Here is a 112513-nt window from a genome sequence, read left to right on the forward strand (position 1 = left end):
TACAGACCAATAAAGGCTCACTGAAGATGCTGGCGGCTCTTTTTAGCGTAGGCATTTTTTATGAACCCCTTCCCCTCGCTGCGTCGCTGTTCTGCCTTGTTGCTGGCCTTCTGGTTTATCTCCCCCACCTACGCGCAGATGCATGACCTGGGTGTGCTGCCCGGCGGCGCGTCGTCTCAGGGCACTGCCATCAGCGGCGACGGCCAGGTGGTCGCAGGCTTTGGCGGCGACGCGCTGAACAACCAGTGGCTGTTTTACTGGACGGCCGAAGACGGTCTGGTGAAGGTCATTCCATATTCCGGGTTCGGCTCCGTGCATGCGATGAGCCGTGACGGCGGCGTGCTGGTCGGCACGTTGCGCCTGAATGGCGCGCAGCGGGCCTTTCGCTGGGATGCCGCTTCCGGGGTGGTCGACCTCGGTACGCTCGGCGGCGACACCAGCCGAGCGTGGGGCACCAGCGATGACGGCAGTGTGATCGTGGGCGATGCCGTCAACGCCGCCACCGTGCGCCGCGCCTTTCGCTGGACCGCGGGGCAGGGCATGCAGGAACTGGTCAGCCTGACCTCCACGGGAATGAGCGTTGCCTACGCGGTGAGCGGTGATGGCTCGGTGGCGGTGGGCACTTCGGCCAGCAGCGCCAGCGGCAACCGGGCGGTGCGTTGGGAGAATGGCTCTGTGCTCGATCTCGGCAGTTTGGACGGCAACGCCGGCTCCAGTGCGCTGGGGGTGAATGCCGATGGCAGTGTGGTGGTCGGCGGCAGCGGTACCTATGCCTTTCGCTGGACGGCCGCCACGGGAATGGTGGACCTCGGCTCGTTGGGCGGCTCCCTCAGTTCAGCTCAGGACGTCAGCGCCGATGGCTCGGTGGTGGTCGGCAACGCCAGCCTGGCTGATTACAGCGAGCGCGCGTTCCGTTGGACCGCCGAGACCGGCATGGTCAGCCTGGGGCTGCTCAGCGGCGGCACCTACAGCATTGCCAACGGCGTGAGTGACGATGGCCGGGTGATTGTCGGTACCGCCGATAACGCCCACGGCGACCGCGCATTTATCTGGAAAGACTTCGTGCTGCAGGACCTCGGCCACGTGCAGGAGTCGGTGGGCGGCGCGGCAAACAGCAGCGCGCAGTTGATCGACAGCCAGGTACGCCGCGCCCGCAGCCTGAGCGAAAAGCTCTGCATCCCAGGCGCTGCGCAAACCTACTGCCTGAGCCTGGGCAGTGACGTGACGGTGGGCGACGGCGATGAAAACAGCCGCCAGGTAATGGGCACGCTCGCGGGCGGGGTGCGTCTCGACGCGCATTTCTCCCTCGGCGCGAGCCTGGCGTTGGCCCCTGCCGGCTGGCAAGCCGGCGACGCCCGGCAAGACCGCCAACTTGGCGTGGCAGCCTGGCTCGCCTATCAGCAGGATCCCTCCGCCCGCATCGGCTGGAACGCTGCCCTGAGCCTGGCCAGCAGTGGCGGTGACAGTCAATTCGATCGTGGCAATCGCGCTGCCGATGTGGAACAGGCCGAAACCCGCGTGGGGCTTCGCTCAAACGCGGTCCGGTTGGCGGTCAGCTATGGCGTGCCGCTGGAGCGCTCATTGTTGACCCCGGAACTGGCCATCACCCACGTGCACAGCCGGCGCCAAGGTTTTGAGGAGCGCAACGTGGTGTTGCCCTTGCGGGTGGACAGCAGCCGCAGCGACGTCACCTACGCCACCCTGGCGCTACGCGGAGAAACGCCGCTGAGTGCGCGGGCCAGCCTGCATTGGGGCGCGGCGCTGGATGGGTTGTTGAGCGAGAACACAGAGGACTTCCAGGGCCAGTCGGACATTCCCGGTCTCGGCCAGTTCGCGTTATCCGCCAGCCAGCAAAAGCGCGACCTGGTGCCTTCAACGTATGCCGGTTACCGCTACGCCCTGAGTGAAAACGCCAGCGTGGGCGGCCAGGCGCAGGTCGGTGCGTCTACCTTCGAGGGCCAGCGCCCGGTATATGGGCTTGAAGTGGAATACCGTTACCGCTTCTAAGGGCGGCGGCGTGGTGAAAAGCGGCGGTCGTTTATGCTGTGCTTTACTTGTATATACAAGTGGTGCAGCATGCGGCGGTCGCTTTATTTTTTCATCCGCGCCAGGGAGCCCGTCATGAGCACATCCAACCGTTACCGAGACACCGTGGTCCGTGCCGCCCGTGGCACACAGCTCACCGCCAAGAGCTGGCTGACCGAAGCCCCCTTGCGCATGTTGATGAACAACCTCGACCCCGAGGTGGCGGAAAACCCCAACGAATTGGTGGTGTACGGCGGCATCGGCCGCGCCGCGCGCAACTGGGAGTGCTACGACGCCATCGTCAAAGCGCTGACCGACCTGGAAGACGACGAAACCCTGCTCGTGCAGTCCGGCAAACCGGTCGGCGTATTCAAAACCCACAGCAACGCGCCGCGCGTGCTGATCGCCAACTCCAACCTGGTGCCGCACTGGGCCACGTGGGAGCACTTCAACGAACTGGATGCCAAGGGCCTGGCCATGTACGGGCAGATGACCGCCGGCAGCTGGATCTACATCGGCAGCCAGGGCATCGTGCAGGGCACCTACGAAACCTTCGTGGAAGCCGGCCGCCAGCACTACAACGGCAACCTCAGCGGCAAGTGGGTACTTACCGCGGGCCTGGGCGGCATGGGCGGCGCGCAGCCACTGGCGGCCGGTATGGCCGGGGCCTGTTCGCTGAACATTGAATGCCAGCAGAGCCGCATCGATTTCCGCCTGAAAACCCGTTACGTCGACGAGCAAGCCAGCGACCTTGACGACGCCCTGGCGCGTATCGCCAAGTACACGGGCGAGGGCAAAGCGGTCTCCATCGCCCTCTGCGGGAACGCCGCTGACATCCTCCCGGAATTGGTCCGCCGTGGCGTACGCCCGGATATGGTCACCGACCAGACCAGCGCCCACGACCCGCTCAACGGCTACCTGCCCAGCGGCTGGACCTGGGACGACTATCGCGCCAAGGCCCAGACCCAGCCGGCCGAAGTGGTGAAAGCCGCCAAGCGCTCGATGGCCGTGCACGTTGAAGCCATGCTGGCCTTCCAAAAAATGGGCGTGCCGACCTTCGACTACGGCAACAACATTCGCCAGATGGCCAAAGACGAAGGCGTGACCAATGCCTTCGACTTCCCCGGTTTTGTGCCCGCCTATATCCGCCCGCTGTTCTGCCGCGGCGTGGGGCCGTTCCGCTGGGCTGCGCTGTCGGGCAATGCCGAAGACATCTACAAGACCGACGCCAAGGTAAAAGAGCTGATCCCCGACGATGCCCACCTGCACCGCTGGCTCGACATGGCCCGCGAGCGCATCGCGTTTCAGGGTTTGCCGGCGCGGATTTGCTGGGTTGGCCTTGGCCAGCGCGCCAAGCTGGGCCTGGCGTTCAACGAAATGGTGCGCAGCGGCGAGTTGTCGGCGCCGATCGTGATTGGCCGCGACCACCTGGACTCCGGCTCGGTCGCCAGCCCGAATCGTGAAACCGAAGCCATGCGCGATGGGTCCGATGCTGTGTCCGACTGGCCGCTGCTCAACGCCCTGCTCAATACCGCGAGCGGCGCGACCTGGGTGTCGTTGCACCATGGCGGCGGCGTCGGCATGGGCTTTTCCCAGCATTCGGGGATGGTGATTGTGTGTGATGGTACGGACGAAGCGGCGGCGCGGATCGCCCGCGTGCTGCACAACGACCCGGCGACCGGCGTTATGCGCCATGCGGATGCGGGGTATCAGGTTGCTATCGATTGCGCTGAGGAGCAGGGTTTGAATTTGCCGATGATTACCCGGTAAACCTCGTTTTGCTCCCCTCGCCCGTTTACGGGAGAGGGGCCGGGGGAGAGGGTAGGCCAAAACAAACTCAACGGCTTTTCACCCCTCTCCCGCTTGCGGGAGAGGGCACACGATCTTCGTACCACTTAGCGCCAGGAGGGCCTCCATGCAGCACCTATGGTTCAACTGCCACGCCGCCACCCTGGCCGGTGGCCGCTACGCCAGCATCGAAAACGCCGCCATCGTCACCAATGCCGGCCTGATCCAGTGGATCGGCCCGTATGCCGACCTGCCAGACGCTAACTACGCCCAACGCCACGACCTCAACGGCGCCTGGCTCACCCCCGGGCTGATCGACTGCCACACCCACGCCATCTTCGGCGGCAACCGCAGCGCCGAGTTCGAGCAGCGCCTGCAGGGCGTGAGCTACGCCGAAATCGCCGCGGCCGGCGGCGGTATCGCCAGCACCGTCCGCGCCACCCGTGCCGCCAGCGAAGACGAACTGCTGGCCAGCGCCAGTCAGCGCGTGCGGGCCTTGTTGCGCGACGGCGTGACCACTATTGAAATCAAATCCGGCTACGGCCTGGACCTGGCCAACGAACGCAAAATGCTCCGGGTGGCTCGCCGCCTCGCCGACACCTTGCCCGTCACCGTACGCAGCACCTGCCTGGCCGCCCACGCGCTACCACCGGAATACGCCGGGCGCAGCGATGCCTATATCGACCTGGTGTGCAGCGAGATTCTGCCGACGCTGGCCGGTGAAGAACTGGTGGATGCGGTGGATGCCTTCTGCGAGCACCTGGCGTTTTCTCCCGCTCAGGTGGAGCGGGTGTTTATCGTGGCGCAGCAATTGGGCCTGCCGGTAAAACTGCATGCCGAACAGTTGTCGGCCCTGGCCGGTTCCAGTCTGGCGGCTCGCTATCAGGCGCTGTCGGCCGATCACCTGGAATTTATGACCCCGGCCGACGCCCAGGCCATGGCCGCTGCCGGCACCGTCGCCGTGCTGCTGCCGGGCGCGTTCTACTTTCTGCGGGAAACCCATTTGCCGCCGGTGCAGCTGCTGCGTGAACAGGGCGTGGCCATGGCGATTGCCAGCGACCTCAACCCCGGCACGTCGCCGGCTTTGTCGTTGCGGTTAATGCTGAATATGGCGTGCACGCTGTTCCGCCTGACGCCTGAAGAAGCGCTGGCCGGCGTTACGATCAATTCCGCCAAAGCCTTGGGGCTGGGCGCCAGCCACGGCAGCCTGGAAGTAGGCAAGGTCGCCGACTTTGTCGCCTGGCAAATCGAGCAGCCCGCTGAGCTTTCGTACTGGCTGGGCGGTGAGCTGCATAAACGGGTCATTCGCCATGGCCGGGAGGTGATTGATGTCTGACCAACCGTTGGTTTTTTCCCAAGGCACAGTGCCGCTGCTGATCAGCATGCCCCACGCCGGCCTGCAACTGAGCCCAGCGGTGCAAGCCGGCCTGGTGCCACAAGCGCAAGGTTTGCCAGACACCGACTGGCATATTCCGCAGCTTTACGCCTTTGCTGCGGAGCTAGGCGCCAGCACGCTGGCCGGCAATTTTTCGCGCTATGTAGTCGACCTCAACCGCCCCGCCGACGACCGCCCGCTGTACGCCACGGCCACCACCGGCCTTTATCCCGACACGCTGTTCGACGGCGAGCCGCTGTTTATCGAAGGCGGCCAGCCGTCGGCGTTTGAACGTGAGTGTTACTTGCAGGACATCTGGACGCCGTATCACCAGACCCTGGCCAACGAGCTGGCGCGGCTCAAGGCCGAGTTTGGTTACGCGTTGCTATTCGACGCGCACTCCATCGCCTCACGGGTGCCACGACTGTTCGACGGCAAGCTGCCGGACTTCAACCTCGGCACCAACGATGGCGCGAGCTGCGACCCGGAGTTGGCGCAGCGGTTGGTGCAGGTCTGTGCCCAAGCTCCGGATTACAGCCATGTGCTGAATGGACGGTTCAAGGGCGGGCATATCACCCGGCATTACGGCCAGCCGGCGGCTAACGTGCATGCCGTGCAGTTGGAAATCTGCCAGTGCATCTATATGGATGAGCGGGCGCCGTTTACCTATCGGCCGGAGTTGGCCGCGAAGGCGCAGGTTGTATTGAGGGGGTTGTTGCAGGTGTATTTGGAATGGGCGCAGGAACATTACAGCCCTGCCCACGTTCGCGAATCTGGATTCCCGCCTGCGCGGGAATGACGATGTGGGGGAAAACACCGTCATCCCCGCGCAGGCGGGGATCCAGAATGTTGAAGGTGACGTCCTACTTCCAATCAATCCGCGCCAGCTTCCAATCACCACCTTCCAGCCACCATTCCAGCTTCACGCCGTACGCATTGGCATTGTCAGGAATCAGCCCCTCGGCGCCAGTAACCGCCACCTGCGCCTCGGTGTAGCCCTTGCTTGAAGACGCCGGATCCAGCGTGCTGGTCTTGCTCAGCGCAATTACCCGCACGTTCTGATAGCGCAGAAACAACCCGAGCATGGTGCGCTGCGCCCATTGGCTGTCGTACTGCTGCTGGGCGCGGAATTCCGGGTGCAGTTGGTCCAACACCGCGCTGGTGCGCTTGGCTTCGAGGTTCTCCTGCAACTGTTGAACGGCCTTTTCCAGGGCGGCCTGCGGGTTGTTCGGTGAACAGCCGGCGATCAACGTCAACGCCAGGGCGATAATCCACAGGCGGGCCAAGGGAATTATCCGGTCTGACATGCTCAACTCCGTTTTCATGGTTATGATGCCCGGCAGAGCTCAGGCGCGTTGCCCGGAAATCTACCCCAATTAATCGGGGGCGCGGGGCACCGTCTTTATCAACAAGGGAGTGCAGCATGCAGACTTTGTACCCGGAGATTAAGCCTTACGCGCGCCACGAATTGGCCGTGCAGGCACCGCACGTTCTGTATGTCGACGAAAGCGGTACACCGGATGGTCTGCCCGTGGTGTTTATCCATGGCGGCCCCGGCGCCGGCTGCGATGGCGCCAGCCGCCGCTACTTCGACCCCAACCAATACCGCATCATCACCTTCGACCAACGCGGTTGCGGGCGCTCCACCCCGCACGCCAGTCTGGAAAACAACACCACCTGGGATTTGGTCGCCGACCTCGAAGTTATCCGCCAACACCTGGGCATCGACAAGTGGGTGCTGTTCGGCGGCTCGTGGGGTTCGACCCTGTCGCTGGCCTACGCGCAAACCCATCCTGAGCGTGTGCATGCGCTGATTTTGCGCGGGATCTTTCTGTGCCGGCCGCAGGAGATCAAGTGGTTTTACCAGGAGGGCGCCAGCCGGATGTTCCCGGATTACTGGCAGGACTACATCGCGCCGATTCCGCCGGAAGAGCGCGACGACCTGGTGTCCGCGTTCTACAAACGCCTGAGCGGCAGCGACCAGATTGCGCAGATGCACGCGGCCAAAGCCTGGTCGACCTGGGAAGGCCGCACAGCCACGCTGCGCCCCAATAGTCAGGTGGTCGAGCGTTTCAGCGAGCCACAGCGGGCGTTGTCGATTGCCCGGGTGGAATGCCACTACTTTATGAACAACGCCTTCCTCGAGCCCAATCAATTGGTGCGCGACATGCACAAGATCGCCCACCTGCCGGGCATCATCGTGCATGGCCGTTACGACGTGATCTGCCCGCTGGATAACGCCTGGGAACTGCACCAGGCCTGGCCGAACAGCGAGCTGCAGATTATCCGCGACGCCGGCCACGCCGCTGCCGAGCCGGGTATTACCGACGCGCTGGTGCGTGCGGCTGATCAGATCGCCCGCCGCCTGCTCAACCTGTCGCCCGAAGAAGCATGAAGGGACTGATTCAACGCGTCACCCACGCCAAGGTGGACGTGGCCGGAGAAACCATTGGCGCCATCGATCAGGGCCTGCTGGTGCTGGTCGGCGTGGAGCCGCAAGACACTCCGGCCAGCGCCGACAAGCTGCTGCACAAACTCCTCAACTACCGCGTATTCAGCGATGCCGACGGCAAGATGAACCTGTCGCTCACCGATGTGAGCGGCGGCTTGTTGCTGGTGTCGCAATTCACCTTGGCCGCCGATACCCGCAGCGGCCTGCGCCCGGGGTTTTCCACCGCCGCGCCACCAGCACTGGGTGCTGAGCTGTTCGATTACTTAGTAAACCAGGCGCGGCAAAAGCACGCCGTGGTAGCGACCGGGCAGTTCGGTGCGGATATGCAGGTGTCGCTGACCAACGACGGCCCGGTGACCTTCCTGCTGGAAACCTGAGCAGCCGTCAGTCGACCGTCGCCAGCTCCAGCCGATCGCGGCCATTGCGTTTGGCCTGATAGAGGGCGCGGTCGACGCGCTTGAAGAAGGCTTCGGCATCTTCATCCAGTAGCGGATCAAACCGGCCGACCCCGAGGCTGGTGGTCAACGGCAAATGCTCACCTTGCAGGTCGATACCCTTGCGGGCCAGGTCGCGGCGAAATTGCTCGGCCATCAACTGCGCCTGCTCCAGCGTGGTGTTGGGCATCAGCACGCCGAACTCCTCACCGCCCAAACGCAGCAGCGCATCGCTGTCGCGGCGGAATACCTGACGCATCTGTTGGGCAAATTCACTCAGGCACGCATCGCCGCCGGCATGCCCACGCTGGTCGTTTACCTTCTTGAAAAAATCAATATCCAGCAGCACCAGGGCCAGCGGCTCGCCGGTGCGTTTGGCGGCGGCCACCATGTTCTGGAACAGGCTGTTGAATTGGTAGCGGTTGCCTAGCTGGGTCAGGGTGTCGGTGCGGCTGAGCTGGTCGAGGGTGGCCTGTTGTTGCAGCAAACGCAGTTCCAGATCCAGGGTGCCGAGGTATTCGCGGTGGCTGCGGTTAAGCGCCAGCAGCAGGTAGCTGAGGTAGAACACCAGGGTGATCAGCACGTAATGGCCGTCGCGCCAGTCCAGCGCCATCACCACCAGGCCGGGCACATAGAGCAACAGGATGGCGACCAGAGCGCGCTTTTTACGCATGGCGAAGTTGAAGGTCATCGCCGTGCTGAACGCGATGGTGCCCAGGGTGGCGATAATGGCCGACTCTTTCAGCGCATTGCTATACAGCGCCCAGGCATGCGCCTGGCCCCAGCAGAGTGAGGTCAGCAGCACCAAGCCCCAATGGCGGTCGAGCCAGCATTGCAGCTCTTCCTGCACTTGCGCATGCGGCGGCGTGTGCAGCAAGCGGGCAGCCATCAGCGCCGCGAACAGTACGCCGCCGGCGATACCAGGGAGCAACAGAGAAGATGGGTTGGCGCTGAAGAGCCAGGTAAGCAACCAGGCCAGCAGGTAGTAGATACCGCCTAAACGGGTGCGTACACGGGTGTCCTGTACTTCACGCCAGAGAGCAAAGGTGTGGGGTGAGCGCGGTAGTTCGGCGTCTTTCATGATTTGTGATCACAGGAACAACGTCCCGCGAGCATAGTGCTTTCGCCGGGAAAAAAATATCAAAAGGCTATCATCGAGACCTATGTCTTACGCCCGTCTCACAGCGCCTTGCGAAATTGCAGGAGGGCGACCCGATTTCCCAGATGATCGCGGCGCTCTTCCACGCCATACACCTGATACCCCAGCGCCGGATAAAGCAGCAGCCCGGCAGTGTTGGCGTTGAAACAGCTGAGCTGCATTTCCCGTGCGGCAAAGCGTTCACGGGCAATCCGTTCCATCTGCTCGATCAGGTAATGCGCCACGCCTTGGCCGCGCGCCCAGCTCGCCACCATCACATTGCCGAGCGCGCAGTACTCGCCCGGCACGCAGGTGTAGAAATTGGCGAAGGCGGCAATGTTGCCATCCAACTCGACCACCGTGCTGGCCTCGCGCTGGGCCACTGCTTCGCTCAACTGTTCCAGCGTGAACGGCCAACTGCCTTTGGGATAACAGAAGAACAACTCTTCGGCGTGCTGGGGAATGGCGACGACGGTGGGCAAATCGTCCGCTTCAGCGGGGCGATGGCTAAACAGGGGCATTGGCGGCTCGTAGTGGCTGACTCGGAATGGGCAGCTTAGTCCGCGTGGCGGGGCGGGCAACCCTGAACGAGTGCCCGCCTGCCAGGTGGATCAGTCCTTCAGTGCGGTCTGCACGGCGGAATCTTCCATCAGCTGTTTCAACTGCTCGCGGTAGGCGCCGAGGATGTTGTTCTGCGGCGAAGAATCAGACGTGACAGTGATCACGTCGCGCTCTTTAACCTGACGTTCCGCCACTCGGCCGCGCTCGCTGCGGAACACCGAGACATCGGTGTCGGTATCGAAATTGAAGTCCGACACCCAGTTGAGATTGATGCTGAAGTACCACTCTTTGATGTCCAGCACGATCAGGCTGTCGGCATGGTTTTGCAGCAGCAGCGCTTTGGCTTCCTCGTCGCTGGGCACGCTGGTGAGATTAAGGGGTTTCGCTGCCCAGCCTTGTTTTTGCAGGCCATTGGTCAGGCGGTGTTGGAGGAAGGCCGAGAGGTCGCGGGTTTTGTCGCCGTCTTCGACGTCCAGCACCAGCGGCACGGTCCAGTCGAAGGGGATACCGAAACTGCCATGGGCCACACCAATGAAGTTGCGCGGCTTGCCGGCTTTAACGCGATCACGGTTGTCGATCACGCTGATCAGCACGTCGCCACTTTTTGTGTATTGCGGCTTGGGCAGTTGTTGGTCGAACGGGATGTGGGTAACGCAGCCAGTGAGTACGGCGGCGCCGAGCACGGCGAAGAGGGTGCGCAAAAAGCGATAGTTCATGGTGGCAAGTCCTTATGCAGTCAGCTGCGTGCAATGAGCGTTGAGTCCGGCGAGAAGGCGGGAAGCGCAGCAGTCTGTCTGTCGGCTTCCTTGCCTGAGCCGGAACGTTACTTGGCTGATAGCACTTTGCCAAGTGGCAGCGACCATTCGTCCAACACCTTGCACTCCTGCAGAGCGCCGCCGCTCCAACCTGTACATCCAGACAATGAGCCTGCGGCTCACGGAGTGACCGATGAACAGACTTATCCACAAGCCGGCCCTGCTGGGCGCGGCCATGCTGCTGGCGCTGGGCCTGAGCGCTCCGACATTTGCCTTGGACGCCAACGCGCCCGCCAAAGCCGTGCAGGGCTCCAACCCATCGGCAACCTCGACGCAGAACACGCCGTCGAGCGGCACCAATAACTCCAGCACCAACGGTTCGGTGGGTAACAGCACCAACAACCCGAACAACACCAACGACAGCGGTGCCATCGGTACGGGCACAGGCACTGGCAACGGCGCCAACAGCACGAACAACAGTGAACAAATCAATTCGGGGAGCGGCACCGGTTCGAGCACCGGTACCGGCAGCACGCTGGAAGATCAGCGTCGGGCCAGTGGTGATGCGATGGAGCGGGAACGTACCGGGGAATAAATCACTGCGCTTCATGTAGGAGAGGCTTCAGCCTCGATGCCTTTAATCGTTAAAAGCATCGAGGCTGAAGCCTCTCCTGCAAGGTCCTCGGTGAATCGCTTAATGCGGCGGGTATTGGCTGAGGATCTTGGCCACCGTCTCGCGAATCGCCGTCTCACGCTCAACCGGACTGGTCTGGTTGTTCCGCACTATCTGTTCGGCACTGCCACGCCACACCAGCTTGCCATCCTTGCCGTCGAACAAGTCCACCTGCACGGTGCCGACCTTGTAATCGACGTTGCGCGTTTCGGTGTACGCCGGGCCGCCCCAATAGCCATTCCAGTAACCACCCCAGGCGCCGCCGTAGCTGGTGCTCACCTGGTCGGTCTTGTTCTCCACAATCAGCCAGGCCTGCACGTTTACATCGCCTTTGCTGCCGGCCGGGGCCAGGCGTACACCGCGTTGATCAAGCTGCTCGCTCACCGCATCGCGCACGCGCTGTTCGGTGAGGTCGCTCTTGATACGTGGGTCATCGGGGCTGTACTGCAGCGCCGGCTCTTTCCAGGTAAAGCTGCGGTAGGCGGCGAAGTCGCGGTGTTTGTCGAAGTCCTGGTTGAGCTGGGTGCTCTGGCAGGCGGCCAGCAACAGTAGGGCGGGCACTAACAGCAGGCGGGCAGTCATGGTGAATCTCCCTTCGCAGCGCGGTAACGTGCACTGCAGTCTAGACGTGGTTGAGACCCTCTAGCGCGGTGGATACGCGCTAAGGGCTTTGTTCACTGCCGAGCGCAATGCATCCACGCGCTCGCTCTGGCTACCACGGTTACTGGTTTCGGCACTGCCATTCCAGATGCTTTGTTGATTGCGTGCATCGAGCAGTTCGACGCGCACCACCTGCACCTCTTCTTCGTAGGTCCGCACGATCGGCACGCTGCCGTACATGCCGCCGTAATTGTTGCCGTAAGGGCCTCGGCCGTAATACGTGCCGACGTCACTCTGTTCCTGGCGCAAGCGCCGCTCCACGTGCACATCGGCGCGCACGTGTACGTCGGCGACCACGCCTTGGCGCGCAGGGCGCAGGCCGCGCTGGTCGAGGCTGTTGCTGAGAATATCGGCCATCTGCTCAGGCGTGGCGCCGGCCGTGCCGCCGGGCAGGTGTCCGGCTTCCCAGGCCCAGGTCTGGTAGCGGCCGTAGTCGCGGGGGGCTGCCGGATAGGCGCTGAGGTCGAGGGTTTGCGCGGCCTGCGGGGGCGCTGGCGGCAGCGGGTTGGAGCTGGGCGTGTAGGGGTTCTGGCTCTGGCAGGCAGCCAGGCCAAGGCAGCAGAGCAGCAGAGGCAAACGGCAGTTCATCGTGCACTCCTTATCCTGAACAGCAGAACCGCCGGCTACACCTGGGTGATTAGCGCGGGCGGCAAATCCAATGCAGGTAACGCCCAAGGCCCATAAAACTCGGATGGCGGCGGTGGGCCAATTCCATTTCCAGCAGGTCGACCAGTTCGGCCTTGAGTTGGAAATCGCGCGGCATATAGTCGTGAAAAACCCGCACGCCGCTCTGGCTTTCGACTCGCCAAAGCGCAGCGAGTTGCGTCGCCAGTTCCCGCGGGTCCAACGGCATTTGCGGGGTCAGGCTTTGTTTCTCGCCGGCGTATTCCTGTTTGCGCAGTTTGCGGAAATGGCCTTTGAGCAGGTTGCGGTAAATGAGCGCGTCCTTGTTGTAGAACGCCAACGACAACCAGCCACCCGGCGCGGTGAGCTGGTGCAGCACCGGCAGAATGGCATGGGGTTCGGCCAGCCATTCCAGCACGGCGTGGCAGACCACCACGTCATACCGCTCGGTCAGTTGGCCGAGCAGGTCTTGCCAAGGCGCCTGAATAAACGTGGCGGTTTGCCCGGCGGCAGCGAAGCGTTCACGGGCGCCTTGCAGCATCGGTTCGGCGGGTTCGGTGACGGTGATGTGGTGGCCGCGCTCGGCCAGCCATAGCGACATATGCCCAAGGCCGGCGCCGATATCGAGAATGCGCAGCGGCCGGTCCGGCAGCGCCTCGGCAAGATCGGCCTGGAGCACGGCGAGGCGAATGGCACCCTTGGCGCCGCCATAGATTTTTTCGGCAAAACGCGTGGCCAGTTCGTCGAAGTGACGGTCACTCATTTGGCAAACCGCCGCTCGCTGTCGGCCAGCTTGGCGCGCACCACCTCGTTCATATCCAGCCCCAGCTCGCTGCACAGCAGCAAGAGGTAGAGCACGATATCGCCGACTTCCTGGCCGGCATGGGCCAGTTCGGCGGCGGGCAGTTGGCGTGATTGGTCTTCGCTCAGCCACTGGAAAATTTCCACCAGTTCGGCCATTTCCACGCTGGCGGCCATGGCCAGGTTTTTCGGGCTGTGGAAACCACGCCAATCGTTGTTGTCACGAATGGCGTGCAGGCGGGCGGTGAGGTCTTCGAGGTTCATGCGGCTGTCCTGAGTGAAGAGCCGCATTGTTTCACGCAGCTAGATCACTCGCCAGCTGCCGGTCATATGCGGCACATCGTTATTGCCGACCAATTTGAACTGGCCGCTGCTGGCCGGGTTGCTCGCTTGCAGCGTCACGGCGCTGGGCAACAGCACCGGCTTCTGAAAGCGCACTTCCACCACGTAACCAGCGGCTGGCACACGCTCGCCCAGGGCGGCCAAGGTGCGCGCCTTGTTCCACAGACCATGGGCGATGGCGCGGGGAAAACCGAACAGCTTGGCGCTGAGGGCCGACAGGTGAATGGGGTTGTAGTCGCCGGCGACCGCAGCGTATCGGCGGCCGATATCGGCTGGCGCCTGCCAGTGCGCGATATCTTCCAGCGGCAGGGTGATTTCTTCACCGCGTTCGGCCGGCTGGCCGCCGAGTTTCAGGGCGCGGCACAGAATGCGGCTATCGCCTTCCCAGAGCAGGCCGAGCTGGTCTTCGAGGCGGGTGATCAAACTGAACACCGCGCCTTTCTCATGGGGCTGCAGGTTTTCTACGTGCACGCTGACAATAAATGGGCCCATGCCGCCCAGCGGGCGCACGCCGCGAATGCGGTTCTCCAAGTGCACCAGGCCGAGCAAGGGGAACGGGAAACTGGGGTCGGTGAGCAACTGCATTTGCAGGGGGAAGGCGAGGATATGTGGATAAGTCGGGGGCAGATGGCCGTCGTCGTTGAAGCCGCAAATCTGTCGATAACGGTCCAGCTTCTTGGCGTCCACGCTGATGGCGCAGCGCAAACCCAGGTCGGGCAAGGTCTGCCCACGCACGCCCCGGCGCACGGCGGCACGGGCAAACAGGCCCGGCAGGGCGGGGGCGGCGGGCAGGTCGAGCCAGTTAGTGGTCATGGGCAGCTCCTTGGCTTTTTTATAAAAACGCGATGCCAGCAGCTTAGACGGCTCGCGCCGCGCTACATTGGCCGCCCGGCCCGCCGCGTCGGCAGGCCAGCCAATTGCCCGCTGCACGGTAATGCACGGCCTTGAGCCTGCGGGGCAAAACTGCCTAAGATGGCCGCGCCTCACGAACCTATAAGAATCCTAAAAATGACGCGTGATCTGACCGACGATGTGGCGCTGATGCGCCCGGTGATCGACGCCCTGCGGGCCAGTGGAACCGACCCCGATCGGGTGCTGGCGCGGGTCGGGTTGCCGCCTGGTGGTTTGCCTGCCGGGCGTTTCCCCCACTCGGCGCAGGCGTTGTTCTGGAAAGCTGCCAGCGATGAGTGTGGCGAGCAGGATGTCGGCCTGTACCTGGCTCAGCACCTGCCGGCCTTCCATGGCCTGCTGCTGGAATACCTGTTTCTCTCCAGCGAAACCTTCGGCGATGGCCTGCGCCACGCCTTGCGCTACGTGCGCCTGCTCTCCGACACCCTCAATGCCCGCCTGGAAGTGGACGGCGACCGCGCGACCTTGCTGCTCGGCATGTCCGCTGGCGTGCCCCGGCACTTCCCGGAAATGCTCGCCGGCGCGGTCATCCGCCTGTTCGATGCGCTCACCGAAGGCCACTTCAAACCCCACGTGGTGCAGCTGATGCACAGCGAAGGCGCCGCCCCGGCGCGTTATCTCAAGGTGTACGGCTGTCCGGCGGAGCTGGGTGCCGAGCGCTATGCGCTGCAGTTTGATGCCGATGTGCTGGCGCGGGCTTCACGCCATGCCGCGCCGGAGTTGCTGCGCATGCACGAGTCGCTGGCCCGTCGGCAGTTGGCCGAAGTCGAGCGTCTGGACCTGGTGCGCCAGGTGCGCGAATTGATTGGTGAGCTGCTGGTGGACAGCGGCGCCACCCTGGAACAGGTGGCCGGCCGCCTGAATATGCCGCCACGGCGCCTGCGCGAGCGCCTGGCGATGGCTGGTGTGCGCTTTAACGATCTGGTCACCGACTACCGCTGCCGGTTGGCCAAGGAGCTGTTGCTCAAGACCGACGAGCGCATTGAAGTGATCGTCGAGCGCACCGGCTTCTCCGAACCCAGCACCTTCTACCGCGCGTTCAAACGCTGGGTAGGGGAGACGCCGGTGGAGTTTCGAAAACGGGGAAAACCGCAGGGCGAACAGTAACGGCTGTCAATCGCCCATGCGGTTTAGGTCATACGCTCATTGCGGGGTGCCGTTATAGAGTAAGTTTGCGCCGGCAGGCGTCCCGTAATCTGATCCAATTGTACCGGGCACAATACCGATTTTTACGTTGGTATCGCGGTTGGCCGTAATTAGCGACGATCTGAACTTGGATGGATTGCAGTAGATACTCCCTCTGTAAGCGGCAGCCCCTGGACTGTAGTAGATATTGCCGTTATAGGCTGCAGCATAGGTGTCGTTGGGGTGTCGTTATAGAGTAAGTTTGCGCCGGCAGGAGTCCCGTAATCTGATCCCATTGTACCGGGCACAATACCGATTTTTACATTGGTATCGCGGTTGGGCGTAATTAGTGACGATCTGAACGTCTGGCTGCCATTAGATGGATTGTCACGCCGACTGTAGTAGAAGGTGCCGTTATAGATTTCTGCAGCATAGGTGTCGTTGAACCAGACGATGATCCGCTGTCCAGAGTTGATTAGCGATGTAGTCATTGTTATATCGATATTGGTGCCAGTAAATTTAACCGACTCAACTCCTGTGAACCGGTTTTCGTACAGCAGTTCTGAGGAGTCTGGAGCATAAGCTCCTCCACCGACATCTATTCCAATTTGAACAAGATCGCCGTCTTTGACTTGTACGCCGGGAGAGATTGTTGACCCGCCGGCGAAGTTCGTCTTTGTGCAGTAATAAGAAACATCATTCTGGACGTTACCAGCGTAATTTCCGTTGACCCAGAAGAATACATTGCGGCCAGAGTTTATAAGTGCGGAACTCATGATTATAGATAATTTTCCGTTTTGGACATCTACAGCACTTATCCAAGGCCTATCGGCATCTACTTGCGCCGTGGAGCGCATTTCGCGGGCATGTTCGAACTGACGAATCTTGGAGATGGCGCTCACAAGTCCGTGATATACTTGGTATACCTCACCATCTCTAAATTTTCTTTCTTCAGAAAGAAGAGCGACTACCCTTCCATCAAGAAGCAGTGGGCCCCCCGAGTCACCTGCTTGAATTTGCCCATTGCGTTCCGATACCAGGTAGCCATCGGCTACGTTTGGGAGCGTGCCGCGATGCTGTACAGTGACGCCTAGCATTCTTTGCTGGCGTTGCCCGAATAGCCCGTATCCGTACACAACCCCCCGGGTGCCAATGGGAAGTTGATAATCCCCCCCAGCGGGTACGCCGAGGACTGGGTATTTGCTGAGGTGGTGCTCTTGCGGGAGTATTAGCATTTGAAGGTCACCGCCGTCGAGGCTCACCTGCTGAAAGACCGCAATCTCCTTTCCGTCCGGATAACGCACCAAATGGCCTGGGCAATGGGCCGCAGTGAGAATGATCTCTGCATTAACGGCAACGCCGGAGCATTGCGTTTTATGGCCATTTGCATCCAACGCACTCTGTGTTTCGACGACCCATGGTTCTGAGGTGATTTTGCCGCCGGAGATTGCCAGCGCTGGGTTGGATATTACCAGCAGTGTTGCTGCAGCGACGGTGGTCATCATTGCGAACGCAAGTGGAGTGCGGAACTTTCCTTCGTGTCTCAAAGAAGTAGGCTTTAAAGGTACATATTGCTGTAGCTTGCTTTTTGATGAATTGCTCACGCTGTTTTTAGTGGTGACGTGCAGTTTCGATTTCTTCATGGAAATGTTTCCTGTTGACTATAAATTAGTTGTCGATGCCCAGCCTCTATTTGTTTTTATGTGAGTGCGTTAGTTGGGCGATACTTGGCTCTGCGCGTAGGGCAAGATCAAGAATCTGCCTGGTTCTTTGTTGCGTCAATCCATTGGCGGCGATTGCAGAAGCAGCCTACGGAACAAGCTAATTTGTCGCGCTGCTTATGTCTTTTGGATAATTTTTATTTGGTAGGATGCGCTTATTGGCGAGACTAGGATTTTGCTCAGCCGTGAATGAGCTTGTTCGCAAAAGCGTATGTAAGTTTCATGTTTTTGGGGGGCATGTTGTATACGACTTTGTTGCCTGGACAGCAGACAAATTAGGGTGCCCCGCTATTGCGGCGGGGCACTCAGGGGGCTGGTTGGAACCGATTTCCCGCTATCTGGCCAATGCCTCCGCCACAAAGTCCAGGCGGTCCTGGCCAAAGTGCATTTCGCCATCGACAAAGAAGATCGGCGCACCAAACGCTCCACGCTTGATGGCGTCTTCAGTGATGTCTTTCAGGCGCTGTTTTACGGCTTCGTCGTTCACCAATTGCTCGAACTCCTGCGGGTCCAGGCCCGCGGCGCTGAGCACCTGCGCGACCACCGCCGGGTCGCCCATGTTCTTCTGCTCCACCCACAGGGCGGTAAACACCGCTTCCAGGTACGGGTGGAAATTGGCCGTGCCGAGGTAGCCGGCAGCGCCGCGCATCAGCAGCAGCGTGTTGATCGGGAAGAAGGGGTTAAAGGCCAACGGCACGCCGTAGCGGGTGGCGAAGCGCTGCATATCGGCGATGGTGTATTTGGCTTTGGCCGGGATGGCGATGGGCGACTGGTTGCCGGTGGCCTTGAATACGCCGCCCAGCAGCATGGGTTTCCAGGTGATATCTACGCCCGCATCGGCGGCGATTTTCGGCAGCTGCGTCCAGGCGAGGTACGTGGTGGGGCTGCCGACGTCGAAGAAGAATTCCAGGGTTTTGCTCATGGGGTTTCCTTTCTTATTGTTCGAGGATTAGAAAGTTTCAAGCCAAGGTCGCAGGTCCAACTCGTGAGTCCACGAATCGCGGGGCTGCATATGAATCTGCCAATAGCTGTCCGCAATATGGTCCGGATTCAAAATTCCGCCTTCGTCTTTCAAGGCATAGCGTTCCGGGAAGTTGTCACGGATAAACGCGGTATCAATCGCCCCGTCGATAATCGGGTGCGCCACATGAATGCCTTTGGGCCCCAGCTCCCGAGCCATGCTTTGCGCCGTAGCGCGCAAGGCGAACTTGGCGCTGGCGAAGGCGCAGAAGCTTTTGCCGCCGCGCAAGGACGCGGTGGCGCCGGTGAAAATGATGGTGCCGCGAGCGCGGGGCAGCATTACCCGCGCGGCTTCGCGGCCAGTGAGGAAACCGGCCAGCGCGGCCATTTCCCAAACCTTGCGGTACACGCGCTCGGTAGTTTCGGTGATGGAAAACTGCACGTTGGCGCCGATATTGAACACCACCACTTCCAGCGGGCCGATCTCACGTTCGATGGTGGCGAACATCTCCAACACCTGTTCTTCCACCCGCGCATCGCAACCGAATGCCCGCGCTTCACCGCCAGCGGCAGTAATTTCCGCTACTAGCGGCTCCAGCTTTTCGGCATTGCGGCGGGCCACGCAGGCCACATAGCCCTCACGGGCAAAACGCTTGGCTATCGCACCGCCGGTGGCATCGCCGGCTCCCACCACTAACACTGCTTTGCGTACGCTCATTGTTCTTCTCTCGTCGGTTGCGTGAGTAAGTTCCTTTTTGGAACTGATCTAGATAGTCAGTTCCTTTTTGGAACCTGTCAAGCTAGAGTAGCCAGCAGAAACTCGTGGAGAACCCCTCATGCGCTGGGAAGACCTTGGTGAACAACCCTGTTCGCTGTCACGTACCTTATCGGTGGTCGGCGACCGCTGGACCCTGCTGGTGCTGCGCGAATGCTTTATGGGCGTGCGCCGTTTCGACGACTTCGAAAAGCGCATGGGCATCACCCGTCACGTGCTGGCCGAGCGTCTCAAGCGCCTGACCGAGCATGGCGTGCTGGTGAAAAGCGCTTACCAGCAACGACCGCTGCGCGAGGAGTATAGGTTGACCGAGAAAGGCCACGACCTGTACCCGGCGGTGCTGGCGCTGGTGAACTGGGGGGACCGACATATGAGCGATGACATCGGCCAGCCGATTCGCCATGTGCACAAAGCTTGCGGCCATGAGGTGCGCGGAGTGTTGGTCTGTTCGGAGTGTGGCGAGCCGTTGCGGGCGCGGGATATGAGCTTGCGCGAGGCGCCGGAGATGGAAGGGAAGTTATTGCCGGCGCATTGGCATAAGGCGTCGGGCGGGTAGTCGGAGGACGACCTGTTGGGCTTCGCTGCGCTCAACCCAACCTACGGCGTGCAATGTAGGTTGGGTTGAGCAAAGCGAAGCCCAACATCGCGATTTAGAACAGTCGCGCGAGCAGGGCCGTTACGGCGGTTTCGACGCGCAAGATCCGCTCACCCAACTGCACCGGCCGCAACCCCGCTTCAGCTAGCTTTTCCACTTCATAGGGAATCCAGCCACCTTCTGGCCCGATGGCCAAGGTCACCGGGCCCTCCACCGCGCGCGGGCAGCTCGGGTATTGGCCGGGGTGGCCAATCAACCCTTGGGTTCCCGCACAAATCTGCCCCAGATGGTCTTCCACAAACGGCTTGAAGCGCTTTTCGATGCGTATCTCGGGCAGCACGGTATCCCGTGATTGCTCGAGGCCCAGAATCAGTTGTTCGCGAATGGCCGCTGGCTCCAGAAACGGCGTCTGCCAGAAGCTTTTTTCCACCCGGTAACTGTTGAGCAGAATCACCCGTGGCACGCCCATGCTGGCGACGGTTTGCAGCACCCGGCGGAGCATTTTCGGGCGGGGCAGGGCGAGCAGCAGGGTCAGCGGCAGCTTGGCGGGTGGCGGCTGGTCGAGGGTGATTTGCAGCTCGGCTTCAGTGGCTTCCAGACGCAGGATCTGCGCCTTGCCCATCAGCCCGCCAATACGCCCGACGCGCAGGCTATCGCCCGACTCGGCGCGGTGGACTTCCTGCAAATGGGTAAGGCGACGGTCGCGCAGAATGACGCGGTCGGCGCCGACAAAGTCGGCGTCTTCCAGAAGCAGCAGGTTCACGGCTGGGTGGCTGGCGGTTGGGCGTCCTGGTCGCTGCTTTCTTCGTCCGTGCGCGATTTGCGCACCATGGCTCCGAAGAACACGCCGATTTCGTACAACAGCCACATCGGTACGGCCAGCAGGGTCTGCGACAGTGGGTCCGGCGGGGTAAGGATCATGCCGACCACAAAGCACCCGATGATCACGTACGGGCGAATCTTGCGCAGGTAGGCCACGTCGACAATGCCGATGATGACCAGCAACACCACGGCCACCGGAATCTCGAAGGCGACGCCGAAGGCGAAGAGCAGCGTGAGCACCGAGTCGAGGTAGGTGTTGATGTCGGTCATCGGCGTTACGCCAACCGGCGCCGAGCCGAGCAGGAAGTGGTAGATCAGCGGCAGCACGAGGAAGTAGGCGAACGCCATGCCGCCGTAGAACAGCACCACGCTGGAGGTCAGCAGCGGCACGGCGATGCGTTTTTCGTGCTTGTACAAGCCCGGCGCAATAAAGCCCCAGGCCTGATAGAGAATCACCGGCATGCTGGCGAACAGCGCTACCACCATGGTCAGCTTCAGCGGCGCGAGGAACGCCGAGGCCGGGTCGATGGCGATCATCGTCGCGCCTTCGGGCAGAAAGCGGCGCAGCGGCTCGGAGGCCAGGGTGTAGATATCCCGCGCGAAGTAGAACAGCCCGGCGAATATCAGTGCCGTTGCGGCCACGCAGCGCAACAGGCGCGTGCGCAACTCGGTGAGGTGCGAAACCAGCGGCATTTGCTGGTCGTTTTCCGGGGTTTCTGCGCTCATGGGGCTCGCGGCGGTTGAGGAGGGACGGGCAGTTCCAGTTGGCCTTGCAGCTCATTCACTGGCTCGGCGACGGGCACTTCGGCGTGCACCACAGCGGGCATTTCAGCCTGAACTGGCTGAGCGACCACGGCGGCCGGTGCGGGCACCGCGTTCACGTCGGCTTGCGCCAGGGGCGGCGCAGCCGGCACTTGCGGGGGAGCGATGGCGTTTCGGGCTTCCTGTTCCAGAGCCAGAATGTGCTCGTTGTGCAGCTGCCGACGAATTTCATCGGCGCCGATTTCGCGTTCCACTTCCGTTTTGATCGCGTTGAAACTGCGTTTCAGGCGGCCGATCCACAGGCCTGCAGTGCGCGCGGCACCGGGCAGGCGCTCGGGACCGAGTACCAGCAGGGCCACCAGGCCCACCAGCAGCAATTCGCCGAAGCTGACGCCAAACATGAGTTAGTCCTTGCGCGCCGGCTCTTCGACTTTCTGGGCTTGCGCGTCGATAGTGTGCGGTTGGTTCAGCGGCGCAGTGTGCGCCTGGGTCGGCTGCACCGGGGCTGGCTGCTCGGCCGGTTTTTCGTCGTCGTTCATGGCTTTGCGAAAGCCCTTGATCGCTTCGCCGACGTCACCGCCCAGGCCCTTGAGCTTCTTGGTACCGAAGACCAACACGACGACGATCAGAATGACGATCCAGTGTTTCCAGTCAAAAATACCCATGGAGCTGTTCCTCTAGATAGATACGTTAAGAAGGGTCGCGGGCGGCTTTTTCCGCATGCCCGGACAACCCGAAGCGCCGGTCCAGTTCGTCCAGTACGGCCTGTGGGTGCTGGCCGAGGGCGGCGAGCATGACCAGGCTGTGGAACCACAGGTCGGCGGTTTCGTAGATCAGGTCGCTGCAGTCACCGCTGATGGCAGCGTCTTTGGCGGCGAGGATGGTTTCCACCGATTCCTCACCGACCTTTTCCAGAATCTTGTTCAAGCCCTTGTGGTACAGACTAGCCACATAGGAACTGTCGGGGGCAGCGCCTTTGCGCTCTTCCAGCACTTGAGCCACGCGGCTGAGGGTGTCACTCATGGCTGTGCCCTCCGGCATAAATGGCGTGGGGATCTTTGAGCACCGGGTCGACGGCTGTCCAGGCGCCATTCTCAAAGACGCGGTAGAAGCAGCTTTCGCGGCCGGTGTGGCAGGCGATGCCGCCCAGCTGTTCGACCATCAGAATGATCACGTCTTCGTCGCAGTCCAGGCGCATCTCATGCAGCTTCTGCACATGACCGGACTCTTCGCCCTTGCGCCAGAGTTTGCCACGCGAACGCGACCAGTAAATGGCGCGCTGCTCGGTGGCAGTGAGGCTCAGGGCCTCGCGGTTCATCCAGGCCATCATCAGCACGCGCCCGGTTTTGTAGTCTTGGGCAATCGCCGGCACCAGACCGTCGCTGTTCCAGTTGATCTCGTCTAGCCAATCGTTCATTGCAATTCCGTAATGCGGGCGTGGCCCGGTCGAATCAGGCGAGTTTGCCAGTTGAGGCCGCCACTGGCTATCGGCGCAGAATCAGGTACAGACCGCTGGCACTCATCAAACCGGCTGGCCACAGCGCCGCCACGGTGACGCTGGCCGCTGCCAAGGCCAACGTAATGCCGCCGCCCAACAGGGCCGTGCCGAGCAAGCGCAAGGCCCAGTTATCGCGGTTGGGTTGCTGCTGCAGCGGCGGATTGTGCAGGTGCGGCTGAGCCATGCGCTCGAGCAATTCGCGGGTCATATGGGCCAGGTGCGGCACCTGCTCAACCTGCGATTGCAGATTCTGCAGCAGGTTTTTCGGGCTGACGCGCTCGCGCATCCAGCGTTCCAGGAACGGCTGGGCGGTGGTCCACAGGTCCAGATCCGGGTACAGCTGACGGCCCAGGCCTTCAATATTGAGCAGGGTTTTCTGCAGCAGCACGAGCTGCGGCTGAATTTCCATATTGAAGCGCCGCGCGGTCTGGAACAGACGCATCAGCAGCAGGCCAAAAGAAATGTCTTTCAGTGGCCGCTCGAAGATCGGCTCGCACACGGTGCGAATCGCCGCTTCGAAATCATTCACTTTGGTTTCCGCGGGTACCCAGCCCGAGTCGATATGCAGCTGGGCAACCTTGCGGTAATCGCGCTTGAAGAAAGCAATCAAGTTGCGAGCCAGGTAGTCCTGATCTTCCGGCGTCAGGCTGCCGATGATGCCGCAGTCGATGGCAATGTACTGCGGGCTCCACGGCGTGCGGGTGCTGACGAAGATATTGCCGGGGTGCATGTCGGCGTGGAAAAAGCTGTCGCGAAACACCTGGGTGAAAAAGATTTCCACCCCGCGTTCGGCGAGCATTTTCAGGTCGGTGCGCTGGTCGGCGAGGGTTTCCATATCGGTCACCTGCACGCCGTAGATGCGCTCCATCACCAGCACTTGCGGGCGACACCAGTCCCAATACACCTGCGGCACATACAGCAGTGGTGAGCCTTCGAAGTTGCGACGCAGCTGACTGGCGTTGGCCGCCTCGCGCAGCAGATCGAGTTCGTCGTAGATGGTTTTTTCGTAGTCGCTGACCACTTCCACCGGGTGCAGGCGACGCGCCTCGGTCGACACCCGTTCAGCCAGTTTGGCCAGCAGAAACAGCCAGGCGATATCGGCGCGAATCACCGGTTTCAGGCCGGGGCGAATCACCTTCACCACCACTTCTTCACCGCTGCGCAGTTGCGCGGCATGCACCTGCGCCACCGAGGCCGAGGCCAGTGGCTGACTGTCGAAGCGAGCAAACACGTCGCCGATCTTGGCCCCCAGTTGCGCTTCGATCAGCGCCAGGGAATGGGCGGAATCAAACGGCGGCACTTGGTCTTGCAGAAAGGCCAGCTCATCGGCCATGTCCACCGGCAGCAGGTCGCGGCGAGTGGAAAGCAGTTGGCCGAACTTGATAAAGATCGGCCCCAGATCTTGCAGCGCCAGGCGCACGCGTTCGCCGCGGGTGAGTTCCAGCTTGCGTCGCGGCAACCAGCGCCACGGCAGGGCATAGCTGACGGCGCGCAGCCACCAGGGCAGCGGCAGGTCGAGAATCAGATCATCGAGGCGGTAGCGAATAACCACGCGCTGGATGCGCAACAAACGGCGGACGGCAAGCAGGCTCATGCGGGTTCGCTAGGTTTTGGGGTGAGTGTCAGGGCCAGGCGTTCAACCCGCGCATCGAGGCGATCGAGGGCCATTTTCAGGTCGTCCAGTTCGGCAAAACGGGCTTGCGCTTCGTTTTCGCCAACCAGCGTGCGCGACTCTTCGGCCAGGTAATCGGCGAGGTTGTGGCGCAGGCTTTCGAGGTTCTGGCGGGTAAAACGCGCGCGGCTTTTCAAATGGCCGCTGAGCAATTGGCTGCCGACCGGGCCGAGCCAGCGGGCCAGCTCGTATTCCCAGTCGAGCTCCAGGTCTTGCAGCACGCTGGCGAGGTCGAGCAGCACGGCGCTGTCGCCATCCAATTCGACTTCAGGGCTGTGCAGTACGGCGGTTTTGTCTTTGCTGGTGGCCAGGCGCAGCAGGCTGCTGGCCGGGGCGCGCAGGCGACAGGCGATGTCGCCACCCCACTGCGAAGCTAAGCGCAGGCCGGCGCCGTCGGCGAGGATAAACAGCTGCAATGCCGGAGCGCTGCACTCGACTTCGATAACCTTGCCGGCCAGATGTGCCAGGCGCGGCATGGCGGTCGCGTCCAGGCGCAACACGCGGTTGATCCCGGTTTCGGCAGTGGCCAGCAGCGCCTGGGTGAGCATCAGGGTTTGATACCGCGGTGCAGCGCGACGATGCCGCCGGTCATGTTGTGGTACGTGGCGCGTTCGAAACCGGCCTCGACCATCATGGCCTTGAGGGTTTCCTGATCCGGGTGCATGCGGATCGACTCGGCGAGGTAGCGATAGCTTTCCGAGTCATTGGTGATCAGCTTGCCCATCAGCGGCAGCAGGCTGAACGAGTAGGCGTCGTAGGCCTTGGACAGCAGATTGCTGGTCGGCTTGGAGAATTCAAGGATCAGCAGCCGGCCACCTGGCTTGAGCACCCGCAGCATGGAACGGATGGCTTCGTCTTTATGGGTGACGTTGCGCAGACCGAACGCGATGGTCACGCAGTCGAAGTGGTTGTCCGGGAACGGCAGCTTTTCAGCGTCGGCCTGCACGAACTGCACATTGTTGGCCACGCCGCTGTCGAGCAACTTGTCGCGACCGACCTTGAGCATCGAGGCGTTGATATCGGCCAGCACCACTTCACCGGTGGTGCCAACCAAGCGCGAGAACTGACGGGTGAGGTCGCCCGTGCCGCCGGCGATATCCAGCACGCGGTTGCCGGTGCGAACACCCGACAGCTCAATGGTGAACCGCTTCCACAGGCGGTGTACGCCAGCGGACATCAGGTCGTTCATCAGGTCGTATTTGGCAGCTACGGAATGGAAAACCTCGGCGACTTTGTCGGCCTTCTGGCTTTCCGGCACGCTCTGGTAGCCGAAGTGGGTAGTCGGTTCGGCATCACTGCCTTTGCGCGGATCGTTCATATGCGGTCACCGGAAGAAAGTGCCGGCCATTCTAATCGCCGTTACCGGCTTTGTCTTGGCAAGGCGTGTGGCGCGGGTAGCGGGGGCGCTGCCCATGGCGCTGTGCTCGCGTTATAGTCGCGCGACTTATGGTCGCAGGAGTTGCCAGGTTATGGCCCGCATTACCGTCGAACGTTCCCACACCCTTGGACTGGAAGGCGCTCGCGCCAAAGCCGAGGAGCTTGCCGAACGCCTGGCTGCCGAATATGCCGTGCGTTATCAATGGAAAGGCGATGTGCTGGAATTCAAACGCAGTGGCGCCGACGGCACGATAAAAGTCGCTGACGACAGCGTGCGGGTGGAGTTGAGTTTGGGGCTGTTGTTATCGGCCATGAGCGGCACGATCAAACGTGAAATTGAAAAAGGCCTGGATGAGTCGTTGAGCTGACCGTACCTATGTATGGCCAGCGCATACCTAGTATGTGAATTCTAATTTTCCCGGCTAGTTTGAGTGCAGGTCTGCCAATAGCAGGCGTTTCTTCCTTCCTTTCTTGTGAGGTGCACCATGGCCAAAGTTGCAGCTAAAAAAGTCGTCGCCAAAAAAGTTGAAAGCACCGCTACCGTGCTGACTGATGTAAAACATTACAGCCGTCAAATCTGGCTGGCCGGTTTGGGCGCCTACGCCAAAGCAGGCAAGGAAGGTCTGGGCTATGTAAAAGGCCTTGTCAGTGCCGGTGAAGGTATCGAACGACAAGGAAAAAAACTGGTCACAACGCAAGTCGAGGCAGCGAATAGCCAGCTCGATTCCGTTAAACAATCTGTCAGCAGCAATGTCTCCAGCGTCAAAAGCAAAGTTGAAGTGCAGTTCGATAAAATCGAAAAACTTTTCGATCGTCGAGTCGCCAGCGCGCTAAATCGTTTTGGTATTCCATCGCGCCAGGATGTTGATGCGCTCTCTGCTAAGCTGGACGTGCTGAATGCGTTGGTTGCACGTGTCGCTAAGACTCAATAAGGAGAGCGGGATGGTTGCTAAAAAGAAAGTCGAAAAACAAAGCAGTTCGTGGATTGGTGAAGTTGAAAAATACTCTCGCCAGATCTGGCTGGCTGGGTTGGGCGCCTATTCGAAAATCAGCAAGGACGGCACCAAGCTGTTCGACACGCTGGTAACCGATGGCGAGAAAGCTGAAAAACTGGCCAAGACTGAAGTCGAGAAACAAGTTGGCGCAGTTAAAAGCACAGCTAAAACATCTGCACGGTCGGCGAAAAACAAAGTCGACGAAGTAAAAGACCTAGCGCTCGGTAAGTGGGGCGAGCTTGAAGAGGCCTTTGATAAACGTCTGAACAGTGCCATTTCGCGCTTGGGTGTTCCAAGCCGTAATGAAGTGAAGTCGCTGAACAGCAAAGTCGATACCTTGACCAAACAGCTGGAAAAACTGACAGGCGTCTCCGCTAAAACAGTTGCCGCAAAACCAGCTCCTAAAGCCGCTGTTAAACCTGCCGCGAAAGCTGCAGCCAAACCAGCTGCAAAAGCCGCCGCTAAACCTGCCGCCAAGCCGGCCGCGAAAGCCGCTGCCAAACCGGCTGCAAAACCTGCGGCCAAAGCGGCCGTTAAAGCCGTTGCCAAGCCTGTTGCCAAAGCGGCAGCGGCTGCCAAGCCCGCGGCTAAAGCTGCAGCCAAATCGGTGGCAAAACCACTGGCCAAAGCTGCGGCTAAACCCGCTTCCAAGCCGGCCGCCAAGCCAGCTGCTAAACCGGCTGCCAAAGCCGCTGCAAAACCTGCAGCTAAGCCGGCCGCCAAACCAGCCGCTAAACCTGCTGTTAAAGCTGCCGCCAAGCCGGCTGCTAAACCAGCCGTGAAAGCCGCTGCCAAACCGGCCGCAAAACCTGCTGCCAAACCCGCCGCCAAGCCAGCAGCGAAACCCGCTGCCGCTAAACCGGCCGCCAAGCCTGCGGTGAAACCTGCCGCTAAACCCGCACCCAAGCCGGCCGCTGCCAAGCCTGCTGCACCGAAGCCGGCGGCACCTGCCGCGGCCAAACCGGCTGCACCAGCTGCCGCGCCGACGCCAGCGCCAACTGCTACCGCAACCACTACACCGGTTGCTTCGCCAGTTCCGCCGGTGACACCAAGCACGTCTTCCTGAGTGCCTGTGCGGTAACTAAAAACCCGGCCAGATGGCCGGGTTTTTTATGTTCGCCGTCATCCCAGCCTGCGCTGGGATGACGGATGCTTCACTCAGCCTTACGTCTCAAGATAACGCTGCGCCAACAACTCCGCCGCGCCGCGCGAGTCTTCGTGCATATGCGGGCTCACCAGCATCATCACCTGAAACACCACCAGGCGAATCTCGCCGAGGTTGCCGAGAATGCGTTGGTAGTCGAGGGAGAACAGCAGCGTCAGGGTGATCTGCTCCACCAGCAGGCCCAGTGCCTGCGTTGTGCTCACCACATGCCCCTCGGCCTTCAATCCGGCAAGCAGCGCCGCCAGCGTGCGCTTCAGCGCGTTAAGCCACAGGCGAATACCACGGGCCAATTTCGGCAGGCGGCCAGCGAGGTTGGAGAGGTCCTGGAACAGAAAGCGGTAGTGGGCCAGGCGCTCGACGATCAGGTGCAGAAACAGCCAGTAATCTTCCACGTTCAAGCGCGCGTCGGCCGGTGGGTCGAGCAGCGGCGCCATGTCGATTTCGAAGCGTTCGAACAGCTCCATCACCAGCGGCTCTTTGCCGTGGAAGTGGTAGTAGAGATTGCCCGGGCTGATTTCCAGCTCGTTGGCGATTTCCAGGGTGGAGACATTGGGTTCGCCCTGCTGATTGAACAACTGCAGGGCGCATTCAAGAATGCGGTCGCGGGTTTTCATCCATTCTTCTTATTGGTTTGACGGTCCATGGGCCGACGTTAACTGGCCAGGCGCGGCCTGGCCAGTGTTGTTACGTGTCAAACCTCGTGGACGTACGTCCCCGGCGCCGCCTGCATCGGTGGGTAGTTCTGATTGCCGATGGCCAACAGCGTTTCCCGCTGCTCACCGGAGCGGGCCTGAATCCATGTTGTTGGGCGTCGTAGTACCAGGCACGCGGGTCGGAAGTGAGTTTGCCGTTTTCGAAGTAGTTGTTTGGGGTTGCTCGGCGGTTGAGGATGCTTTGAATATGCCCCTGTTGGACAGCACAAAACGCCGCTCGCCGCCCAGTAGCAGGGTGGAGCGATAGACCACATCCCAGGGCGTGATGTGATCATTGATGCCGGCCACGCTAAAGCTGTCGACGTTGACCTTCTGCAAGTCGATGGGCGTGCACACACTTCCAGGCCGCCGGGGCGGGTCAGCGGGTTGTGTTTGAAGAAGTCCAGCAGATCGCCGTGGAACGCGGCGGGCAGGCGGGTGTTGTCGTTGTTCCAGTAGAGGATGTCGAAGGCCGGTGGTTGCTTGCCCAGCAGGTAGTTGTTGACCCAGTAATTCCAGATCAGGTCGTTGGGGCGCATCCAGGCAAACACTTTGGCCATGTCGCGGCCATCGAGCACGCCGTTCTGGTAGGAGCGACGCTTGGCCGCTTCCAGGGTTTTTTCGTCGGCGAACAACATGGCCGGGCTGTCGATTTCACTGTCCAGCAGGCTCACCAGATAGCTGGCGCTGGAGACTTTGCGCAGTTGCCGTTTGGCTTGCAGATGGCCTTGCAAGGCGGCGATGGTCAGGCCGCCAGCGCAGGCGCCGATCAGGTTGACCTCTTTGCTGCCGGTGATGGAACGGGCCACATCGGTGGCCGCTTCCAGCGCTTGCACGTAGCTCGACAGGCCCCATTCGCGGTGACGGGCATCGGGGTTGCGCCAGCTCACCACGAACACCTGCAGACCATTTTTCAGGCAGTACTGAACGAAGCTCTTATCTGGGCTCAGGTCGAAAATATAGAACTTGTTGATTTGCGGCGGCACGATCACCAGGGGCTTGGCGTACTGCTTTTCGCTCATCGGTTTGTACTGGATCAACTCCAGCATCTCGTTGCGAAACACCACCGAGCCTGGCGTGGTGGCCAGGTTGCGGCCCACTTCGAAGGCCTGCTTGGCCACCTGACGAGGCATGCCGTTGTTGTGCAGCAGGTCGTCGTAGAGGTGGCGCATGCCTTTGAAAATGCTCGTGCCACCGCTGTTGAGCAGCTCTTTGATGGCCAGCGGATTGAGCACGCTATTGGACGGCGCCACGGCATCGCCCAGCAAGGTGGCGATAAACCGCGCACGGGCGCGGTCATCGGCGGGCAGGTCGCTTTCTTCTATCCAGCGGTTGAGCTGCTGCTGCCAGGCCAGATAAGCCTGCAGGCTGCGGCGGTAAAACGGGTTGAGCTGCCAGGTAGGGTCAGCGAAGCGGGCGTCGTTGGGGTTGGGTTTGTGCAGGGTATCGCCGATCAATACACGGCCCAGTTGCCCACCGAGGGCCAGGGCGTGTTTGGCGCTGTACACGGGCCGCTTCAGCCCTTGCAACGCCAGGGTGCGTACGGTGCTCAGCAGGTCCTGGCCGCGCAGGCCCATGACCGCGTTTTGCGCGTTCATTGGATTGGCCGGTTTTGTAGTCACCGGGTGGGTGGATTTGTCTCGCATGTGGCAACACTCCGTCGTCAAACCAGCAAGGGACTCAACGTCAAATTGGTACAGAGCAAGGCTTGTACCAAGGCGCGCCGGAGGTGCATTCCAGACAACCGCGCAAAAAACAGAAGGGGGTGCGCCCAGCGCCCTAATGGGTCAGGCGTGCACTGCTCGAACTGAATCAGTGCGCGCCGCCGGGGTGTTGTTAGGTCAGTGATCGCGAGCCGGCGAAGGTGTCGGCTGAGGGTGCATCACCGCACGTTGGCGTTCCTCTTGTAAGAATTTCATGATGATTGGCGCGACCGCTTCGGCCCGCGTAATAAGGAACAAGTGACCGTCATCGATCACGTGCAGTTCCGAGTTGGGAATTCTCCAGGCTAGCAGACGCATGTTCACCAGGGGGATCAATGGGTCGTCGTCACCGGCCAGCACCAAGGTCGGCTGGGTGATTTTGTGCAGCCAGAAAATGCTCGTCCAGCCCATGCCGGCAAACAGCTGCCAGTAGTAACCCAGCTTGCCCGAGGAGCGTACTTTGCTCGCATGGGCCATCGCCAGGTTGGGGTCGCGACGAAAGGCGCCGCCGTAAATATCCGGCGCGATCTGCACGCCGTAGGAGGGCTGCACATAGCGCCGTGGACTGGCCATACGCCAAAGCACTTTCGGTTTGCCCGGCACCATCACCGCACCGGCGGACGTGGCGGCGAGCACCAGCTTCTTGCAGCGTTCGGGGTAGTCATGGGCGAACTGTTGCGCCAGCGCGCCGCCCCAGGACACACCGATGGCATTGACCTGGCCATAGTCGAGGTAATCAAGCATGCGCGCGGCGAGCTTGGCCAAGCCAGGAAAACGGTAGGGCTGATTGGGCGTGGAGGAACCACCGACGCCGGGCACATCGAAGGCAATCACTTCGAGGTCGGGATCCAGCGCGGCCACGAACGGAAAGACCAACTCCAGGTTGGCACCAATGCCGTTGAAGATCAGTAACGGCGTCAGGTGCGGCTTGCCGGGACGGACCGCCGTGCGAATGGTTTGCCCATCAAGATCGATGGTGCGAAAAACAAATGGTAACGGCATGCGCTAGCCCTATGGGTGACCCTATGACGCTCTGGCGGCGCCGTCCTGCGCGCCTTTCCAGAATAACGAAGCGTGCTCCCTGCGGGCTTCGTGATAACTGCCAGCGCCTTGCGGACGTTAGCAGTGGGCGGCACATCCGGGTGCCGCGGGCAGTGGTTGCAGTAAATCCTGTCGTTCGGGCTACCAGAACTATCGGCGGTCGAGGTTGCAGTTTACGGTTCGACCCCTAGCGTTCGTGAACATACGTACCCGGTGATGCCTCACCCGGCGTATAGCTTTTATTGCCCAGGGTCGCCGGCGCTTTTTTCAGCTTGCCGGAACGGTCCGCCAGCCATTTTTGCCAATGCAGCCACCAGGAATCGGTGTGCTTGGTGGCGTCTTCTTGCCAGGATTTCGGGCAGTCCGGCAGCTCGCCTTCGCTGGTGGAGAAGCGCGCTTTCGGGTTGCCCGGCGGGTTGAGAATGCTCTGGATATGGCCGCTGTTGGACAGCACGAATTCGATCTTGCCGCCGAACAGGCGGGCCGAGCGGTAGCAGGCTTCCCATGGGGTGATGTGGTCGTTGGTGCCGGCCAGGCTGAAGATGTCGGCGGTGACTTTTTTCAGGTCGATCGGTGTGCCGCAGACTTCCAGCGCATCAGCGCGGGTCAGCGGGTTGGTCTTGAACAGCTCGATCAGGTCGCCGTGGAACGCCGCCGGCAACCGCGTGGTGTCGTTGTTCCAATAGAGGATGTCGAACACCGGCGGCTCGTTGCCGAGCAGGTAGTTGTTCACCCAGTAGTTCCAGATCAGGTCGTTGGGGCGCATCCAGGCGAAGACTTTAGCCATGTCGCTGCCTTCCAGCACACCGGCCTGGTAGGAGCGGCGCTTGGCGGCCTCCAGGGTCTGTTCGTTGACGAACAGCGCCACCTGGGTGTCGAGCTTGGTGTCGAGCACGCTCACCAGCAGGGTCAGGGCATTGACCTTCTTCTCGCCGATGGCCTGGTAGTGACCGAGCAGGGCCGCGGTGGTAATGCCGCCGGAGCAGGCGCCGAGCATGTTCACGTCTTTGCTGCCGGTGATCGCCAGGATCACGTCGATGGCTTCTTTCAGCGCTTCGATATAGGTCGACAGGCCCCACTCGCGTTGCGCCTTGGTCGGGTTGCGCCAGCTGACGATAAAGGTCTGGATGCCGTTGCGCAGGCAGAAGCGCGCCAGGCTTTTTTCCTGCGAGAGGTCGAACACGTAGAACTTGTTGATCTGCGGCGGCACCACCAGCAACGGGCGCTCGTGCACTTGCTCGGTGGTCGGCTTGTACTGGATCAGTTCCAGCAGGTTATTGCGAAACACCACCGAGCCTTCGCTGAGGGCCAGGTTTTTGCCGACCTCGAAGGCGTCCATGTTCACTTGGCTGGGCATGCCGCCGTTGTTTACCAGGTCTTTGGCCAGGTGGCCGAGGCCGTCGAGCAGGCTCTTGCCGCCGGTTTCGAAAAAGCGTTTGAGCGCGGCCGGGTTGGCCATGCTGTTGCTGGGCGCCATGGCTTCGGTGAGCAAGTTGATGACGAAGTGACCGCGGCTGATATCGGTCTCTGACAGGTTGCTGTGCTCGACCCAGCTGTGCAGTTCTTTGCGCCAGGCCAGGTAGCTTTGCAGGTAGCGCTTGTACAGAGGGTTCTGGCTCCAGGCCGGGTCGGCGAAACGTTTGTCGCCCACCTCGGATTCCAGATCGGAACTGCCGAGGATGACGTTCTTCAATTCGATGCCCAGGTGGGCAAGGTGCTTGGCACTGTGCAGCGGTTGCTTATAGGCCTGCGCGAGAATCATGCGGGCAGAAGCGAGAATGTCTTTCCCCCGAAGGCCAATAACGGGATTGAGCCCAAGGGTGTTGTCCGAGGCCTGGCGTTGCAGGTCTTCATTATTTTTGTTGCTCATCAACGACGCTCCATTGTCCTGAGGCTGATACCGGCATGCTGCTGTGCGCGGACACAGGGCGTTAGCGCCTAGTACTGCTCGGGTTACCGGGGGCGGAGCTAGCTCCGCTTCATTCATTGCATCTGACACAGTCAAATGCACGGAACCTGCCAGGTAATTGGTTACCCGAGTTTCAGCGTTTGCGCAAGCAGGCCAGTCACTTGGCCAAGCGCAGCGGGGAGTATGCCGAGGGAGTTTAGAAAGTTCGCCCTAACCTGTCGGAAGGGTTGAACTAGAGCATTAGCTTGATCACGGTCTCGGCCGGATCCCGCGACTTTCCGGCGCGTGCGAGCTCTTGAAGATAATCGGCCCAGAGTTCGTCCTGGCGTTGCGCCAGTTGCTCGAGGTAGTCCCAGGTGAACAATCCGCTGTCATGCCCGTCGTCGAAGCACAACTTTAGTGCGTACTGCCCGGCCGGTTCGATCTTGCTCAAACCGACGCCCAGTTTGCCGAATTGCAGAATCGGTTTGCCGTGGCCCTGCACTTCGGCCGACGGCGAATGCACGCGCAGAAACTCCGCCGGCAAGGTGTAGCTGTCGTTGCCGTATTTCAGGGTGAGGGTTTTCGAGGCTTTGTGCAGCTCGATGGCCGTGGGGATACGCATGGTGCTGCTCGCTCTGAAAATAGCTAAGCCCGACCGCTTTGCAGCGACCGGGCTCAGGGTGTCGGCTGGGCCTAAAGAATAAAACCTTTAGAGAATATAGCGCGACAGGTCTTCGTCTTTCGCCAACTCGCCTAGGTGGCTGTTCACGTATTCGGCGTCGATGCTGATGGCCTGGCCATTCTGGCTCCCGGCCAGGTCGCCGGCGCTGAACGACACTTCTTCCAGCAGACGCTCCAGCAGGGTGTGCAACCGACGGGCGCCGATGTTCTCGGTTTTCTCGTTCACCTGCCAGGCGATCTCGGCCAGACGCTTGATGCCGTCGGCGGTGAATTCGATGCCCAACCCTTCAGTCTGCAGCAGCTCGCGGTATTGCTCGGTGAGCGAGGCGTGCGGCTCGGTGAGGATGCGCTCGAAGTCGTTCGGGGAGAGGGGTTTGAGCTCCACGCGAATCGGCAGACGACCTTGCAGCTCGGGCACCAGGTCGCTGGGCTTGCTCAGGTGGAATGCGCCGGAAGCGATAAACAGGATGTGGTCGGTTTTGACCATACCCAGCTTGGTGTTCACCGTGCAGCCTTCAATCAGCGGCAGCAGGTCGCGCTGCACGCCTTCGCGGGACACATCCATACCGCCGGAGTTGCCGCGCTTGGCCACTTTGTCGATCTCATCGATAAACACGATGCCGTGCTGTTCGACCGCCTCCAGAGCCTGGGCTTTGAGTTCTTCTTCGTTGACCAGGCGCGCAGCTTCTTCGTCGCGTACCAGTTTCAGCGCTTCTTTCACCTTCAGCTTGCGGGCTTTCTTCTTGCCCTTGCCCATGGTGGAGAACAGGTTCTGCAGCTGGTTGGTCATTTCCTCCATACCGGGCGGGGCCATGATTTCCACGCCGCCGGGCAAGTCGGCTACTTCGATCTCGATTTCTTTGTCGTCCAGCTGGCCTTCACGCAGGCGCTTGCGGAACAGCTGACGGGTGTTGGAGTCATTGCTCGGCGTCTGGTCTTCGTTGAAGCCCACGCGTGCTGGCGGCAGCAAGGCGTCGAGGATGCGGTCTTCGGCGGCGTCTTCGGCGCGGTGACGGACTTTGACCATCTCCTGCTCGCGCAGCATCTTGATGGCGGCATCGGCGAGGTCGCGAATGATCGATTCAACATCACGGCCGACGTAACCGACCTCGGTGAATTTGGTGGCTTCCACTTTCAGGAACGGCGCGTTGGCCAGTTTGGCCAGACGGCGAGCGATTTCGGTTTTACCGACACCGGTCGGGCCGATCATCAGAATGTTCTTCGGCGTGACTTCGGCACGCAGCTCGGCAGGCAACTGCATACGGCGCCAGCGGTTGCGCAGCGCGATGGCAACGGCACGCTTGGCTTCGTCCTGGCCGATGATGTGGCGGCTCAGTTCGTGAACAATTTCGCGGGGAGTCATGGGCATGGAAATGGTCGGGCCTCAGACAGCGAGGTCCAGCTCCTCGATGGTCAGGTTGTGGTTAGTGAACACGCAGATATCGCCGGCGATACCCAGTGCGGTTGCGGCCACTTCGCGGGCGCCGAGTTCGGTATGCATCAGCAGGGCGCGGGCCGCAGCCTGGGCGTACGGGCCGCCGGAACCCATGGCGATCAGGCCGTCTTCGGGCTCCACCACGTCACCGTTGCCGGTAATGATCAGCGAGGCATCTTTGTTGGCTACCGCCAGCATGGCTTCGAGGCGGCTGAGGGAGCGGTCGGTACGCCATTCTTTGGCCAGCTCGACGGCAGCGCGTACCAGATGGCCCTGGTGTTTTTCCAACTGCCCTTCGAAGCGTTCGAAGAGGGTGAAGGCGTCGGCGGTGGCCCCGGCAAATCCGGCGATCACCTGGCCGTGGTACAGGCGGCGCACTTTTTTCGCGTTGCCTTTCATCACGGTGTTGCCGAGGGAAACCTGGCCGTCGCCGCCCATAACGACTTTGCCGTGGCGACGAACTGAAACGATGGTGGTCAAAGGAGAGTCTCCACGCTGGGGGCGAAAGTGCCCTAGTGAAAACTCATATGGGGGGAGATTTGCGGCATTTCAACCAAACAGTCGGAATGGGCTGTTGTGCTGAATGTTTCGTGCTGAATGTTTCGCGCCGAGTGTTTCGGCCCTGAAAGCAAACGAGGCGCCGGGGCGCCTCGCAGGTACTAGCGGCGGGCTTAGCGGCCCTGGCGCTGTTGCAGCAGCAGATTGCTGAAGCCGCTGCCGGCCAGTTTTTTCTGCGCGCCCGTGAGTTGCTCACGGTTGCTGAACGGGCCGACCAATACGCGGTACCAGGTTTCATCGCGCACCATGCCGGATTCCACCTGCACGTCTTGGCCGAGCAGAATGATCTGCGCGCGAACCTTGTCGGCATCGTCCTGCTTACGGAATGAACCGGCCTGCAGGAAGTACTGGGTGACGGCGGCTTTCACGGCGGTAGGCAGCGGCGGCGGCGTTTCACCCTTGAGCGCGGCTTCGGCGCGGGCCGCGTCGACTTTGGCCAACTCGGCAGGGGAGGCCGGGGGCGGGGTCTGCTCCGGCACGGCTTCCGGCGGCACGATCACTTCCGATTCGGGCAGCAGGGTATAGAAGTCGTACTTGGGTTTGACCGGTGCGTTGGGCGTCGGCGCGGACGTATTGCCGTTGACCGGCGCCTTGGGAGCCGTGGCGGTCGTCGTGGTTTTGCTGTCTGGCTTGTCGCGCTGGATTTCCTTGCGGCCAGGCTCGAGCTTCATCAGCAGCACGATGAACGCGCCAATCGCCAGGCCGCACGCCAACCAGATCCAACCAGGGACCGGTCGTTTAGCGGGGGCTTGGTAGCGGCTGGCGCCGCGCTTGGGTGCAGGTTTTTTCTTGGCCGCCAACTTACATACGCTCCAGGGTTTCCAGACCCAGCAATTCCAGACCTTGCTTCAAGGTACGCCCGGTGAGGGCGGCCAGGCGCAGGCGGCTTTGCTGGGTGGCCGGGTCCTCGGCGGTGAGGACGGGGCAGTGTTCGTAGAAGCTGGAGAACAGGCCCGCCAGCTCGTAGAGGTAGGTGCACAGGGTGTGCGGGGTGCCTTTCTCGGCGACGTTGGTCAGCACTTCGCCGAACTGCGCCAGCTTGGCGGCGAGGTCTTGCTCCTGCGCGGCTTCGAGGCGGATTTCACCGTCGAGCTGGTCGTAACCCTTGCCCAACTTGCGGAAGATGCTCGCCACACGGGTGTAGGCGTACAACAGGTACGGCGCGGTGTTGCCTTCGAAGCTGAGCATCTGTTCGAAGTTGAAGCTGTAGTCGCTGGTGCGGTGCTTGCTGAGGTCGGCATATTTCACCGAGCCGATGCCGACCACGCGGGCGATGGTGCGCAGTTCGTCTTCGCTGAGCTCCAGGTTCTTTTCTTTCACCAGGGCGTAGGCGCGCTCTTGCGCCTCATCCAGCAGGTCGATGAGCTTCACCGTGCCGCCGTCGCGGGTTTTGAACGGCTTGCCGTCGGCGCCGTTCATGGTGCCAAAGCCCATGTGTTCGAGCTGCATGCCCGGGTGCACGAAGCCTGCGCGACGTGCCACTTCAAATACTTGCTGGAAGTGCAGGGCCTGGCGTTGATCGACGAAGTACAACACGCGGTCGGCCTTTAGTACCTGGCTGCGGTAGCGCATGGCGGCGAGGTCGGTGGTGGCGTAGAGGTAGCCGCCGCCGGCCTTTTGCACGATAACCGGCAGCGGGTTGCCTTCGGCATTTTTGAATTCGTCGAGGAATACGCACTGGGCGCCGTTGCTCTCTACTAGCAGACCGGCACTTTTCAGGTCGGCGACCACATTGGCGAGGTCGTCGTTATAGGCGCTTTCGCCTTTTACGTCGGCCGGGGTCAGCTTCACATTCAGACGGTCGTACGCTTTCTGGCAGTGGGCCAGGGAGATGGCGTTGAAGCTGTGCCACAGGCGCATGCACTCAGGCTCGCCGGCTTGCAACTGCACGACCAGTTCGCGGGCGCGTTCGGCAAATTCCGGCGACTCATCGAAGCGCTGCTTGGCGGCGCGGTAGAAACCCTCGAGGTCGGACAGCTCGGTCTCGTTGCTGACCGGGTTTTCCTGCAGATAAGCCAGCAGCATGCCGAATTGGGTGCCCCAGTCGCCGACGTGGTTCTGACGGATCACGGTGTCGCCAAGGAATTCCAGTACGCGCGAAACGCCGTCGCCAATGATGGTGGAGCGCAGGTGGCCCACGTGCATTTCTTTGGCGAGGTTCGGCGAGGACAGGTCAACCACCACGCGCTGCGCCGGGCCGCTTTTGCGCACGGCGAGTTTGGCGTCGTTCAGGGCCAGCTCAAGGCGCTGGGCCAGGGCCTGGGTGTCTTGATAGAAGTTGAGAAAGCCGGGGCCGGCGATTTCCACTTTGCTGATCTGTGCATCGGCGGGCAGGGCCGCGATGAGTTTTTCCGCCAGATCGCGAGGCTTCATGGCCGCAGGTTTAGCCAACATCATGGCGATGTTGCTGGCGAAATCACCGTGGGTTTTGTCCTTGGTGTTTTCGACCTGGATCACGGGCTTCAGGCCTTCCGGCAGTACGCCGTCGCTGACGAGGCGGGTGAGGGCTTGCTGGATCAGCTGGCGGATGGTGTCTTTCATGGTCTGCTCGTGCGGCCATCGGGGCGCCGGGGCGCCGGGAAGCGGGTGAAAAAGAAGTCCATTATCGGTGTCGGTGGCTGCATTGCCAACCGCGTACCTGTAGACGGTCAGAATAGGTCGATAGGGTCGACATCCAGCGACCAGCGCACCGCGCGGCCGGAGGGCATCTTCTCCAATGCGGTCAGCCAGTAGTTAAGCAGCTTGTGCAACGGCGCCCGGGCGTTGGCTTGTACCAGCAGTTGCGCGCGATAGCGGCCTGCGCGACGCTCCATCGGAGCCGGCACTGGGCCGAGGAGTTCAATGCCGCTGAGGTTCAGCTCGCCCAGCAGGTGTTCGGCTTCGGTGCAGGCCTCATCGAGAAAGCCTTCGGCCTGGCCCGGCTTATGGGCTTCGGCGCGCAGCAGGGCCAAGTGGCAGAAGGGCGGCAAGCCGGCAGCGCGGCGTTCGCTCAGGGCTTGCTCGGCAAAAGCGAAGTAGCCCTGTTCGGTGAGTTGCACCAGCAGCGGGTGGTCGGCCAGGTGGGTCTGGATGATCACCTTGCCCGGTTCTTCGGCGCGGCCCGCGCGGCCGGCGACCTGCACGATCAACTGAGCCATGCGCTCGCTGGCGCGGAAGTCGGCGGAGAACAGGCCGCCATCGGCATCCAGAATCGACACCAGGGTTACGCGTGGGAAGTGGTGACCCTTGGCGAGCATCTGGGTGCCGATCAGGATGCACGGCTCGCCTTTATTAATGGTGTTGAACAGGTTCTGCATGGCGTCTTTGCGCGAGGTGCTCTCGCGGTCAACGCGCAACACCGGCACATCGGGGAACAAGGTGGCCAGGCGATCTTCGGCGCGCTCGGTGCCGGCGCCGACCGGACGCAGGTCGACCTGGGCGCATTTCGGGCAGTTGCTCGGCTGACGTTCCACGTGGCCGCAATGGTGGCAGCGCAGCTCGCGCGAGCGCTGGTGCACGGTCATGCGCGCATCACACCGCGGGCATTCGGACAGCCAGCCGCAGTCATGGCACAGCAGCGTCGGTGCAAAGCCGCGGCGGTTGAGGAATACCAGCACTTGCTGGCCGGCGGCCAATGTCTGGCCAATGGCTTGCTGCATTGGCCCGGAAATGCCGCTATCCAGCGGCCGGCTCTTGATGTCCAGGCGAAGAAAGCGCGGCTGCTGCGCGCCGCCGGCCCGTTGGGTCAATTTCAGTAGGCCATAGCGACCGGAGTAGGCGTTTTGCAGGCTTTCCAGCGAGGGTGTGGCCGAGCCGAGCACGATGGGAATGTTTTCCTGCCGCGCGCGCACCAGCGCCAGATCGCGAGCGTGGTAGCGCAGGCCTTCCTGCTGTTTATAAGAGGCATCGTGCTCTTCATCAATGATGATCAGGCCGGGATTTTTCATCGGCGTGAACAGCGCGGAACGGGTGCCGATAATAATGTCGGCCTCGCCGTCGCGGGCGGCGAGCCAGGCATCCAGGCGCTCGCGGTCGTTCACCGCTGAGTGCAGCAGGGCGATGCGCGCGTTAAAGCGCCGCTCGAAGCGTGCCAGGGTTTGTGGGCCCAGGTTGATCTCGGGAATCAGCACCAGCGCTTGCTTGCCGGCTTCGAGGGTCTCGCGGATCAGCTGCAAATACACTTCGGTTTTGCCGCTGCCGGTGACGCCGGCCAATAAAAAGGCATTGAAGCTGTCCAGGCCACTGCGGATGGCTTCGGTGGCGGCGCGCTGCTCGGGGTTTAGCGGCAGTTCCGGCTGGGCCAGCCAGTTGCCGTGGCGTTCGATGTTGGCGTGCCGACGGGCTTCGATGGTGACCAGACCTTTTTCACGCAGCAGGTCGAGGCTGTCCTTATTCAGCTGCAACTGGCTGAGTAGGCGGTGGGCGACGCCGTGGGGATGCTGGGCGATGGTTTTCAAAGCATCGCGCTGGCGCGGCGCACGGGCCAGGCGCGGATCGTCGAAGGAAGCGCCTTCGGCCACATGCCAAAAGCGCTCCTGACGCGCTTCGGCCGGCTCGCCCTGGCGCAGCAGGTTGGGCAGCGCCCAACTGAAGGTATCGCCGAGGCTGTGCTGGTAATACTGGGCGGTCCACAGGCACAGCTTGAAGAAGGCCGGCGGCACGGGTGATTGTTCGTCGAGCAGGGCGATGGCTGGTTTCAGCTTCTCGACGGGCACGTCGCTGGTGTCGCTGACTTCCACCAGAATGCCGATAATCTCGCGTCTTCCAAACGGCACGCGCAGGCGCATGCCCGGCTGCAAGTCCCTGGCTGACACACCTTTGGGGGCGAGATAGTCGAACAGGCGGCGCAGGGGAGAAGGCAGGGCGAGGCGCAGAATGGCGGCGGGCACGCGGGTTTAGTCCTGGAGAGCGAGGCGCGATCTTAGCATGTGAGCGACTGACGATCGGTCTTGCGTGCTTGCTGCACTCTGGTAAGATGCGCGGCCTAATTCCGTGCGGTACTCGACAATAGTGTTGGGTGGCGGCGCGATAGACCTGAGGAATACACCATGAAAGCTGATATCCATCCAGTATACGAAGCCGTAACCGCTACCTGCAGCTGCGGTAACGTGATCCAGACTCGCTCCACCCTGGCCAAGCCCCTGAGCCTGGACGTGTGCAACGAGTGCCACCCGTTCTACACCGGCAAGCAGAAAGTGCTGGATGTTGGCGGCCGTGTTGATCGCTTCAAGCAGCGTTTCGGTGTGTTCGGCTCCAAGGCCTAATTGGCTTTGTTGCTTCGGAAGGCCTGATGGGCTTTTCGGTGTTGTTGAAAAAGGCGTCCCTCGTGGGCGCCTTTTTCGTTTCTGCGATTTGTATCTGTCCGGCGTGGGCGTTCTGCCCGGCGCCGGCGGGTTTGCCGGTGGTCGGCGTAAAACAGGTGGTCGACGGCGATACGTTGCGCTTGGTGGACGGCCGCCGGGTGCGACTTATCGGCATCAATGCGCCGGAGTTGGCCCATAAAGGCCGGGCGGCCCAGCGGTTGCCGAGCAAGCCAAGCGCCGTTTGCAAGCGCTGGTGACGGCAAGTTCAGGGCAGGTTGCCGTGCAAGTGGGCCGGCAGGCGAAGGATCATTACGGCCGAACCTTGGCGCATGTCTATGATGCTCAAGGACAGAATATTGAAGCGCAGCTGCTGGCAGAGGGGCTGGGCTTTCAGGTGGCTATAGCGCCGAATGTGGCGTTGCTGGCGTGTCAGCAAGATGCTGAACGCAGTGCGCGGGCGGCGCGCCTAGGCGTGTGGCGAACAGCGCCGACGCTGACGGCGGCGCAACTTAACGACAGTGGATTTGCATTGGTTCAGGGACGGGTCATGAGCGTGGAACAGAATCGCGGCGGTGTCTGGCTGCAGTTGGACGGGCCGCTGGTGTTGCAGGTGGCGAACAAGGCGTTGCCGGCATTTGACCTCCAAGCGCTGCGCGCCATGCGCGGGCGCACGGTGGAAGCGCGCGGTTGGGTGATTGATCGCACGCGGCGCGGTAACAGGTCGGACGGCCAGGCGCGCTGGCTGCTCCCACTGACTCATCCGGCGATGCTGGAGGTGCGGCCATGAAAATCCGCATGTTGAGCGTGCTGTTCACGCTGTTGCTTCTGCAGGGCTGCGCGCAGAACCCGGCTACCGGCGAAAGTAATTTCGTGATGATGAGCGAGAGCCAGGAGCTGGAGCTGGGCCGCAAATACAGCCAGGAAATTGCCAAAGAGTACCCGCGCTATCCCGATGAAAAGCTGCAGGCTTATGTGCAGCAGGTGGGCGAACGGGTGGCCAGCCATAGTCACCGCGCCAATCTGACCTACCACTTCACCGTTATCGACAGCCCGGATATCAACGCCTTCGCCTTGCCCGGCGGCTACATTTATATCCACCGGGGTTTGCTGGCTTATCTGAGTTCCGAGGCCGAACTGGCCGCCGTGCTCGGCCACGAAGTGGGTCACGTTACCGCTCGGCATAGCGTGCAGCAGCAAAGCCAGTCGCAGGCTTGGGGGATTCTCGGTCAGGCCGTGGCGATTGGTACGGGTGTCGGCGCGGCGGGCGATATCACCGGCGCATTGGGTTCTGCGTTTGTGCGTGGCTACGGGCGCGACATGGAGCTGCAGGCCGACGGCCTCGGTGCCCAATACCTGGCTCGGGCTGGTTATGACCCACAGGCAATGATTCAGGTGGTGGAAGTGCTGAAGAGTCAGGACGACTTCGCCCGCGATGAAGCGAAAAGGCCGGCAAGCCCGAGCCGACGTCCAGCTATCACGGCGTATTCGACACCCATCCTGGCAATGACCAGCGCCTGCAAGAGGTGATGGGGCCGGCGCGCGCATTGGCCACCGGCCAGCAAGAGGTCAACCGCGATGTGTTTATGCAGCATCTGGATGGGCTGCCTTATGGGGACTCTGAGTCCACCGGGATTCGTCGTGGTCAGCAGTTCTATCATGCGGAACTAAATTTCACGTTTAGCGCACCGCCCGGCTGGGAACTGCTCAATCGCCCGGATGCGGTGATTGCCCATACGGCTGATCAAAACGCATTTGTTGCAGTGGTATTGGAGAAGGTGAAGGCCGGGCAGACGCCGCAGCAATTTATCCGTTCGAAGGTCTCGGGCAAGCTGGCCGATGAGCGCGAGCTTTCCCAGGCCGGCCTGCAAGGCTACACCGCCGTGATCCCAGGGCGACCGGCCAAGCGTGTGGCTGTCATCTATAAGGAGCAGTCTGCGTTTGTGTTTATCGCCAGCGTAAAGGCGCCGGCGTCCCTGGAAACCGAAGACGAAAATTTCCTCAAAGTGATCAATAGTTTTCGACCTCTGAGGGCTGAGGAGCGTAAGCTAGCGCAACCTCTCCGGCTGCAACTGGTGCGTGCCACAAGCGCGCAAACCATGACCAAGCTAGCTCAGGGCAGTACGCTGCCCGGTGACGCCGAGTCCCGTCTGCGCCTACTCAATCATCTATATCCAAGCGGCGAGCCCCGTCCCGGGGATTGGCTTAAAGTCGTACGTTAGAGCCCTTGACAGAACCTGACTGCCCAGTCTTGTTCGCGTTGGGCATCTTGCGTATCCTCGCTGCCTGTCTGTTTAACAGCATAAAAAAGCGGAAATGCCACCATGTCTGATTTGAAAACTGCCGCTCTCGACTACCACGCCCATCCTCGCCCGGGGAAGCTGAGCGTCGAGCTGACCAAGCCTACTTCCACCGCGCGTGACCTGTCCTTGGCCTATAGCCCAGGTGTTGCTGAGCCCGTGCGCGAGATCGCCCGCGACCCCGAGCTGGCGTACAAATACACCGGCAAAGGCAACCTGGTTGCAGTGATTTCCGACGGTACCGCCATCCTCGGTCTGGGTGACCTCGGCCCACTGGCATCCAAGCCGGTAATGGAAGGCAAAGGCGTACTCTTCAAGCGCTTTGCCGGTATCGACGTGTTCGACATCGAAGTCGACTCCGAAAGCCCGCAAGCCTTTATCGACACCGTAAAACGTATCTCCATCACCTTCGGTGGTATCAACCTGGAAGACATCAAGGCGCCTGAGTGCTTTGAGATCGAGCGCGCGCTGATTGAACAGTGCGACATTCCGGTGTTCCACGATGACCAGCACGGCACTGCAATCGTGACCGCGGCCGGCATGCTGAACGCCCTGGAAATCGTCGATAAAACCCTGCCAGAAGCCAAGATCGTTTGCCTGGGTGCCGGCGCTGCCGCCATCTCTTGCATGAAGTTGTTGGTGAGCATGGGCGCGAAGATCGAGAACATCTTCATGATCGATCGTAGCGGCGTGATTCACTCCGGCCGTACCGATCTGAACCAATACAAAGCCGTATTCGCCCACGAAACTGACAAGCGCACGCTGTCGGACGCGCTGGACGGTGCAGACGTGTTTGTCGGCCTGTCGGGCGCCAACCTGCTGACCCCGGAAAACCTGTTGCGCATGGCGCCGAACCCGATCGTGTTCGCTTGCTCCAACCCGGACCCGGAAATTTCCCCGGAACTGGCGCACGCCACCCGTAACGACGTGATCATGGCGACCGGCCGTTCGGACTACCCGAACCAGGTCAACAACGTGCTCGGCTTCCCCTTCATTTTCCGCGGTGCGCTCGATGTTCGCGCAACCCGTATTAATGAAGAGATGAAGATCGCTGCCGCCGTTGCCCTTCGCGAACTGGCCAAGCTGCCGGTGCCGAAGGAAGTGTGCGATGCCTACGGCGGTGCTCCGCTGTCGTTCGGCCGTGAGTACATCATTCCGAAGCCGATGGACGTACGTTTGATCACCGTAGTGGCTGATGCTGTGGCCAAGGCGGCGATTGAAAGCGGTGTGGCAACTCTGCCGTATCCGAAGCACTATCCGCTGACTTCCGTAGAAGATGTGTTTAACGGTTAAGTTGGACGGTAAATAAAAAGCCCCGCTGATGCGGGGCTTTTTATTGGCTGCGATTTAACGATCAGAACAGATCGATTGGCGCGGCGTCATCCGCGGGCAGTGGGCTGCCTGGGGCGCTTGTGCCTGGGTCGAGTTCGTTCATCGGTGGCGGCGAGTCTTCGTTTTTGAATACTTCGAAGTAAGCGTTCGGCGTGCCTGGCGACGCGGCGCGGCCGCTCACCGGGTCAATGCGCAAGGTGAGGAGGCCGGGCGGTTCGGGCAGCATATGCGCCGGTTTGTCTTTCAGTGCGGCGCTCATGTAGCTCATCCAGATCGGCAGGGCGACGGTACCGCCGAACTCGTGGCTACCGAGGCTTTCGGGTTGGTCGAAACCGGTCCAGACGGTGGTCATATAGTCGGCGTTGAAACCGGAGAACCAACTGTCTTTCGACTCGTTGGTGGTACCGGTCTTGCCAGCAAGGTCGGTGCGACCCATGGCCAGCGCACGGCGGCCGGTGCCGCGTTTGATCACGTCCTGCAGCATGCTGGTCAGGATGTACGTGGTGCGGGCGTCGACAATGCGCTCGGCGGCGGCCGGGGTTGGCGCGGTGCTGGCAGGGGCAGGAATGTTTTCTGCCAGCGCTGCGGGGTCGACGACGGTTTCCGGCTGGTCATCGTTTTCGCCCGGCGCGCTCGGCGGGTTGGCGATATACAGCGGGTCACCATTGCGGCTGTGGATGCTTTGAATCAGGTATGGCTGCACTTTATAGCCGCCGTTGGCGAAGGTGCTCCAGCCGCCGGCGATTTCCACCGGCGTCAGGTTGGCGGTGCCCAGTGCCATAGACAGGTTGCGCGGCAGGTCCTGCTTGTTGAAGCCAAAGCGGCTGACGTAGTCGAGCGCGTAGTCGATGCCAATGGCCTGCAGCAGTCGGATCGAAACCAGGTTGCGCGACTTGTACAACGCTTCGCGCAAACGAATCGGGCCGAGGAAGGTGTTGGTATCGTTTTTCGGGCGCCAGACCTGATCGAGGTTGTCGTCAGCGAAAACAATCGGTGCGTCGTTGACCAGCGTGGCGGCGGTATAGCCCTTATCCAGTGCAGCGCTATAGATGAAAGGCTTGAAGCTCGAGCCGGGTTGGCGCTTGGCCTGGGTGGCGCGGTTGTAGTTGCTTTGCTCGAAAGAGAAACCGCCGACCAGTGCGCGGATGGCGCCGTTTTTCGGATCGAGAGACACCAATGCGCCCTGGGCTGCGGGGATTTGGCTGAAGGCGAGGTTGCCATCTTCCTGGCGCAGCACGCGAATCAGGTCGCCAATTTGCACCACGTCGTCCGGCTTTTGCGGGCGTGGACCGAGGCTGTTGGTGTTCAGGAACGGGCGCGCCCATTTCATGCTTTCCCAGGTAACGGTTTCTTCCTGGCCGTTACGGGTCAACACCATGATGCCGCTTTTCAGCACCTGGGTAACGATGGCGGGCTCGATGCCGTTCTGAATTTTCTGCTTGGCGAGTTCGGCCTGCCAGGCTTCACGGGTCATGCCAGGCAAGCGGGTTTCCGGGCCCCGGTAGCCATGACGTTGGTCATAACTGATAAGGCCGCTGCGCACCGCTTCGTTGGCTGCTTCCTGAAGGTTGCTCGGAACCGTGGTAGTAACGTGAAACCCTTCGGTGTACGCCTCGCTGCCATAGCGGCCGACCATTTCGGCGCGGGCCATCTCGGCTATATAAGGTGCCTGCACTTCGGGAGTAGGGACGTGGTAGCTGGCATCGATGGGTTCGGCGAGGGCCGTCTGGTACTGGCCCTGGTCGATCTTGCCAAGCTTGTACATGCGCCCAAGGATCCAGTCACGGCGCTCTTTGCTGCGCTGTGGGTTTACCAAGGGGTTGAAGCGCGACGGTGCTTTTGGCAGGCCGGCAATCATTGCCATCTGGCCCAGGCTCAAATCGTGCATAGGTTTACCGTAATAAACCTGCGCCGCCGCTTCGATACCGTAAGCACGGTTACCGAGGTAAATCTTGTTGACGTACAACTCAAGAATTTCGTCTTTGCTCAGTTCGCGCTCAATTTGTAATGCCAACAGTATTTCATTGATCTTGCGCGAGAAACTGCGTTCGTTAGTGAGGAAGAAGTTCTTCGCCACTTGCATCGTAATGGTGCTGCCGCGGATTGGATTTGCCCACCGCTTTTTAATAATTGCGTGGCAGCGCGCATCAGGCTGCTGAGGTCAACGCCATAATGATTGGCAAAATTATCGTCTTCGGCAGAAAGCAGGGCTTTGATGAAGTTCGGTGGAATGTCGGCAAAACGAATGGGCGTGCGGCGCATTTCGCCGAACTCGGCGATCAGCTTGGCATCGCTGCTGTAGACGCGCAGGGGAATCTGAAGCTGGATGCGGCGCAGCGAATCCACAGATGGCAAACCGGGGCTAAGGTACAGATAAGCGCCGGAGAGACTGAGCAACAGTCCACAAAAAACGGCTACGCAGGACCACCAGAAGAACTTCAGCAGGCGCATCAAAATGTTTGGATTTCCAGATAAAAGAAAGAGTTAAGCGTAGGGCAATGTCGAAAGGGAAAAACTGTTCACATTATAAGCGCTTTTTTTGCTAGGTAGCCATTTGCGCTTATGTCAAGACTGTTATTTAATGTGAAAAACATAAATAGTCCGTAAGTCGCGGATGCCAATAGGAAATCGGTCGTGCTAGGGCTCTTCAATAAGAAAGCGAATACGCTGCTGGGGATCGATATCAGTTCGACCTCAGTCAAGCTCCTCGAATTGAGTCGCTCAGGAAGCCGCTACAAAGTAGAGGCTTATGCTGTAGAGCCGCTCCCACCAAACGCAGTGGTCGAGAAAAACATTGCTGAACTGGAAGGCGTAGGTCAGGCATTGGCACGCGTGTTGGCCAAGGCCAAGACGGGCGTCAAGACCGTAGCCGTAGCTGTCGCCGGTTCCGCTGTCATCACCAAGACTATCGAGATGGAAGCCGGCCTTTCAGACGACGATCTGGAAAACCAGCTGAAAATCGAAGCTGACCAATACATTCCTTACCCGCTCGAAGAAGTCGCCATCGACTTCGAAGTGCAGGGGCCTTCTGCGCGTAACGCAGACCGCGTGGACGTATTGCTCGCCGCCTGCCGTAAAGAGAACGTCGAGGTGCGTGAAGCGGCCCTTGCGTTGTCCGGCATGACCGCCAAGGTGGTCGACGTCGAGGCGTACGCCCTGGAGCGCGCTTACGGTCTGTTAGCTGCTCAGCTCGGTAGTGGGCACGACGAGTTGACCGTGGCCATCGTCGATATCGGCGCCACCATGACGACCCTCAGCGTGCTGCACAACGGCCGCACCATCTACACCCGCGAACAACTGTTCGGTGGTCGCCAACTGACAGAAGAAATTCAGCGTCGTTACGGCCTGTCCGTAGAGGAAGCTGGACTGGCCAAGAAACAGGGCGGTCTTCCGGATGACTACGACACGGAAGTGTTGCAGCCGTTCAAAGAAGCAGTCGTGCAGCAAGTGTCGCGCTCGTTGCAATTCTTCTTCGCTGCCGGCCAGTACAACGATGTCGATTACATCCTCCTGGCAGGCGGCACCGCGTCGATTCCGGATCTGGATCGCCTGATTCAGCAGAAGATCGGTACGCAAACCTTGGTCGCCAATCCGTTTGCCGACATGGCGCTCAGTGGCAAGGTCAATGCGGGGGCGCTGGCAAGTGATGCGCCTGCCTTGATGATTGCCTGTGGTCTGGCAATGAGGAGTTTCGATTAATGGCGCGTATTAACTTACTGCCGTGGCGGGAGCAGCTACGCGAGGAGCGCAAGCAAAGGTTCCTGGTGACGTTGGCCGGCGTGCTTATCGTAGCAGGCGGCGCAGTTTTCCTGGGCGATCAGTACTTGAGCGGCGCAATCGAGCAGCAAAATGCACGCAACGATTTCGTGAAGAAAGAAATCGCGGTGCTCGATGCACGTATCAAGGAAATCAGTGAGCTGAAAACCCGTCGCCAGCAACTGCTGGAGCGGATGAAGATCATCCAGGACTTGCAGGGCAACCGGCCGATTATTGGTCGCGTGTTTGACCAGCTTGCGCGGACATTGCCGGACGGCGTGTATTTCACGTCGCTCACCATGCTAGGCAACAAAATCGCCATTGAAGGCGCCGCCGAGTCGAACAACCGTGTTTCGAACTTGATGCGTAATCTCGATGCTTCCGATTGGCTGACCGCTCCCAACCTGACTGCTGTAAGAGCAGTTACCGCGGGTGAACTCGATCAGGCCAACGTATTCCAGCTGACGGTCCAGCAGACCCAGCCCTCGGTTGAAGCAGAAGGAGTCAAGAAATGAGCTTTGCTGACTCTCTAGCAAATTTGCGCAAGGTCGATTTTGCCGACCTGGATTTGAATAACCTGGGGTCCTGGCCGGCTGCGGTCAAAGGTCTGGCCTGTTTTATTCTGTTGGCCGTGGTGTTGTTCCTTGGGTACAACTTCCATCTGAAAGAAATGCAGGAACAACTGGATGGCCAGCGCGGCGAAGAGGAAACCCTCAAGCAGCAGTTCGCGAGCAAGGCGTTCCAGGCCGCAAACCTGGAAGCCTACAAAGAGCAAATGAAGGAAATGGAAGTTTCTTTCGGCGCGCTGTTGCGCCAGCTCCCTAGCGACACTGAAGTGCCTGGCCTGCTGGAAGACATCACCCGCACTGGTTTGGGTAGTGGTCTGGAGTTCGAGGAAATCAAGCTGCTTCCCGAGTCCACCCAACAGTTCTATATCGAGCTGCCAATCCAGATTTCCGTGGTGGGTGCGTATCACGACCTGGCGACTTTCGTCAGTGGCGTGGCCAGTTTGCCGCGGATCGTCACCCTGCATGACTTTGCGATCAAGCCGGTGAGTGCCGATAGCACCACCAAGTTGCGTATGACCATTCTGGCCAAGACCTATCGTTACAACGATAAAAACGCCGCAGATGTCAAAGCACCAGCGGGGGGCAAGCCATGAGAACCTCCAAACTTATTCTCGGCACTTTGCTCCTAGCGACATTGGCGGGTTGTGACTCGAGTGGTGATTTCGCCGATCTGCAGGCCTATATGGATGAAGTTCGCGCGCGGCCCAAGGGTTCTATCGAGCCATTGCCAAAGTTTCAGGCATATGAGGCGTTTACCTACAGTGCTTCGGCGCTGAGAAGCCCTTTCCAGCCGCCAGTCAAGATTGACCTGGTCAATCGTCAGAAAGGCTCGAAAGAGATCAAGCCTGACGAAACGCGCATCAAGCAATTCCTGGAAGGCTTCAATATCGAAATCTTCCAGATGGTCGGTACGCTCTCCAACGAAGGCGGCATGTTTGCCTTGGTCAACGGCGCCGGCGGTGTGCACCGCGTGAAAGTGGGCGACTACTTGGGGCGTAATAACGGACGCATCATTGCTATCAGTGAAGCGAAAATCGATGTGGTTGAGATTGTTCCTGATGGCGAAGGTGGCTGGCTGGAACGGCCACGAAGCCTCTCTCTCAAAGAGCGTTCTTAAGGAGTGGGGTGGAAGATGAAAAACAATTACCGGTCGGTACAACGGAACCTGAGTATGAAAAGCTCCCTGTCGCGCATCTGCATATCTGTTTTGGTCGCGGTTATGTCGCCAACCCTGTTGGCCGCAAACTTGAAAACGCTCGATGTCGCTGCATTGCCGGGCGATCGCGTTGAACTCAAATTGTCGTTCGATGAGCCGGTTGCGGCTCCTCGTGGCTACACCATCGAGCAGCCGGCGCGAATCGCGCTGGACTTGCCGGGCGTGAGCAATCAGACCGGTTCGAAGAACCGTGAGCTGGGTGTGGGCAACGCCCGCAGCGTAACTGTGGTTGAGGCCAAGGACCGTACCCGTCTGATTATCAACCTGGCGAGCCTGGTTCCCTACAGCACCCGTGCTGAAGGCAACAACCTCTATGTGGTTGTAGGCGAGGGCGCCGTTACTACCGCCTCTACCACAGTGGCTCCGGTTTCTGCGCCGGTAGCGTCTGTTGCTGCTGCGCCGGTGAAAAAGAACTTCGCACCGGTGACCAAGAGCATTTCCAATATCGACTTCCAGCGCGGCGAGCAGGGCGAGGGTAACGTCGTTATCCAGCTTTCCGACGCCTCGGTGAATCCGGATATCCAAGAACAAGGGGGCAAGATTCGTCTGGCGTTCGCCAAGACCGATCTGCCTGAATCGCTGCGCGTTCGTCTGGACGTAAAAGACTTCGCTACACCGGTGCAGTTCGTGAGCGCGGTAGAACAGGATGACAAAGCGATCATCACTGTCGAGCCGACGGGCATGTACGACTACCTGGCGTACCAGGCCGACAACAAGCTGACCATCAGCGTTAAACCGCTGAGCAAGGAAGATTCGGACAAGCGTAAGAAAGATCTTTTTGCCTACACCGGCGAAAAGCTCTCGCTGAACTTCCAGGACATCGACGTACGTTCGGTTCTGCAGTTGATCGCTGACTTCACCGACCTCAATCTGGTGGCCAGTGACACCGTGCAGGGCAACATCACCCTGCGCCTGCAAAACGTTCCGTGGGACCAAGCCTTGGATCTGGTGCTGAAAACCAAAGGTCTGGACAAGCGAAAAATCGGCAACGTGCTGATGGTTGCACCGGCTGATGAAATTGCCGCGCGTGAGCGTCAGGAGCTGGAATCGCAGAAACAAGTCGCCGAGTTGGCGCCGCTGCGTAAAGACATTATTCAGCTGAACTATGCCAAAGCGTCGGACATTGCCAAGATCTACGAAGCGGAAGGCTCGAAAGGCACCCTGAAAGACGATATGCGTGGCTCGGTAATCTTTGATGACCGTACCAACAGCCTCATCGTTACGCTGACTCAGGAGCGCATCGACGAGCTGCGCCGCATCATTACCCAATTGGATATCCCGGTTCGTCAGGTAATGATTGAGGCGCGCATCGTTGAAGCCAACGTCGACTACGACAAGAGCCTCGGCGTGCGTTGGGGCGGTACCCAAACGTTCGGTAATGGCAAAGGCGCTGTCTACGGTAACGACGATAGCGGCGACGAAAACGGTGATAGCGGCGAAGACAGCAACGGTAACTACCCATTCGTGGATATGGGTGTCGCCAACCGTACCGCGGGTATCGGCATCGGTTTCGTTACCGACAACCTGATCCTCGACCTCGAACTGACTGCGATGGAAAAAACCGGTAACGGCGAAATCGTTTCCCAGCCCAAGGTGGTAACGTCGGACAAAGAAACCGCCAAGATCCTCAAGGGTTCCGAGATTCCGTACCAGGAAGCCAGCTCCAGCGGCGCAACCAGCACCTCCTTTAAAGAGGCTGCCCTGTCCTTGGAAGTAACCCCGCAAATCACTCCGGACAACCGCATCATCATCGAAGTGAAAGTCACCAAGGATGAGCCGGACTTCGCCCGTGCGTTGAACGGCGTTCCGCCGATCAACAAGAACGAAGTCAACGCCAAGGTGTTGGTCAACGATGGTGAGACCATCGTGATCGGTGGTGTGTTCTCCAACACGCAGACCAAGTCGGTCGACAAAGTGCCGTTCCTGGGTGACCTGCCGTACCTCGGTCGTCTGTTCCGCCGCGACGTGGTAGCTGACAGCAAAAACGAACTCCTGGTGTTCCTGACTCCGCGTATCATGAACAACTCGGCAATCGCTGTGAGTCGCTAAATCTGTGCGAAATTTGATTCTCGTAGGCCCGATGGGGGCAGGTAAAAGCACCATCGGGAGGTTACTGGCAAAAGAGTTAAGGCTGTCTTTCAAAGACTCGGATAAGGAAATCGAGCAGCGTACTGGAGCCAATATTCCCTGGATCTTCGATGTAGAAGGGGAGGCTGGTTTCCGTGAGCGTGAGCAGGCCGTTATCGGCGAGCTGTGTGAGCTCGACGGTGTCGTGCTGGCTACCGGGGGCGGCGCTGTGCTGCGCCCGGAAAATCGCTCGGCGCTGCGTGCTGGTGGCCGTGTGGTGTATCTGCATACCTCCGTCGATCAGCAGCTGGATCGCACGTCCCGTGACCGCAACCGTCCGCTGTTGCGCACGGCCAATCCAGGCAAAGTGCTCGCCGATCTGATGCGCATCCGCGATCCCCTGTACCGGGAAATCGCCGACGTGATTATCGAAACCGACGAGCGTCCGCCGCGTATGGTGGTGCAGGAAATTCTGGAGCGCCTCGAGGCGCTTCATCCGCGTTAAAGCGCACGCCGATATGCGTTATCCTATGGCCCTTTTATCGTGGGGGCTTCATGCAGACTCTTCAGGTTGAGCTGGGCGAACGTAGTTATCCCATCTATATCGGGGCGAACCTGTTGGTTCAGCCCGCGCTTTTTTCTCGGCATATTGCGGGTAAGCAAGTTGCCATCGTCAGCAATGAAACCGTTGCGCCGCTCTATCTTGAGTCGATCAAGCAGGCCTTGGCCGGTTTTGATGTGGCGACGGTCATTCTTCCGGATGGCGAAGCCTACAAAGGCTGGGAAACTCTGCAGTTGATTTTTGACGGCCTGCTGACAGCACGGCACGAGCGCAGCACCACTGTAATTGCCTTGGGTGGCGGCGTTGTCGGCGATATGGCTGGCTTCGCGGCGGCCTGCTACCAGCGCGGCGTCGACTTTATTCAGGTGCCCACCACGTTGCTGTCACAGGTTGACTCCTCGGTCGGTGGCAAAACCGGTATCAACCATCCGCTGGGCAAGAATATGGTCGGTGCGTTCTATCAGCCCAATGCGGTGCTGATCGATACCGCCACGTTGAACACGCTGCCGACGCGCGAGCTTTCTGCCGGCCTGGCTGAAGTGATCAAATACGGCCTGATTTGCGACGAGCCGTTTTTGACCTGGCTTGAAGCCAATGTCGATGCACTGCGTAACCTTGATCAGGCAGCGCTGACCGAAGCCATCGCGCGTTCTTGTGCGGCCAAGGCCAGGGTCGTCGGTGTCGATGAGCGCGAGTCTGGTGTACGCGCCACCCTCAATCTGGGTCATACCTTTGGCCATGCTATCGAAACCCATATGGGTTACGGGGTCTGGTTGCACGGCGAGGCTGTGGCGGCCGGTACTGTGATGGCGTTAGAGATGTCCTGCCGCCTGGGCTGGATCACCGCCGCCGAGCGTGATCGCGGTATTCGCCTGTTCCTGCGTGCCGGCCTGCCAGTAATTCCACCAGAAGAAATGACCGCTGAGGATTTTCTCACTCATATGGCGGTCGATAAGAAAGTTCTTGGCGGTCGACTGCGCCTTGTCCTGCTTCGCCAGATCGGCGAAGCGGTAGTGACGGGCGATTTCCCGCGCGAGATTTTGGATGCCACTCTGGTTGCGGACTACCGCGCCATGGTGGAACACCTTGAAGACTAATTGAGAGCCCCATGACCAGTCTGCACGCCGACGAGGCCTTTCTCGGCCACTACCAATTCAGTCACGATCCCTTTGCTGCGCGTGTTCCAGGCTTCAAATTCTTTCCGGCGCAGCGCAAGCCGGTGTTGGGGCAGCTGCACCATCTGGCCCGTTATAGCCAGTTGTTGCTGGTGGTCAGTGGCCCGCAAGGCAGCGGCAAAACCCTGTTGCGTCAGGCGCTGGTCGCTAGCACCAACAAGCAGGCCGTGCACAGCGTGGTGTTTTCAGCCCGCGGCGCGGCCGATGCCGGCGGCGTGATGCGCCAGATCGCTCAAGGCTTGAATGTTCAACAGTCCGATGCTCGCTCGCTGCTGTCGCAGGTTGCGCAGTTGTCGCTGACCGGTCAGGAAGTCTATCTGCTGATCGACGATGCCGAGTCGTTGGATAACGACGCCCTGGATGCATTGCTCGCGCTGGCTGCCGGCAACGCCGAAGGCCGTCCCCATGTATTTCTGTTCGGTGAATCAGCGCTGTTGCCGCGCCTCGAGCTGCTGGCCGATGGCGAAGAGCGTTTCCACGCCATTGAGTTGAGCCCGTACAGCGAAGATGAAACCCGCGACTACCTGGCGCAGCGCCTTGAAGGAGCAGGCCAGGGTATCGAATTGCTGACCGATGAGCAGATCGCCGATATCCACCTGCAATCCGCCGGTTGGCCGGGGGCGATCAATCAGGTTGCCCGCGAAACGCTGATCGACTCGATGCTGGCCAATCGTGGTGCTGCAACGAAGGGAGGAATGGCTTTGAAACTACCCAAGAAGCATCTGTTGGCGCTAGTGGTCGTGGCAATCGCTGTTGGCGCTGCCTGGATGATGCAGGGGCGCAGCAAGTCGGAGCCTGAAGCTCCGGTTGCCGCGCAGTTGCCATTGGGTACAGCGCCGGCTCCGGTGGTGGATGCATCTGCGCCGCCAGCAGCGGCGGATGGCAAAGGCCCTGCGGTTGAATTCGCCGGCTCCACCCAGCCGTTGCCGCTGCCGTTGGTGGGCCAGGCTCAGCCGGTGATCCGTGAGCCGTTGGCTCAGGCTTCCGGTTTGGGCGACAGCGACGACGATGGCGCGATCGAGCCGCCTGCCAGCGCAGTACCGCCGACCGTCACCACCATGGCGCCGCCCCAAGGCGCGACCGCCAGCACGGCACCTGCCGCGCCGGTGATTGCACCGGTTATCAAGCCAGCGCCTGCTGCAACGCCAGCCCCCACGGCTGCTGCCAAACCGCAAACGCCAGCCCCGACAGCCGCGAAGCCGGCCTCTCCTGCCGCCGCCAAGCCAACCGTCGTGGCCAAGGCTGAGAAACCAGCGGCCCCGGCCGCTAGTGGTTCGGCCAGCGGCTGGTACGCCACCCAGCCAGGCGGCAACTTTGCCCTGCAGGTATTGGGTACGGGTACGGAAGCGGCGGCGCAGGCGTTTGTGCGTGCGCAAGGTGCCGAGTACCACTACTTCAAGAAAACCCTGAACGGCAAGCCGCTGTACGTGGTGACCTACGGCAATTTCGCCAATCGCGCCGCCGCCCAGGCCGCGATCAAGACCCTGCCCGCCAAGGTCCAAGCCGGCAAGCCGTGGCCCAAGACCTTCTCCAGCATCCAGCAGGAGGCTCAAGCACGCTGATTTAATGTGTGCTTGATGGCAATGACCGGGTGGTCTTTACCACGACCGCCTGGTACTTTCTTATAGAAAGGCGACATAAGGTTTCGTGCTTTCGCCGCACGACATTTGTTCGCTGATATTCGTCTGTGTACAATGACCCCCCTTTTGCCTGCGCAAAGCTGGCGCATTGACCTGCGCGCACGGTAAGTGTTTGAAATAGATCAAAGTTTGCCTGGTGAGAGTCCTATGAAAGCAGGTCTATACCATCCTGATGAGTTCAAGGATAACTGCGGCTTCGGCCTGATCGCCCATATGCAGGGCGAGGCGAGTCATCACTTGCTGCAGACGGCTATTGAGGCCTTGACCTGTATGACCCACCGCGGCGGCATCAACGCCGACGGGAAAACAGGTGACGGCTGCGGTCTGCTAATCCAGAAGCCTGACGCCTTCCTGCGCGCCGTTGCCAAAGAGCAATTTGCCGCTGACCTGCCGGCCCAATACGCCGTCGGCATGGTGTTCCTCAACCAGGATTCGGCCAAAGCCGAAGTCGCGCGCGAGAACATGAACCGCGAAATCCTCGCGGCGGGTCTGCAATTGATCGGCTGGCGCAAAGTACCGATCGACACCAGCGTCCTCGGCCGCCTGGCCCTTGAGCGCCTGCCGCAGATCGAGCAAGTGTTTATCGGCGGAGAAGGCCTGAGCGATCAGGAATTCGCGATCAAGCTGTTCAGCGCGCGTCGTCGCTCTTCGGTGGCCAACGCCGCCGACAGCGATCACTACATCTGTAGCTTCTCGGCCAAGACCATCATCTATAAAGGCTTGATGATGCCGGTCGACCTGCAGCAGTTCTATCCGGACCTCGGTGACGAGCGCCTGATGACCGCGATTTGCGTGTTCCACCAGCGCTTCTCCACCAACACCCTGCCGAAATGGCCGTTGGCCCAACCGTTTCGCCTGCTGGCGCACAACGGCGAAATCAACACCATCACCGGCAACCGCAACTGGGCCGTCGCCCGTCGCACCAAGTTCGCCAACGATCAGTTGCCTGACCTCGACGAACTGGGCCCGCTGGTTAACCGCGTGGGTTCCGACTCCTCGAGCATGGACAACATGCTGGAGCTGATGGTCACTGGTGGCATGGACCTGTTCCGTGGCATCCGCATGATCATTCCGCCAGCGTGGCAGAACGTCGAAACCATGGACGCCGATCTGCGCGCGTTCTACGAATACAACTCCATGCACATGGAGCCCTGGGATGGCCCGGCCGGTGTCGTACTCACCGACGGTCGCTATGCCGTGTGCCTGCTCGACCGTAACGGTCTGCGCCCGGCGCGTTGGGTCACCACCAGCAATGGCTACATTACCATCGCCTCGGAAATCGGCGTGTGGGATTACAAGCCTGAAGACGTTATCGCCAAAGGCCGCGTTGGCCCTGGCCAAGTGCTGGCCGTGGACACCGAAACCGGTCAGGTGCTGCACACCGATGACATCGACAGCCGTCTGAAATCGCGCCACCCCTACAAGCAATGGCTGCGCAAGAGTGCCGTGCGCATTCAGGCGACCATGGACGACGACCACGGCGCCGCCACCTACGGCAGCGACCAGCTCAAGCACTACATGAAAATGTTCCAGGTGACGTTCGAAGAGCGTGACCAGGTGCTGCGTCCGCTCGCCGAACAAGGCCAGGAAGCCGTGGGCTCGATGGGTGACGACACGCCAATGGCCGTGCTGTCGCAACGCGTGCGCCCTACGTACGACTACTTCCGTCAGCAGTTCGCGCAGGTCACCAACCCGCCGATCGACCCGCTGCGCGAAGCCATCGTGATGTCCCTGGAAATCTGCCTGGGCGCCGAGCGCAATATTTTCGAAGAGTCGCCGGCCCACGCTTCGCGCGTAATCCTCAGCACGCCAGTGATTTCGCCGGCCAAGTGGCGCTCGCTGATGAATCTCGACACCCCCGGGTTCGAGCGTCATGTCATCGACCTCAACTACGACGAAACCATCGGCCTCGAAGCGGCAGTGCGTAACGTTGCCGATCAGGCTGAAGAAGCCGTACGCAGCGGCAAGTGCCTGCTGGTTCTCACCGACCGCAACATTGCTCCGGGCAAGTTGCCGATCCACGCCTCGCTGGCAGTGGGCGCCGCGCATCACCGCCTGATCGAAAAAGGCCTGCGTTGCGACTGCAATATCCTGGTCGAAACCGCCACTGCCCGCGACCCGCATCACTTCGCGGTGCTGATCGGCTTCGGCGCCTCGGCGGTGTACCCGTACCTTGCCTACGAAGTATTAGCTGACCTGATCCGCACCGGCGAAGTGCTGGGCGATCTGTACGAAGTCTTCAAAAACTACCGCAAAGGTATCTCCAAAGGCCTGCTGAAAATCCTCTCGAAGATGGGTATTTCCACAGTGGCCTCGTACCGCGGTGCGCAGCTGTTCGAAGCCGTTGGCTTGTCGGATGAAGTAGTTGGCCTGAGCTTCCGTGGTGTCGCTAGCCGCATCAAAGGTGCGCGCTTTGTCGATATCGAAGCCGAGCAGAAATTGCTCGCTGCCGAAGCCTGGAACAACCGTAAAACCATCCAGCAGGGCGGTTTGCTCAAGTTCGTGTACGGCGGTGAATACCACGCCTACAACCCGGACGTGGTCAACACCCTGCAGGCCGCCGTGCAAATCGGCAGCTACGAGAAATTCAAGGAATACACCACGCTGGTCGACACCCGCCCGGTGTCGATGATCCGTGACCTGCTGAAAGTCAAAGAAGCAGAGACGCCGCTGGCCCTCGATCAGGTCGAGCCGCTGGAAGCGATCCTCAAGCGCTTCGACTCGGCCGGTATTTCCCTGGGCGCGTTGTCGCCGGAAGCTCACGAAGCCATCGCCGAAGCCATGAACCGCCTGGGTGCGCGTTCCAACTCCGGTGAAGGTGGTGAAGACCCGGCGCGTTACGGCACCGTGCGCAGCTCGAAAATCAAGCAAGTGGCCACCGGCCGTTTCGGTGTTACGCCGGAATACCTGGTGAACGCCGAAGTGCTGCAAATCAAGGTTGCCCAAGGCGCCAAGCCGGGCGAGGGCGGCCAGCTGCCAGGCGGTAAGGTCAACGGCCTGATCGCCAAGCTGCGCTATGCGGTACCGGGCGTCACCCTGATTTCGCCACCGCCGCACCACGACATCTATTCCATCGAAGACTTGTCGCAGCTGATTTTTGACCTCAAGCAGGTCAACCCATCGGCGCTGGTCTCGGTGAAATTGGTAGCAGAAGCGGGCGTTGGCACCATCGCCGCCGGTGTGGCCAAGGCGTATGCCGACCTGATCACCATCTCCGGTTATGACGGCGGTACTGGCGCATCCCCGCTTACCTCCATCAAATACGCCGGCGCGCCGTGGGAGCTCGGCCTGGCCGAAACCCACCAGACCCTGCGCGGTAACGACCTGCGCGGCAAAGTGCGGGTACAAACCGACGGCGGCCTGAAAACTGGTCTCGACGTAATCAAAGCGGCCATCCTCGGCGCCGAAAGCTTCGGCTTCGGTACCGCGCCGATGATCGCCCTGGGCTGCAAATACCTGCGTATTTGCCACCTGAACAACTGCGCCACCGGTGTGGCCACGCAAAACGAGAAACTGCGCAAGGACCACTTCATCGGCACCGTCGAAATGGTGATGAATTTCTTCACCTTCGTGGCCGAAGAAACCCGTGAGTGGCTGGCCAAAGTGGGCGTGCCGAGCCTGGAGCAGTTGATCGGTCGTACCGATCTGCTGGAAATGCTGCCGGGTGAAACCGACAAGCAAAAATTCCTCGACTTGAGCCCGCTGCTGGGTAGCGACCATATTCCGGCCGACAAACCGCAGTTCTGCCAGGTTGACCGCAACCCGCCGTTCGACGAAGGCAAGCTGGCCGAGCATATGGTCGGTCTGGCCAAGTCGGCCATCGACGGTCTGACCGGCGCCGAGTTCGAGCTGGATATCTGCAACTGCGACCGTTCCATCGGTGCCCGTGTGTCTGGCGAAATCGCTCGGGTGCACGGTAACCAGGGCATGGCCAAGGCGCCGATCACTTTCCGCTTCAAAGGCACTGCTGGTCAGAGCTTCGGCGTGTGGAACGCCGGTGGCCTGAACCTGTACCTGGAAGGCGACGCGAACGACTACGTCGGCAAGGGCATGACTGGCGGCAAGCTGGTCATCGTGCCGCCGGCCAACAGCGCGTTCAAAACCCAGGACGGTGCCATTGTCGGCAACACCTGCCTGTACGGCGCCACCGGCGGCAAGCTGTTCGCTGCGGGTACCGCGGGCGAGCGTTTCGCCGTGCGTAACTCCGGTGCCCACGCCGTGGTGGAAGGTACGGGCGACCACTGCTGCGAGTACATGACCGGCGGTTTCGTCGCGGTCCTGGGCAAGACTGGCTACAACTTCGGTTCGGGCATGACCGGCGGTTTCGCCTATGTGCTCGACCTGGACAACACCTTCGTTGACCGCGTGAACCATGAGCTGGTGGAAATTCAGCGCATCAGCGGCGAGTCGATGGAGTCGTACCGTAGCCACCTGCAACGTGTGCTCGAAGAGTACGTCGAGGAAACATCCAGCGAATGGGGTCGCAACCTGTTGGAAAACCTGGACGACTACCTGCGCAAGTTCTGGCTGGTCAAGCCGAAAGCCGCCAGCCTTGGGTCGCTGCTCTCCAGCACCCGTGCTAACCCACAATAATTTGCGCCTGCCGTAGTGTGATGAGGTTTTAACCATGACTGAACGTCTGAACAACGACTTCCAGTTCCTCGATGTCGGGCGCAAAGATCCGAAGAAGAAACTGTTGCGCCAGCGCAAAAAGGAATTCGTCGAGATCTACGAGCCCTTCAAACCGGCCCAGGCCGCTGACCAGTCGCATCGCTGCCTGGGTTGCGGTAACCCGTATTGCGAGTGGAAGTGCCCCGTGCACAACTTCATTCCGAACTGGCTCAAGCTGGTATCGGAAGGCAATATCCTGGCCGCCGCTGAACTGTCCCACCAGACCAACACCCTGCCGGAAGTCTGCGGTCGCGTGTGCCCGCAAGACCGTCTATGCGAGGGTGCCTGCACCCTTAATGATGGCTTTGGCGCCGTGACCATCGGTTCGGTGGAGAAGTACATCACCGACACCGCCTTCGCCATGGGCTGGCGTCCGGATATGTCCAAGGTCGTACCAACCGGCAAGCGCGTCGCCATTATCGGCGCCGGCCCTGCTGGCCTGGGCTGCGCCGACGTACTGGTGCGTAACGGTGTGTCGCCCGTGGTGTTCGACAAGAACCCGGAAATCGGTGGCTTGCTCACCTTCGGCATTCCCGAATTCAAGCTGGAAAAAAGCGTACTCACCCGCCGTCGTGAAGTGTTCACCGGCATGGGCATCGAATTCCGCCTGAACACCGAAGTGGGCAAAGACGTCACCGTCGACCAACTGCTCGAAGAGTACGATGCCGTGTTCATGGGCATGGGCACCTACACCTATATGAAGGGCGGCTTCCCGGGTGAAGACCTGCCGGGCGTGCACGATGCGCTCGACTTCCTGATCGCCAACGTGAACCGCAACCTGGGTTTCGAAAAGGCGCCGGAAGACTTCATCAATATGAAGGGCAAACGCATCGTTGTGCTTGGTGGCGGCGACACCGCCATGGACTGCAACCGTACCTCGATCCGCCAGGGCGCCAAGTCGGTCACCTGCGCGTACCGTCGTGACGAAGAGAACATGCCCGGCTCGCGCAAAGAGGTGAAGAACGCCAAAGAAGAAGGCGTGAAATTCCTCTACAACCGCCAGCCGATCGCCATCGTTGGCGAAGACAAGGTTGAAGGCGTGAAAGTGGTCGAGACCCGTCTCGGCGAGCCGGACGCCCGTGGCCGTCGCAGCCCCGAGCCGATTCCGGGTTCTGAAGAAATCATCCCGGCTGAAGCCGTGCTGATCGCCTTCGGTTTCCGTCCAAGTCCGGCGCCGTGGTTCGAGCAGTTCAGCATCCAGACCGACAGCCAGGGCCGCGTGATTGCGCCCGAGCAGTCCAAGTTCAAGCACCAGACCAGCAACCCGAAGATTTTTGCCGGTGGCGATATGGTGCGTGGGTCGGACTTGGTGGTGACGGCGATTTTCGAAGGTCGCCAAGCGGCAGAAGGCATCCTGGATTACCTCGAAGTCTAAGCTGCTGCGCTCGGTGATGCGGCGTTGTCGGGGTCGGAAAAAATGCTCATTGGCTACAGCCAACTCCGCTTTTTTTCGACCCCTCCGCCTTGCCTCACCTTCGCTCGCGACGCTTAGATAGGTTTCCAAAGCGGATACCGCCGCGACAAATTGACTCCATAGACAAAAGGCACGGCACTCGCCGTGCCTTTTGCTGTGCGCTCTGCGAAAATGCCGGCACTTTTTTGCTGCCTACTTTTCATCAGGAAATGCCATGACCGCCCTGAAGAACGATCGCTTCCTCCGTGCCTTGTTGAAACAGCCTGTCGATGTCACTCCCGTGTGGATGATGCGCCAGGCCGGTCGCTACCTGCCGGAGTACCGCGCCAGCCGTGCCAAGGCCGGCGACTTCATGGGGCTGATGCAGAACCCGCAGTTCGCCTGCGAAGTTACCCTGCAACCGCTGGACCGCTACCCGCAGCTGGACGCGGCGATTCTGTTTTCCGACATCCTCACCATCCCCGACGCCATGGGCCAGGGCCTGTATTTTGAAACCGGCGAAGGCCCGCGCTTCAAGAAAGTCATCAGCAGCTTGGCCGACGTCGAAGCCCTGCCGATTCCCGACCCGGAAAAAGACCTCGGTTACGTGATGGACGCGGTGCGCACCATCCGCAGTGCTCTGAACGGCCGCGTGCCGCTGATTGGCTTCTCCGGCAGCCCGTGGACCTTGGCCACTTATATGGTCGAAGGCGGTTCGTCGAAAGACTTCCGCAAAACCAAGGCCATGCTCTACGACAACCCACAGGCCATGCACCTGCTGCTCGACAAGCTCGCCCAGTCGGTCACCAGCTACCTCAATGGCCAGATTCTGGCCGGCGCGCAAGCCGTGCAGATCTTCGATACCTGGGGCGGCAATCTGTCGTCGGCGGCGTACCTGGAGTTCTCGCTGGCGTACATGAAGAAGATCGTCAGTGGCCTGATTCGCGAACACGACGGCCGAAAGATTCCGGTGATTCTGTTCACCAAGAATGGCGGTCTGTGGCTGGAGTCGCTGGCCGATGCCGGCGCCGATGCGCTGGGTCTGGACTGGACCTGCGATATCGGCGAAGCCCGCCGTCGCGTCGGTGGCCAGGTGTCCTTGCAAGGCAACATGGACCCAACCGTGCTGTACGCGCAGCCTGCCGCCATCCGTAACGAAGTGGCGCGCATTCTGGCCAGCTACGGTAAAGGCTCAGGCCACGTGTTTAACCTCGGCCACGGCATTACGCCTGAGGTCAATCCGGCGCACGCCGGGGCGTTCCTGGAAGCGGTGCATGAGTTGTCGGCGCAGTATCACCAGTAAGGTGATCGGCTGAACGAGAAGGGCGCCATCAGGCGCCCTTTTTTATTGTGTAGAGATCACAAGCATCGTCATCCCGTAGGAGCGAGCTTGCTCGCGAAGCTTTTCAGGGCAACGGCGCAAACGGCGAACCACCGTCCGCTGTCTGCAATTCAATCAGGTAATTACGGAAAATCTGCCCCAGTACCTGAGTAGCGATTTCCAGCTGCTCACGCGGCATTTGCGCGGCCACCTGGTCGGCGGTATCGAGCGCATCTTCGGCGCCATTCACGGCCGCCATCTTCAGCACGATATACGCCTGCACGTTATTGGCCTGCACGCCTTCGCCACGGAAAAACATCATCCCCAGGCGATACTGGCTTTGTGCATGGCCTTGCAGCGAGGCTTGTTCGAACAGGTTCAGCGCTTGCGGCAGGTCGCGCGGGGCGCGTTTGCCGTCGTAGAAAAACTCGCCAAGTTCGAATTGGGCTTCAGGGTCGCCGCTCTGCGCGGCTTGCTGGCAGGACGAAAGGGCTTCGGCCTGGTCTTCGGGAAGGGTGTTGAGCGAACAGCGGCCGGCGGCCGGAATCAGCAAGGAGTTGCCGCCAGCCGATGCAACCAGTGGCAGCAGGAGCAACAGGCAGCCCAGGGACAGGGTGCGGCCGATGCAGTTCATAACAATCAACACGCCTCGTAAGCAGAGCGGGCCAATGCCCGGCCGTCGGAACGCGACGGCCCGCGCATTATGGAATAAGCCGGGCGCTTGTTACAAAGTCTTTACCGACTTTTCTGCCCCGTCCGTCACGCCTTGGCGACTGTGCAACGCGAGCAGCAGCCAGGTCAGCAACGGATACGCCAAGCTTAGCAGTCCATGAAAAACGTCAACACGGCGCATGGGGCCGAGGTTTCCGTCGGTTCCCACCACCAGCCCGGCGACGATAAAGAGCGCTACCACACCGGCACCGGCAAGCAACGGCCCGCGTCCTTGAGTAAAGCCGGCGTATAGAAACAGCAGCAAGGTGACGAGGTTAAGTACGAGTTTGTAGCTATCCAGTACACCCAGGCGCTTGGCGCCTTCGAACAGCACGCTCAGGCTGATGATCACCCAGCACCAGCCCAGACGCTGCCAGTGCCAGCCGCGAATCAACGTCAGCGCCGCCACGCCCAGCGCCGGCAAGGCGAGCAAGCTGCTGGCCTGGCTGAGCTTGGCGTGCAGCGGTTGCCAGCTTTCGTCCACGCCAAAATGCAGCACGCCAACCACCGCCGTAGCGCCGGTCAGCAGCAACGCGGCGATGACTATCCACCACGTCGCCCGCAGGTTTTGCTCGCCCCAACGCGGGCTGCGCAGAATGCCGATCACGCAGGCCAAACAGGCCAGCGCCAACACTCCATCGGAAACGGCGGTGCTGTATTGCATCAGCGCAGGGCCGCGAAGGCGCGCTCTGCGGCGTCGAGGGTGATTTGCAGCTCCTTGTCGCCATGGGCGATGGAGGTGAAACCGGCCTCGAACGCGCTCGGCGCCAGGTACACGCCGCCGTCCAGCATCAGGTGGAAGAACTTCTTGAAGCGGTCGGCATCGCTGCTCATTACATCGTCAAAGGTGACGATGTCGTCGGCGCCGCTGAAGTACAGGCCAAACATGCCGCCGGCCTGGGTGGTCACGAACGGAATGCCCGCCGCGTCGGCGCGCTGTTGCAGCCCGTCGAGCATACGGGTGGTGTAAGCGGTCAGCTCGTCGTGGAAGCCCGGGCGGCGGATCAGGTTCAGCGTGGTCAGGCCGGCGGCCATGGCCAGCGGGTTACCCGAAAGGGTGCCGGCCTGGTAAACCGGGCCGAGCGGGGCGATCTGCTGCATGATTTCGCGCTTGCCGCCAAAACAGCCCACCGGCATGCCGCCGCCGATGATCTTGCCGAAGGTCGACAGGTCCGGCGTCACCCCGTAGTAAGCCTGGGCGCCGCCGAGGGCGACGCGGAACCCGGTCATCACTTCGTCAAAAATCAGCACCACGCCGTGTTTGTCGCACTGCTCGCGCAGGCCTTCGAGAAAGCCCGGCGCCGGCGGCACGCAGTTCATATTGCCGGCCACCGGCTCAACGATGATGCACGCCACTTCCTTGCCCACTTCGCTGAGCATTTTTTCCACGGCCGCGATGTCGTTGAACGGCAGGGTCAGGGTGTGTTTGGCGAACGCCGCCGGCACGCCAGCGGAACTCGGCACGCCTTGGGTCAGGGCGCCGGAGCCGGCTTTCACCAGCAGGCTGTCGGAGTGGCCGTGGTAGCAGCCTTCGAACTTGATGATGCTGTCGCGGCCGGTGTAACCACGGGCCAGACGAATCGCGCTCATGGTCGCTTCGGTGCCGGAGCTGACCATGCGCACCATCTCCATCGACGGCACGATCGAGCACACCAGCTCCGCCATCTCGGTTTCCATGGCGGTTGGCGCGCCGTAGGAGAGGCCGTGTTCCAGCTGCTTGCGCACGGCGTCGAGCACGTCCGGGTGGCTGTGGCCGAGGATCATCGGGCCCCAGGAGCCGACATAGTCCACGTACTGCTTGTTGTCTTCGTCAGTGACGTAGGCGCCGACTGCATGTTTGAAGAACAACGGCGTGCCGCCGACGCTGCGGAACGCACGCACGGGCGAATTCACGCCGCCGGGAATGTGTTTTTGCGCGCTGGCAAACAGGGCTTCGGAACGGGACTGGGTCATTGGGCAGACTCCTTTTAACTGAACAAGTGGAGGCGGGCAGGGCAGGCCTGCGTCCTCAGAATTCGATGGTTAAGACTGAAACAGGGCGCTAAAGGCGCGAGCGCGGCGGTTAACTTCCTGGGCCGTGTCGGCGCTGAACAGGGCGTGGATCACCGCCAGCAGGCTCACGCCGCCGGCAATCAACGGCGCCGCGTTGTCCAGGGTGATGCCGCCAATGGCACACACCGGCAACTGCACCCGCGCACGGGCTTGTTGCACCAATTCCAGGGTGGCCGCGGGGGCGCCGGGTTTGGTCAGGGAATTGAAGAAGCGGCCAAACGCGACATAGCTGGCGCCTTCGCGGGCCGCCTGTTCGGCCAGTTCAAGCTGCGACAGGCAGGTGCCGCCGATGATGGCCTTGCGGCCGAGCAGGGCACGGGCCACCGAGAGCGAACCGTCGCCTTGCCCGAGGTGCACACCAACGCCCAGGCGGGCGGCCAGTTCGGCGTCGTCGTTGATCAATAGGCTCGCGCCGTAGCGCTCGCACAAGGTTTTCAACGCTTCGGCTTCGCGCAGACGGCGGGCGTCGTCGTTGCTCTTGTCGCGGTATTGCAGCAGCGTGGCGCCGCCGTCGAGGGCCGCTTCCACGTAAGGCAACAGTTTGCCGCCGGCCAGCAGTTGGCTGTCGGTAATGGCATAGAGGCCGCGCAAGTTGCTCATGAACAGAAGTCCAACGGCAGACGACGGGGAACGTATTGGCCGCGCCCGAGTTGTTCAGCATCGCGCAGCGTGCGCCAGGTGTAGGCGAGGGCAGATTCCACTGCGCTGGCCAGGTTCTCACCCAAAGCCAAACGGCCGGCCAAGGTACTGGCCAAGGTGCAACCCGAGCCGTGATAGCTACCCGGCAACCGCTCGCAGGTAAAGGTGTGCTGACTGCCGTCGCGGCTGTACAGGCGGTTATGCACCTGGATTCGTCGCCATGGCCGCCAGTAATCAGCAAGTGCTGAATAAACGGCAGCAACTTGGCGGCGCATTCATCGGCGGTGCCATCTGGCAGCTCGGCGAGAATGCGCGCTTCCGGCAGGTTCGGCGTGGCGATGGTGGCAATCGGCAGCAAACGCTCGCGCATCGCAAAACCCACTTCGTCTTTACCCAATGCGCCACCGCCGCCGGCACGTAGCACCGGGTCGCACACCAACGGCACGCCCGGCAGCTTCTGCATGATTTCCAGCACGGTTTCCACCATCTGCACCGAGCCCAGCATGCCCAGTTTGACGGCAGCCACCGGCAGGTCGGCGATCACGGCGTGGGCTTGGGCCAACACCCATTCGCGATCGAGCACGCGGAAGTCAGTGACATTGACGGTGTCTTGCACGGTCAACGCGGTTACCGCTGGAGCGGCGTGGCAGCCTTGGGCAAGCAAGGCTTCGATATCGGCCTGAAGACCGGCGCCACCACTGGGGTCGTGGCCGGAAAGGCAGAGGACAACGGGGCGGGAGGTATAGGTAGTCATGGTGCGCGAGCTTATCACTTTTCACCTTTTTTGCTGCAGGGCGCGCAGCGGTTTCAGTTGGCCGGTGGTGAGATGCCGGCCGCCCCGCGCAAGGCACCGGCGTTTTCCGACAGCAGGTGGCCACTATTGCTGCTGGCACCCGCCGTGCCTTGCTGGCGGCGGCTTTCAGCGTCAGACGGCTATGCTAGAGTGGCCCCCATTTGAATAAATCAGGCCGGCGTGGTGACGTCGCTACGGAGATGGGGCTCCGACGTCACCCGCCAGGCCCTTGCGGGGCAGCATGCGCTACGGTCTTTTACTTCTTTTGTGTTTGTTGACGAACCTGGCTCACGCGGTCGAGTTCGACGAGCACACCACCCAGCTTGTTCTAGGGCAAGAAATGGACGTGTTCGAGGATGTGCGCGGCGACGCCACCATCAACGACATCACCTCGCCAGCCCTGCAAGCCAGCTTCCGCCGCCACAACAAACCGGTGCTCAACGCCGGTTATTCCCACTCGGTATTCTGGCTGCGCATCGACCTCGCCTACCGCCCGCAAGACCTGCTCGGCCAGCAGCCGTGGTTGCTGGAACTGGCCTATCCGCCGCTGGACCACCTAGACCTCTACCTGCCTGACGGGCGCGGCGGTTTCCAATTGGCGCAACGCACCGGCGATGCCCTGCCGTTCGAAAGCCGGCAGATCAAACAGAACAACTACCTTTTTGAAATCAACCTGCAGCCCTACCAGCCGCAGCGCGTGTACTTGCGTGTACAAAGCCAGGGTTCGATTCAGGCGCCGCTCAATCTGTGGTCGCCGAAAACCTACATGGAGCAGATTCCCGGCCGTATCTACCTGCTGGGCATCATCTATGGCGTGCTGCTGGGCATGCTCATCTACAACCTGTTTATCTTCCTCAGCGTGCGCGACCCGAGTTACCTCTACTACATCCTCTATATCGCCTCCTTCGGCTTGTACCAGGTGTCGGTCAACGGTGCCGGCATCGAATACTTCTGGCCGGACAACCCATGGTGGGCCAACGCCTCCACGCCGTTTTTAGTCGGCTCGGCGGCTCTGTTCGGCAGCCAGTTCGCGCGCAGTTTCCTGCACACCTCCGAACACAGCCCGTGGATGGACCGCACCTTGCTGGCGATCATGGCTGTCGGCGCGCTGGTGATGGTGCTGGCGCTGACCGTCAGCTACAGCGTGTCGCTGCGCCTGGCCACCTATCTGGCGTTGCTGTTCACCATCGTGGTGTTCTCTGCCGGGCTGCTGGCCTGGCGGCGCGGCATGCGCGTGGCGCGGTACTTTATCTTCGCCTGGACCACCTTCCTGATTGGCGGCGTGATCAACACCCTGATGGTGCTCGGCTATTTGCCGAACGTGTTCCTCACCATGTACGCCAGCCAGATCGGCTCGGCTATCGAGGTGGGCTTGCTGTCGCTGGCCCTGGCGGATCGCATCAACTCCATGAAGGAAGAGCGCGCACGCATCCTCTATGACTCGGGGCGCAAGCTGGAAACCCTCAACCTCGAGCTGGCCAACAGCAACCGCCTGAAAGACGAATTCCTCGCCACCGTCACCCACGAGCTGCGCACCCCCATGAATGGCGTGATCGGCTCGCTGGAGCTGATGCAAACCGTGCCCATGGACGTGGAATTGGAGCAATACCAGAAAACCGCCAGCGCCTCGGCGCGCGACATGATGCGCATGGTCAGCGACATTCTCACCCTCACCGAACTGCAAGCCGGCAAGCTCTACCCGTGGCGCGAGCCGTTCAGCCTGCGCGGCCTGTTCGGCGGCCTGCGCACGCAATTCGCTCAGCGGGCCGAAGAAAAAGGCCTGGGCTTTACCCTGGAAATGGACGAAACCCTGCCCGACACCCTCGAAGGTGACGCCGGCAAACTCAGCCAATGCATCGGCTATCTGCTGGATAACGCCATCAAATTCACCCCCGGTGGAGCGGTTACCTTGCGCGTGGCGGCGGCCGAGCGCGGTCGTGAAGGGCTGATCTTGAAAGTCGGCGTGCTCGACAGCGGCATCGGCTTCAGCACCCCGCAGGACGGCTCGCTGTACCAACGCTTCCACCAACTGGACGGCTCCATGACCCGCGAATACGGCGGCCTGGGCGTCGGCCTGGCCATCTGTCGCAAGCTGGTGGGCCTGATGGGCGGCGGCTTGAGCCACCAGTCGGAAGTGGGCGAGGGCAGCAACTTCGAACTGACCGTGCCGTTGTTTCTCACCGGTAATGCTGCGTCTACGGCAAGCGCGCCCTCGCGCGAACAACCACGCCGCGGCGGCGGCCAAGCCCTGCGCCGCCCCGAGGACTGCACCGTGTTGGTGGTGGAAGACAACGGCATCAACCAACTGGTAATGCGCGGCATGCTGCTCAAGCTTGGCTACCGCGTGCGCTGTGCCGACAACGGCGCAGACGCCCTGGAACTGCTGCGCCGCGAAACCGTGGACGCCGTGCTGCTCGACTGCCAGATGCCGATCATGGACGGCTTCGCCACCTGCCGCGCCCTGCGTTCGATGCCCACCTGCGCCGAGTTGCCGGTGCTGGCCATCACCGCCCACAGCCACAGCGGCGACCGCGAGCGCTGCCTGGCGGCGGGAATGAGCGACTATCTGGCCAAGCCGGTGAAGTTCGAAGCGTTGCAGGCGCTGCTGCATGACTGGTTGTTGTGCCTTGAAACGCCGGTGCCGGTGCGTACTCCGTAACGCTAGCGCTGCTACCCCACACCGTCGTCCCCGCGCAGGCGGGGACCCAGAATCTCCCGCCGTACCCACGTCCTCGCTCTATCCAGCACTCTGGATCCCAGCCTGCGCTGGGATGACGGTGTCTGGGTTTTGCTTCAACGTTCCCCTTCTTTGGCCAGAATGCCACTTCTTCCAAACTCTGAATCATGATTCACTGCTTCCAAATGAATCAGGATTCAGACTATGGCCTACCGTCACAGCGCCGCCCGTATCGACCGCGACTCTGAGCTGCGCGAGCGCATTCTCGATTGCGCCTTGCTGTTGGTGGTGGAGGGCGGTTTTGCCGCGCTGACCATGAACACCCTCGCCGAGCGCGTCGGCATCGCCACCGGCAGCCTGTACCGGCACTTTCGCGGCAAGGGTGAATTGGCCGCCGAGGTCTTTGCCCGTGCCAGTCAGCGTGAAGTGGATGCCATGGCCGCTGCCCTGCAATTGCCCGGCAGCGAGCCGGCGCGAATGGCCGGCGCCTTGCAGCAATTCGCCGCCCGCGCCTGGCAAAGCCGGCGCCTGGCCTTTGCCCTGATCGCCGAGCCGGTCGACCCGGAAGTAGACGAACGCCGTCTGGAATTCCGCGAGGCCTACGCCGCGCACCTAAGCACTGTCATCGAGCAGGGCGTGCAGTCCGGCGCCTTTCGCACATCGTCCGTTGCCGTCAGCGCCGCCTGCCTGGTGGGCGCCATCAGTGAAGCGCTGGTCGGCCCGCTGTCCCCGCAAGCCCGCGCCGCCCGTGAGGCAGGCCAACCCACACAAGAATTGGCGGACGTCAGCGCCGCTTTGGTTTCTTTCTGTTTGCGCGCGCTCTCTTCCGAACAACAAAGCGCTGAGGAGTTACTGCCATGAACAACCACGCCGTACTCGCCGAAACCCACGAAGTCAGCAACCAGCCGCCGTCGCTGGATGGCATCAACCTGTACCGCGCCGACCTGCCGCTGCAGGAATGGACGCGCCACTTCGGCGGCGCCTGGGCCAACGACCGTATCGACGCCTATGGCGCCCTGGCCGGCGGCCCGCTGATGGCGGCCGGTTTTCTCGCCAACGAAAACAAACCGGTGTTCAAAAGCCACGACCGCTATGGTCACCGGATCGACGTGGTCGAGTTCCATCCGGCCTATCACCAGCTGATGCAGGCCGCCATCGAGCACGGCCTCACCTCGCTGCCCTGGACCGACCCGCGCGCCGGCGCCAACGTCGCCCGCGCAGCCATGAGCTATATGCACAGCCAGGCCGAAGCCGGCAGCGGCTGCCCACTGACCATGACCTACGCCAGTGTGCCGGCCCTGCGCATTCAGCCAGACGTCGCGGAAATCTGGCTGCCAAAAATCCTCGCCACCGAATACGACCCGCGCAATCTGCCGATTGGCCAGAAGGCCGGCGCGACCATCGGCATGGCCATGACTGAAAAGCAGGGCGGCACCGATGTGCGCGCCAACACCACCCGTGCTTATCCCGTCGGCATGCCGGGGCCTGGGCAGGCGTATGAACTGGTGGGCCACAAGTGGTTCTGCTCGGCGCCGATGTGCGATGCCTTCCTTACCCTGGCGCAGACCGACAAGGGTTTGAGCTGCTTCCTGCTGCCGCGCCATCGCCCGGACGGCACGCGCAACGAGTTCTATATCCAGCGCCTGAAAAACAAGTTGGGTAACTGGTCCAACGCCTCCAGCGAAGTGGAATACCGCGGCGCCCTGGCCTGGATGCTTGGCGAAGAAGGCCGCGGCGTGCCGACCATTATCGAGATGGTGTCGATGACCCGCTTTGACTGCATGGTTGGCTCCAGCGCCCTGATGCGCCAAGCGCTGAGCCAGGCCGCGAACCACTGCGCGCACCGCAGTGTCGGCGGCCGGGTGCTGAGCGAGCAGGCCCTGATGCAAAACGTGTTGGCCGATCTGGCTTTGGAAAGCGAAGCCGCCATTGCCCTGAGCATGCGCATGGCCAAAGCGCTGGATAACGCCCACGACGAACAAGAGGACAAATTTGCCCGCCTGGTAACGGCCGTGGGCAAGTATTGGATCTGCAAACGCGCGCCGGCCATGATCAACGAGGCCGCTGAATGCATGGGCGGCGCGGGGTATGTGGAAGACAGCATTCTGCCGCGCCTGTACCGCGAAGCGCCGGTGAACTCCACGTGGGAGGGCTCCGGCAACGTGCAATGCCTGGACGTGCTGCGCGCATTGTCCAAAGAGCCGGGCGTGCTTGATGTGCTGTTCACTGAACTTGGCGACGGTCATGGCGATGCGCGGTTGAAGGCCCATATCGAAGGCCTGAAAGCGGGCTTCCGCGACACGGCCGATATCCAATACCGCGCCCGCCAACTCACCGAAGACGTAGCCGTCGGCCTGCAGGCCAAGCTGCTGCTCGAAGGCGGCAATGCCGTGGTGGCCGATGCCTTTATCGCCAGCCGTCTGGGGCAGGGTGGTCGCGTTTACGGCACCTTGCCGCGTGGTGTGGACGTCGAGGCGCTGGTGGCGCGCAGCACGCCGCATTTGATGGGGTGATAAGGGCGCTCTCCTTTGAGTGCGATGTACCTGGATCCCCGCCTTCGCGGGGATGACGGGGTTGTATGAAGGACCACCGTCATTCCCGCGAAGGCGGGGATCCAGACTACTGAGGGTGCAGCAGATCGTCCGGTAGTCGCTGTTTCGGTTCATGCCTTTTGTTGTCGATGCAGGCAAGATAGGCCACATGCGAGTCCAGACAGGAAGGCCGATCGTGACCAGCAACACCGAAAACTTTGTAATCGCCTACACCCCGGAAGAAGCGGTGGACCGCCTGGCCGCGCTGCATCAGCAGGCCGTCGAAGGCCTGAGCCAGGCACTCAAGGCCTATCTCAAAGACCGGATCAAACCCGAGCCCGACCAGCGCGACCGCTTCCGTTACCCCGAGCTGCGCCTGACCTACCAAACCCAAGGCGAAGTGCCCACCACCATCCGCGCCTACGCCAAGGTGCAGGTGCCCGGCACTTACAGCGTCACCGTCACCCACCCGGCTGCCTTTCGCAAATATCTGCTCGAGCAGCTGCGCCCGTTGATGAACGACTTCACCGTGAAGGTCGAAGTGGGCGTTAGCCAGCAGAACATTCCGTACCCGTACGTGGTGGAAGCCGGCGATGAACTGGCCGGCTCCGGGGTCACCGCCGCCGAGCTGTCGCGGGTCTTCCCGAGTACCGATCTGTCGGCCGCCACCGATGGCATCGCCGACGGTCTGTACGACTGGCAAAACATCGACCCGCTGCCCCTGGCCCTGTTCGACGCCGCCCGCGTGGACTTCTCGCTGCGTCGCCTGGTGCACTACACCGGCAGCGACTGGCGCCATGTGCAGCCGTGGATTCTGCTGACCAACTACCACCGCTACGTCGACCAATTTATCCGCCACGGCCTGGCGCAACTGCGCGACGACCCGCGCTTTGTGCGCATGGTGTTGCCGGGCAACGTGATCATCGAACGCGGCACCTCAGAAGAAGATGCCCAAGCCGTGGCCGATGCCGTGGTGTGGCACCGCTACCAGATGCCGGCGTATCACCTGATCGCTTCCGATGGCCATGGCGTGACGCTGGTGAATATCGGCGTCGGCCCGTCCAACGCGAAAAACATCACTGACCACCTGGCCGTGCTGCGTCCGCATTGCTGGCTGATGATTGGTCACTGCGGTGGCCTGCGCCAATCGCAAACCATCGGCGACTACGTTCTGGCCCACGCCTATATGCGTCGCGACGGTATTCTGGATCGGGTAGTGCCGCCGAATATCCCGATTCCGGCCTTGGCCGAAGTGCAGTTGGCGTTGCAGGAAGCGGCAGCGTCGGTAACCGGCGAACGCGGCGAAGCGCTGAAGCGCCGGCTGCGCACCGGCACCGTGTTGACCTACGACGACCGTAACTGGGAACTGCGCTGGGCCCAGGAGCGGCCGCTGATCAACCTGGCCCGTGCCATTGCCGTGGACATGGAAAGCGGCACGATTGCCGCCCAGGGTTATCGCCTGCGGGTGCCGTACGGCACGTTGCTGTGCGTATCGGATAAACCGCTGCACAGCGAAATCAAACTGCCGGGCGCGGCGGGGGCGTTTTATGAAAGAGCGGTGAGCCAGCATTTGCACATCGGCATTACCGCGCTGGATTTGATGCGCACTCAACTCGACTCGCTGCACTCCCGCAAATTGCGCAGCTTCGACGAGCCGCCGTTCCGGTAAGTAAGCGCTCACTCCTGGAATTTCCTTTTCCAGGAATCGAGGCTAAAGCCTCTCCCACAAGTGACCTCATTTCCTTGTGGGGAGGCTTTTGATCTTACGGCACCAACCACGTATCCCCAGGCTGCGGCACGCGGAACGTCTGCGGATCCACCTCCTGTTCCTGCAACGCCGCCGCCAGATCGGCCGGCGGCGCGAACTGGCCTTCGTCGGTCAGGCGGAACGTGCCGAAGTGAATTGCCAGACTGTTTTTGGCCTGCAATTGCCGATGGGCCTGCACGGCATCGTCGGGGTTCATATGGTGGTCGCGCATAAACCAGCGCGGCGCATAAGCACCGATCGGCAGCAGGGCAAACCGCATCGGGCCGAAGCGCTCGTTGATCAGTTTGAATTCCGGCCCCAATCCGGTATCGCCGGGGAACAACAGCGGTCCGCTCGGCGTTTGCAGCACAAAGCCCAGCCACAGGGTGTGGTTAGTATCGCTGCGGGTACGTGACGACCAATGCTGCACCGGCACGCCATGCACGGTGAGGGCCTCGCTGATGGTCAGTTCCTGCCACCAATCAATCTCGGCCACATCGGCAAAACCGGTCTGTTTAATCAGCTCGCCATTGCCCAAACCGGTCACCACTTTTGCGGTCGGAAAGCGCAGGGCCAACTGGCGCAGGCTTTCCAGGTCGAGGTGGTCGTAGTGGTTATGGCTGACCAGAATCAGGTCAATCGGCGGCAACTGCTCAATGCTCAGGCCCGGTTCCTGAAAGCGCTTGGGACCGATAAAGGTGAACGGGCTGACGCGCTTGGACCACACCGGGTCGGTGAGAATATTCAGCCCCTGGGTCTGCAACAGCACCGTGGCGTGGTTGATATAGGTAACTTGCAACTCATCGCCCGGCACCCGTTCGCGCACCACGGGCGGGGTTTTCAAAGCGGGCTTCGCCACCCAGGCGTCGGTCTTCTCGCGGTTGAGTTGCCACTTGAGCAGATCACGCAGGCTTTTTTCGGCGGTGGGTTGGATATTGTGAAAGCGCTCGCCATCGAAGTGGTCGCTGGCGGGGCCTTGGTACGCGGAGTTATTACAGCCGGCCAGAGTCAGCAGGCTCAGCAACCAGGTAGGACGAAGGTTACTTGGCATCGAGAAAAAACTCATGCGGGGGAGATGCAGGCAAACCTAGCATGGCGCTTGCGGTTTGCCTGCCCCCTTACACGTCTTGCAATCTACTTGCTGGCGTCCAGCACCACGCGGTAGCGGGCCTTGCCGGCACGCAGATGGTCGATGGCCTCGTTCACCTTGCTCATCGGGAACATCTCCACCTGCGGCACGATCTTGTGGCGAGCGCAGAACTCAAGCATCTTCGCCATGTTTGACGGCGAGCCCACGGGCGAACCGGAAATGGCTTTCTGCGCCGGAATCAGGCTGAACACATGCACCGGAATCGCGCTCGGCACGATGCCGACAAAGTGCAGACGACCACGGCCGCGCAGGGTGGCCATCAGGCTGTTCCAGTCCAGGTCGGCACTGGCGGTTACCAGCAGAAAATCCAGGGTGCCGGCAATCGCCTTCATCGCCGCGGCGTCGGTGGAAGCCACCGCATTATGGGCGCCCAGACGCTTGGCTTCTTCCTGCTTGCTTGGCGAGGAGGTAAAGGCGGTGACTTCACAGCCCCAGGCATTGAGGAATTTCAACGCCAGGTGGCCGAGGCCGCCAATGCCGACCACGCCAACGCGGTCTGTCGGTTTGATACCCAGCTCCAGCAACGGGCTGAACACCGTGGAGCCCGCGCAGAACAGCGGGCCGGCCAGGCTTGGGTCGATGGCCTCAGGAATTGGGATAGCCCAGGCCCAGTGCGCGCGTAGGCGATCAGCAAAACCGCCGTTGCCGCCGATGATGGTCGGCTGCACGGTACGGCACAGCTGGTGCGAACCTTCCATGCACGAGGCGCAATGCATGCAGCTGCCCTTGTTCCAGCCGATACCGACACGCTGGCCGAGTTTCAGGCCGCGCACCTGGTCGCCCACGCGCACCACGGTGCCGACCACTTCGTGGCCCGGAATAAACGGATAACGGGTGCGGCCCCATTCGTTGTCGATCATCGACTGGTCCGAATGGCAGATGCCGCAAAACTCCACGGCCACTTCCACGTCCTCGGCGCCCAGTGGGCCCGGGTCGTACTCGTAGGCTTGCAACGGTGCGTTGGGCGCGGTGGCGGCCCAGCCGGTGAACTTCTGAACGTCGGACGTGCTCATGCAGGGGTTCCTTTGTTAGGTGGCAGCGCAGCGCAGCAGCATAACGATAGACGGCATTGGACGGCGCGCGATAAGCCAGGCTGATGGTGCTGTATGGCCTCGGGTTACACTGTGCCGCCCGCTTGCTCACCCGGATTGTTTATGGCCCGCCCACCTCGTCCTCCCGCCAAACCCGCTCGCCTGGCACCGCGCCGTGTCGCCAAGGCGCCACCGGCCGAGCCGAAGCTGCTGCTGTTCAACAAGCCGTTCGACGTGCTCACCCAGTTCAACGACGAGCAAGGCCGCAGCACGCTCAAGGATTTTATTCCCGTGCCCGGCGTATACCCGGCGGGGCGCCTGGACCGCGATAGCGAAGGCCTGTTGCTGCTAACCAACGACGGCCAGCTGCAAGCCCGCATCGCCGACCCCAAGCACAAGCTGGCGAAAACCTACTGGGTGCAGGTGGAAGGTGAGCCGAGCGAGGAACAGTTGCAGCGCCTGCGCGATGGCGTGGAACTGAATGACGGGCCGACCTTGCCAGCCGAAGCCCGGCACTTGCCCGAACCGCAGTTGTGGGAGCGCAACCCGCCGGTGCGGTTTCGCAAAAGCATTCCGACTGCGTGGTTGGAGCTGGTGATTCGCGAAGGGCGCAATCGCCAGGTGCGGCGAATGACGGCGGCGGTGGGGTTGCCGACGTTGCGGTTGGTGCGGGTACGGATTGGGCCGTGGAGTATTGAAGGGTTGGGGTTGGGGGAGTGGAAAGAGGTGGAGGCGAAACTGTGCTGAATCGTAGGTTGGGTTGAGCGGAGCGAAGCCCAACGGGGGGGGCGGATTTTAAACGGCGCTTTTTTCAAACGGAGACCGAGATGTTGGGCTTCGCTTCGCTCAACCCAACCTACTCGGCTAGCGTTGCTCGGCTCTAGAAACCTTCCAGGCTTCCAATCACCACGGTCTTGATAATAAAGCCCAGCACGCCCAGGCCCAGGGCCAGAAAGAGAACCATGGTGCCGTACTTGCCGGCTTTGGATTTTTTCGCCAGGTCCCAGACGATAAACGCCATAAAGACCACCAGGCCGCCGACCAGGATGATCATCATCCACTCTTCAAACTTTTCCGGTTCCATCACAACCTCGGGTATTGGCCAGACTCAAACACATCGCCCAGGCCGCGCGGCCGGGTCAAGGGCGGCGATTATACGCCAGCGCCTGGCAGCAGAGCCTCTGCTTCGTCGCCGCAGCGTGTTCAGGTTCTTAGATGCTGCAACGGCAATTGAGTGCTGGAAATCACCTGGTTAAGCACAAAGCTCGACTTCACGCTGGTCACCCCTTCAATGCGGGTGAGCTGGCCGAGCAGGAATTTCTGGTAGTGGTCCATGTCCGGCACCACCACCTTGAGTTGGTAGTCGGCGTCCATCCCGGTCACCAGGCTGCACTCCAACACTTCCGGGCATTGGCTGATCACCGATTCGAAATGCTCGAAGCGTTCGGGGGTGTGGCGGTCCATGCCGATGTTCACAAAGGCGGTCAGACTTAGCCCGAGCTTTTTGCGGTCCAGCAGGGCCACCTGCCGCAGGATATAGCCGTCGTCTTCCAGCTGTTTCACCCGCCGCGAGCAGGGCGAGGGCGATAAACCGATGCGTTCGGCCAGCTCCTGATTGGAGATGCGCGCATCGCGCTGCAACTCGGCAAGAATGTTCAGGTCGTAGCGGTCCAGGTTGTTCAAGATGGCGCCCCTTTCGTTTCTGATTGCGCAACATGGTGCGTTAGTGGAGAAAGATTGCGCAAGTCATAACTCGATCAGCAATCTTCGCAATCATCTGTCGCCTGCCCAGGCCTACACTTTCCCTCAAGTTAAATGACCCGGACGCAAGTCCAACTGGCCCGCCCAATCAGGCGCACCAGAGCCGCCGACCCCACCGGGTCGCCCACGGCACCCGGGTCCGCACCGCCCAACCAGGCGGGCGACACAGGCAGCGACACAATCGCTAGCAGCGGACGAAGTTTAAAAGGGGGCCCTCGCGAGGCCCCCTTTTTATTGGGCGCATGCAACTCCGTATTTGGCCGTTGTCGAAGTTGTTACCAATCGGCTACAACTGCCCGCCGCTCAACGATAATGACGGCAGGCCGTTCGCGGTAACCGCCCCCCTCGGAGTAGAAGTTCATGAAGTCGCAGATCTGGCGCCTGGCAGGTGTAAGCGTCCTTTCCCTGGCGATGTTTGGCAGTGCGCTGGCCGACGATGGCCCTGACGCACGTGCGGTGTTTGGCGGTGGTGGCGGCGGTTCGCAGCGCGATCAGGGGCGCGGCAATTCTGGTGGCGGCAATAATCAGGGCGGTCATCAGGGCGGCGGCAATCAGGGTGGTGGCAACCAAGGCGGCGGCCAGTCCCGTCCGCAGCAGCAACAAGGCCCGCAAGGCGCCAGCCGCACCCTGGGTGGCAGCAGCCCGCAACGTGATGACCACCGCCCCGACGGCGGCCAGGGTGGTTATGGCGGTGGCTACAACAATGGCGGTTACAACCAGGGCGGCTACAACCAAGGTGGCTATAACCAGGGCGGCAACAACCAAGGCTATAACGGCGGCCACAACGGCGGGCGTGACGACGATGACGACCATCGCGGCCGCCCCAGCAACAACCAACCCCAAGGCCCTCAAGGCCCCAGCAAACAGCTGGGCGGCAAGGCGCCACCGCCGCGTGAGCAATGGCACGGCGGCCGTCCGGACGGCGGCTGGGGCCCGGGTCCGCGCTGGCAGCCGGGCTATCGGGTAGACAACATTCCACAAGGTCGCTGGCGCGTGCCCCACGGCGGCATCGACTACTACTACGCCGACGGTTACTGGTACCGCCCCTATGGCCCGAGCTACATCGTGGTCACCCCGCCATACGGCGTGCGTGTGCGCACCTTGCCGTCCTATGCCGAACAAATCTGGATTGGCAGCGCGCTGTACTTTATCGCCGCCGGCACCTACTACCTGTACCAGGCCGACCGCCAGGAATACGTAGTCACCAGCCCACCCACCCAGGTCACCAGCAACAACGGCTGGCAGGGCAATGGCTATGACGTGGTGGCCTATCCGGCCCGTGGGCAGAGCGAAGCGCAGGTGGCTCAGGACCGCTACGACTGCCACCGCTGGGCCGTCAACCAGAGCGGCTTCGACCCGTCGCAAGCCAACTACGCGCCGGCGGCGAATGTGGCGGATGTCTATCGTCGGTCGTTGGGTGCCTGCATGGCAGGGCGTGGTTATAGCGTGAATTGAGAAGATCAAAAACATCGAGGCTGAAGCCTCTCCCACAAAGGAAAATGCGGTGCCTGTGGGAGAGGCTTTAGCCTCGATTGGCCGGACCTGAAAACGCAGACCTTAACGGGCTTTCACAACTTCCTGCGGGTCGGCGTGCACCAGCACTTCGGCCCGCGGATAAGCCGCAACAATCGCCTTCTCCACGTCTTCACACAGCCCATGCGCCACCGTCAGGCTCAAGTCCCCCGGCAACTCCAGATGCAATTGCACAAACCAGTGCGAGCCGGAAATTCGCGTGCGCAAATCATGGGCGCCGAGTACGCCGGGCACCTCGCAGGCCAGTTTCAGCATCTGCGCGCTCACATCCACCGGCAGCTCTTCATCCATCAGCACGGCAATCGCCTCGCGCACAATCTGCACCGCGCTCCACAGGATGTAGACCGAAATCCCCAGCCCGAACAACGCATCCAGTTGCTGCCAGCCAAACCAGGCCAGCACCAGGGCGGCGAGGATGCTGCCGTTGAGCATCAGGTCGGAGCGGTAGTGCAACGAGTCGGCGCGAATGGCCGTAGAGCCGGTAATGCGAATAACCCGGTACTGAAACGCCAGCAACGCGACGGTCAACGCCAGCGACAGCAGCATCACCGCAATACCCAACTCCGGCGAACCCAGCGGCTCGGGGTGGCGCAAATGCTCCACCGCCTGAATCGCCACCAGCACCGCACTCACCGCAATAAACAACGCCTGGGCAATGGCCGATAACGCCTCGGCTTTGCCGTGGCCATAACGGTGATCGTCATCGGCCGGGCGCAACGAATAGTGCACCGCCAACAGATTGAGTAACGAGGCGGCGCCGTCCAGCAGCGAGTCGGTCAGCCCCGCCAACAGGCTGACCGAGCCGCTTAACCACCAGGCCACACCTTTGGCGACGATCAGAATGATCGCCACCGTCAGCGAGGCAAAAGTGGCCTGACGCAGCAGGCGCTCGTGCGCCTGGCTCAGTTTCATGCGGCGGGTTGCAGACCGAAGGCGGCCAGTTGTTGCAGGCTGCCTTTGTGCTGGATCAGACGCGGATCATCCAGCGGCAACGTGCGGCCGGTTTCGGTTTCGATCAGGGCTTTGAGACGCACGTTGTCGACCTTGCCATCGGTGCCGATGGTGTCCTGCAGTTTCTGCGGGTCGATTTGCGCGCTCTGGCCTTCGGGGAAATAGATGGCGCCGGTGGCGAAGTCGATACCGAACGCGATCAGGCCGGGAATGATATAGAACAGCAGGCCGATGGCATCGAGGCCGGCAACCACCGGGTCGATTTTGCCTTCGATCTGGCCACGACGATCAGGGAAAAAGATGCTGCCGCAGGCAGTCAATTGCGTGAGCAAAGCAACGATCAAGGCACCGCCAATAACACGAGACTTCATGTGCATAACTGCATCTCCACTGAAAAAAAGTTGCGCAACTATACAAGCGTTCACCACCGTCTTGCATGAGTAAGACCGCAGGCTCAGGCAAGCCGTTCGCCGTTATACTCGCCGCCTCACTTTGCCTGTTGCCAATGACCTTTCCATGTCTACGCCCCTGACCTTGCAAGCGCTGCCCATCGACGCCGTTTTACCCGCTCTGCGCGCTGCCCTGGCCGAGCGCCACGAGGCCGTGCTTGAAGCGCCGCCCGGCGCCGGTAAAACCACCCGCGTGCCGTTGGCGTTGCTCGATGAAAGTTGGTTGGCGGGGCAGTCGATCATCATGCTCGAACCCCGTCGTCTGGCAGCGCGTGCGGCGGCTGAACGCTTGGCCAGTGAGCTGGGCGAGGCGGTCGGCAATACGGTCGGTTATCGCATTCGCCTGGAAAGCAAAGTGAGTGCGGCAACCCGTATCGAAGTGGTCACCGAGGGCATTCTTGCGCGCCGTTTGCAGGATGATCCGGCGCTCGAAGGCGTCGGCCTGGTCATATTCGATGAATACCACGAGCGCTCTCTCGATGCCGATCTGGCCCTGGCCCTCACCCTCAATGGCCGCGCCTTGCTGCGTGATGACCCGCCGCTGAAAGTGCTGCTGATGTCGGCGACATTGGAAGGCGAGCGTCTATCTGCGCTGCTGGATAACGCCCCGGTGGTGCGCAGCGAGGGGCGCATGTTCCCGGTGGAAACCCACTGGGGTCGTCCGTTCCAACCGGCTGGCCCGTATGCCAAAGAAGGGCTCGAGCCGCGCGTGGTGCAGACCGTGCTGCAGGCCCTGAACGACGAACCCGGCAGCGTGCTGGTGTTTCTGCCGGGGCAGGGCGAAATCCGCCGCGTCAACGATCAGCTCGGCGAGGCCCTGAACGGGCGCAGCGACATTCTGCTGTGCCCGCTGCATGGCGAACTCGACCTCAGCGCCCAGCGCGCCGCCATCGAGCCGGCGTCCGCTGGCAAACGCAAAGTGGTGTTGGCCACCAATATCGCCGAGACCAGCCTGACCATCGACGGCGTGCGTGTGGTGGTGGATGCCGGCTTTGCCCGGGTGCCGCGTTTTGACCCCGGCAGCGGCATGACCCGCCTGGACACCCAGCGTATCTCCCGCGCCAGCGCCACGCAGCGCGCCGGCCGGGCCGGGCGTTTGCAACCGGGCGCCTGTTATCGCCTGTGGTCGCAAGCGCAGCACGAGCAGATGGCCGCCTACGGCAGTGCCGAAATCCTCCAGGCCGACCTCGCTGGTTTAGCGCTGCAACTGGCGCGCTGGGGCGTGACTCCACAGGAACTCGCGTGGCTAGACGCTCCGCCAAGTGCCTCCTATGCCCAGGCGCAAGACCTGCTGGTGCGCCTCGGCGCCTTGCAGGACGGCGGCCAGCTGACGCCCCATGGTCAAGCCATGGCAGAGCTGCCGGCCCATCCGCGTATCGCTCATCTGCTGTTGCGTGGCCAGGCGTTGGGCTCGGCAATCTGGCCTGCGATGTCGCGGCCTTGCTCGGAGAGCGGGATATCCAACGCGGTGGCGGCGCAGATCTGCACAGTCGCCTGGCGCTACTCAGCGGCGAAGAACGCGGCCATCGAAGCGGGCAGGGCGGTGTGCAACGGGCACGGCAACTCTCTAAGCAATTTCGCAGCTACCTACGCGGCAAACCCACTGAGCCCGTCAGCGATCCCGACCACCCGCGTTGGCTGGGCGCGCTGTTGGCGTTTGCTTACCCGGACCGAGTCGCCCAGCAACGGCGTGCCGGCGGCGGCGAATACCGCCTGGCCAACGGCCGCGCCGCGCAGTTCGGCGAACCCGATGCATTGATGAAACAACCCTGGCTGGTGGTCGCCGAATTGGGCAGCCGGCAGGGCCAGCGCGAGGAACGCATCTACCTTGCCGCCGAGCTGGAGCCGACGCTGTTCGACAGCGTATTGCGCGAACAAGTGAACGTGCGCGAAGAGCTGGAGTGGGATGAACGCGAAGGCGCGCTAAAGGCCGAACGGCAATGGCGCGTCGGCGAGCTGGTGCTGAACCGTGAGCCACTCAAAGACCTCGACGAAGCCACCCGCAGCCGCGCCTTGCTTAGCTTAGTGCGGCGCAAGGGATTGGAGCTGCTGCCCTGGACGCCCGAGCTGCGCCAATGGCAGGCGCGAATCGCCCTGTTGCGGCGGCTGGATCTGGCTAGCGGCACCACAAGCGAATGGCCGGACGTGAGCGACGCAGCGCTGCTGGCCAGTCTGGAAAAATGGCTGCAACCGTATCTAGGCAAGGTCACTCGCCTGAGCCATTTCGGCAATCTCGACCTGCACAACATGCTGCAAACCCTGCTGCCCTGGCCGCTGCCGCAGCGCCTGGAAGAGCTGGCGCCCAAGGCCGTGCAAGTGCCTTCCGGTTCACGCATCGGCATCGACTACAACGAAGAACCGCCGGTGCTTGCGGTGCGCATGCAGGAGCTGTTCGGCCTCGCCGACACCCCGCGCATTGCCGGCGGCCGGCAGGTGGTGAAGTTGCATCTGCTGTCACCAGGGCGCAAGCCGGTGCAAGTGACGCAAGACCTGGCCAACTTCTGGCGCAGCACGTATGCCGAGGTGAAGAAGGAATTGAAGGGGCGGTATCCGAAGCATTACTGGCCGGATGATCCATTGATTGCCGAGCCCACGGCGCGCGCCAAACCGCGGCGCTAAGCCTGCGGTTATTCCGCGCGTTTTTCCGGGAGCAGGAACCGCGCTATCAACGGCAAGTGATCGGAGATCCGCAGCGTATCCACCTGCCGCACATTCGCCGCCACGCGCTCCAGCAATGGGCTGTGGAACAGGTAATCGAGGGTCCGGTCTGGCCCGCTCACCTGCGGGTCGTTGGGGAAGTGCGTGTACCACGCCGCCTGATCCGGGCCGCTGGCTTCTTTCAAACTGGGAATCATCGGGTACTTGCGCGCCAGTACCTGCAGCTCGGTGTCGGCCGCGTACCAGCCGCGCTGGCGTTCCGACAACCGCTGGAATTGCCCCGGCGGCAACAGGTTGAAATCCCCGCCAATCACCCACGGCGTCTTCGCGTCGCTCAACGCTTGCAACTGCTCGTCGATCATCGCCACCTGACGTTGCATGGTGTCGTCGCCCTGGGCGAATGCATCCAGGTGCGTGTTGATGACCGCCAGTTGGCCGCCGCCACGAATCGGCAGGTAGTTCACAACAGCGCGCGCTGAGGTTGAACTGGCGGGTGAGCGGGTCGGCCGATGGTTGCGGCAGTTGCAGGCGCTCGGCCTGGCTGATGCGAAAGCGGCTCAACGTGCCGAGCTTCATCCCCACGCTGCCGCGAATTTTCGGGTGCGGTACAAAGTCGGCCTTCCAGTAAAACGCCTGGCTGCTGCACGGATAAAGGTCGGCCAGACGCTCCAGTAAAAGCGCCAGCTGGTTCTGGTAGTCGGTGGCTTTGGTGTTCTCGTGCAGCTCTTGCAGCAACACAATATCGGGCTGCTCATCGCGCAGAATCCGCACCACTTCGTCTAGGCTGTAAGCCAGGTCGGCGGCTGTGGGGCGGGTGTCCGGGCCGCTGCCGTCGGCCAGGTCGTACCAGAACACGTAGCGCTTGCCGGCCAGGTATTGCACGTTCCAGGTCATCACCTTGAGCGCCTGGCCTGGCTGCAAGGTGGCGGTGTTTACATCGCAGCTCAGCGGCGCCGCTTCACGGTCGGCCGGGTGCCAGGTGACGCTGTACACGAGCACGGCGAGGGCAATGCCAAGGAGCACGACAAGCAGCAGGATTTTGCGAAACGGGTGCGTGCGAAACAAAGGCATGGCAGGGCCAAGTGGCAAAAAGGGTGCGAGCCGGAGCATAACCGAGCCGGGCGTTTTAGCCCAAATGCGCGCGGGCATCTGGCGAATGTCACAAAAGGCCCTGTAGATTACTGCGCAGTTGTACGACCTCCGTGGTGCGCTCAGGCGGGTCGTTATCAGAACAAGGACAATAAATGCGCTGGTCATTGCTGTTGATCACTTTGCTGTGTCAGCTCGTGCTTGCCGACGACCGTGCGCCATTGCGGGTAATGACCGATTTGTGGCCGCCGTTTCGCATGCTCGATGCGCAAGGCAATCTGGTCGGCCTGGATATCGACGTACTCAACGAAGTCGCCCGGCGCAGCGGCCTGCAGTTCGACATCAAACGCGCGCCCTGGGCCCGTGGGCTGGCCGACCTGCAACAAGGCCGCGCCGACCTGATGATCGGCCTGGCGAAAACCCCCGACCGCGAACAGTACATCCAGTACCTGTCCCGTCCTTACTACGCCTGCGCGCCGCGTTTCTACACGGCAGCGGGCGATGCCGCGCAGTTGCAGGACTACGGCGATCTGAAAGACAAAGTGGTCGGTTTCGTTCACGAGTCGGCGTACTTCCAACCGTTCGACTCGGACGCCACGCTGCTCAAACGCGGGGTCAATAACGAGCAGCAGCTGTTGCAGATGCTGTCGCGCGGTCGATTGGCCGCCATCATCGGCACCGACTGCCAGGTGGATTTCGAACTGCTGCAACCGCAATACGCGTCGACCATCGCCAAGGCGCGTTATCAGCCCGATGCGCGTACGGAGTTGTTTATTGGGTTCTCGCGGGTGCGGGCGCTGTTGAACGAAGAGACGTTAATGACCACGGCCCTGCAGCAGATGCTGGAAGAGGGCTGGATCACTCGCCAAGCCCAGCACTACCAAGCGCAACGTTAAGGCGCGATGTCGTCGTTGCTCGGCTCCACATAAATCTCATACAGCGATGTCGCCTCCCAGTAGGTGGCCTCGATCTTGTGGCCGTCCAGGTCGCGAACGAAACAGCCGTAGTACTGCTCGCCGTAATGCGGCCTGGGGCCGGGAGGGCCGTCGCCACTGGCACCGGCCGACAGGGCTGCGGCGTAGAAGGCATCGACCGACACTTTGTCCTGCGCCACAAAGCCGATATGGGTGCCGTTGCCGACACTGGCCGGCTGGCCGTCTAGCGGAGTCTGCACCCAGAACTCCGGGTACATGCGGCCGTAAGCCACGGCGCCTGGGTGCTCCATGACCCGCTTGCAACCCAGGGTCGCCAGCACGCGGTCGTAGAACACCAACGCGCGGTCGAAGTGATTGGTGCCGATGGAAAGGTGGGAAAGGATGCTGGGATTGGCATCAGCCATGGAACAGGCTCCGGGAAAGGCTTCCCCTGAGCCTAGCTGGAAATCAGCCGCGCGCCGTTTCGCTGCTGATCAACATAAACAAACGAAAGGTCACCACGCTGGCGAACAGCTGCAAGAAGCCGTTGCCGCAATCCAGGGCGAACAGCAGCACGTCGTTGTCCTTGCCGGCGAGTTGGTAGCTCAGCAAGTCCAGGGCCCACAGCGGCACCATTACGCACAGCAGGCAAAGCATTACGCGGGCGAAGTGGCCGTTGGTTTGAATAAAGCTGTCACGCATGGCCGCCAGCGGCGACAGCCCGCGCAGCACCAGCAGGTATTCGGAAAAGGCCAGTTTCACCAGCACATACAAACCGGGCAGCAGCATCAGGCTGATGCCCACCATGATCAGCAAGGTGCTCAGCGCCGCCAGCACGGCAAAGCGCGGCCACAGGCTCAGGGCCAGCGCCCAAACGTTGGCCAGGCGCGGTTGCTCGCCATTGCTGCGCGCGGCGAGAAAAATGATCAGCGAGCCGGTGTACAGCGGGTAGAACAACAGGCCCACCACCACGCTATAGGCCGGCGAGGTGTCCGGCCCGCTGTTACTGGCCAGCACATACTGCGCCAGGCTTTCGAGCATGATCAGGGGCAGGCACAGCACAGCGATGGTCGCCAGGTTGCGGCTGAAGAAAAACCAGGCATCGCGAATTACGGGCAAAGGATTCATTGCAAAGGTCACGGCAGCGAAAGCAAGGGCGCCACTTTAGCCGAAGGGCGGCGGGCCTCCAATGTACGAATTGTGGCGACCGGTTAGCACATTGGTGCCGCTATTCATGGCGCCCTGATGGCATACTGCCCACTGTTTGGCAGCCCCAGGAGTCAGGCTGGTGAAAAGAATCGCCGTGTTCGCCGATGTGCAGAACCTTTACTACACCGTGCGTCAGGCCCATGGCTGCCACTTCAACTATGCCGCCTTGTGGGCCGATATCAGCCAGCATGGCGAGATCGTCGAGGCCTACGCCTACGCCATCGACCGCGGTGACCCCAAGCAGCAGCAATTCCAGCAGATCCTGCGCAACCTGGGTTTTACCGTAAAACTCAAACCGTACATCCAGCGCAGCGACGGCTCGGCCAAGGGCGACTGGGACGTGGGCATCACCATCGACATCATGGACGCCGCCCAGCGCGTCGACAGCGTGGTGCTGGCCTCGGGTGATGGCGACTTCGATATGTTGCTCGACAAGGTGCGTAGCTATGGCACCGAGGCGGTGGCGTATGGGGTGCCGGGGCTGACGGCGCAGTCGCTGGTGCGTGCGGCCAGTCGTTATGTGCCGATCGAAGGCGCCTTACTTCTGCGCTGATGGCCGCGTTGGTTGGGTTGAGCAAAGCGAAGCCCAACGATTCGCCGCCATACGCCCCAACGCCGATATCAATCAGGACGGTGACACGGCTCCTCGTTCTGTTTGGCATGGTGTAGGGGCGAGTTTCTCCGTATCGTTGGGCTTCGCTGCGCTCAACCCAACCTACGAGACTCTCTGTGGAACCCATCGCTGTTATCGACTTTGAAACCACTGGCATCTCCCCTGGCCAGAATTGCCGTGCCACTGAAATTGCTGCGGTGATTGTCGAAGACGGGCGCATTGTCGGGCGCTACCAGAGCCTGATGAAAACCGGCGTCTGGGTGCCACCCTTTATCGAAAGCCTTACCGGCATCAGCAACGCCATGCTGCGCGAGGCGCCGCCGGCCGATGAAGTGATGGAAGCGGTGGCCGAATTCGTCGGCACTATCCCGTTGGTGGCGCACAACGCCTCGTTCGACCAGAAATTCTGGGACGCCGAACTCAGCCTCATCAAACGCCAGCGCGTGCAATCCTTCGCGTGTTCCATGTTGCTGGCCCGGCGTTTACTGCCCCAGGCGCCGAACCACAAACTCGGCACCCTCAACAGCTGGGCGCGTCTGCCGGTTACCGGCAAGGCTCACCGGGCCATGGCCGATGCGGAAATGGCAGCTAACCTCACTCTGTTTATGGCCGGTCAGTTGCGCGAGCAACACGGCATCCACAGCATCTCCCATAGCCTGCTGTGCCGCCTGCAGAAAGTGCCGGCGAAGAAAATCAGCGAAGCCCTGCTGCTGGCGCGCCATGGTTGAGTGAGCGGCGAACAGGGTAAACTGCCGGCCTCTTTGAAATACCCCCCGAGCACCCGCTATGACCTTTGCCACCCTTGGCCTGATTGAACCCTTGTTGCGCGCTCTGCAAGAGCTCGATTACAAAACCCCGTCGCCGATTCAGGCCCAGGCCATTCCCGCCGTGCTGGCCGGCCGCGACCTGATGGCCGCTGCGCAAACCGGCACCGGCAAAACCGCTGGCTTCGCCCTGCCGCTGCTGCAGCGCCTGACCCTCGAAGGCCCTACGGTTGCCAGCAACTCGGTGCGTGCGCTGGTGCTGTGCCCCACCCGAGAGTTGGCCGAGCAAGTGCACGAAAGCATCCGCGTGTATGGCCAGCATCTGCCGCTGACCACCTACGCGGTATACGGCGGCGTCAGCATCAACCCGCAGATGATGAAACTGCGCAAAGGCGTCGACATTCTGGTGGCCACCCCTGGGCGCCTGCTCGACCTGTTTCGCCAGAACGCGGTGAAGTTCAACCAGCTGCAAACCCTGATTCTCGATGAAGCCGACCGCATGCTCGACCTGGGCTTCTCCGAAGAGCTGCGCGACATCTACGCTGCGCTGCCGAAAAAGCGCCAGACGCTGCTGTTCTCCGCGACCTTCTCCGAAGCCATCCGCACTCTGGCCGGCAACACCCTGAACGACCCGCTGAGCATTGAAGTCAGCCCGCGCAATGTGGCGGCCAGCAGCGTCAAACAATGGATTATTCCGGTCGATAAAAAGCGCAAGTCCGAGCTATTTATTCACCTGCTGAAAAAACAGCGCTGGGGCCAGGTGCTGGTGTTTGCCAAGACCCGTAACGGCGTCGATGAACTGTGCGAGAAGCTGCAAGCCCTGGGCATCAACGCCGACGGCATTCACGGCGACAAACCGCAGGCCACCCGCCAGCGCGCGCTGGACCGTTTCAAAACCCGCGAAATTCAGATTCTGGTGGCCACCGATGTGGCCGCCCGTGGTCTGGATATCGACGACCTGCCGCTGGTGGTCAACTTCGACCTGCCGATCGTGGCCGAAGACTACGTACACCGCATCGGCCGCACCGGCCGTGCCGGCAATAGCGGCCAGGCGATTTCGCTGGTGTGCGCGGATGAAGTGCAGCTGTTGTCCGCCATTGAAGTGCTCACCCGTCAGACCCTGCAACGCAGCGAAGAGCAAGACTTCGAACCCGAGCACCGGGTGCCAGTGACCGACCCGAGCGGGCAGGTGCTGAAAAAACCGAAGAAGCCGAAAAAACCGAAAACCAGTGGTGGGGGCGGCAAGAGCAAAACCTTGGGTAAGTGGACTGAAAGCGCTGAGCCGTTGGATGCTCCGGTGAAGGCGATTCGCAAGGTGCCGAGTTTTAATACCGGGCCGCGGAAGAAAAAGTAACGTCGTTACGGGGGGCTTCGCTCGGCGGGATATTCTGGATTCCTGCCTGCGCAGGAATGACGGAGTACTTCCAACCACCTCCGTCATTCCTGCGCAGGCAGGAATCCAGAGTCGTGCAGGTCTACTCGGTCACGACGCGTTCTTATGCACCGCTGCCTCGGTCGCGTCGTAAATCACCACGCAAATATGCTCAACCTGCCCGCTGCTGGTCGCCAGCGGCAGCAGGGTGACGTTCTGGTACATAAAGTCGGCGCGGCCAGTGATGGGCTGGTAGTTCTTGAAATGCATCAGGTAAGGCCGTTGCTCCCACAGGCTGAACGCCCGGGTGCCGAGGGTGACCACGGTGTCGACCTTGCGCCGAAACCAAGCCTCGTCAATCTCTTTGAACAGCGCGAACAGCGACTTGCCGTGCACCTCATCCGGGCCCAGACCCGAGTGGTTTTCCATAAAGCTGTTGAACACTTCCACGCGGTACTCGCGGTCGAGCACGATCACGCCCACATCGATGCATTGCACGATATCCAGCAGCCAGTGAACCTCTTTGATGTCGATCTGCGCGGGCATAGGGCTGGGTCTCAGTTCATCAGGTAATTGATTTTGTAAGTCAGGCGCTGAATCGAGTCTTCGGTGAACAGCAGCAACAAATCAAAATGCACATCGTGGCCTTCCAGGCTGTAGCTGATCTCCACGGCCAGGGTTTTGCGCCAGCGTTGTTTGTTCACCGTTATCAGGCTTTCAATCGAACTGTGCAGGCCCAGCAGCTGCGGGTGGCCCTGGGAAAACCGCACATCAATCTGCTCGGAAATACCGCTCAAACACGCGCCGATCAGAATGCTCGCCAGGTCCAGGAGCATCTCCGACACATCGCGCTCGTCCTTGGGCTGCCACTTGAACAGGCGGCCGATATCGGCAATTTCCGAGTCGTGAAATAGCAGCAACGCCTCGCCGGCAATGCCGTCGCCAATAAACCCCTGGCACAAAGCGCTGTAGCGCTCGCCGCGCTGGGCATCGGCCAGCGTCATATGCAGCTCGCTGACCTCGAAGATATTCACGCTCGGCACCGGCAACTCGACAAACACCCCGAGCACCTTGGCCAGCAGGGCGGCGGCACGCCCCATGGCCACGTTGGTGATCTCGCGCAGCGCATCGCGGAAATTCACCTTCAGCTCGAACTCCGGGCGCAGCGGCACATCGGCCGGTGCCGCCGGCTTACCCAACAGGTTCAGGCGCTCGAGGGTCTGGCGCAGAATTTCCGGCTCGGCCGGTTTCTTGATAAAGGCCAGGGCGCCGAGCTCCAGCACCCGGCGCATCGCTTCTTCCTGCACGTCGCCAGACACCACCACCACCTTGGCGGCCAGGCCCTCGGCACGCAGGGCGGCGAGCACTTCGTAGCCGTCCATTACCGGCATGGTCAGGTCGAGCAACACCACCTGGCCAAGGCCCTGGCGGATCGCCTGCATGGCTTCCTGGCCATGGGTCGCCTGGGTGATGGAAACCGGCCAATCCGCCGGCAAGGAACGGATCAACTGCTTGCGCGCCATCATGGAGTCGTCGCAGACCAACAGAGGAATCACTATCGCGTTACCACCGTGACCAGAAAATTGAGCGCCCGGAAAACCGGCCGAATGTGGGAAAGCATAGTCGTCAGGTCTGGTTGACGCTCACGGCCTGCCAGACGTTACTGCCAGTGACGTTTACTGGTGCCAGGCGAGCCAGGCTGGTGCAGTGTCGGGGGCGGGAAAAGCGCGCAGGGCGCCAGGCTGGGGGTTTCAGGATAATGGCGCAAAACCTGCATTCTCGTTCGCTATTCTGAACATCTATAGTCTGGATACCCCCACCTTTGCCCCAAAGACGCCCGCCATGCGCCACAAGGACCTGAAACACTGGACCGCCGGTTTCGCCCATTTGCTCAGTCTGCCGAACGGCCGTCCGCGGCTGCAGGGGTTGAGTCAGTGGCTGAAACAGATCTGCCCGGTCGACCATTTCGTGCTCTTTGTCTACGAAGGCAACCACCGCCCACTGGCGTTGTTTGACACCTTTGCGGCCGACAAACGCAAAATCTACGTCGATGACTATCAGGTGGGGCCGTACCTGCTCGACCCCTTTTACCTCGCCTGCACCCGCAACCAGCCGCCCGGTTTATGGCGCTTGCGCCAGTTCGCGCCGGACCACTTTTACCTGGGCGAGTACTACCTCAACTACTACCAGCTCACCGGCTTGGCGGAGGAGGTGGCGTTCTTCGTCGACCTGGCCGACGGCGCCAAAGCCGTGCTGTCCCTGATGCGCAGCACCACCAGCCCAGCCTTTAGCCGCGACGAACTGCAGATGCTCGAATGCGCCGAAGCGGTGGTGGTAGAGGTGGTGCGCGAGGCGTGGCAAGAATGCCGGGTGCAACGCCCGGCGCAGGACCTGGACCATAAAATTCGCGCCGCCTTCGACGGCTTCGGCGCCCATAGCCTGACGCCGCGGGAGCAGGAGATTGTGCAGTTGTTACTGCGCGGGCACTCGAGTGCGTCGGTGGCAGAGCAACTGGAAATCAGCCCCGGCACCGTGAAAATCCACCGTAAAAATATCTACGCCAAACTCGGCATAGGCAGCCAGGCGGAGTTGCTAGGTTTATTTATTCGCGAGCTGGCCGGCTCCGAAAACGTCGATGAGTTTGCCTTGCGAGACGCCTCGTAAATTTGTAGGAGCCAGCTTGCTGGCGAACCCTGCAAACGAAGGTCGCGAATACCTTTTCCAGGGTTCGCGACCAAGGTCGCTCCTACAAACACATAAACCGACCTCTATCCCTCAAGGGATATATACGCCCCCAAACCCCATTGCTAGTTTCCCCTCACACGCACAAGAACCAGAACCAGAACAAGGGCGAGCGGTGAGCGATTCCAGCCAAGCAGTCGATATCGAATTCCGTCAGGTGGTTAAGCGCTACGGCGCAACGCCTGCGGTCAACGGTGTGAGCTTTCAGGTGCGCCGCGGCGCCTTCCATTCGTTTCTCGGCAGCTCAGGCTGCGGCAAAACCACCACCCTGCGGATGATCGCCGGCTTCGAGCAACCCTGCGAAGGCGAGGTGTTGCTGGCCGGCCGTTCGGTGGCCGGCGTACCCGCCTTTCAACGCCCCGTGAACATGGTGTTCCAAAGCTACGCGCTGTTCCCGCACCTGAGCGTGGCCGACAACATTGCCTACGGCCTGCGCTACCAAACCCCGCGCCCGGACAAAAAAGAACAACGCCGCCTGGCCGACGAAGCCCTGGAAATGGTGCGCCTGAGCGGCTACGGCCAACGCAAACCCAGCGAGCTTTCCGGTGGCCAGCAACAGCGTGTAGCCCTGGCCCGCGCACTGGTGAACAAACCCACCGTGCTGCTGCTCGACGAACCCCTGGCCGCCCTGGACCGCAAGCTGCGCAAGGAAATGCAGTCGGAACTGCTGCGCCTGCAACGTGAAGTCGGCATCACCTTTGTGCTGGTTACCCACGACCAGGAAGAAGCGCTGTCCATGAGCGACAGCATCAGCGTGATGCAGGACGGCCTCATTGTGCAGACCGCCACCCCCGAACAACTCTACGAAACCCCGGCCAGCCGCTACGTGGCCGACTTTATCGGCGAGTCCAACCTGTTCAACGGCACCGTGCGCCGCATCGAGGGCAACAGCGTGGTGCTGGAAACCCCGCAAGGCCTGCAACTGAGCAGCCCGCGCAGCCCCAGCGGCGTGGCGCTGAGCCCGCAGGTGCAAGGCTGCATCGCGGTGCGTCCGGAGCTGATCAGCATCGGCGCCGCCAACACGCCGCTTGGCCGCGAGGTGACCCTCGCAGGCCAGGTGGAAGACCGCATTTACCTCGGCAACCTCACCGAGTACCGCGTTCGTACCGAACCCTTCGGCATCGTGTGTGTACGCGTGCCACGGGTGCGGGAACACAACCAGACGAGCTTCGAACACGGCGCCGCCGTGCAGATCGGCTGGGACCAGGCCAATGGTCTGGCGATGGGACTTTGATAGGCAGCGCAGTTCGGCAAGTACACCAATAACTAACCGACACGTTTAAGGGGATCACGCGAAATGGACAAAAAAGATTTCATCAAGACCATGCGTAGCTGGCAGAACGGTTCCATCACCCGTCGCGACTTTCTCGGTCGCACGGGGCTTGGCGTAGCCGCCGCCGTCGTCGCCACCAATATGCCCGGCATCCTGACCAACAGCGCCTTCGCCGCCGAAAAAGGCTCGATCGGCGACCGCGTTGCCATTGCCACCTGGCCCAATTACCACAACCCCGCCAACCTCGAAGCCTTCGCCAGCCAGACCGGCGCGAAGGTGCAGATGAGCGTGTTCGGCTCCAACGAAGAAATGCTCGCCAAGCTGCAGGCCGGTGGCAGCGGCTGGGATGTGTTCGTGCCCACCAACTACACCATCAGCACCTATGTGGAGCTGGGCCTGATCGAGCCGCTGGACCTGACGCGCCTGTCCAACTTCGACCCCAAGGCTTACGAAAAGCGCTTTATGGAACAAGGCATCGTCAACGGCAAGGTATACGCCGTGCCGAAAAACTGGGGCACCACCGGCTTTGTGTACGACAGCAAGAAAATCGCCGGCAAACCGGCCAGCTGGAAAGAGTTCTGGGACCTGGCCAAAGGCCCGGCGACCGGCCGCGTAATGGTGCACGACTACCAACTGACCGCCATCGGCAATGCGCTGAAATCCTTCGGCTACAGCTTCAACTCGCTGGATGAAAAAGAGCTGGCCGATGCCGAAAAACTGCTGATTGAAGTGAAGCCACACCTGTTCGCCATCAACTCCGACTACCAGCCGAGCATGCGCAGCGGCGATGCCTGGATGTCGATGTGCTGGACCGGCGACGGCTCGCAACTGCACCGCGATTTGCCCAACCTGCAATTCACCCTGGGCAAGGAAGGCGGCGAATTGTGGAGCGACTTCTTCGCCATTCCCAAAGACGCCGAACACCGCGACGCGGCCTATGCGTTTATCAACTTCCTGCTCAACCCGCAGGTGAACAAGCTGGAAGTGGAAGCCCACGGCTACCCGAGCGGCGACAAACGCGTGGACGCGCTGCTGCCCAAGGAAATGCTCAACGACCCGATCATGTACCCGGCGGCGGAGTTGCTCAGCACCCTGGAGTTCGGTGCAGCAGCAACGCTTACCAGCCCGGTGCGGGCGGAGTTGATGGCGCGGTTTAAAGCCGCATAAGCCACCACGGTCCGTCCCCTCTGCCCGCTAGCGGGAGAGGGTTAGGGAGAGGGTTTTGCTGTCACAAGCACCCTCACCCCAACCCTCTCCCAGAGGGAGAGGGGGCCGGTCGGTGTGAGATTTGAAAACAATGCCCAAGGATTCCCCCATGAACATAGCCGTTAGCGCACCGCTGCCTGCGGTGGCTACTGCCGCGCCTGCGCAGGCACCCAGCCTCGGTCGGCGTATCACCTGGCTGCTGCTGTTGCCTTCAACCCTGTGGTTTGTGCTGCTGCTGTTGATGCCGCTGGTGGTGATTCTGCTGTTCAGCCTGGGTGAGCGCAGCGCCGTGGGTGGTTATACCCCGGCCTTCACCTTCGCCAATTACCTCAACCTGGCCTCCCGCGCCGCGGCGTTCAGCAACACGCTGGTGCTGGCGCCGTTGGGCACGCTGGTGTGTTTGCTGGCGGCTTACCCGCTGGCCTATTTCCTCGCGGTCAAAGTGCAGCGCAATCGCTCGTTGCTGCTGACCCTGGTGATCGTGCCGTTCTGGACCAGCTTTCTGATCCGCACCTACGCCTGGATTTTTATCCTCAGCGGCAAAGGTATTCCGGCGCTGCTGGCCAGCCTTGGCCTGGACGATGTGCGCCTGATCAACACCCCCACGGCGGTGCTGATCGGCATCGTTTACGGCTACCTGCCGCTGATGGTGTTCCCCATTTTCGTCAGCCTGGAGAAGCTCGATAAACGCTTGCTGGAGGCATCGCACGACCTGGGCGCCGGCGCCTTCGAAACCTTCCGCCGGGTAACCCTGCCGCTGTCGGCGCCGGGAGTAATTACCGGGGTGATGCTGGTGTTTATTTTGCTGATGGGCGAGTTCCTGATTCCGGCGATTCTCGGCGGCGGCAAGGTGTTCTTTGTCGGTAACGCGCTGGTCGATCTCTTTCTGCAATCGCGCAACTGGCCGTTCGGCAGCGCAGTGGCCATGACCCTGGTGGCGATGATGCTGGCGATCATCGCGCTGTATCTGAAACTGGTGGCGCGCTACGGCGGCCGCCAGCAAGACGGGATGCTCTGAGATGAACGACAAAGCCCTGTGGCTGCGTGGCTACTCCACGTCGGTGTACCTGTTTTTGTATGCGCCCATTGCGCTGATCATGCTGTTCAGCTTCAACGCCGGGCGCAGCGGACTGTCGTTCGAATGCTGCTCCACGCAGTGGTTCGGCCGCGCCTTCGACAACCCCTTCATCATGGAAGCGCTGGGCCATAGCGCGTTAATTGCGCTGTGCTCGGCGCTGCTGGCAACCCTGTTCGGCACCTTGGCGGTGTTCGGGTTGCAGCGGGTTAGCGGGCGGGTGCGGATGGTCTTCGATGCCCTGACGTATTGCGCAATCATCGTGCCGGGGATTGTCATCGGCATCGCCACGCTGATTGCCTTTATCACCTTGTTCGACCTGTTCAACCCATTGCTGGCGGCGTTGGACATGGGCATTCCGAAACTGCGCATGGGCTTTTTTACGGTTATCGCCGCGCACTCGCTGTTCACCATGGCGCTGGTGATGGTGATTGTCCGCACCCGCGTGGACGCGCTGGACAAGGCGCTGCTGGAAGCTTCCGCCGACTTGTATGCACCGCCGCTGGAGACCTTCTGGCGGGTGATTCTGCCGCAGATTGCGCCAGCGATTCTGGCCGGGTTTCTGCTGGCGTTCACCTTCAGCTTTGACGACTTCATCATCGCGTTTTTTGTCGCAGGCTCGGAAACCACCTTGCCGATCTACATCTTTTCCTCGATCCGCCGCGGCATCACGCCGGAGATCAACGCCATATCCACCGTGATCATCCTCGCCTCGCTGGCGTTGCTGTTCACGTCCCGTTATCTGCAGGGCCGTCGGGCCGCGTAAGGCCGAGCTGGCAAGGAGAAAAGCGATGCGCGATCAGCTGTATATCAACGGGCAATGGGTAAAACCCGGACCTGGGCGGGTATTCGAAACCCTGGACCCCGCCACCGAAGACGTGATTCAGCGCGTGCCGGCCGGCACCGAAGAAGATATCGACCACGCCGTGCGCGCGGCACGGCGGGCCTTCGACAATGGCTGGGGACAAACCAGCGGGGCCGAACGCGCCGACTGGCTGGAGGCGTTGGCCACTGAACTGGAAGGCCGCCAGGACGCCCTCGCGTTGCTGGAAGTACGCGACAACGGCAAGCCGCTGCCCGAGGCGCAATGGGACATTGGCGATGCCATCGGCTGTTTCCGTTACTACGCCGAATTGGCCCGTGAACTCGACCAGCAACAGAACGAGCCGCTGGCGCTGCCGGACGAGCGTTTTCGCTGCCATATCCGCCGCGAGCCGATTGGCGTGGCGGGGCAGATTATTCCGTGGAATTACCCGCTGCTGATGGCCTCGTGGAAGGTCGCTCCGGCCCTGGCGGCTGGCGCGACGGTGGTATTGAAACCATCCGAACTCACGCCGCTTACTGCGCTGGAACTGGCCGCTGCTGCTGACAAGATCGGTCTGCCAGCGGGCGTGTTGAACATCGTCACCGGCCTGGGTGCGGACGCCGGCAGCCCGCTCAGCCAGCACCCGCAGGTGGACAAACTGGCCTTTACCGGAAGCGTGCCGACCGGGGCGAAAATCATGTCCGCGGCCGCCGCCGATATCAAAAACATCAGCCTGGAACTGGGCGGCAAGTCGGCGTTTTATCGTGTTCGACGATGCCGATATCGACGCCGCCGTGGAATGGATTCTGTTCGGTATCTTCTGGAACCAGGGCCAGGTGTGCAGCGCCACGTCGCGCCTGCTGGTGCAGCAGGGCATTGCCAGCAAACTGCTGGAACGGTTGGTGGAAGCGACGCGCGCCATCACCATCGGCAGCGGCCTGGAACAGGGCGTGTTGCTCGGGCCATTGGTGAGCAAAGGGCAACTGGACAAGGTGATCGGCTTTGTCGAGCAGGCCACCCGCAGCGGCGCCAAATTGCTTACCGGCGGCCGGCGCCCGGCGCACCTGGAACGCGGTTACTTTATCGAACCGGCGATCTTCGACGAGCCGGCCGAAAACAGCATTATCTGGCGCGAAGAAGTGTTCGGGCCGCTCTTGTGCGTCAAGCGCTTCAACACCGAGGAAGACGCCATTCGCATGGCCAACGCCAGCCGCTTCGGCTTGGCCGGCGCGGTGATGAGCGCCGACCCGCAGCGCGCCACGCGGGTGGCCAATGGGCTGCGCGCGGGGATCGTGTGGGTGAACTGCTCGCAGCCGACCTTCAACCAGGCGCCGTGGGGCGGCATGAAGCAGAGCGGCATTGGCCGCGAGCTGGGGCGTTGGGGATTGGATAATTACCTGGAAGTGAAACAGGTGACGGAGTACATCGGGACGGAGCCGTGGGGGTGGTACCTGAAGTGATTGTTCTGAAAGCATCGAGGCTGAAGCCTCTCCTACAAGGCCACACGGGACCCTGTGGGAGAGGCTTCAGCCTCGAGCTTTTGATCTACAAACGCCGCTCCATATAAATATGATCCGGCACCCCCTGCAATGTAGAAACCCGCTGCACCACCACTTCAAACCCCAGCCGCTCATACAACGCCTGCGCCAACGGATTCTCCGCCGACACATCCAGCGCCGCCTTGGGTAGCCCACGGGCACTGCCCAGTTTCAGAAAGTAGTCGATCAACTGGCTGCCAATCCCCTGGCCGGTCAGCCCGGTCTGCACACCCAGGTGCGCGAGGTAGTTGAAGCCCTTTTTCGGCGGCTTGATCAGGTGCTCCATCTGCAAGCCCCTGTAGATAACTCCCGCCGAATTCCATAGGCCGTAGAACCGCAAAATCTGCCAGGTGGCGGCGAGCATATTACGCAGGTTGGCCTCGGCGCTGATCACGGTGCCCGCCACCACCACCTGACCGTCGAGCTCGCCGACCCAATGCTGGCGATGGCTGAATTGCCCGTGTTTACCGACGAACACCTGACGCAGAAAATCCTGCACCCGATCGGCACCGAATACGTAATTGAAGGCGCGAGGGCCGGAGCTGTAAATCAGCGGGAGGGCGGCGTCGACATCGTCGGGGCGGGCAGGGCGAAAGTTCAGGGACATGGCGGCCTCGTGCGGGCGGAGAGATGGGCGAATCTAGCACGATAGTGCCAGCTTTTGGCAGGGGCTTATTTCAGCCAGTCGAGCACACCCAGACCCGCTGCCCGGCCACTGGCAAAACACGCCGTCAGCAGATAACCGCCGGTGGGTGCTTCCCAGTCGAGCATTTCGCCGGCGCAGAACACGCCGGGTACTTGGCTGAGCATCAGGTGCTGGTCCATCGCCTCGAACGGCACGCCGCCGGCGCTGCTGATGGCTTCGTCCAGCGGGCGAGTGCGCACCACACTAAGCGGCAGGGCTTTGATGGCTTTGGCCAGCAAGGCGGTGTCGGCGAACGTGGCCGCGTCGGTCAGTTCGCGCAGCAGGCCAGCGCGCACGCCGTCCAGGCCGAGGGCGCTGCGCAGGTGGTTGCTGATGGATTTACTGCCACGGGGTTTATTCAGCAGCGCCAGCACCTGCTCGGGGCTTTTGTGTGGCAGCAAATCGAGGTGCACGGTGGCGCTGCCGTGCTGGCTGATGGTGTCGCGGATCGGTGCCGACAACGCGTATACCAGGCTGCCTTCCACGCCTTGTGCGGTTATCACAAATTCGCCCAGGCGTGGCGCCTGATCGGGCAAAGCGATGGCGCAGGACTTCACCGGTGCGCCGGCAAATTTGTCGGCAAATACCGCGGTCCAACCCGCCACTTCAAACCCGCAATTGCTCGGTTGCAGAGGCTTCAACTTCACGCCACGTTCAGCCAGCAACGGCTGCCAGGCACCGTCGGAACCCAGCCGCGCCCAACTTCCGCCACCCAGGGCAAGCACCACGGCACGGGCTTCGATGGCCTGTTCGCCGTCGCTGCCGGCAATCCGCAGATGGCCATCGGCATTCCAGCCCAGCCAGCGCTGGCGGGTGTGAATAAGTACACCGTGCTCACGCAGGCGTTTGAGCCAGGCGCGCAGCAGCGGCGCGGCTTTCATATCGGTGGGGAACACGCGGCCCGAGGTGCCGACAAAGGTGTCGATGCCCAGGCCGTGAATCCACGCGCGCAACTGCTCGGCATCAAAGTCCTCCAGCAGCTTGGCAATCTCGCCGGCGCGCGGGCCATAGCGCCCGATAAACGCCGGCTTGGCTTCGCTGTGGGTGATGTTCATGCCGCCGACCCCGGCCAGCAAAAACTTGCGCCCCACCGAGGGCATCGCATCGAACAGCTCGACCTTCACCCCGGCCAGGGCCAGCACTTCAGCGGCCATCAGGCCGGCTGGGCCGCCGCCGATAATTACGACGGGCAGGGAGGGAGAGGGGCTGGCTACGGGCATGGTGGCGGGCTGCGGCTAGGGAAGGCGGCATTCTAACCGAGCTCGGCGAAAACGACCGCTACACTGACTGCGGAACCAGCCAACCAGGGAGCGATTGATGGCGAACGAAGCAAGTAGTGCAGCACCGGCCAAACTTGGGCTGTTTCTGCTCAGTGGCGTGGTGATCGGCTCCATGATCGGCGGCGGCGGGTTCAACCTGCCGCAAAACATGTCGGCCCACGCCAGCCTGGGCGCCATTGCCATCGCCTGGGTGCTGACCCTGGTGGGCATGTTCTTTCTGGCTAACTGCTTTCGCCTGCTCTCCACTCAACGTCCGGACCTCACCGCCGGCGTATACGCCTATGCCCGCGAAGGCTTTGGCGACCTCGCCGGTTTTCAGGTGGCCTGGGGTTATTGGCTAAGCGCCGCGTTTGGCAACGTGGCGTTTGCGGTGCTGATCATGAAGTCGCTGGGTTACCTGTTTCCGGTGTTCGGCGACGGCAAGAACTGGTTGTCCATCGGCGGCGCTTCGCTGCTTATCTGGATCATGCATTTCACGGTGCTGTTCGGCGTGCGCCGGGCGGCGGTGTTGGGTTCGATTGCCAGCGTGCTGAATGTCAGCAGTCTTTTGGTGACCATCGCGATCATGGCGCTGATGGTCAAAGCCGATATGTTTCGCCTCGACCTGTGGGGCGAGGGCCAGCAACTGGGCAGCGTGATGACCCAGGTGGAAAGCACCATGCTGGTGACGCTCTGGGTGTTTATCGGCATCGAGGGCGCGGTGGTGATGTCGGCCCGCGCCCGCAAACCGCAGCAGGTGGGGCAGGCCACCTATATCGGGTTGGTGGTGTGCACGCTGCTGTATTTTCTGCTGTCGGCTCTGCCATTTGGTTTTATGACGCAGCCGGAACTGGCCGGGCTGGATGAGCCGGCGGCGGCCTATATTCTCGAGCGCCTGGTGGGTCGTTGGGGCGCGGTGTTTGTGATTTGTTCCTTGCTGATATCGCTGCTCAGCTGCTGGTTGGCCTGGACCATTCTGGTGGCTGAGCTGCCGTTTGCTGGCGCAAAGGACGGGGTGTTTCCGCGCATTCTCGGCCGCGAAAACCGCTTTGGTTCGCCGGCGCCGTCGTTGTGGTTATCCAGTGCGGTGATGCAGGTCATTGTGTTCGTGGTGCTGTTTGCGGAGAACGCCTGGATCTGGCTGATCAGTGTGACGGGGGTGATGATTTTGCCGGCGTACCTGGCGAGCACGGCGTATCTGTGGCGGTATGCGATGCAGCATCGGCATATGGATGAGTGGGGGCGGGCGCTGCGCAGTGGGGTGTTGGGGTGTATTTATGCGGTGTGGTTGTTGTATGCGGCGGGGCCGCAGTATTTGTTGATGTCGAGTTTGTTGTTTATGGCGGGGTTGCCGGTGTTTTATTACGCGCACAGGGAGAATTGGCCGCATGCGCCGATGTTTACGCGCGCTGAAAGCGTGGCGGCGGGGGCGTTGGTGCTGGTGGCGGGGTTGGCGTTGTGGGCGTTTTGGACGGGGTTGGTGGAGTTGGGGTAGCGTTTTTCTTCATCATTACCGCGTGGGCTGGACGTTTTGTTTCGCGCCTTACGCGCGAGTCACTTTTGTCATTGCGACAAAAGTAACCAAAAACGCTAGCCCCCACCTTGGGTCTGCGCTTCGCTCCGACTCCCCTCGCTCCGTCGCCGCTCCAGGGGCCGGCGAGAAGGGCCATCCATGGCCCTCACGCCTTTCGCGGCTCCCGGCCGCTCAACCCCTTACGCGTCGACTCCACTCGGCCTGCGCTCAAGGGGCGGGTAGATCACAAGCCAGATCAAAAGCAGATCAAAAGCAGATCAAAAGCAGATCAAAAGCAGATCAAAAGCAGATCAAAAGCAGATCAAAAGCAGATCAAAAGCAGATCAAAAGCAGATCAAAAACTTGAGGCTGAAGCCTCTCTTACAGACGATCGAGGTGGTGTGGGAGAGGCTTTAGCCTCGATTCCTGCGCACGTCCTTTTCGAGTCATAACGGCTGTTGCGCCACCGCCTCGATAAACGCCTTGATGATCGGCGGCACTCGGCCTTCCAGCCCCGCCCGCTCCGGCTGAAACAGCGTGCCGACGAAGAACGGATGTCCTTCCAGTTCAATCCCCCGCGCATCGCCTTCGTCGTCCCAGGCGGTGATCCGCAGCGGGCCATCGGCAAGCGCTTTGGCGAATTCGGGGTTCAGGCCGTAACGGCAGTGGTAGCCCTCGGTAATCCGTAGTTCGCCGTAGGCGTTGGCTAGCTGCGAGTCGGGTGCCAGTTGAATATCGCCGCTCACTTCCACTAATCCGCAGCTCAACGGGGAGATCACCAGGCGTTTGCCGTCGGGGTGGGTTTCGGCGTGTTCGGCGTCGGCCCAGCCGAGCACGGAGCGGGCGTATTCGAGCAAGGCGTGTTGAAAGCCGCCGCAGCTGCCGAAGAAGGGCACCTGTTTTTCCCGGGCGTAGCGGATGGCGAACAAGGCGCCGTCCATGTCGCGGTAGGGCGTGGCGGGCACTGCCCACAGGCCGTGGTATTCGGCCAGGTGTTTGTGCCCGTTCAGGCTTTCGGTGGCCAGCCACTGCGGTTCCACGTGCACGCCAACCGCGGCCCCGGCGAGTGCCAGGGCTTTGGGGATGGCTTGGTGGGCGATGACGTCGGCGTTGTAGTCGCCGATCAGGCCGATATGCAGAGTGGTCATGGGCAGGCTCCTGTCAGTGGGTTACGGCAAGTCAGGTAAAACGTAGAACACAATGGCCACAAAGTGCAGCAAACTGCCGGCCATCACGAACAGATGCCAGATGCCGTGCCAGTGCCGAAAGCGGCTGTCGTTGGCGAAAAAGATAATGCCTACGGTGTACAACACGCCCCCGCCGGCCAGCCATTTGAAGCCGGTCATGCCCAGCGCCGCGATCAGCGGTTTGACGGCAATCAGCACGATCCAGCCCATCACCGCATAGATGATCAAGGAGAGCACCCGCGCTTCCGAGCGCGGTTTGATTTCCTGCAGCATGCCGATCACGGCCAGACCCCAGACAATCCCGAACAGCGTCCAGCCCCACGGGCCGCGCAAGGTGATCAGGCAGAACGGCGTGTAGCTGCCGGCAATCAGCAGGTAGATGGACAGGTGATCGAGCTTTTGCAGCAGGCGTTTCGAGGGGCCGCTCACGCTGTGGTAAACGGTGGAGATGCTGTACAGCAACACCAGCGTTACGCCATACACGGCCACGCTGACGATCTTCCAGGCATCGCCGGTAAAGCTGGCGAGCACCAGCAACCACACCGCGCCGATGGCGGCTAATACGGCGCCGACGAGGTGCGTCCAGGCGTTGAATTTTTCTCCGTGGTACATGGTTTCGCTGTGCCTTGAAAAGCGCGCTCAGTGCTGGCTTTGCCAGACGCGCTGAGCGCTGTGGTGAAGTATCCCGTGGCGCCTTGCCAGCGCCGCGCGGTCTTTGTCGTAGCCGCCGCCAATCACGCCCATCACTGGAATATCACGGCCCAGGCAATGGCGAATAACGCGCTCGTCGCGCTCGGCCAAACCCTGGTCGGTGAGGTTGAGATAGCCGAGGGCATCGTCCTTGTGCACATCCACCCCGGCGTCATACAGCACGAGGTCTGGTTGATACAGCGGCAATAAATAATTGAGGGTGTCGTCGACCACCTTCAAGTACTCGGCATCGCCCATGCCCATGGGCAACGGGATATCCCAGTCGCTTTCGGCCTTGCGCGCGGGAAAGTTTTTTTCGCAGTGCAGCGAAACGGTGATGGCCTCGGGTGTGTCGGCCAGCAACCGCGCTGTGCCATCGCCTTGGTGCACGTCGCAGTCGAAGATCAGCACCCGTTGCACCTTGCCTGCGGCCAGCAGATAGCGGCTGATAATCGCCAGGTCGTTGAAGATGCAGAAGCCGGCGGCGTGGTCGTAGTGGGCATGATGAGTGCCACCCGCCAGGTGACAGGCCAGGCCGTGTTGCAGCGCCAGTTCGGCGGTGAGCAGCGAGCCACCGACCGCGCGCACGGTTCGTTGCGCCAGGGCTTCGCTCCAGGGCAAACCGAGGCGGCGTTGTTCGTCGCGGCTTAGCTGGCCGCTGAGAAAGCGTTCGATATAGCCAGGCTCATGGGCCAGGGCGAGAATCTCGGCCGAGCAGATTTCCGGGCGAATTAACTGAGCATCGGTGGTCAGGCCGCTGTCCACCAGGTGGTCGCGCAGCAGGCGAAATTTTTCCATCGGAAAACGATGGTCGGCCGGGAACGGCGGGCTGTAGTCGTCGTGATAGACCAGGGGCAGACGCATACACTCAACCAGGTAAAAGAGGCCGCCAGTATCCTCGCCGAGACTGGCTAGCTCAAGCCAAGCGCCAGACAGGACGTTGCCATGCACACACCCATAGAATTACAGACCGACCGCCTACTGCTGCGTGCCTGGCGGCCGGAAGATTTGGTGCCCTTTGCCGAGATGGTCGCCGACCCCGAGGTGATGCGCTTTTTCCCGGCCACCCAAAGCACCGCCGAAGCGGCTGCCTTGATGGGTCGCGTGCATGCCCATATCGCCGAGCATGGCTTTGGCCTGTGGGCGCTGGAGCGTAAAGACAGCGGTGCCTTTATCGGCTTTACGGGCCTGGGCGTGGTGGGTTTCGAGGCGCCGTTCTGCAAGCCTGACGGCCCGACCATCGAGATCGGCTGGCGCCTGGCCCGTCATGCGTGGGGGCAGGGGTTTGCCAGCGAGGCCGCCCGTGCCTCGCTCGAATGCGCTTTCGAGCAACTGCAGTTGCCGGAGGTGGTGGCTTTTACCGTACCGGCCAATCTGCCGTCGCGCGCGGTGATGGAACGTATCGGCATGCAGCGTGACCCAGCAGATGATTTTCAGCACCCCAACCTGCCGGTCGACCACCCGCTGCGCGCCCATGTGCTGTACCGCATCAGCCGCGCGCAGTGGTTGGCGCAAAAGCCGTCTAGGTTGGACTGATGGGCACCGGGCTTTTTCACCGCGAAGGCCGACAGCGGCGGGTAAAGCCTTTACCATTTCCCCAGCCTGAATTAATGCGTGATGAGGAATAACCGATGAGCCAATTACTCGATGATCTGGTGGCGTTGTTAAGCCTGGAACAGATCGAGGAAAACATGTTCCGTGGCGTGAGCCAGGACCTTGGTTTTCGCCAGCTCTACGGTGGCCAGGTACTGGGCCAATGCGTGTCGGCGGCCAGCCAGACGGTGGAGGCCGAGCGCCATGTGCATTCCTTGCACGGTTACTTTCTGCGCCCCGGCGATGCGACTTTGCCGGTGGTTTACCTGGTGGACCGCGTGCGTGATGGCGGCAGCTTCAGCACCCGGCGGGTAACGGCCATTCAGAAAGGTGCGCCCATCTTCACTTGCAGCGCCTCGTTCCAGGCCGATGAAGAAGGCTTTCACCATCAGCTGGAAATGCCCGACGTGCCCGGCCCGGAAAACTTCCGTTCGGAAACCGAGTTGGCCGTCGAAGCCGCCGAGTTTCTGCCCGAGCGTATGCGCGAGCGGGTGGCCAGTGCCAAGCCGATCGAGATTCGCCCCGTCACCACCGGCAACCCCTATCAGCCCACGGTGAGCGAGCCGGTGAAGTACGTGTGGTTCCGCGCCGACGGCAATCTGCCCGATGAGCGCCAGCTGCACCGTTACCTGTTGAGCTACGCCTCGGACTTCAACCTGCTCACCACCTCCATGCAGCCGCACGGCGTGTCGGTGTTCCAGAAGTTTATGCAGGTGGCCAGCCTCGACCACTCGCTGTGGTTCCACGCGGACCTGCGCATGGATGACTGGTTGCTCTACGCCATGGACAGCCCGTGGTCGGGCAATGGTCGCGGGTTTGCCCGTGGCAGCATTTTCAATCGTGCCGGCCAGTTGGTGGCTTCGGTGGCGCAGGAAGGGTTGACCCGCGTTCGCGAGGACTGGAGGTAAACGGGGACCGGGTGGAACGCGAGCGCCGTGATGTTCAATAACTGAGCCGGGCGCAACATTCTGGGTCCCAGCCTGCGCTGGGACGACGGTGGTGGTGTGAAAAACTCCGTCATCCCAGCGCAGGCTGGGATTCAGAGTCTGAAGTCCGTTGCTTACCCCAAAACAACTTATTTCCTAACAACTACACCCACACCAACTTGCTCGTTTAAAAACGGATTTGAAATTGAAGTTAGTGCGATTGGCTATAAGTGAGTGAACTGTCCTCAATGGATAGTTCGATGGGCGAATGACTAAAAAGTCCGCTAACACAGTTGTTTATCTGGCATGGCATTTTGCCGTTAGTCGGGTTCCAAACCCGCGATTTCCGCCGCTTCGCTTGTTTTTCAGGGCGCCTTTACGGCGGAATGTTTTGTAGGATATCGGCTACACCCACTCACTACTATTTCCTACAAAACTAACCGCTCGGTACATAGAACAACCACTTACGTGAAGTTTGAATTGGCGCACAAACTTCGCGCGGGTTAGTTGACGCCATAAAGTTGTTTTAACTGCGGCCGAATTTCTACTAACTTCCAATCAAGCGTGAATACGCGACTTTTTCCGTAGGAGTTTTTAGATATGAAACGCCGCTTTCTGCTGATCCCTGCCGTACTGCTTGCCCCGATAGCCTTGAACGTAGAAGCGGCGGGAACCGTGCAGGGCCAACTGGGCATTCAAATAATCATTGGCGCTGGTTGCACCGTAAACAACGGCACCAGCAACGCCACCACCAACAACTTCGGCAGCATCACCTTCGGTTCGTACCCAAGCTTGGCCAACAACATCGACGCTCAGTCGGTGGGTGCCAGTGCCGGTAGCTCCTTCGGTATCGAATGCGCCAACGCCACCAACTACAGCGTGGCGCTGAACTCCGGCGCGAACAGCACCGGTACTCAGCGACGCATGGCCAGCGGCGGTAATTACGTGCTCTACAACCTGTATCAGGATGCGGCGCGCTCCACCCCGTGGGGCAACGGCACCAATGGCGGCACGGCGCTGGCCGGTGTCGGCAACGGCGCCAACCAGGACATGGTCGTATACGGCCGTGTGCCCAACCAGACCACACCCGCCACCGGTACCTACACCGACACGGTACAAGTCACCATCACCTGGTAACGCGGGGCTCCCGCGCACTGCCGATCTTCTCGAGGGTTTTGCCACCAACGCGACATGGATGTACCCCTTCTCTGCCAGGAATTGCCATGCGTTGCTTACGCGATATCCCATGGAAGTGGTGGCTGGTGCTGAGCCTGCTCAGTGCCAGTCCTGCCGCCTTTAGCGTGACCAAGTCCGCCACCATCGGCCTCAGTGCCGAGGTGCTGCCGGCGTGCAGTGCAGGCAGCACGGCGCCGGTTACCCTGGGCCAGTTTGGCACCCTGAATTTCGGTACCTACTTTTCCCTCAACGCGTTGGTGTCGGCGACCAGTTCCGTCGGCAACGGTTCGCTGCGCGTTAATTGTCTGCTCAATACCCCGTACCGGGTGCTGCTCAGTGCCGGCGGCAGCGGCAATGTGGCGGCGCGGCGCATGACCGGCCCGGCTGCTGCGCAGATCAGCTACAACCTCTACACCTCGGCCGCTTACACCACCGTCTGGGACAACATCACCGGCGTCACCGGCACCGGCACCGGCGCCGACCAATACCTGCAAGTGTTTGGCCGCGTGCCGAAACAGGCAGCACCCACTCCCGGCACATACACCGACACCATCACCGTGACTGTGAGTTGGTAATGAGCGGCCGGCTGCTGCGCTACCTGATCGCAACGGTCTTGCTGTGTCTGCTTAGCGCTACTGGCCGGGCGGATACCGGCGTCAATGACACCCCCATCACCAAAGCCTTCGTGGTCAAAGCGGCCATCGCCAACGGCTGCATTCTGGGTTCCGGTGCGGCCGATGTAACCAGCTACGGCAACATCAGCTTCGGCCAGGTAAGCCTGTTGCCCAGCAACGTTGATGTCACCAGCACCACGGGGGCTGGTTCCATTTTGCTGCAGTGCACACCGGGTACGTCGCTCACCATCGGCATCAGCGCCGGCCTCAATGCCAGCAACATCGCTGCGGGCCGTTTTCTGATCAAGGGCGCTGAAACACTGCGTTATCAGCTGTATCAGGACACAGGTACTACCATTTGGGGTAACGGTACCAATGGCGGGACGGTGAAGAGCCTGACGTTTCCCGCTGGCACCGCCACGGTGGCCTATCCGGTATTTGCGCGTTTGTTTGCGGTCACGCCTATGCCTTCTGCAGGGATTTACAGCGACACGGTGACGGTGACCATCACCTACTAGCCGGATAACTAGAACTAAGGAGCTACCCATGCCCGAATGGAATCGTTGCCGGATTCTGTCAATTCTGGCCTTGTTGCTGTTGTGCAACAGCGGGCTTGTTCAAGCCGCCAGCTCGGTGTTGATCTGGCCGATCAACCCGCAGATCGAGGCGGGCAGAAAGCGGCGGCGTTGTGGCTGGAAAATCGTGGCCAGGCGCCCATCAGCTTGCAGGTGCGGGTACTGGCCTGGAACCAGGCCGATTATGGTGACCAACTCGGCGCCCAACGCGCGGTGGTCGCCAGCCCGCCTGCCGTCACCATCGATCCCGGCAAGCGGCAGATGATTCGCCTGATGAAAATGCAGCCGGTGCCTGCTGCCAGCGAGCAGACCTTTCGTGTGCTGGTGGATGAGTTGCTGCCGCCCGATGCGAAAACCGACGCAGCGCTGGGGGTGAAATTCCAGATGCGTTATTCGGTGCCGCTCTTTGTTTTGGCGATGGCGCGGGTCTGGCCAGCGCCGCCGCCAAACCCACGCCCGGCATTCAACTGCTGCAACCCGACCTGCGTTTTCAGGTGCAAAGCGAGGGCGGCAAACGCTACCTGCTGCTCAACAACCAGGGCCCGGCCCACGCTCGCCTGGCTAGTGTGGCGGTGAACCAGGGCGGCAAGAAAACCGTGATCGCCGAAGGCCTGCTCGGCTACGTATTGCCCGGTGCACGAATGCGCTGGGAGTTGCCGTGCCGGGCGACTCATTTGCCCTGGAAGCACGAATAAACGAGCTGGCGGAAATCCAGCCCATTTCACCGCACTGATAGCCAGAGAGCCCAGTGCGCTGCTTCAAGGAAGAGCACGCGCCTTCGCGATCCACGCGAGGCGTTGGTCAGGCTCATCCGACGTTTTTGCTGCTGGCGCTGTTGCTACTGGGTGCCGGGCCTCGCCTGCAAGCCGCCGAAGGGGCCAGGCCGATGCCCGGCCCGTTGCGTGATGCGCTGGGCGCCCAAGAGGGCACTGCTGATGCCGCACCCCCGGTCAACACCGCCGCTGCGCAACAGGCCGAGGCGGACCCCATGAGGCCGGCATCCGCAATGGCCTGGCCGCTGCGCGATGCGCTGGCCGCCGCCCCGGTACCGGCTTCGGCGCCGACGTTGCCGCCGGTTGGAGGCACCCCGGTGGGAGGCGTACCGGTACAAATCATACCCGCCGCGCGCATGCAGCCGCCGCAAGCGGCGCAGCCCGACCCGGCCTCGGCGGCTGCGGCGCAGGTACCCGCGGTCGCGGGGAATACACCCTTTTTCTGGAGCTGGTCGTCAATGAGTTACCCAGTGACCGTGTGGCACAAGTGACCGTTCGTGGCGAGCGTTACTTCGTCAGCAGCGAAGACTTGCTCGCCGTCGGCGTGCACCTGCCCGAAGGCGCCAGTGGCGAGCTGGCCCTGGATACCATCACCGGCCTGCAGTTCAGTTACGACCAGGAACTGCAGCGCCTGAAACTGGTATTGCCCAGTGACTGGCTGCCCGAACAGCAAGTGGGGGAGCGCTCGGTGTACGCCGCCGTGCCCGCGCAAAGCTCGTTCGGAGTGCTGTTCAACTACGACGCCTATTACAACGACACCGAAGACAGCAGCCACTATCTCAGCAGCTTTCTGGAGCAGCGCGTGTTCGGCAGCGCCGGCGTGTTGGGCAATACCGGTGTGTACCGCCACAGCTTCAACGACCTGGGTGCCGACCAGGATGGCTATATGCGCTACGACACCTACTGGCGCTACAACAACCAGGAAACCATGACCCGCTATATCGCCGGCGACCTGATTACGGGCGCGCTGACCTGGAACAGCGCCGTGCGCCTGGGCGGCGTGCAGATATCGCGCAACTTTGCCCTGCGCCCGGATCTGATCACCTACCCATTGCCGCGCTTCACCGGCGAGGCAGCAGTGCCGACGTCGGTGGATCTGTTTATCAACAACGCCAAGGTCAGCAGCGACCAGCTCAACCCTGGCCCCTACACCGTCAGCAACGTGCCCTATATCAGCGGCGCCGGTAACGCCACGGTGGTTACCACCGATGCCCTGGGCCGCCAGGTGGCGACGGACGTGCCGTTCTACGTCACCAACTCCCTGCTGCAAAAAGACCTCTTCGACTACTCGCTGTCGGTGGGCAAATTGCGCGAAGACTACGGGCTGAAAAATTTCTCCTACGGCACCGAGGTGTCCAGCGGCACATTCCGCTACGGTCTGAACGACTACTTCACCGCCGAAACCCATGCCGAAATCGGCGAAGAGCTGCGCCTCGGTGGGCTGGGCGCCACGGTAGGCCTTGGCAACGTCGGCACCCTCAGCACCTCTGTGGCGCAAAGCCAATACGACGGCAAGAAAGGCCTGCAAACCAACATCGGCTACAGCTATTACTCGACCAAATTCGGTTTTGGCGCCCAGCATGTGCAGCGCAATGACAAGTTCGTCGACGTCAGCATGCTCAGCGCCCTGGAGATCGGTCGCGACGAATTGAGCCTGGCGAAAACCACCGACCAGGTGACGTTCTCCTTCAGCCCCGGCGATGTCGGCAACGTCGGCATCGGCTACTTCGCCAGTGAAACCATGGATGGCCAGCGCACACGGCTGGTCAACCTGTCGTTCTCGCGCAGCCTGTGGGGCAACAGCAGCATGTATGTGGCGATGAACCGCGACCTGGATGGCGAAGGCTATTCGGCGGTGATGCAGCTGATCATTCCGTTCGACGTGCGCTCCACGTTCAGCGCCAGTGTCGAGCGCGACACCCAGGGCAAGTTTCGCGAACGGGTCAATCTCGGGCGCACGCCGCCGGTCAGTGGCGGCGTGGGCTACAACCTCGGCTACGCCACCGGCGACAGCACTTATGAACAGGCTGACGTTACCTGGCGTACCCCTTATGCCCAGGTGCAGGGTGGGGTGTACCGCGACGACGGGCGCCTGACCCAATGGGGCGATGTCACCGGTTCGCTGATCGCCATGGACGGGGAAGTCTTCCCCGGTAATCGCGTGGACGACGCCTTTGTGCTGATCAGCACCAACGGCATCAGTGATGTGCCGGTGAGCTTCGAGCATCAGCTGATGGGCAACACCAACAAAAGCGGCCACCTGCTGGTGCCCTCGGTGCCGTCTTACTACGGTGGCCAATATGAAATCGACCCGCTCGGCTTGCCGGCCAACATGCGTGTGCCGCAGGTGGAAAAACAAGATTGCGGTGCACCAGGGTAGCGGCGCCTTGCTCAATTTCGACCTGCGCCGGGTAGTAGCCGCCAGCATCGTGCTGATCGACTCGCGCGGTGAAGTGATCCCGCGTGGCAGTGAAGTGAAAGTGGACGGCACCAGTCTGCGTGCCTTCGTGGGCTGGGACGGCCTGGTTTACTTCGAAGCCTTAACGCGCAGAACCAGTTACACATAACCCGGCCCGACGGCCAGCAATGCGGGGCTGCGTTTGCCCTGCCCAAAACCGATGAAGAAGTGAGCCTGGTGGGTCCATTGACCTGCCGGTAACCGCTTGGCAAGGAGTGCGGCATGCGTGGTTTGCAGCAAGGAATACTACGGCTATGCAGCGGTGCGCGGCATGGGCTGCTAGGGCTGTTACTGATGGCCAGCAGCGGCATGGTGCAGGCGGTGTGCACCACCTCCGGCACTAACGTGAGCCTGGGCACCTTGAGCTCGCTGGCGCTGCAAACCACCACGGTCGGCAACTACGGCGCCGCCGGTATCAGCTGCACCGGTGGCTTGTCGTTGCTGTCCGGCTCCTACCTGCGGGTGATGCTCGACACGGCTAGCCTCAATCTCACC

General features: G+C 61.4%; 103 protein-coding genes and 8 pseudogenes (1 of these 111 only partly in view). 56 read left to right on the top strand and 55 right to left on the bottom strand.

Going from position 1 to position 112513, the window contains the following annotated elements; translation table 11 throughout:
- The first annotated feature begins 60 nt into the window (after window positions 1-60).
- From AC0V2S_RS02305 to hutG, 4 genes are all read left to right on the top strand, one after another.
- Window positions 61-2007 (top strand): hypothetical protein, encoded by a 1947-nt coding sequence (locus tag AC0V2S_RS02305; protein ID WP_475508327.1) that lies wholly within the window; start codon window positions 61-63, stop codon window positions 2005-2007.
- 114 nt (window positions 2008-2121) lie between these two features.
- Window positions 2122-3795, top strand: a complete 1674-nt coding sequence (hutU, locus tag AC0V2S_RS02310; protein WP_475508328.1) for a urocanate hydratase — start codon at window positions 2122-2124, stop codon at window positions 3793-3795.
- Between the two features lie 145 nt (window positions 3796-3940).
- Window positions 3941-5149 carry an imidazolonepropionase gene (gene hutI, locus AC0V2S_RS02315; RefSeq protein ID WP_475508329.1) on the top strand — a complete coding sequence of 403 codons (1209 nt, stop codon included), beginning with the start codon at window positions 3941-3943 and terminating at the stop codon, window positions 5147-5149.
- Entirely contained in the window at window positions 5142-5987 is an 846-nt protein-coding gene (gene hutG / locus AC0V2S_RS02320) for an N-formylglutamate deformylase (RefSeq protein WP_475508330.1), read from the top strand. Before hutI ends, hutG begins: the two co-directional genes overlap by 8 nt.
- A 64-nt stretch (window positions 5988-6051) precedes the next feature.
- Here the strand turns inward: hutG and AC0V2S_RS02325 are convergent, their stop codons facing one another.
- The gene (locus tag AC0V2S_RS02325; RefSeq protein ID WP_475508331.1) at window positions 6052-6495 is read right to left on the bottom strand and encodes a hypothetical protein; all 444 of its coding nucleotides are present in this window, start codon (window positions 6493-6495) and stop codon (window positions 6052-6054) included.
- 116 nt (window positions 6496-6611) lie between these two features.
- On the opposite strand from AC0V2S_RS02325, the gene pip reads away from it, so the two are divergent.
- Window positions 6612-7583, top strand: a complete 972-nt coding sequence (gene pip, locus AC0V2S_RS02330; protein WP_475508332.1) for a prolyl aminopeptidase — start codon at window positions 6612-6614, stop codon at window positions 7581-7583.
- Window positions 7580-8017, top strand: a complete 438-nt coding sequence (gene dtd, locus AC0V2S_RS02335; RefSeq protein WP_475508333.1) for a D-aminoacyl-tRNA deacylase — start codon at window positions 7580-7582, stop codon at window positions 8015-8017. The genes pip and dtd overlap by 4 nt, the downstream gene beginning before the upstream one ends.
- Window positions 8018-8024: 7 nt before the next feature.
- Here dtd and AC0V2S_RS02340 read toward each other — a convergent pair whose 3' ends face one another.
- The 3 genes from AC0V2S_RS02340 to AC0V2S_RS02350 all read right to left on the bottom strand — a co-directional run bounded on the left by AC0V2S_RS02340 (window position 8025) and on the right by AC0V2S_RS02350 (window position 10489).
- Window positions 8025-9155 carry a GGDEF domain-containing protein gene (locus AC0V2S_RS02340; RefSeq protein ID WP_475508334.1) on the bottom strand — a complete coding sequence of 377 codons (1131 nt, stop codon included), beginning with the start codon at window positions 9153-9155 and terminating at the stop codon, window positions 8025-8027.
- A gap of 98 nt (window positions 9156-9253) precedes the next feature.
- Window positions 9254-9733: an N-acetyltransferase family protein gene (locus tag AC0V2S_RS02345; RefSeq protein WP_475508335.1), complete on the bottom strand. Its 480-nt coding sequence runs from the start codon at window positions 9731-9733 to the stop codon at window positions 9254-9256.
- 90 nt (window positions 9734-9823) lie between these two features.
- Window positions 9824-10489 (bottom strand): YajG family lipoprotein, encoded by a 666-nt coding sequence (locus tag AC0V2S_RS02350; protein WP_475508336.1) that lies wholly within the window; start codon window positions 10487-10489, stop codon window positions 9824-9826.
- A gap of 232 nt (window positions 10490-10721) precedes the next feature.
- Between AC0V2S_RS02350 and AC0V2S_RS02355 the strand changes: the two genes are divergently transcribed.
- A complete protein-coding gene (locus AC0V2S_RS02355; protein ID WP_475508337.1) occupies window positions 10722-11123 on the top strand; it encodes a hypothetical protein in 402 nt (133 codons plus the stop codon).
- A gap of 99 nt (window positions 11124-11222) precedes the next feature.
- On the opposite strand, the gene AC0V2S_RS02360 is transcribed toward AC0V2S_RS02355, so the two are convergent.
- From AC0V2S_RS02360 to AC0V2S_RS02380, 5 genes are read right to left on the bottom strand one after another with little or no spacing between them, the layout of a single operon-like run.
- Window positions 11223-11783, bottom strand: a complete 561-nt coding sequence (locus AC0V2S_RS02360) for a DUF4136 domain-containing protein (RefSeq protein WP_475508338.1) — start codon at window positions 11781-11783, stop codon at window positions 11223-11225.
- Window positions 11784-11843: 60 nt separating this feature from the next.
- Entirely contained in the window at window positions 11844-12449 is a 606-nt protein-coding gene (locus AC0V2S_RS02365) for a DUF4136 domain-containing protein (protein WP_475508339.1), read from the bottom strand.
- A 49-nt stretch (window positions 12450-12498) separates the two neighbouring features.
- On the bottom strand, window positions 12499-13248 hold the full coding sequence (locus AC0V2S_RS02370; RefSeq protein WP_475508340.1) for a methyltransferase: 750 nt from the start codon (window positions 13246-13248) through the stop codon (window positions 12499-12501).
- Entirely contained in the window at window positions 13245-13550 is a 306-nt protein-coding gene (locus AC0V2S_RS02375) for a MazG-like family protein (protein WP_475508341.1), read from the bottom strand. The genes AC0V2S_RS02370 and AC0V2S_RS02375 overlap by 4 nt, the downstream gene beginning before the upstream one ends.
- Before the next feature lie 39 nt (window positions 13551-13589).
- Window positions 13590-14441, bottom strand: a complete 852-nt coding sequence (locus tag AC0V2S_RS02380; RefSeq protein ID WP_475508342.1) for a MaoC family dehydratase — start codon at window positions 14439-14441, stop codon at window positions 13590-13592.
- Between the two features lie 195 nt (window positions 14442-14636).
- Between AC0V2S_RS02380 and AC0V2S_RS02385 the strand changes: the two genes are divergently transcribed.
- Window positions 14637-15644, top strand: a complete 1008-nt coding sequence (locus tag AC0V2S_RS02385) for an AraC family transcriptional regulator (RefSeq protein ID WP_475508343.1) — start codon at window positions 14637-14639, stop codon at window positions 15642-15644.
- A 149-nt stretch (window positions 15645-15793) separates the two neighbouring features.
- On the opposite strand, the gene AC0V2S_RS02390 is transcribed toward AC0V2S_RS02385, so the two are convergent.
- From AC0V2S_RS02390 to AC0V2S_RS02400, 3 genes are all read right to left on the bottom strand, one after another.
- Window positions 15794-17305 carry a trypsin-like serine protease gene (locus AC0V2S_RS02390; protein ID WP_475508344.1) on the bottom strand — a complete coding sequence of 504 codons (1512 nt, stop codon included), beginning with the start codon at window positions 17303-17305 and terminating at the stop codon, window positions 15794-15796.
- A 412-nt stretch (window positions 17306-17717) separates the two neighbouring features.
- Complete coding sequence (locus AC0V2S_RS02395) at window positions 17718-18305, bottom strand: 2-hydroxychromene-2-carboxylate isomerase (protein ID WP_475508345.1); 588 nt, start codon at window positions 18303-18305, stop codon at window positions 17718-17720.
- A 27-nt stretch (window positions 18306-18332) separates the two neighbouring features.
- Complete coding sequence (locus tag AC0V2S_RS02400; protein WP_475508346.1) at window positions 18333-19061, bottom strand: SDR family oxidoreductase; 729 nt, start codon at window positions 19059-19061, stop codon at window positions 18333-18335.
- A 118-nt stretch (window positions 19062-19179) separates the two neighbouring features.
- On the opposite strand from AC0V2S_RS02400, the gene AC0V2S_RS02405 reads away from it, so the two are divergent.
- A complete protein-coding gene (locus tag AC0V2S_RS02405) occupies window positions 19180-19674 on the top strand; it encodes a winged helix-turn-helix transcriptional regulator (protein ID WP_475508347.1) in 495 nt (164 codons plus the stop codon).
- A 94-nt stretch (window positions 19675-19768) separates the two neighbouring features.
- Here AC0V2S_RS02405 and AC0V2S_RS02410 read toward each other — a convergent pair whose 3' ends face one another.
- The 9 genes from AC0V2S_RS02410 to ubiE form a co-directional block, all read right to left on the bottom strand.
- Window positions 19769-20476, bottom strand: a complete 708-nt coding sequence (locus AC0V2S_RS02410) for a 16S rRNA (uracil(1498)-N(3))-methyltransferase (RefSeq protein ID WP_475508348.1) — start codon at window positions 20474-20476, stop codon at window positions 19769-19771.
- Window positions 20473-21261: a twin-arginine translocase subunit TatC gene (gene tatC / locus AC0V2S_RS02415; RefSeq protein WP_475508349.1), complete on the bottom strand. Its 789-nt coding sequence runs from the start codon at window positions 21259-21261 to the stop codon at window positions 20473-20475. Before tatC ends, AC0V2S_RS02410 begins: the two co-directional genes overlap by 4 nt.
- Window positions 21258-21698 carry a Sec-independent protein translocase protein TatB gene (tatB, locus tag AC0V2S_RS02420; RefSeq protein WP_475508350.1) on the bottom strand — a complete coding sequence of 147 codons (441 nt, stop codon included), beginning with the start codon at window positions 21696-21698 and terminating at the stop codon, window positions 21258-21260. The genes tatC and tatB overlap by 4 nt, the downstream gene beginning before the upstream one ends.
- Before the next feature lie 3 nt (window positions 21699-21701).
- The gene (locus AC0V2S_RS02425) at window positions 21702-21962 is read right to left on the bottom strand and encodes a twin-arginine translocase TatA/TatE family subunit (protein WP_475508351.1); all 261 of its coding nucleotides are present in this window, start codon (window positions 21960-21962) and stop codon (window positions 21702-21704) included.
- Between the two features lie 25 nt (window positions 21963-21987).
- Window positions 21988-22320: a phosphoribosyl-ATP diphosphatase gene (locus tag AC0V2S_RS02430; protein WP_475508352.1), complete on the bottom strand. Its 333-nt coding sequence runs from the start codon at window positions 22318-22320 to the stop codon at window positions 21988-21990.
- Window positions 22313-22714 (bottom strand): phosphoribosyl-AMP cyclohydrolase, encoded by a 402-nt coding sequence (gene hisI / locus AC0V2S_RS02435; protein ID WP_475508353.1) that lies wholly within the window; start codon window positions 22712-22714, stop codon window positions 22313-22315. Before hisI ends, AC0V2S_RS02430 begins: the two co-directional genes overlap by 8 nt.
- Before the next feature lie 67 nt (window positions 22715-22781).
- Complete coding sequence (ubiB, locus tag AC0V2S_RS02440) at window positions 22782-24389, bottom strand: ubiquinone biosynthesis regulatory protein kinase UbiB (RefSeq protein ID WP_475508354.1); 1608 nt, start codon at window positions 24387-24389, stop codon at window positions 22782-22784.
- Window positions 24386-25015 carry a ubiquinone biosynthesis accessory factor UbiJ gene (locus tag AC0V2S_RS02445; RefSeq protein ID WP_475508355.1) on the bottom strand — a complete coding sequence of 210 codons (630 nt, stop codon included), beginning with the start codon at window positions 25013-25015 and terminating at the stop codon, window positions 24386-24388. The genes ubiB and AC0V2S_RS02445 overlap by 4 nt, the downstream gene beginning before the upstream one ends.
- A complete protein-coding gene (ubiE, locus tag AC0V2S_RS02450; protein WP_475508356.1) occupies window positions 25015-25785 on the bottom strand; it encodes a bifunctional demethylmenaquinone methyltransferase/2-methoxy-6-polyprenyl-1,4-benzoquinol methylase UbiE in 771 nt (256 codons plus the stop codon). Before ubiE ends, AC0V2S_RS02445 begins: the two co-directional genes overlap by 1 nt.
- 151 nt (window positions 25786-25936) lie before the next feature.
- Here ubiE and AC0V2S_RS02455 point away from each other — a divergent pair, with 151 nt between their 5' ends.
- From AC0V2S_RS02455 to AC0V2S_RS02465, 3 genes are all read left to right on the top strand, one after another.
- Entirely contained in the window at window positions 25937-26212 is a 276-nt protein-coding gene (locus tag AC0V2S_RS02455) for a polyhydroxyalkanoic acid system family protein (RefSeq protein ID WP_475508357.1), read from the top strand.
- Between the two features lie 117 nt (window positions 26213-26329).
- Entirely contained in the window at window positions 26330-26776 is a 447-nt protein-coding gene (locus AC0V2S_RS02460; RefSeq protein WP_475508358.1) for a phasin family protein, read from the top strand.
- A gap of 10 nt (window positions 26777-26786) precedes the next feature.
- Entirely contained in the window at window positions 26787-27905 is a 1119-nt protein-coding gene (locus tag AC0V2S_RS02465; RefSeq protein WP_475508690.1) for a phasin family protein, read from the top strand.
- A gap of 98 nt (window positions 27906-28003) precedes the next feature.
- On the opposite strand, the gene AC0V2S_RS02470 is transcribed toward AC0V2S_RS02465, so the two are convergent.
- The 10 genes and pseudogenes from AC0V2S_RS02470 to AC0V2S_RS02515 all read right to left on the bottom strand — a co-directional run bounded on the left by AC0V2S_RS02470 (window position 28004) and on the right by AC0V2S_RS02515 (window position 40873).
- Window positions 28004-28618 (bottom strand): TetR/AcrR family transcriptional regulator, encoded by a 615-nt coding sequence (locus tag AC0V2S_RS02470; protein ID WP_475508359.1) that lies wholly within the window; start codon window positions 28616-28618, stop codon window positions 28004-28006.
- A 77-nt stretch (window positions 28619-28695) separates the two neighbouring features.
- Window positions 28696-30342: pseudogene (gene phaC, locus AC0V2S_RS02475) on the bottom strand (class II poly(R)-hydroxyalkanoic acid synthase).
- A 195-nt stretch (window positions 30343-30537) separates the two neighbouring features.
- The gene (gene phaZ / locus AC0V2S_RS02480; protein ID WP_475508360.1) at window positions 30538-31401 is read right to left on the bottom strand and encodes a poly(3-hydroxyalkanoate) depolymerase; all 864 of its coding nucleotides are present in this window, start codon (window positions 31399-31401) and stop codon (window positions 30538-30540) included.
- Window positions 31402-31627: 226 nt separating this feature from the next.
- Complete coding sequence (gene phaC / locus AC0V2S_RS02485; RefSeq protein WP_271197748.1) at window positions 31628-33310, bottom strand: class II poly(R)-hydroxyalkanoic acid synthase; 1683 nt, start codon at window positions 33308-33310, stop codon at window positions 31628-31630.
- 271 nt (window positions 33311-33581) lie between these two features.
- Window positions 33582-33953, bottom strand: a complete 372-nt coding sequence (locus AC0V2S_RS02490; protein WP_475508361.1) for a gamma-butyrobetaine hydroxylase family protein — start codon at window positions 33951-33953, stop codon at window positions 33582-33584.
- 87 nt (window positions 33954-34040) lie between these two features.
- Window positions 34041-35381, bottom strand: coding sequence for an ATP-dependent protease ATPase subunit HslU (gene hslU, locus AC0V2S_RS02495; RefSeq protein WP_475508362.1), 1341 nt, complete (start codon window positions 35379-35381; stop codon window positions 34041-34043).
- Window positions 35382-35396: 15 nt separating this feature from the next.
- Window positions 35397-35927 carry an ATP-dependent protease subunit HslV gene (hslV, locus tag AC0V2S_RS02500; RefSeq protein ID WP_475508363.1) on the bottom strand — a complete coding sequence of 177 codons (531 nt, stop codon included), beginning with the start codon at window positions 35925-35927 and terminating at the stop codon, window positions 35397-35399.
- 191 nt (window positions 35928-36118) lie between these two features.
- Window positions 36119-36805 (bottom strand): SPOR domain-containing protein, encoded by a 687-nt coding sequence (locus tag AC0V2S_RS02505; RefSeq protein WP_475508364.1) that lies wholly within the window; start codon window positions 36803-36805, stop codon window positions 36119-36121.
- 1 nt (window position 36806) lies between these two features.
- Entirely contained in the window at window positions 36807-38546 is a 1740-nt protein-coding gene (gene argS, locus AC0V2S_RS02510; RefSeq protein WP_475508365.1) for an arginine--tRNA ligase, read from the bottom strand.
- Window positions 38547-38653: 107 nt separating this feature from the next.
- Window positions 38654-40873 carry a primosomal protein N' gene (locus AC0V2S_RS02515; protein ID WP_475508366.1) on the bottom strand — a complete coding sequence of 740 codons (2220 nt, stop codon included), beginning with the start codon at window positions 40871-40873 and terminating at the stop codon, window positions 38654-38656.
- A 159-nt stretch (window positions 40874-41032) separates the two neighbouring features.
- Here AC0V2S_RS02515 and rpmE point away from each other — a divergent pair, with 159 nt between their 5' ends.
- The 4 genes and pseudogenes from rpmE to AC0V2S_RS02535 all read left to right on the top strand — a co-directional run bounded on the left by rpmE (window position 41033) and on the right by AC0V2S_RS02535 (window position 44877).
- Entirely contained in the window at window positions 41033-41248 is a 216-nt protein-coding gene (gene rpmE / locus AC0V2S_RS02520) for a 50S ribosomal protein L31 (RefSeq protein WP_108096257.1), read from the top strand.
- A gap of 26 nt (window positions 41249-41274) precedes the next feature.
- Window positions 41275-42074: pseudogene (locus tag AC0V2S_RS02525) on the top strand (thermonuclease family protein).
- Window positions 42071-43506 (top strand): annotated as a pseudogene (locus AC0V2S_RS02530) (M48 family metalloprotease). Before AC0V2S_RS02525 ends, AC0V2S_RS02530 begins: the two co-directional pseudogenes overlap by 4 nt.
- Window positions 43507-43608: 102 nt before the next feature.
- The gene (locus AC0V2S_RS02535) at window positions 43609-44877 is read left to right on the top strand and encodes a malic enzyme-like NAD(P)-binding protein (protein ID WP_475508367.1); all 1269 of its coding nucleotides are present in this window, start codon (window positions 43609-43611) and stop codon (window positions 44875-44877) included.
- Window positions 44878-44938: 61 nt separating this feature from the next.
- Here the strand turns inward: AC0V2S_RS02535 and AC0V2S_RS02540 are convergent.
- A pseudogene (locus AC0V2S_RS02540) lies at window positions 44939-47367 on the bottom strand (penicillin-binding protein 1A).
- Between the two features lie 183 nt (window positions 47368-47550).
- On the opposite strand from AC0V2S_RS02540, the gene AC0V2S_RS02545 reads away from it, so the two are divergent.
- From AC0V2S_RS02545 to hemE, 11 genes are all read left to right on the top strand, one after another.
- Window positions 47551-48615, top strand: a complete 1065-nt coding sequence (locus AC0V2S_RS02545) for a pilus assembly protein PilM (RefSeq protein WP_475508368.1) — start codon at window positions 47551-47553, stop codon at window positions 48613-48615.
- On the top strand, window positions 48615-49187 hold the full coding sequence (locus AC0V2S_RS02550) for a PilN domain-containing protein (RefSeq protein WP_475508369.1): 573 nt from the start codon (window positions 48615-48617) through the stop codon (window positions 49185-49187). The genes AC0V2S_RS02545 and AC0V2S_RS02550 overlap by 1 nt, the downstream gene beginning before the upstream one ends.
- Window positions 49184-49834, top strand: a complete 651-nt coding sequence (gene pilO, locus AC0V2S_RS02555; RefSeq protein ID WP_475508370.1) for a type 4a pilus biogenesis protein PilO — start codon at window positions 49184-49186, stop codon at window positions 49832-49834. Before AC0V2S_RS02550 ends, pilO begins: the two co-directional genes overlap by 4 nt.
- On the top strand, window positions 49831-50358 hold the full coding sequence (pilP, locus tag AC0V2S_RS02560) for a type 4a pilus biogenesis lipoprotein PilP (protein ID WP_475508371.1): 528 nt from the start codon (window positions 49831-49833) through the stop codon (window positions 50356-50358). The genes pilO and pilP overlap by 4 nt, the downstream gene beginning before the upstream one ends.
- Window positions 50359-50412: 54 nt before the next feature.
- Window positions 50413-52506: a type IV pilus secretin PilQ gene (locus AC0V2S_RS02565; protein WP_475508372.1), complete on the top strand. Its 2094-nt coding sequence runs from the start codon at window positions 50413-50415 to the stop codon at window positions 52504-52506.
- A gap of 4 nt (window positions 52507-52510) precedes the next feature.
- A complete protein-coding gene (aroK, locus tag AC0V2S_RS02570) occupies window positions 52511-53029 on the top strand; it encodes a shikimate kinase AroK (RefSeq protein WP_271197765.1) in 519 nt (172 codons plus the stop codon).
- A 50-nt stretch (window positions 53030-53079) separates the two neighbouring features.
- Window positions 53080-54183 carry a 3-dehydroquinate synthase gene (gene aroB, locus AC0V2S_RS02575; protein WP_475508373.1) on the top strand — a complete coding sequence of 368 codons (1104 nt, stop codon included), beginning with the start codon at window positions 53080-53082 and terminating at the stop codon, window positions 54181-54183.
- An 11-nt stretch (window positions 54184-54194) separates the two neighbouring features.
- Window positions 54195-55823, top strand: coding sequence for an AAA family ATPase (locus AC0V2S_RS02580; protein WP_475508374.1), 1629 nt, complete (start codon window positions 54195-54197; stop codon window positions 55821-55823).
- 225 nt (window positions 55824-56048) lie between these two features.
- Entirely contained in the window at window positions 56049-60494 is a 4446-nt protein-coding gene (gene gltB / locus AC0V2S_RS02585; protein ID WP_475508375.1) for a glutamate synthase large subunit, read from the top strand.
- 34 nt (window positions 60495-60528) lie between these two features.
- Window positions 60529-61947, top strand: a complete 1419-nt coding sequence (locus tag AC0V2S_RS02590; protein ID WP_475508376.1) for an FAD-dependent oxidoreductase — start codon at window positions 60529-60531, stop codon at window positions 61945-61947.
- 253 nt (window positions 61948-62200) lie between these two features.
- Entirely contained in the window at window positions 62201-63268 is a 1068-nt protein-coding gene (gene hemE / locus AC0V2S_RS02595; RefSeq protein WP_475508377.1) for a uroporphyrinogen decarboxylase, read from the top strand.
- Window positions 63269-63371: 103 nt separating this feature from the next.
- On the opposite strand, the gene AC0V2S_RS02600 is transcribed toward hemE, so the two are convergent.
- From AC0V2S_RS02600 to AC0V2S_RS02620, 5 genes and pseudogenes are all read right to left on the bottom strand, one after another.
- Window positions 63372-63920: a tetratricopeptide repeat protein gene (locus tag AC0V2S_RS02600; protein WP_475508378.1), complete on the bottom strand. Its 549-nt coding sequence runs from the start codon at window positions 63918-63920 to the stop codon at window positions 63372-63374.
- Window positions 63921-64010: 90 nt separating this feature from the next.
- Window positions 64011-64661 (bottom strand): DUF6962 family protein, encoded by a 651-nt coding sequence (locus AC0V2S_RS02605; protein WP_475508379.1) that lies wholly within the window; start codon window positions 64659-64661, stop codon window positions 64011-64013.
- Window positions 64661-65950, bottom strand: coding sequence for a glutamate-1-semialdehyde 2,1-aminomutase (hemL, locus tag AC0V2S_RS02610; RefSeq protein ID WP_475508380.1), 1290 nt, complete (start codon window positions 65948-65950; stop codon window positions 64661-64663). The genes AC0V2S_RS02605 and hemL overlap by 1 nt, the downstream gene beginning before the upstream one ends.
- A gap of 69 nt (window positions 65951-66019) precedes the next feature.
- Complete coding sequence (gene thiE, locus AC0V2S_RS02615; protein ID WP_475508381.1) at window positions 66020-66649, bottom strand: thiamine phosphate synthase; 630 nt, start codon at window positions 66647-66649, stop codon at window positions 66020-66022.
- Window positions 66646-67442 (bottom strand): annotated as a pseudogene (locus AC0V2S_RS02620) (hydroxymethylpyrimidine/phosphomethylpyrimidine kinase). The gene thiE and the pseudogene AC0V2S_RS02620 overlap by 4 nt, the downstream one beginning before the upstream one ends.
- Window positions 67443-67722: 280 nt before the next feature.
- Between AC0V2S_RS02620 and AC0V2S_RS02625 the strand changes: the two are divergent.
- The 4 genes from AC0V2S_RS02625 (at window position 67723) to amn (ending at window position 74358) form a co-directional block, all read left to right on the top strand.
- Entirely contained in the window at window positions 67723-70140 is a 2418-nt protein-coding gene (locus AC0V2S_RS02625; RefSeq protein ID WP_475508382.1) for a hybrid sensor histidine kinase/response regulator, read from the top strand.
- A gap of 222 nt (window positions 70141-70362) precedes the next feature.
- Window positions 70363-71019 carry a TetR/AcrR family transcriptional regulator gene (locus AC0V2S_RS02630; RefSeq protein ID WP_475508383.1) on the top strand — a complete coding sequence of 219 codons (657 nt, stop codon included), beginning with the start codon at window positions 70363-70365 and terminating at the stop codon, window positions 71017-71019.
- On the top strand, window positions 71016-72671 hold the full coding sequence (locus tag AC0V2S_RS02635; protein ID WP_475508384.1) for an acyl-CoA dehydrogenase family protein: 1656 nt from the start codon (window positions 71016-71018) through the stop codon (window positions 72669-72671). The genes AC0V2S_RS02630 and AC0V2S_RS02635 overlap by 4 nt, the downstream gene beginning before the upstream one ends.
- A gap of 214 nt (window positions 72672-72885) precedes the next feature.
- Window positions 72886-74358, top strand: coding sequence for an AMP nucleosidase (amn, locus tag AC0V2S_RS02640; protein ID WP_475508385.1), 1473 nt, complete (start codon window positions 72886-72888; stop codon window positions 74356-74358).
- 94 nt (window positions 74359-74452) lie between these two features.
- Here amn and AC0V2S_RS02645 read toward each other — a convergent pair whose 3' ends face one another.
- Window positions 74453-75487, bottom strand: a complete 1035-nt coding sequence (locus AC0V2S_RS02645; RefSeq protein WP_475508386.1) for an MBL fold metallo-hydrolase — start codon at window positions 75485-75487, stop codon at window positions 74453-74455.
- A gap of 83 nt (window positions 75488-75570) precedes the next feature.
- Window positions 75571-76599 (bottom strand): NADPH-dependent aldehyde reductase Ahr, encoded by a 1029-nt coding sequence (gene ahr / locus AC0V2S_RS02650; RefSeq protein ID WP_475508387.1) that lies wholly within the window; start codon window positions 76597-76599, stop codon window positions 75571-75573.
- 141 nt (window positions 76600-76740) lie between these two features.
- Between ahr and AC0V2S_RS02655 the strand changes: the two genes are divergently transcribed.
- A complete protein-coding gene (locus tag AC0V2S_RS02655; protein ID WP_475508388.1) occupies window positions 76741-77364 on the top strand; it encodes a pseudouridine synthase in 624 nt (207 codons plus the stop codon).
- A 133-nt stretch (window positions 77365-77497) separates the two neighbouring features.
- Here AC0V2S_RS02655 and AC0V2S_RS02660 read toward each other — a convergent pair whose 3' ends face one another.
- Together AC0V2S_RS02660 and AC0V2S_RS02665 are read right to left on the bottom strand one after the other, a co-directional pair.
- Window positions 77498-77701: a DUF2788 domain-containing protein gene (locus tag AC0V2S_RS02660; protein ID WP_475508389.1), complete on the bottom strand. Its 204-nt coding sequence runs from the start codon at window positions 77699-77701 to the stop codon at window positions 77498-77500.
- A 119-nt stretch (window positions 77702-77820) separates the two neighbouring features.
- A complete protein-coding gene (locus AC0V2S_RS02665) occupies window positions 77821-78300 on the bottom strand; it encodes an Lrp/AsnC family transcriptional regulator (protein WP_475508390.1) in 480 nt (159 codons plus the stop codon).
- Between the two features lie 438 nt (window positions 78301-78738).
- Here AC0V2S_RS02665 and AC0V2S_RS02670 point away from each other — a divergent pair, with 438 nt between their 5' ends.
- Window positions 78739-79833 (top strand): DUF6515 family protein, encoded by a 1095-nt coding sequence (locus AC0V2S_RS02670; protein ID WP_475508391.1) that lies wholly within the window; start codon window positions 78739-78741, stop codon window positions 79831-79833.
- Window positions 79834-79935: 102 nt separating this feature from the next.
- On the opposite strand, the gene AC0V2S_RS02675 is transcribed toward AC0V2S_RS02670, so the two are convergent.
- Together AC0V2S_RS02675 and AC0V2S_RS02680 are read right to left on the bottom strand one after the other, a co-directional pair.
- Window positions 79936-80823 carry a cation diffusion facilitator family transporter gene (locus AC0V2S_RS02675; protein WP_475508392.1) on the bottom strand — a complete coding sequence of 296 codons (888 nt, stop codon included), beginning with the start codon at window positions 80821-80823 and terminating at the stop codon, window positions 79936-79938.
- A complete protein-coding gene (locus AC0V2S_RS02680; protein WP_475508393.1) occupies window positions 80820-81239 on the bottom strand; it encodes a polyribonucleotide nucleotidyltransferase in 420 nt (139 codons plus the stop codon). Before AC0V2S_RS02680 ends, AC0V2S_RS02675 begins: the two co-directional genes overlap by 4 nt.
- A 157-nt stretch (window positions 81240-81396) precedes the next feature.
- Here AC0V2S_RS02680 and hrpB point away from each other — a divergent pair.
- Window positions 81397-83930: pseudogene (gene hrpB / locus AC0V2S_RS02685) on the top strand (ATP-dependent helicase HrpB).
- 8 nt (window positions 83931-83938) lie between these two features.
- Here hrpB and AC0V2S_RS02690 read toward each other — a convergent pair.
- Both AC0V2S_RS02690 and AC0V2S_RS02695 read right to left on the bottom strand, forming a co-directional pair.
- Window positions 83939-84349: an endonuclease/exonuclease/phosphatase family protein gene (locus tag AC0V2S_RS02690; RefSeq protein WP_475508691.1), complete on the bottom strand. Its 411-nt coding sequence runs from the start codon at window positions 84347-84349 to the stop codon at window positions 83939-83941.
- A 31-nt stretch (window positions 84350-84380) separates the two neighbouring features.
- Window positions 84381-85226: pseudogene (locus AC0V2S_RS02695) on the bottom strand (endonuclease/exonuclease/phosphatase family protein); the annotation flags it as partial.
- Between AC0V2S_RS02695 and AC0V2S_RS02700 the strand changes: the two are divergent.
- Window positions 85214-85954, top strand: a complete 741-nt coding sequence (locus tag AC0V2S_RS02700) for a substrate-binding periplasmic protein (protein WP_475508394.1) — start codon at window positions 85214-85216, stop codon at window positions 85952-85954. The pseudogene AC0V2S_RS02695 and the gene AC0V2S_RS02700 overlap by 13 nt on opposite strands.
- Here the strand turns inward: AC0V2S_RS02700 and AC0V2S_RS02705 are convergent.
- Together AC0V2S_RS02705 and AC0V2S_RS02710 are read right to left on the bottom strand one after the other, a co-directional pair.
- The gene (locus tag AC0V2S_RS02705; protein ID WP_475508395.1) at window positions 85951-86397 is read right to left on the bottom strand and encodes a VOC family protein; all 447 of its coding nucleotides are present in this window, start codon (window positions 86395-86397) and stop codon (window positions 85951-85953) included. The genes AC0V2S_RS02700 and AC0V2S_RS02705 overlap by 4 nt on opposite strands.
- A 43-nt stretch (window positions 86398-86440) precedes the next feature.
- Window positions 86441-87100: a YciC family protein gene (locus AC0V2S_RS02710; protein WP_475508396.1), complete on the bottom strand. Its 660-nt coding sequence runs from the start codon at window positions 87098-87100 to the stop codon at window positions 86441-86443.
- 160 nt (window positions 87101-87260) lie between these two features.
- Between AC0V2S_RS02710 and AC0V2S_RS02715 the strand changes: the two genes are divergently transcribed.
- The 3 genes from AC0V2S_RS02715 (at window position 87261) to AC0V2S_RS02725 (ending at window position 89912) form a co-directional block, all read left to right on the top strand.
- Window positions 87261-87734, top strand: coding sequence for an NYN domain-containing protein (locus AC0V2S_RS02715; protein WP_475508397.1), 474 nt, complete (start codon window positions 87261-87263; stop codon window positions 87732-87734).
- Between the two features lie 176 nt (window positions 87735-87910).
- On the top strand, window positions 87911-88522 hold the full coding sequence (locus AC0V2S_RS02720) for a 3'-5' exonuclease (RefSeq protein WP_475508398.1): 612 nt from the start codon (window positions 87911-87913) through the stop codon (window positions 88520-88522).
- 58 nt (window positions 88523-88580) lie between these two features.
- Window positions 88581-89912 (top strand): DEAD/DEAH box helicase, encoded by a 1332-nt coding sequence (locus tag AC0V2S_RS02725; protein WP_475508399.1) that lies wholly within the window; start codon window positions 88581-88583, stop codon window positions 89910-89912.
- A gap of 129 nt (window positions 89913-90041) precedes the next feature.
- Here AC0V2S_RS02725 and AC0V2S_RS02730 read toward each other — a convergent pair whose 3' ends face one another.
- Together AC0V2S_RS02730 and AC0V2S_RS02735 are read right to left on the bottom strand one after the other, a co-directional pair.
- Entirely contained in the window at window positions 90042-90476 is a 435-nt protein-coding gene (locus AC0V2S_RS02730) for a PAS domain-containing protein (RefSeq protein ID WP_475508400.1), read from the bottom strand.
- Between the two features lie 11 nt (window positions 90477-90487).
- Complete coding sequence (locus AC0V2S_RS02735) at window positions 90488-91486, bottom strand: response regulator (RefSeq protein ID WP_475508401.1); 999 nt, start codon at window positions 91484-91486, stop codon at window positions 90488-90490.
- Between the two features lie 286 nt (window positions 91487-91772).
- Between AC0V2S_RS02735 and AC0V2S_RS02740 the strand changes: the two genes are divergently transcribed.
- The 6 genes and pseudogenes from AC0V2S_RS02740 (at window position 91773) to AC0V2S_RS02765 (ending at window position 98491) form a co-directional block, all read left to right on the top strand.
- Window positions 91773-92594 (top strand): helix-turn-helix transcriptional regulator, encoded by an 822-nt coding sequence (locus AC0V2S_RS02740; RefSeq protein WP_475508402.1) that lies wholly within the window; start codon window positions 91773-91775, stop codon window positions 92592-92594.
- Window positions 92595-92787: 193 nt separating this feature from the next.
- A complete protein-coding gene (locus AC0V2S_RS02745; protein ID WP_475508403.1) occupies window positions 92788-93906 on the top strand; it encodes an ABC transporter ATP-binding protein in 1119 nt (372 codons plus the stop codon).
- 63 nt (window positions 93907-93969) lie between these two features.
- Entirely contained in the window at window positions 93970-95112 is a 1143-nt protein-coding gene (locus AC0V2S_RS02750) for an ABC transporter substrate-binding protein (protein WP_475508404.1), read from the top strand.
- Window positions 95113-95260: 148 nt separating this feature from the next.
- Window positions 95261-96169, top strand: a complete 909-nt coding sequence (locus AC0V2S_RS02755; RefSeq protein ID WP_475508405.1) for an ABC transporter permease — start codon at window positions 95261-95263, stop codon at window positions 96167-96169.
- Window positions 96170-96185: 16 nt separating this feature from the next.
- Window positions 96186-96992, top strand: coding sequence for an ABC transporter permease (locus tag AC0V2S_RS02760; protein ID WP_475508692.1), 807 nt, complete (start codon window positions 96186-96188; stop codon window positions 96990-96992).
- A 25-nt stretch (window positions 96993-97017) separates the two neighbouring features.
- Window positions 97018-98491 (top strand): annotated as a pseudogene (locus tag AC0V2S_RS02765) (aldehyde dehydrogenase family protein).
- Window positions 98492-98576: 85 nt separating this feature from the next.
- Here AC0V2S_RS02765 and AC0V2S_RS02770 read toward each other — a convergent pair.
- Together AC0V2S_RS02770 and AC0V2S_RS02775 are read right to left on the bottom strand one after the other, a co-directional pair.
- Window positions 98577-99176 carry a GNAT family N-acetyltransferase gene (locus tag AC0V2S_RS02770; protein ID WP_475508406.1) on the bottom strand — a complete coding sequence of 200 codons (600 nt, stop codon included), beginning with the start codon at window positions 99174-99176 and terminating at the stop codon, window positions 98577-98579.
- 65 nt (window positions 99177-99241) lie between these two features.
- Window positions 99242-100474 (bottom strand): TIGR03862 family flavoprotein, encoded by a 1233-nt coding sequence (locus AC0V2S_RS02775; RefSeq protein WP_475508407.1) that lies wholly within the window; start codon window positions 100472-100474, stop codon window positions 99242-99244.
- A gap of 97 nt (window positions 100475-100571) precedes the next feature.
- Here AC0V2S_RS02775 and AC0V2S_RS02780 point away from each other — a divergent pair, with 97 nt between their 5' ends.
- Window positions 100572-102008, top strand: coding sequence for a basic amino acid/polyamine antiporter (locus AC0V2S_RS02780; RefSeq protein ID WP_475508408.1), 1437 nt, complete (start codon window positions 100572-100574; stop codon window positions 102006-102008).
- A gap of 464 nt (window positions 102009-102472) precedes the next feature.
- Here AC0V2S_RS02780 and AC0V2S_RS02785 read toward each other — a convergent pair whose 3' ends face one another.
- From AC0V2S_RS02785 to AC0V2S_RS02795, 3 genes are read right to left on the bottom strand one after another with little or no spacing between them, the layout of a single operon-like run.
- The gene (locus tag AC0V2S_RS02785; protein WP_475508409.1) at window positions 102473-103174 is read right to left on the bottom strand and encodes a CTP synthase C-terminal region-related (seleno)protein; all 702 of its coding nucleotides are present in this window, start codon (window positions 103172-103174) and stop codon (window positions 102473-102475) included.
- A gap of 21 nt (window positions 103175-103195) precedes the next feature.
- A complete protein-coding gene (gene trhA, locus AC0V2S_RS02790) occupies window positions 103196-103825 on the bottom strand; it encodes a PAQR family membrane homeostasis protein TrhA (protein WP_475508410.1) in 630 nt (209 codons plus the stop codon).
- 27 nt (window positions 103826-103852) lie between these two features.
- Window positions 103853-104767, bottom strand: a complete 915-nt coding sequence (locus tag AC0V2S_RS02795) for a histone deacetylase family protein (RefSeq protein WP_475508411.1) — start codon at window positions 104765-104767, stop codon at window positions 103853-103855.
- Between the two features lie 81 nt (window positions 104768-104848).
- Between AC0V2S_RS02795 and AC0V2S_RS02800 the strand changes: the two genes are divergently transcribed.
- From AC0V2S_RS02800 to AC0V2S_RS02820, 5 genes are all read left to right on the top strand, one after another.
- Complete coding sequence (locus AC0V2S_RS02800) at window positions 104849-105439, top strand: GNAT family N-acetyltransferase (protein ID WP_475508412.1); 591 nt, start codon at window positions 104849-104851, stop codon at window positions 105437-105439.
- Between the two features lie 95 nt (window positions 105440-105534).
- Window positions 105535-106404: an acyl-CoA thioesterase II gene (tesB, locus tag AC0V2S_RS02805; protein WP_475508413.1), complete on the top strand. Its 870-nt coding sequence runs from the start codon at window positions 105535-105537 to the stop codon at window positions 106402-106404.
- A gap of 618 nt (window positions 106405-107022) precedes the next feature.
- Window positions 107023-107559 carry a Csu type fimbrial protein gene (locus AC0V2S_RS02810; protein WP_475508414.1) on the top strand — a complete coding sequence of 179 codons (537 nt, stop codon included), beginning with the start codon at window positions 107023-107025 and terminating at the stop codon, window positions 107557-107559.
- Window positions 107560-107645: 86 nt separating this feature from the next.
- Complete coding sequence (locus AC0V2S_RS02815) at window positions 107646-108173, top strand: Csu type fimbrial protein (RefSeq protein ID WP_475508415.1); 528 nt, start codon at window positions 107646-107648, stop codon at window positions 108171-108173.
- Complete coding sequence (locus tag AC0V2S_RS02820) at window positions 108173-108730, top strand: Csu type fimbrial protein (protein WP_475508416.1); 558 nt, start codon at window positions 108173-108175, stop codon at window positions 108728-108730. The genes AC0V2S_RS02815 and AC0V2S_RS02820 overlap by 1 nt, the downstream gene beginning before the upstream one ends.
- 99 nt (window positions 108731-108829) lie before the next feature.
- Here AC0V2S_RS02820 and AC0V2S_RS02825 read toward each other — a convergent pair whose 3' ends face one another.
- The gene (locus AC0V2S_RS02825) at window positions 108830-108982 is read right to left on the bottom strand and encodes a hypothetical protein (protein ID WP_475508707.1); all 153 of its coding nucleotides are present in this window, start codon (window positions 108980-108982) and stop codon (window positions 108830-108832) included.
- On the opposite strand from AC0V2S_RS02825, the gene AC0V2S_RS02830 reads away from it, so the two are divergent.
- The 6 genes from AC0V2S_RS02830 to AC0V2S_RS02855 form a co-directional block, all read left to right on the top strand.
- Window positions 108941-109363 carry a fimbrial biogenesis chaperone gene (locus tag AC0V2S_RS02830; RefSeq protein WP_475508417.1) on the top strand — a complete coding sequence of 141 codons (423 nt, stop codon included), beginning with the start codon at window positions 108941-108943 and terminating at the stop codon, window positions 109361-109363. The genes AC0V2S_RS02825 and AC0V2S_RS02830 overlap by 42 nt on opposite strands.
- Window positions 109282-109482 (top strand): hypothetical protein, encoded by a 201-nt coding sequence (locus tag AC0V2S_RS02835; RefSeq protein WP_475508708.1) that lies wholly within the window; start codon window positions 109282-109284, stop codon window positions 109480-109482. Before AC0V2S_RS02830 ends, AC0V2S_RS02835 begins: the two co-directional genes overlap by 82 nt.
- Before the next feature lie 191 nt (window positions 109483-109673).
- Window positions 109674-110051 carry a hypothetical protein gene (locus tag AC0V2S_RS02840; protein ID WP_475508418.1) on the top strand — a complete coding sequence of 126 codons (378 nt, stop codon included), beginning with the start codon at window positions 109674-109676 and terminating at the stop codon, window positions 110049-110051.
- Complete coding sequence (locus AC0V2S_RS02845; protein ID WP_475508419.1) at window positions 110039-111940, top strand: fimbria/pilus outer membrane usher protein; 1902 nt, start codon at window positions 110039-110041, stop codon at window positions 111938-111940. Before AC0V2S_RS02840 ends, AC0V2S_RS02845 begins: the two co-directional genes overlap by 13 nt.
- Window positions 111927-112127, top strand: coding sequence for a hypothetical protein (locus tag AC0V2S_RS02850; RefSeq protein WP_475508420.1), 201 nt, complete (start codon window positions 111927-111929; stop codon window positions 112125-112127). The genes AC0V2S_RS02845 and AC0V2S_RS02850 overlap by 14 nt, the downstream gene beginning before the upstream one ends.
- Window positions 112128-112240: 113 nt before the next feature.
- A protein-coding gene (locus AC0V2S_RS02855) for a spore coat protein U domain-containing protein (RefSeq protein WP_475508421.1) crosses the window boundary here: on the top strand, window positions 112241-112513 show its start. It continues 336 nt past the right edge of the window; the window shows 273 of its 609 coding nt (coding positions 1-273); it begins with the start codon at window positions 112241-112243; the stop codon falls past the right edge of the window.

The organism is Pseudomonas sp. CC11G, assembly GCF_056174845.1.

Bases quoted from the DNA above. Each gene is read 5' to 3' on its own strand.
- AC0V2S_RS02550 (WP_475508369.1), top strand. From the start codon at position 48,615: ATGGCGCGTATTAACTTACTGCCGTGGCGGGAGCAGCTACGCGAGGAG.
- AC0V2S_RS02840 (WP_475508418.1), top strand. From the start codon at position 109,674: ATGCCCGGCCCGTTGCGTGATGCGCTGGGCGCCCAAGAGGGCACTGCT.
- ubiE (WP_475508356.1), bottom strand. From the start codon at position 25,785: ATGAACGATCCGCGCAAAGGCAGTGATGCCGAACCGACTACCCACTTC.
- AC0V2S_RS02755 (WP_475508405.1), top strand. From the start codon at position 95,261: ATGAACATAGCCGTTAGCGCACCGCTGCCTGCGGTGGCTACTGCCGCG.
- AC0V2S_RS02375 (WP_475508341.1), bottom strand. From the start codon at position 13,550: ATGAACCTCGAAGACCTCACCGCCCGCCTGCACGCCATTCGTGACAAC.
- AC0V2S_RS02535 (WP_475508367.1), top strand. From the start codon at position 43,609: ATGTCTGATTTGAAAACTGCCGCTCTCGACTACCACGCCCATCCTCGC.
- AC0V2S_RS02470 (WP_475508359.1), bottom strand. From the start codon at position 28,618: ATGAAAACCCGCGACCGCATTCTTGAATGCGCCCTGCAGTTGTTCAAT.
- AC0V2S_RS02360 (WP_475508338.1), bottom strand. From the start codon at position 11,783: ATGACTGCCCGCCTGCTGTTAGTGCCCGCCCTACTGTTGCTGGCCGCC.
- AC0V2S_RS02815 (WP_475508415.1), top strand. From the start codon at position 107,646: ATGCGTTGCTTACGCGATATCCCATGGAAGTGGTGGCTGGTGCTGAGC.
- hutU (WP_475508328.1), top strand. From the start codon at position 2,122: ATGAGCACATCCAACCGTTACCGAGACACCGTGGTCCGTGCCGCCCGT.
- AC0V2S_RS02645 (WP_475508386.1), bottom strand. From the start codon at position 75,487: ATGCCAAGTAACCTTCGTCCTACCTGGTTGCTGAGCCTGCTGACTCTG.
- AC0V2S_RS02780 (WP_475508408.1), top strand. From the start codon at position 100,572: ATGGCGAACGAAGCAAGTAGTGCAGCACCGGCCAAACTTGGGCTGTTT.
- AC0V2S_RS02660 (WP_475508389.1), bottom strand. From the start codon at position 77,701: ATGGAACCGGAAAAGTTTGAAGAGTGGATGATGATCATCCTGGTCGGC.
- AC0V2S_RS02730 (WP_475508400.1), bottom strand. From the start codon at position 90,476: ATGCCCGCGCAGATCGACATCAAAGAGGTTCACTGGCTGCTGGATATC.
- AC0V2S_RS02590 (WP_475508376.1), top strand. From the start codon at position 60,529: ATGACTGAACGTCTGAACAACGACTTCCAGTTCCTCGATGTCGGGCGC.
- AC0V2S_RS02705 (WP_475508395.1), bottom strand. From the start codon at position 86,397: ATGGCTGATGCCAATCCCAGCATCCTTTCCCACCTTTCCATCGGCACC.
- AC0V2S_RS02740 (WP_475508402.1), top strand. From the start codon at position 91,773: ATGCGCCACAAGGACCTGAAACACTGGACCGCCGGTTTCGCCCATTTG.
- AC0V2S_RS02600 (WP_475508378.1), bottom strand. From the start codon at position 63,920: ATGAACTGCATCGGCCGCACCCTGTCCCTGGGCTGCCTGTTGCTCCTG.
- AC0V2S_RS02795 (WP_475508411.1), bottom strand. From the start codon at position 104,767: ATGCGTCTGCCCCTGGTCTATCACGACGACTACAGCCCGCCGTTCCCG.
- AC0V2S_RS02405 (WP_475508347.1), top strand. From the start codon at position 19,180: ATGCGCTGGGAAGACCTTGGTGAACAACCCTGTTCGCTGTCACGTACC.
- AC0V2S_RS02400 (WP_475508346.1), bottom strand. From the start codon at position 19,061: ATGAGCGTACGCAAAGCAGTGTTAGTGGTGGGAGCCGGCGATGCCACC.
- AC0V2S_RS02605 (WP_475508379.1), bottom strand. From the start codon at position 64,661: ATGCAATACAGCACCGCCGTTTCCGATGGAGTGTTGGCGCTGGCCTGT.
- AC0V2S_RS02385 (WP_475508343.1), top strand. From the start codon at position 14,637: ATGACGCGTGATCTGACCGACGATGTGGCGCTGATGCGCCCGGTGATC.
- AC0V2S_RS02365 (WP_475508339.1), bottom strand. From the start codon at position 12,449: ATGAACTGCCGTTTGCCTCTGCTGCTCTGCTGCCTTGGCCTGGCTGCC.
- hemE (WP_475508377.1), top strand. From the start codon at position 62,201: ATGACCGCCCTGAAGAACGATCGCTTCCTCCGTGCCTTGTTGAAACAG.
- pilP (WP_475508371.1), top strand. From the start codon at position 49,831: ATGAGAACCTCCAAACTTATTCTCGGCACTTTGCTCCTAGCGACATTG.
- AC0V2S_RS02800 (WP_475508412.1), top strand. From the start codon at position 104,849: ATGCACACACCCATAGAATTACAGACCGACCGCCTACTGCTGCGTGCC.
- AC0V2S_RS02635 (WP_475508384.1), top strand. From the start codon at position 71,016: ATGAACAACCACGCCGTACTCGCCGAAACCCACGAAGTCAGCAACCAG.
- AC0V2S_RS02630 (WP_475508383.1), top strand. From the start codon at position 70,363: ATGGCCTACCGTCACAGCGCCGCCCGTATCGACCGCGACTCTGAGCTG.
- AC0V2S_RS02690 (WP_475508691.1), bottom strand. From the start codon at position 84,349: ATGCAACGTCAGGTGGCGATGATCGACGAGCAGTTGCAAGCGTTGAGC.
- AC0V2S_RS02680 (WP_475508393.1), bottom strand. From the start codon at position 81,239: ATGCACATGAAGTCTCGTGTTATTGGCGGTGCCTTGATCGTTGCTTTG.
- AC0V2S_RS02810 (WP_475508414.1), top strand. From the start codon at position 107,023: ATGAAACGCCGCTTTCTGCTGATCCCTGCCGTACTGCTTGCCCCGATA.
- trhA (WP_475508410.1), bottom strand. From the start codon at position 103,825: ATGTACCACGGAGAAAAATTCAACGCCTGGACGCACCTCGTCGGCGCC.
- gltB (WP_475508375.1), top strand. From the start codon at position 56,049: ATGAAAGCAGGTCTATACCATCCTGATGAGTTCAAGGATAACTGCGGC.
- hslU (WP_475508362.1), bottom strand. From the start codon at position 35,381: ATGCCCATGACTCCCCGCGAAATTGTTCACGAACTGAGCCGCCACATC.
- AC0V2S_RS02455 (WP_475508357.1), top strand. From the start codon at position 25,937: ATGGCCCGCATTACCGTCGAACGTTCCCACACCCTTGGACTGGAAGGC.
- pilO (WP_475508370.1), top strand. From the start codon at position 49,184: ATGAGCTTTGCTGACTCTCTAGCAAATTTGCGCAAGGTCGATTTTGCC.
- thiE (WP_475508381.1), bottom strand. From the start codon at position 66,649: ATGAGCAACTTGCGCGGCCTCTATGCCATTACCGACAGCCAACTGCTG.
- AC0V2S_RS02675 (WP_475508392.1), bottom strand. From the start codon at position 80,823: ATGAAACTGAGCCAGGCGCACGAGCGCCTGCTGCGTCAGGCCACTTTT.
- hisI (WP_475508353.1), bottom strand. From the start codon at position 22,714: ATGAACGATTGGCTAGACGAGATCAACTGGAACAGCGACGGTCTGGTG.
- AC0V2S_RS02775 (WP_475508407.1), bottom strand. From the start codon at position 100,474: ATGCCCGTAGCCAGCCCCTCTCCCTCCCTGCCCGTCGTAATTATCGGC.
- ahr (WP_475508387.1), bottom strand. From the start codon at position 76,599: ATGAGCACGTCCGACGTTCAGAAGTTCACCGGCTGGGCCGCCACCGCG.
- AC0V2S_RS02710 (WP_475508396.1), bottom strand. From the start codon at position 87,100: ATGAATCCTTTGCCCGTAATTCGCGATGCCTGGTTTTTCTTCAGCCGC.
- pip (WP_475508332.1), top strand. From the start codon at position 6,612: ATGCAGACTTTGTACCCGGAGATTAAGCCTTACGCGCGCCACGAATTG.
- AC0V2S_RS02430 (WP_475508352.1), bottom strand. From the start codon at position 22,320: ATGAGTGACACCCTCAGCCGCGTGGCTCAAGTGCTGGAAGAGCGCAAA.
- AC0V2S_RS02785 (WP_475508409.1), bottom strand. From the start codon at position 103,174: ATGACCACTCTGCATATCGGCCTGATCGGCGACTACAACGCCGACGTC.
- rpmE (WP_108096257.1), top strand. From the start codon at position 41,033: ATGAAAGCTGATATCCATCCAGTATACGAAGCCGTAACCGCTACCTGC.
- AC0V2S_RS02700 (WP_475508394.1), top strand. From the start codon at position 85,214: ATGCGCTGGTCATTGCTGTTGATCACTTTGCTGTGTCAGCTCGTGCTT.
- phaZ (WP_475508360.1), bottom strand. From the start codon at position 31,401: ATGCCGTTACCATTTGTTTTTCGCACCATCGATCTTGATGGGCAAACC.
- AC0V2S_RS02340 (WP_475508334.1), bottom strand. From the start codon at position 9,155: ATGAAAGACGCCGAACTACCGCGCTCACCCCACACCTTTGCTCTCTGG.
- AC0V2S_RS02390 (WP_475508344.1), bottom strand. From the start codon at position 17,305: ATGAAGAAATCGAAACTGCACGTCACCACTAAAAACAGCGTGAGCAAT.
- aroB (WP_475508373.1), top strand. From the start codon at position 53,080: ATGCAGACTCTTCAGGTTGAGCTGGGCGAACGTAGTTATCCCATCTAT.
- AC0V2S_RS02380 (WP_475508342.1), bottom strand. From the start codon at position 14,441: ATGACCACTAACTGGCTCGACCTGCCCGCCGCCCCCGCCCTGCCGGGC.
- AC0V2S_RS02305 (WP_475508327.1), top strand. From the start codon at position 61: ATGAACCCCTTCCCCTCGCTGCGTCGCTGTTCTGCCTTGTTGCTGGCC.
- AC0V2S_RS02460 (WP_475508358.1), top strand. From the start codon at position 26,330: ATGGCCAAAGTTGCAGCTAAAAAAGTCGTCGCCAAAAAAGTTGAAAGC.
- AC0V2S_RS02580 (WP_475508374.1), top strand. From the start codon at position 54,195: ATGACCAGTCTGCACGCCGACGAGGCCTTTCTCGGCCACTACCAATTC.
- AC0V2S_RS02350 (WP_475508336.1), bottom strand. From the start codon at position 10,489: ATGAACTATCGCTTTTTGCGCACCCTCTTCGCCGTGCTCGGCGCCGCC.
- AC0V2S_RS02725 (WP_475508399.1), top strand. From the start codon at position 88,581: ATGACCTTTGCCACCCTTGGCCTGATTGAACCCTTGTTGCGCGCTCTG.
- hemL (WP_475508380.1), bottom strand. From the start codon at position 65,950: ATGACCCAGTCCCGTTCCGAAGCCCTGTTTGCCAGCGCGCAAAAACAC.
- AC0V2S_RS02670 (WP_475508391.1), top strand. From the start codon at position 78,739: ATGAAGTCGCAGATCTGGCGCCTGGCAGGTGTAAGCGTCCTTTCCCTG.
- AC0V2S_RS02750 (WP_475508404.1), top strand. From the start codon at position 93,970: ATGGACAAAAAAGATTTCATCAAGACCATGCGTAGCTGGCAGAACGGT.
- ubiB (WP_475508354.1), bottom strand. From the start codon at position 24,389: ATGAGCCTGCTTGCCGTCCGCCGTTTGTTGCGCATCCAGCGCGTGGTT.
- AC0V2S_RS02770 (WP_475508406.1), bottom strand. From the start codon at position 99,176: ATGTCCCTGAACTTTCGCCCTGCCCGCCCCGACGATGTCGACGCCGCC.
- AC0V2S_RS02345 (WP_475508335.1), bottom strand. From the start codon at position 9,733: ATGCCCCTGTTTAGCCATCGCCCCGCTGAAGCGGACGATTTGCCCACC.
- argS (WP_475508365.1), bottom strand. From the start codon at position 38,546: ATGAAAGACACCATCCGCCAGCTGATCCAGCAAGCCCTCACCCGCCTC.
- AC0V2S_RS02395 (WP_475508345.1), bottom strand. From the start codon at position 18,305: ATGAGCAAAACCCTGGAATTCTTCTTCGACGTCGGCAGCCCCACCACG.
- AC0V2S_RS02465 (WP_475508690.1), top strand. From the start codon at position 26,787: ATGGTTGCTAAAAAGAAAGTCGAAAAACAAAGCAGTTCGTGGATTGGT.
- AC0V2S_RS02655 (WP_475508388.1), top strand. From the start codon at position 76,741: ATGGCCCGCCCACCTCGTCCTCCCGCCAAACCCGCTCGCCTGGCACCG.
- hutG (WP_475508330.1), top strand. From the start codon at position 5,142: ATGTCTGACCAACCGTTGGTTTTTTCCCAAGGCACAGTGCCGCTGCTG.
- AC0V2S_RS02490 (WP_475508361.1), bottom strand. From the start codon at position 33,953: ATGCGTATCCCCACGGCCATCGAGCTGCACAAAGCCTCGAAAACCCTC.
- AC0V2S_RS02325 (WP_475508331.1), bottom strand. From the start codon at position 6,495: ATGTCAGACCGGATAATTCCCTTGGCCCGCCTGTGGATTATCGCCCTG.
- AC0V2S_RS02565 (WP_475508372.1), top strand. From the start codon at position 50,413: ATGAAAAGCTCCCTGTCGCGCATCTGCATATCTGTTTTGGTCGCGGTT.
- tatB (WP_475508350.1), bottom strand. From the start codon at position 21,698: ATGTTTGGCGTCAGCTTCGGCGAATTGCTGCTGGTGGGCCTGGTGGCC.
- AC0V2S_RS02425 (WP_475508351.1), bottom strand. From the start codon at position 21,962: ATGGGTATTTTTGACTGGAAACACTGGATCGTCATTCTGATCGTCGTC.
- phaC (WP_271197748.1), bottom strand. From the start codon at position 33,310: ATGAGCAACAAAAATAATGAAGACCTGCAACGCCAGGCCTCGGACAAC.
- tatC (WP_475508349.1), bottom strand. From the start codon at position 21,261: ATGAGCGCAGAAACCCCGGAAAACGACCAGCAAATGCCGCTGGTTTCG.
- AC0V2S_RS02370 (WP_475508340.1), bottom strand. From the start codon at position 13,248: ATGAGTGACCGTCACTTCGACGAACTGGCCACGCGTTTTGCCGAAAAA.
- AC0V2S_RS02820 (WP_475508416.1), top strand. From the start codon at position 108,173: ATGAGCGGCCGGCTGCTGCGCTACCTGATCGCAACGGTCTTGCTGTGT.
- AC0V2S_RS02445 (WP_475508355.1), bottom strand. From the start codon at position 25,015: ATGCTCACCCAGGCGCTGCTGGCCACTGCCGAAACCGGGATCAACCGC.
- dtd (WP_475508333.1), top strand. From the start codon at position 7,580: ATGAAGGGACTGATTCAACGCGTCACCCACGCCAAGGTGGACGTGGCC.
- AC0V2S_RS02625 (WP_475508382.1), top strand. From the start codon at position 67,723: ATGCGCTACGGTCTTTTACTTCTTTTGTGTTTGTTGACGAACCTGGCT.
- AC0V2S_RS02355 (WP_475508337.1), top strand. From the start codon at position 10,722: ATGAACAGACTTATCCACAAGCCGGCCCTGCTGGGCGCGGCCATGCTG.
- tesB (WP_475508413.1), top strand. From the start codon at position 105,535: ATGAGCCAATTACTCGATGATCTGGTGGCGTTGTTAAGCCTGGAACAG.
- hutI (WP_475508329.1), top strand. From the start codon at position 3,941: ATGCAGCACCTATGGTTCAACTGCCACGCCGCCACCCTGGCCGGTGGC.